This window comes from Pseudomonas parakoreensis, assembly GCF_021602155.1.
Lineage (GTDB): Bacteria > Pseudomonadota > Gammaproteobacteria > Pseudomonadales > Pseudomonadaceae > Aquipseudomonas > Aquipseudomonas parakoreensis.
In genome coordinates, this window is the sequence record NZ_BQHY01000001.1 from 1 (window position 1) to 115,343 (window position 115,343).

The 115,343-nt window shown below is 61.4% G+C and carries 90 protein-coding genes, 1 rRNA gene and 3 pseudogenes (1 of these 94 running past the window's edge); 60 read left to right on the forward strand and 34 right to left on the reverse strand.

The genetic code is table 11. The features are described 5' to 3' along the window. The 3 genes from L6D63_RS00005 to aptA all read right to left on the reverse strand — a co-directional run. Nucleotides 1-214 (reverse strand): 16S ribosomal RNA (locus L6D63_RS00005); the annotation flags it as partial. A gap of 629 nt (nt 215-843) precedes the next feature. After that, complete coding sequence (locus L6D63_RS00010; protein ID WP_041067919.1) at nt 844-2,337, reverse strand: CoA-acylating methylmalonate-semialdehyde dehydrogenase; 1,494 nt, start codon at nt 2,335-2,337, stop codon at nt 844-846. Between the two features lie 75 nt (nt 2,338-2,412). Next, a complete protein-coding gene (aptA, locus tag L6D63_RS00015) occupies nt 2,413-3,762 on the reverse strand; it encodes an omega-aminotransferase AptA (protein WP_041067922.1) in 1,350 nt (449 codons plus the stop codon). A gap of 139 nt (nt 3,763-3,901) precedes the next feature. Between aptA and L6D63_RS00020 the strand changes: the two genes are divergently transcribed. The 9 genes from L6D63_RS00020 (at nt 3,902) to L6D63_RS00060 (ending at nt 14,443) form a co-directional block, all read left to right on the forward strand. Continuing rightward, nucleotides 3,902-4,822, forward strand: a complete 921-nt coding sequence (locus L6D63_RS00020; RefSeq protein ID WP_108588956.1) for a LysR family transcriptional regulator — start codon at nt 3,902-3,904, stop codon at nt 4,820-4,822. 164 nt (nt 4,823-4,986) lie between these two features. Then, nucleotides 4,987-6,375: a uracil-xanthine permease family protein gene (locus L6D63_RS00025; protein ID WP_131671032.1), complete on the forward strand. Its 1,389-nt coding sequence runs from the start codon at nt 4,987-4,989 to the stop codon at nt 6,373-6,375. 87 nt (nt 6,376-6,462) lie between these two features. Beyond that, nucleotides 6,463-7,113: a TetR/AcrR family transcriptional regulator gene (locus L6D63_RS00030; protein ID WP_131671031.1), complete on the forward strand. Its 651-nt coding sequence runs from the start codon at nt 6,463-6,465 to the stop codon at nt 7,111-7,113. 7 nt (nt 7,114-7,120) lie between these two features. Continuing rightward, the gene (locus L6D63_RS00035; RefSeq protein ID WP_131671030.1) at nt 7,121-7,702 is read left to right on the forward strand and encodes an IMPACT family protein; all 582 of its coding nucleotides are present in this window, start codon (nt 7,121-7,123) and stop codon (nt 7,700-7,702) included. A 605-nt stretch (nt 7,703-8,307) separates the two neighbouring features. After that, a complete protein-coding gene (locus L6D63_RS00040; RefSeq protein WP_047291097.1) occupies nt 8,308-9,855 on the forward strand; it encodes an ABC transporter ATP-binding protein in 1,548 nt (515 codons plus the stop codon). Nucleotides 9,856-9,869: 14 nt separating this feature from the next. Then, the gene (locus L6D63_RS00045) at nt 9,870-10,976 is read left to right on the forward strand and encodes an ABC transporter permease (protein ID WP_121183575.1); all 1,107 of its coding nucleotides are present in this window, start codon (nt 9,870-9,872) and stop codon (nt 10,974-10,976) included. Beyond that, nucleotides 10,976-11,902 (forward strand): ABC transporter permease, encoded by a 927-nt coding sequence (locus L6D63_RS00050; protein WP_121183573.1) that lies wholly within the window; start codon nt 10,976-10,978, stop codon nt 11,900-11,902. The genes L6D63_RS00045 and L6D63_RS00050 overlap by 1 nt, the downstream gene beginning before the upstream one ends. 248 nt (nt 11,903-12,150) lie before the next feature. Continuing rightward, the gene (locus tag L6D63_RS00055; RefSeq protein ID WP_131671029.1) at nt 12,151-12,837 is read left to right on the forward strand and encodes an SDR family oxidoreductase; all 687 of its coding nucleotides are present in this window, start codon (nt 12,151-12,153) and stop codon (nt 12,835-12,837) included. Between the two features lie 247 nt (nt 12,838-13,084). Further along, the gene (locus L6D63_RS00060) at nt 13,085-14,443 is read left to right on the forward strand and encodes an 8-oxoguanine deaminase (RefSeq protein WP_131671028.1); all 1,359 of its coding nucleotides are present in this window, start codon (nt 13,085-13,087) and stop codon (nt 14,441-14,443) included. A 110-nt stretch (nt 14,444-14,553) separates the two neighbouring features. Here L6D63_RS00060 and L6D63_RS00065 read toward each other — a convergent pair whose 3' ends face one another. After that, on the reverse strand, nt 14,554-15,645 hold the full coding sequence (locus L6D63_RS00065) for a calcium:cation antiporter (RefSeq protein WP_131671027.1): 1,092 nt from the start codon (nt 15,643-15,645) through the stop codon (nt 14,554-14,556). Between the two features lie 274 nt (nt 15,646-15,919). Between L6D63_RS00065 and L6D63_RS00070 the strand changes: the two genes are divergently transcribed. From L6D63_RS00070 to L6D63_RS00080, 3 genes are all read left to right on the forward strand, one after another. Further along, nucleotides 15,920-16,993, forward strand: a complete 1,074-nt coding sequence (locus L6D63_RS00070; RefSeq protein ID WP_095667621.1) for a BMP family ABC transporter substrate-binding protein — start codon at nt 15,920-15,922, stop codon at nt 16,991-16,993. A 143-nt stretch (nt 16,994-17,136) separates the two neighbouring features. Continuing rightward, nucleotides 17,137-18,102: a 2-oxoglutarate and iron-dependent oxygenase domain-containing protein gene (locus L6D63_RS00075; RefSeq protein ID WP_131671026.1), complete on the forward strand. Its 966-nt coding sequence runs from the start codon at nt 17,137-17,139 to the stop codon at nt 18,100-18,102. Nucleotides 18,103-18,184: 82 nt separating this feature from the next. Then, nucleotides 18,185-19,138, forward strand: a complete 954-nt coding sequence (locus tag L6D63_RS00080) for an adenosine deaminase (protein WP_047291090.1) — start codon at nt 18,185-18,187, stop codon at nt 19,136-19,138. 109 nt (nt 19,139-19,247) lie between these two features. On the opposite strand, the gene L6D63_RS00085 is transcribed toward L6D63_RS00080, so the two are convergent. The 3 genes from L6D63_RS00085 to L6D63_RS00095 form a co-directional block, all read right to left on the reverse strand. Further along, nucleotides 19,248-20,627 carry an MFS transporter gene (locus L6D63_RS00085; RefSeq protein ID WP_131671025.1) on the reverse strand — a complete coding sequence of 460 codons (1,380 nt, stop codon included), beginning with the start codon at nt 20,625-20,627 and terminating at the stop codon, nt 19,248-19,250. Nucleotides 20,628-20,756: 129 nt separating this feature from the next. Then, nucleotides 20,757-21,488 carry an ArsR/SmtB family transcription factor gene (locus L6D63_RS00090; protein ID WP_041067961.1) on the reverse strand — a complete coding sequence of 244 codons (732 nt, stop codon included), beginning with the start codon at nt 21,486-21,488 and terminating at the stop codon, nt 20,757-20,759. Between the two features lie 315 nt (nt 21,489-21,803). Then, a complete protein-coding gene (locus tag L6D63_RS00095) occupies nt 21,804-22,733 on the reverse strand; it encodes a LysR family transcriptional regulator (protein WP_095667623.1) in 930 nt (309 codons plus the stop codon). A 118-nt stretch (nt 22,734-22,851) separates the two neighbouring features. On the opposite strand from L6D63_RS00095, the gene L6D63_RS00100 reads away from it, so the two are divergent. From L6D63_RS00100 to L6D63_RS00110, 3 genes are all read left to right on the forward strand, one after another. Continuing rightward, entirely contained in the window at nt 22,852-23,145 is a 294-nt protein-coding gene (locus L6D63_RS00100; protein ID WP_131671024.1) for a putative quinol monooxygenase, read from the forward strand. A 32-nt stretch (nt 23,146-23,177) separates the two neighbouring features. Beyond that, complete coding sequence (locus tag L6D63_RS00105) at nt 23,178-24,191, forward strand: zinc-binding alcohol dehydrogenase family protein (protein ID WP_047291086.1); 1,014 nt, start codon at nt 23,178-23,180, stop codon at nt 24,189-24,191. A gap of 152 nt (nt 24,192-24,343) precedes the next feature. Next, the gene (locus L6D63_RS00110) at nt 24,344-24,517 is read left to right on the forward strand and encodes a hypothetical protein (protein ID WP_169842458.1); all 174 of its coding nucleotides are present in this window, start codon (nt 24,344-24,346) and stop codon (nt 24,515-24,517) included. A gap of 3 nt (nt 24,518-24,520) precedes the next feature. On the opposite strand, the gene L6D63_RS00115 is transcribed toward L6D63_RS00110, so the two are convergent. Both L6D63_RS00115 and L6D63_RS00120 read right to left on the reverse strand, forming a co-directional pair. Continuing rightward, nucleotides 24,521-25,723, reverse strand: a complete 1,203-nt coding sequence (locus L6D63_RS00115) for a multidrug effflux MFS transporter (protein WP_131671023.1) — start codon at nt 25,721-25,723, stop codon at nt 24,521-24,523. A gap of 215 nt (nt 25,724-25,938) precedes the next feature. Continuing rightward, the gene (locus tag L6D63_RS00120) at nt 25,939-26,139 is read right to left on the reverse strand and encodes a heavy-metal-associated domain-containing protein (protein ID WP_047291084.1); all 201 of its coding nucleotides are present in this window, start codon (nt 26,137-26,139) and stop codon (nt 25,939-25,941) included. Between the two features lie 148 nt (nt 26,140-26,287). Here L6D63_RS00120 and L6D63_RS00125 point away from each other — a divergent pair, with 148 nt between their 5' ends. The 3 genes from L6D63_RS00125 to cueR all read left to right on the forward strand — a co-directional run bounded on the left by L6D63_RS00125 (nt 26,288) and on the right by cueR (nt 29,638). Further along, complete coding sequence (locus L6D63_RS00125; RefSeq protein WP_047291083.1) at nt 26,288-26,671, forward strand: hypothetical protein; 384 nt, start codon at nt 26,288-26,290, stop codon at nt 26,669-26,671. A 163-nt stretch (nt 26,672-26,834) separates the two neighbouring features. After that, nucleotides 26,835-29,228 carry a heavy metal translocating P-type ATPase gene (locus tag L6D63_RS00130; RefSeq protein ID WP_131671022.1) on the forward strand — a complete coding sequence of 798 codons (2,394 nt, stop codon included), beginning with the start codon at nt 26,835-26,837 and terminating at the stop codon, nt 29,226-29,228. Continuing rightward, entirely contained in the window at nt 29,225-29,638 is a 414-nt protein-coding gene (gene cueR, locus L6D63_RS00135) for a Cu(I)-responsive transcriptional regulator (RefSeq protein WP_131671021.1), read from the forward strand. Before L6D63_RS00130 ends, cueR begins: the two co-directional genes overlap by 4 nt. Here the strand turns inward: cueR and L6D63_RS00140 are convergent. From L6D63_RS00140 to L6D63_RS00150, 3 genes are all read right to left on the reverse strand, one after another. Continuing rightward, nucleotides 29,592-30,836, reverse strand: coding sequence for an MFS transporter (locus tag L6D63_RS00140; protein WP_131671037.1), 1,245 nt, complete (start codon nt 30,834-30,836; stop codon nt 29,592-29,594). The two genes, cueR and L6D63_RS00140, sit on opposite strands and share 47 nt — an antisense overlap. Nucleotides 30,837-31,019: 183 nt before the next feature. Next, nucleotides 31,020-31,916, reverse strand: coding sequence for a PA4780 family RIO1-like protein kinase (locus L6D63_RS00145; RefSeq protein ID WP_041067990.1), 897 nt, complete (start codon nt 31,914-31,916; stop codon nt 31,020-31,022). 238 nt (nt 31,917-32,154) lie between these two features. Further along, nucleotides 32,155-33,432: an acetyl-CoA C-acetyltransferase gene (locus tag L6D63_RS00150; RefSeq protein WP_131671020.1), complete on the reverse strand. Its 1,278-nt coding sequence runs from the start codon at nt 33,430-33,432 to the stop codon at nt 32,155-32,157. Between the two features lie 507 nt (nt 33,433-33,939). Here L6D63_RS00150 and L6D63_RS00155 point away from each other — a divergent pair. The 4 genes and pseudogenes from L6D63_RS00155 to L6D63_RS00170 form a co-directional block, all read left to right on the forward strand. Next, nucleotides 33,940-34,077 (forward strand): annotated as a pseudogene (locus L6D63_RS00155) (pilus assembly protein); the annotation flags it as partial. After that, entirely contained in the window at nt 34,074-35,342 is a 1,269-nt protein-coding gene (locus L6D63_RS00160; RefSeq protein WP_121183545.1) for a TadA family conjugal transfer-associated ATPase, read from the forward strand. The pseudogene L6D63_RS00155 and the gene L6D63_RS00160, both read left to right, overlap by 4 nt. Before the next feature lie 18 nt (nt 35,343-35,360). Continuing rightward, nucleotides 35,361-36,245: a type II secretion system F family protein gene (locus L6D63_RS00165; protein WP_131671019.1), complete on the forward strand. Its 885-nt coding sequence runs from the start codon at nt 35,361-35,363 to the stop codon at nt 36,243-36,245. A gap of 1 nt (nt 36,246) precedes the next feature. After that, nucleotides 36,247-36,456 (forward strand): hypothetical protein, encoded by a 210-nt coding sequence (locus L6D63_RS00170; protein ID WP_236170267.1) that lies wholly within the window; start codon nt 36,247-36,249, stop codon nt 36,454-36,456. On the opposite strand, the pseudogene L6D63_RS00175 reads toward L6D63_RS00170, so the two are convergent. Beyond that, nucleotides 36,416-36,664 (reverse strand): annotated as a pseudogene (locus L6D63_RS00175) (prepilin peptidase); the annotation flags it as partial. The gene L6D63_RS00170 and the pseudogene L6D63_RS00175 overlap by 41 nt on opposite strands. Before the next feature lie 76 nt (nt 36,665-36,740). Between L6D63_RS00175 and L6D63_RS00180 the strand changes: the two are divergent. Both L6D63_RS00180 and L6D63_RS00185 read left to right on the forward strand, forming a co-directional pair. Beyond that, nucleotides 36,741-37,187 (forward strand): TadE/TadG family type IV pilus assembly protein, encoded by a 447-nt coding sequence (locus L6D63_RS00180; protein WP_131671018.1) that lies wholly within the window; start codon nt 36,741-36,743, stop codon nt 37,185-37,187. Further along, nucleotides 37,184-39,931 carry a PAS domain-containing sensor histidine kinase gene (locus L6D63_RS00185; protein WP_131671017.1) on the forward strand — a complete coding sequence of 916 codons (2,748 nt, stop codon included), beginning with the start codon at nt 37,184-37,186 and terminating at the stop codon, nt 39,929-39,931. The genes L6D63_RS00180 and L6D63_RS00185 overlap by 4 nt, the downstream gene beginning before the upstream one ends. On the opposite strand, the gene L6D63_RS00190 is transcribed toward L6D63_RS00185, so the two are convergent. The 5 genes from L6D63_RS00190 to L6D63_RS00210 form a co-directional block, all read right to left on the reverse strand. Next, a complete protein-coding gene (locus L6D63_RS00190) occupies nt 39,928-41,928 on the reverse strand; it encodes a pilus assembly protein TadG-related protein (protein ID WP_131671016.1) in 2,001 nt (666 codons plus the stop codon). The two genes, L6D63_RS00185 and L6D63_RS00190, sit on opposite strands and share 4 nt — an antisense overlap. Nucleotides 41,929-42,180: 252 nt before the next feature. Next, the gene (locus L6D63_RS00195) at nt 42,181-42,738 is read right to left on the reverse strand and encodes a DUF4136 domain-containing protein (protein WP_131671015.1); all 558 of its coding nucleotides are present in this window, start codon (nt 42,736-42,738) and stop codon (nt 42,181-42,183) included. A gap of 51 nt (nt 42,739-42,789) precedes the next feature. Beyond that, nucleotides 42,790-43,401, reverse strand: a complete 612-nt coding sequence (locus L6D63_RS00200; RefSeq protein ID WP_047291062.1) for a DUF4136 domain-containing protein — start codon at nt 43,399-43,401, stop codon at nt 42,790-42,792. Nucleotides 43,402-43,413: 12 nt separating this feature from the next. After that, nucleotides 43,414-44,163: a methyltransferase gene (locus tag L6D63_RS00205; RefSeq protein ID WP_131671014.1), complete on the reverse strand. Its 750-nt coding sequence runs from the start codon at nt 44,161-44,163 to the stop codon at nt 43,414-43,416. Further along, a complete protein-coding gene (locus tag L6D63_RS00210) occupies nt 44,163-44,465 on the reverse strand; it encodes a MazG-like family protein (RefSeq protein ID WP_007951009.1) in 303 nt (100 codons plus the stop codon). Before L6D63_RS00210 ends, L6D63_RS00205 begins: the two co-directional genes overlap by 1 nt. A 239-nt stretch (nt 44,466-44,704) precedes the next feature. Here L6D63_RS00210 and L6D63_RS00215 point away from each other — a divergent pair, with 239 nt between their 5' ends. Together L6D63_RS00215 and L6D63_RS00220 are read left to right on the forward strand one after the other, a co-directional pair. Further along, the gene (locus L6D63_RS00215; protein ID WP_007963021.1) at nt 44,705-44,998 is read left to right on the forward strand and encodes a hypothetical protein; all 294 of its coding nucleotides are present in this window, start codon (nt 44,705-44,707) and stop codon (nt 44,996-44,998) included. Between the two features lie 152 nt (nt 44,999-45,150). After that, nucleotides 45,151-46,500 carry an MATE family efflux transporter gene (locus L6D63_RS00220; protein WP_131671013.1) on the forward strand — a complete coding sequence of 450 codons (1,350 nt, stop codon included), beginning with the start codon at nt 45,151-45,153 and terminating at the stop codon, nt 46,498-46,500. Here the strand turns inward: L6D63_RS00220 and L6D63_RS00225 are convergent. From L6D63_RS00225 to L6D63_RS00255, 7 genes are all read right to left on the reverse strand, one after another. Next, nucleotides 46,494-47,369: an alpha/beta hydrolase gene (locus L6D63_RS00225; RefSeq protein ID WP_131671012.1), complete on the reverse strand. Its 876-nt coding sequence runs from the start codon at nt 47,367-47,369 to the stop codon at nt 46,494-46,496. The two genes, L6D63_RS00220 and L6D63_RS00225, sit on opposite strands and share 7 nt — an antisense overlap. Before the next feature lie 12 nt (nt 47,370-47,381). Beyond that, nucleotides 47,382-48,176 (reverse strand): DUF4123 domain-containing protein, encoded by a 795-nt coding sequence (locus L6D63_RS00230; protein ID WP_131671011.1) that lies wholly within the window; start codon nt 48,174-48,176, stop codon nt 47,382-47,384. Continuing rightward, nucleotides 48,173-49,510, reverse strand: coding sequence for a type VI secretion system Vgr family protein (locus tag L6D63_RS00235; protein ID WP_131671010.1), 1,338 nt, complete (start codon nt 49,508-49,510; stop codon nt 48,173-48,175). The genes L6D63_RS00230 and L6D63_RS00235 overlap by 4 nt, the downstream gene beginning before the upstream one ends. 231 nt (nt 49,511-49,741) lie before the next feature. Then, nucleotides 49,742-51,655, reverse strand: coding sequence for an arginine decarboxylase (speA, locus tag L6D63_RS00240; RefSeq protein WP_007963030.1), 1,914 nt, complete (start codon nt 51,653-51,655; stop codon nt 49,742-49,744). Nucleotides 51,656-51,874: 219 nt separating this feature from the next. Next, nucleotides 51,875-52,246 carry a translation initiation factor Sui1 gene (locus L6D63_RS00245; protein WP_041068080.1) on the reverse strand — a complete coding sequence of 124 codons (372 nt, stop codon included), beginning with the start codon at nt 52,244-52,246 and terminating at the stop codon, nt 51,875-51,877. Nucleotides 52,247-52,562: 316 nt separating this feature from the next. After that, nucleotides 52,563-53,120, reverse strand: a complete 558-nt coding sequence (locus tag L6D63_RS00250) for an NUDIX hydrolase (protein WP_047291057.1) — start codon at nt 53,118-53,120, stop codon at nt 52,563-52,565. 3 nt (nt 53,121-53,123) lie between these two features. Continuing rightward, nucleotides 53,124-54,191: a DUF2333 family protein gene (locus L6D63_RS00255; RefSeq protein ID WP_007963034.1), complete on the reverse strand. Its 1,068-nt coding sequence runs from the start codon at nt 54,189-54,191 to the stop codon at nt 53,124-53,126. A 427-nt stretch (nt 54,192-54,618) separates the two neighbouring features. Here L6D63_RS00255 and gcbA point away from each other — a divergent pair, with 427 nt between their 5' ends. The 12 genes and pseudogenes from gcbA to L6D63_RS00315 all read left to right on the forward strand — a co-directional run bounded on the left by gcbA (nt 54,619) and on the right by L6D63_RS00315 (nt 70,874). Continuing rightward, nucleotides 54,619-56,289 (forward strand): diguanylate cyclase GcbA, encoded by a 1,671-nt coding sequence (gene gcbA / locus L6D63_RS00260; protein WP_041068095.1) that lies wholly within the window; start codon nt 54,619-54,621, stop codon nt 56,287-56,289. A gap of 1,491 nt (nt 56,290-57,780) precedes the next feature. After that, nucleotides 57,781-58,287: pseudogene (locus tag L6D63_RS28905) on the forward strand (methyl-accepting chemotaxis protein); the annotation flags it as partial. A gap of 246 nt (nt 58,288-58,533) precedes the next feature. Further along, complete coding sequence (aroQ, locus tag L6D63_RS00270) at nt 58,534-58,986, forward strand: type II 3-dehydroquinate dehydratase (RefSeq protein ID WP_007914604.1); 453 nt, start codon at nt 58,534-58,536, stop codon at nt 58,984-58,986. A 48-nt stretch (nt 58,987-59,034) separates the two neighbouring features. After that, on the forward strand, nt 59,035-59,499 hold the full coding sequence (gene accB, locus L6D63_RS00275; protein ID WP_024164417.1) for an acetyl-CoA carboxylase biotin carboxyl carrier protein: 465 nt from the start codon (nt 59,035-59,037) through the stop codon (nt 59,497-59,499). A gap of 17 nt (nt 59,500-59,516) precedes the next feature. Beyond that, nucleotides 59,517-60,875 carry an acetyl-CoA carboxylase biotin carboxylase subunit gene (accC, locus tag L6D63_RS00280; protein ID WP_041068145.1) on the forward strand — a complete coding sequence of 453 codons (1,359 nt, stop codon included), beginning with the start codon at nt 59,517-59,519 and terminating at the stop codon, nt 60,873-60,875. Between the two features lie 234 nt (nt 60,876-61,109). Continuing rightward, nucleotides 61,110-61,988 carry a 50S ribosomal protein L11 methyltransferase gene (gene prmA, locus L6D63_RS00285; protein ID WP_041068147.1) on the forward strand — a complete coding sequence of 293 codons (879 nt, stop codon included), beginning with the start codon at nt 61,110-61,112 and terminating at the stop codon, nt 61,986-61,988. A gap of 30 nt (nt 61,989-62,018) precedes the next feature. Then, on the forward strand, nt 62,019-63,311 hold the full coding sequence (locus L6D63_RS00290; protein WP_131671007.1) for a DUF3426 domain-containing protein: 1,293 nt from the start codon (nt 62,019-62,021) through the stop codon (nt 63,309-63,311). Nucleotides 63,312-63,496: 185 nt separating this feature from the next. Beyond that, the gene (dusB, locus tag L6D63_RS00295; protein WP_047291054.1) at nt 63,497-64,507 is read left to right on the forward strand and encodes a tRNA dihydrouridine synthase DusB; all 1,011 of its coding nucleotides are present in this window, start codon (nt 63,497-63,499) and stop codon (nt 64,505-64,507) included. Then, nucleotides 64,504-64,824, forward strand: coding sequence for a DNA-binding transcriptional regulator Fis (gene fis / locus L6D63_RS00300; protein ID WP_003221275.1), 321 nt, complete (start codon nt 64,504-64,506; stop codon nt 64,822-64,824). Before dusB ends, fis begins: the two co-directional genes overlap by 4 nt. 82 nt (nt 64,825-64,906) lie before the next feature. Then, complete coding sequence (gene purH, locus L6D63_RS00305; protein ID WP_131671006.1) at nt 64,907-66,514, forward strand: bifunctional phosphoribosylaminoimidazolecarboxamide formyltransferase/IMP cyclohydrolase; 1,608 nt, start codon at nt 64,907-64,909, stop codon at nt 66,512-66,514. A 190-nt stretch (nt 66,515-66,704) separates the two neighbouring features. Continuing rightward, the gene (purD, locus tag L6D63_RS00310; RefSeq protein WP_047291052.1) at nt 66,705-68,000 is read left to right on the forward strand and encodes a phosphoribosylamine--glycine ligase; all 1,296 of its coding nucleotides are present in this window, start codon (nt 66,705-66,707) and stop codon (nt 67,998-68,000) included. Nucleotides 68,001-68,099: 99 nt separating this feature from the next. Then, on the forward strand, nt 68,100-70,874 hold the full coding sequence (locus tag L6D63_RS00315) for a hybrid sensor histidine kinase/response regulator (protein ID WP_047291051.1): 2,775 nt from the start codon (nt 68,100-68,102) through the stop codon (nt 70,872-70,874). A 49-nt stretch (nt 70,875-70,923) separates the two neighbouring features. Here L6D63_RS00315 and L6D63_RS00320 read toward each other — a convergent pair whose 3' ends face one another. Together L6D63_RS00320 and L6D63_RS00325 are read right to left on the reverse strand one after the other, a co-directional pair. Beyond that, on the reverse strand, nt 70,924-71,604 hold the full coding sequence (locus tag L6D63_RS00320; protein ID WP_131671005.1) for a hypothetical protein: 681 nt from the start codon (nt 71,602-71,604) through the stop codon (nt 70,924-70,926). 69 nt (nt 71,605-71,673) lie between these two features. Next, a complete protein-coding gene (locus L6D63_RS00325) occupies nt 71,674-72,456 on the reverse strand; it encodes a hypothetical protein (RefSeq protein WP_041068162.1) in 783 nt (260 codons plus the stop codon). Between the two features lie 237 nt (nt 72,457-72,693). Here L6D63_RS00325 and L6D63_RS00330 point away from each other — a divergent pair, with 237 nt between their 5' ends. Continuing rightward, entirely contained in the window at nt 72,694-73,290 is a 597-nt protein-coding gene (locus tag L6D63_RS00330) for a MarC family protein (RefSeq protein WP_047291049.1), read from the forward strand. 63 nt (nt 73,291-73,353) lie between these two features. Here the strand turns inward: L6D63_RS00330 and L6D63_RS00335 are convergent, their stop codons facing one another. The 7 genes from L6D63_RS00335 to L6D63_RS00365 form a co-directional block, all read right to left on the reverse strand. Beyond that, entirely contained in the window at nt 73,354-80,322 is a 6,969-nt protein-coding gene (locus tag L6D63_RS00335; protein WP_236170258.1) for a TcdA/TcdB pore-forming domain-containing protein, read from the reverse strand. Nucleotides 80,323-80,421: 99 nt separating this feature from the next. Further along, nucleotides 80,422-87,489 (reverse strand): TcdA/TcdB pore-forming domain-containing protein, encoded by a 7,068-nt coding sequence (locus tag L6D63_RS00340; protein WP_131671003.1) that lies wholly within the window; start codon nt 87,487-87,489, stop codon nt 80,422-80,424. 411 nt (nt 87,490-87,900) lie between these two features. Next, nucleotides 87,901-89,601 (reverse strand): precorrin-3B C(17)-methyltransferase, encoded by a 1,701-nt coding sequence (gene cobJ, locus L6D63_RS00345; RefSeq protein WP_047291047.1) that lies wholly within the window; start codon nt 89,599-89,601, stop codon nt 87,901-87,903. Beyond that, the gene (locus L6D63_RS00350; RefSeq protein ID WP_373873743.1) at nt 89,601-90,335 is read right to left on the reverse strand and encodes a precorrin-2 C(20)-methyltransferase; all 735 of its coding nucleotides are present in this window, start codon (nt 90,333-90,335) and stop codon (nt 89,601-89,603) included. Before L6D63_RS00350 ends, cobJ begins: the two co-directional genes overlap by 1 nt. Continuing rightward, complete coding sequence (locus tag L6D63_RS00355) at nt 90,332-90,958, reverse strand: precorrin-8X methylmutase (RefSeq protein ID WP_047291046.1); 627 nt, start codon at nt 90,956-90,958, stop codon at nt 90,332-90,334. Before L6D63_RS00355 ends, L6D63_RS00350 begins: the two co-directional genes overlap by 4 nt. Beyond that, nucleotides 90,951-92,249 (reverse strand): precorrin-3B synthase, encoded by a 1,299-nt coding sequence (gene cobG / locus L6D63_RS00360; protein ID WP_302183227.1) that lies wholly within the window; start codon nt 92,247-92,249, stop codon nt 90,951-90,953. Before cobG ends, L6D63_RS00355 begins: the two co-directional genes overlap by 8 nt. A 147-nt stretch (nt 92,250-92,396) precedes the next feature. Continuing rightward, nucleotides 92,397-93,053 carry a hypothetical protein gene (locus tag L6D63_RS00365; RefSeq protein ID WP_131671002.1) on the reverse strand — a complete coding sequence of 219 codons (657 nt, stop codon included), beginning with the start codon at nt 93,051-93,053 and terminating at the stop codon, nt 92,397-92,399. Between the two features lie 229 nt (nt 93,054-93,282). On the opposite strand from L6D63_RS00365, the gene L6D63_RS00370 reads away from it, so the two are divergent. From L6D63_RS00370 to L6D63_RS00470, 21 genes are all read left to right on the forward strand, one after another. After that, nucleotides 93,283-94,494 carry a bifunctional cobalt-precorrin-7 (C(5))-methyltransferase/cobalt-precorrin-6B (C(15))-methyltransferase gene (locus L6D63_RS00370; protein ID WP_047291043.1) on the forward strand — a complete coding sequence of 404 codons (1,212 nt, stop codon included), beginning with the start codon at nt 93,283-93,285 and terminating at the stop codon, nt 94,492-94,494. After that, a complete protein-coding gene (locus L6D63_RS00375; protein ID WP_047291042.1) occupies nt 94,487-95,584 on the forward strand; it encodes a cobalt-precorrin-5B (C(1))-methyltransferase in 1,098 nt (365 codons plus the stop codon). Before L6D63_RS00370 ends, L6D63_RS00375 begins: the two co-directional genes overlap by 8 nt. After that, nucleotides 95,581-96,309, forward strand: coding sequence for a cobalt-precorrin-6A reductase (locus L6D63_RS00380; protein WP_047291041.1), 729 nt, complete (start codon nt 95,581-95,583; stop codon nt 96,307-96,309). Before L6D63_RS00375 ends, L6D63_RS00380 begins: the two co-directional genes overlap by 4 nt. A gap of 349 nt (nt 96,310-96,658) precedes the next feature. Next, the gene (locus L6D63_RS00385) at nt 96,659-97,057 is read left to right on the forward strand and encodes a DUF2946 domain-containing protein (protein ID WP_047291040.1); all 399 of its coding nucleotides are present in this window, start codon (nt 96,659-96,661) and stop codon (nt 97,055-97,057) included. 48 nt (nt 97,058-97,105) lie between these two features. Next, entirely contained in the window at nt 97,106-97,582 is a 477-nt protein-coding gene (locus L6D63_RS00390; protein WP_047291039.1) for a copper chaperone PCu(A)C, read from the forward strand. Between the two features lie 21 nt (nt 97,583-97,603). Continuing rightward, nucleotides 97,604-98,044, forward strand: a complete 441-nt coding sequence (locus tag L6D63_RS00395; protein ID WP_047291038.1) for a DUF2946 domain-containing protein — start codon at nt 97,604-97,606, stop codon at nt 98,042-98,044. Between the two features lie 85 nt (nt 98,045-98,129). Continuing rightward, entirely contained in the window at nt 98,130-100,250 is a 2,121-nt protein-coding gene (locus tag L6D63_RS00400; protein WP_047291037.1) for a TonB-dependent copper receptor, read from the forward strand. A 117-nt stretch (nt 100,251-100,367) separates the two neighbouring features. Further along, on the forward strand, nt 100,368-101,747 hold the full coding sequence (locus tag L6D63_RS00405) for a PepSY-associated TM helix domain-containing protein (protein WP_131671001.1): 1,380 nt from the start codon (nt 100,368-100,370) through the stop codon (nt 101,745-101,747). A gap of 150 nt (nt 101,748-101,897) precedes the next feature. Then, on the forward strand, nt 101,898-104,021 hold the full coding sequence (locus L6D63_RS00410; RefSeq protein WP_131671000.1) for a TonB-dependent receptor: 2,124 nt from the start codon (nt 101,898-101,900) through the stop codon (nt 104,019-104,021). A gap of 170 nt (nt 104,022-104,191) precedes the next feature. Beyond that, nucleotides 104,192-104,980, forward strand: a complete 789-nt coding sequence (locus L6D63_RS00415; protein ID WP_047291034.1) for an ABC transporter ATP-binding protein — start codon at nt 104,192-104,194, stop codon at nt 104,978-104,980. Beyond that, nucleotides 104,977-105,924: an ABC transporter substrate-binding protein gene (locus tag L6D63_RS00420; protein ID WP_047291033.1), complete on the forward strand. Its 948-nt coding sequence runs from the start codon at nt 104,977-104,979 to the stop codon at nt 105,922-105,924. The genes L6D63_RS00415 and L6D63_RS00420 overlap by 4 nt, the downstream gene beginning before the upstream one ends. Then, a complete protein-coding gene (locus L6D63_RS00425; protein ID WP_047291032.1) occupies nt 105,921-106,931 on the forward strand; it encodes a FecCD family ABC transporter permease in 1,011 nt (336 codons plus the stop codon). The genes L6D63_RS00420 and L6D63_RS00425 overlap by 4 nt, the downstream gene beginning before the upstream one ends. Before the next feature lie 315 nt (nt 106,932-107,246). Next, nucleotides 107,247-108,512, forward strand: coding sequence for an urea ABC transporter substrate-binding protein (urtA, locus tag L6D63_RS00430; protein WP_027613564.1), 1,266 nt, complete (start codon nt 107,247-107,249; stop codon nt 108,510-108,512). Nucleotides 108,513-108,748: 236 nt separating this feature from the next. Further along, on the forward strand, nt 108,749-110,251 hold the full coding sequence (urtB, locus tag L6D63_RS00435) for an urea ABC transporter permease subunit UrtB (protein WP_047291031.1): 1,503 nt from the start codon (nt 108,749-108,751) through the stop codon (nt 110,249-110,251). Next, nucleotides 110,251-111,330: an urea ABC transporter permease subunit UrtC gene (gene urtC, locus L6D63_RS00440; protein WP_047291030.1), complete on the forward strand. Its 1,080-nt coding sequence runs from the start codon at nt 110,251-110,253 to the stop codon at nt 111,328-111,330. The genes urtB and urtC overlap by 1 nt, the downstream gene beginning before the upstream one ends. Continuing rightward, nucleotides 111,327-112,196, forward strand: a complete 870-nt coding sequence (urtD, locus tag L6D63_RS00445; protein WP_047291029.1) for an urea ABC transporter ATP-binding protein UrtD — start codon at nt 111,327-111,329, stop codon at nt 112,194-112,196. The genes urtC and urtD overlap by 4 nt, the downstream gene beginning before the upstream one ends. 120 nt (nt 112,197-112,316) lie before the next feature. Next, nucleotides 112,317-113,015 (forward strand): urea ABC transporter ATP-binding subunit UrtE, encoded by a 699-nt coding sequence (urtE, locus tag L6D63_RS00450; protein WP_003221219.1) that lies wholly within the window; start codon nt 112,317-112,319, stop codon nt 113,013-113,015. Between the two features lie 30 nt (nt 113,016-113,045). Then, the gene (locus tag L6D63_RS00455) at nt 113,046-113,885 is read left to right on the forward strand and encodes an urease accessory protein UreD (protein WP_131670999.1); all 840 of its coding nucleotides are present in this window, start codon (nt 113,046-113,048) and stop codon (nt 113,883-113,885) included. A 140-nt stretch (nt 113,886-114,025) separates the two neighbouring features. Continuing rightward, complete coding sequence (gene ureA / locus L6D63_RS00460) at nt 114,026-114,328, forward strand: urease subunit gamma (RefSeq protein ID WP_003221215.1); 303 nt, start codon at nt 114,026-114,028, stop codon at nt 114,326-114,328. Nucleotides 114,329-114,337: 9 nt separating this feature from the next. After that, the gene (locus L6D63_RS00465; protein ID WP_095667667.1) at nt 114,338-114,871 is read left to right on the forward strand and encodes a GNAT family N-acetyltransferase; all 534 of its coding nucleotides are present in this window, start codon (nt 114,338-114,340) and stop codon (nt 114,869-114,871) included. Between the two features lie 6 nt (nt 114,872-114,877). Beyond that, on the forward strand, nt 114,878-115,343 hold the 5' portion of the coding sequence (locus L6D63_RS00470) for a GNAT family N-acetyltransferase (protein WP_047291019.1). 71 nt of this gene lie beyond the right edge of the window; 466 of the gene's 537 nt are visible here — the first part of the coding sequence; it begins with the start codon at nt 114,878-114,880; its stop codon lies off the right edge, out of view.

The window sequence follows — 115,343 nt, forward strand, 5'->3', positions numbered from 1 at the left end:
CGCAAGGCCCGAAGGTCCCCTGCTTTCTCCCGTAGGACGTATGCGGTATTAGCGTTCCTTTCGAAACGTTGTCCCCCACTACCAGGCAGATTCCTAGGCATTACTCACCCGTCCGCCGCTGAATCCAGGAGCAAGCTCCTCTCATCCGCTCGACTTGCATGTGTTAGGCCTGCCGCCAGCGTTCAATCTGAGCCATGATCAAACTCTTCAGTTCAAACATCTTTGGGTTTTTAAGAAACCCTAAACTTGGCTCAGCAATCGTTGGTTACATCTTTGATTTCTCGCGGAGTAACTTGTGATGCTGATAATCTTGTTGACTATCAGTCTGACTCCACAAGCACCCACACGAATTGCTTGATTCAGTTGTTAAAGAGCGGTTGGCTAAGATCTTTCGTCTCAACCGAGGCGCGCATTCTACAGCAGCCTCATTTGCTGTCAAGTGATTATTTTCAGAAGTTTTCAAAGAATTCTTCAACAACTTCAACCACTTGCGCTTCCGATCTCTCGTTAGCGGGAGGCGAATTCTACAGCGTTACACGCTGCTGTCAACACCTCTTTTTCACCGCTTTCGACCGAGAAGACCGAACCGTCAAAAGAGCCAAACATCACCGCTCCTTCAACTCCTTCCAGGCTTCGATGAACTGAAGCGATCTGCCGTCGAAAACTGCGTAACTCGTTGAATCTCAAGGAGTTTTCCGTTTCGACTGCGCCGGAAGTGGGGCGAATTATAGACCTCCAGAATCTGCCGTCAACCGCTTTTTTCATATTTCTGTCATATCGGTCAAAAACACCCGAAAACACGAAGGCCGACCTCAAGGGTCGGCCTTCGTCATTCCCTTCTACTTACAGGCTAGGGAAAGCGAATTGCGAAGCTTCATGGCTCGCACGCTGCGGCCAGCGCTGAGTGATGGCCTTGCGACGGGTATAGAAGCGCACACCGTCCGGGCCATAAGCATGAAGGTCGCCGAACAGCGAACGCTTCCAGCCACCGAAGCTGTGGTAAGCCACCGGTACCGGCAGTGGTACGTTGACGCCGACCATGCCGACTTCAATCTCGTCACAGAACAGACGCGCCGCTTCACCGTCACGGGTGAAGATGCAGGTGCCATTACCGTATTCGTGATCGTTGATCAGCTTCATCGCCTCTTCCAGGCTGTTCACGCGAACCACGCACAACACGGGTCCGAAGATCTCTTCCTTATAGATGCGCATTTCAGGGGTGACGTTGTCGAACAGGCAGCCGCCGAGGAAGAAGCCCTCTTCGTTACCTGGAATGCTCAAGCCGCGACCGTCGACCACCAGGGTCGCGCCCGCTGCCACGCCGTCATCGACATAGCCGCTGACCTTGTCCCGCGCCTGACCGGTCACCAGTGGCCCCATGTCCAGCCCACACGAAGTGCCGGCACCGATTTTCAGCGCCTTGATCTGTGGAACCAGTTTCGCCACCAGCGCATCCGCCACCTGATCGCCGACACACACCGCGACCGAAATCGCCATGCAGCGCTCACCGCACGAACCGTAAGCCGCGCCCATCAATGCGCTGACTGCGTTGTCCAGGTCCGCATCCGGCATCAACACCGCATGGTTCTTCGCCCCACCCAACGCCTGAACACGCTTGCCGCGCTTGGTACCTTCGGCGTAGATGTATTCGGCAATCGGCGTCGAGCCGACAAAGCTCAGCGCTTTGACTTCCGGTGCTTCGATCAGCGCGTCCACCGCAGTCTTGTCGCCATGCACCACACTCAGCACGCCTTTCGGCAAACCGGCTTCCAGCAGCAGTTGGGCGATCAGCAGCGTCGAGCTCGGGTCACGCTCGGACGGTTTGAGGATAAAGCAGTTGCCGCAGACGATCGCCAGCGGGTACATCCACAGCGGCACCATCGCCGGGAAGTTGAACGGCGTGATACCGGCAACCACACCCAGCGGCTGGAAGTCCGACCAGGCGTCAATGTTCGGGCCGACGTTGCGGCTGTACTCGCCCTTGAGGATTTCCGGGGCGGCGCAGGCGAACTCGACGTTCTCGATACCGCGCTTGAGTTCACCAGCAGCGTCTTCGAGGGTCTTGCCGTGTTCTTCGCTGATCAATTGCGAGATACGCGCTTCGTTCTGCTCCAGCAGTTGCTTGAAGCGGAACATCACCTGGGCACGTTTGGCCGGCGGGGTGTTGCGCCATGCCGGGAACGCAGCCTTGGCGGCGTCGATCGCGTGTTGAATGGTTTCGCGGGTGGCCAATGGCAGCTTGTGGATCGCCTGACCGGTGGATGGGTTGAACACATCAACCGCGCGACCGTTCTCGGTCACCAGTTCGCCATTGATCAAATGCGGGATAACGCTCATCGAAAACTCCTGAATTCTTGTGTACAGACGCCCGCATGGGGCGCCTGTTATTCGCAGGTATATATAGAGGGAAAATCAGTCGAGCTTGTTCAGCACTTCGCCAACCGCGTCGAACAGACGATCAAGGTCTTGCGGCTTGCTGTTGAAGGTTGGGCCGAACTGCAGGGTGTCGCCGCCGAAGCGTACGTAGAACCCGGCTTTCCACAGGGCCATACCGGCTTCGAACGGACGCACGATGGCGTCGCCGTCACGAGCCGCGATCTGGATCGCACCGGCCAGGCCGTAGTTACGGATATCGATGACGTTCTTCGAACCTTTCAGGCCGTGCAGGGCATTTTCGAAATGTGGCGCGACTTCGGCCACGCTCTGCACGAGGTTTTCCTTTTGCAGCAGGTCGAGTGCCGCCAGGCCAGCGGCGCACGCCACCGGGTGGGCCGAGTAGGTGTAGCCGTGGGGGAATTCCACCGCGTATTCCGGAGTCGGCTGATTCATGAAGGTCTGGTAGATCTCGGAGCTGGCAATCACCGCGCCCATCGGGATCGCGCCGTTGGTGACTTGCTTGGCGATACACATCAGGTCCGGGGTCACGCCAAAGCTCTCGGCACCGAACATCGAACCGGTACGGCCGAAACCGGTGATCACTTCGTCGAAGACCAGCAGGATGTTGTGCTGATCGCAGATCTCGCGCAGACGCTTCAGGTAACCCTGCGGTGGAACCAGTACGCCAGCGGAACCGGCCATTGGCTCAACGAAGACCGCCGCGATGTTCGAAGCGTCGTGCAGTTCGATCAACTTCAGCAGCTCATCGGCCAGAGCGATACCGCCCTGCTCCGGCATGCCACGGGAAAATGCGTTGCTGGCCAGCAGCGTGTGCGGCAGGTGATCGACATCCATCATCGCCTGACCGAACAGTTTGCGGTTGCCGTTGACGCCGCCGAGGCTGGTGCCGGCGATGTTCACGCCGTGATAACCGCGGGCACGGCCGATCATTTTGGTCTTGGTCGACTGACCTTTCAGACGCCAGTAGGCACGGACCATTTTCACCGCGGTGTCGGCACACTCGGAACCGGAGTCGGTGAAGAACACGTGGTTCAGGTTGCCCGGGGTCAGATCAGTGATTTTTTCCGCCAGTTGGAATGACAGCGGATGGCCGTACTGGAAGCCCGGCGAGTAATCGAGGGTGCCCAGTTGCTTGGCGACCGCTTCCTGGATTTCCTTGCGGGTATGCCCGGCGCCGCAGGTCCACAGACCGGACAGCGAATCGTAGATCTTGCGGCCCTTGTCATCGAACAGCCAGCTGCCTTCGGCACCCACGATCAGACGCGGATCGCGCTGGAAGTTGCGGTTGGCGGTGTACGGCATCCAGTGCGCGTCCAGCTTCAGTTGGCTGGCCAGTGGCGACGGCGCATTTTCAGGCATGTTCATCGGGCAAAACCTCGCAGGGCATAAGCATCAGGGAGATAAAAAAGCGTTGTTGCAGCTAAGTTGCCACGCGGATAAAGTCGGTGAAATTCAACTTTTCTAACCTTCAGTTAGAAACCTGCTAAACAATGAGAACAACAGCATGAGCAGTCGTCGCCCCGATCCGCTGGCCCAGGTCAGTGATTTTGATATTCGCCTGCTGCGGATTTTCCGCAGCGTAGTGGAGTGCGGCGGCTTCTCGGCAGCGGAAACCGTGCTCGGCATCGGGCGCTCGGCGATCAGCCAGCAAATGAGCGATCTGGAACAGCGTCTCGGCCTGCGTCTGTGCCAACGTGGCCGCGCCGGATTCTCGTTGACCGAAGAGGGCCGCGAGGTTTATCAATCGGCGCTGCAACTATTAAGTGCGCTGGAAAGTTTCCGCACCGAGGTCAATGGATTGCACCAGCACCTGCGCGGCGAACTGATCATCGGCCTGACCGACAACCTCGTCACCCTGCCCCACATGCGCATCACCCATGCCCTCGCTCAATTGAAGGAGCGCGGGCCGGACGTGCAGATCCAGATCCGCATGATCGCCCCCAACGAAGTCGAACAAGGCGTGCTCGACGGCCGCCTGCATGTCGGCGTGGTGCCGCAGGCCAGTGCGCTGTCGGGGCTGGAGTATCAACCGTTGTACAGCGAGCGCTCGCTGCTTTACTGCGCGGTGGGTCATCCGCTGTTTTATGTCGATGACAAGCAACTGGATGACGAACGCCTGAACAGTCAGGACGCGATTGCGCCAACGTTCCGTTTGCCGGCGGAGATTCAGGCGCATTACCAGGCGCTCAATTGCACCGCCAGCGCTTCCGACCGTGAGGGCATGGCGTTTCTGATTCTGACCGGGCGTTATATCGGTTATCTGCCGGATCACTACGCCAGTCTGTGGGTGCAGCAAGGGCGCTTGCGTGCGCTGAAATCGAAGACGCGTTTTTATGACTTGAGCCTCGCATCGGTCACGCGCAAGGGGCGGCGCCCTCATTTGGTGCTGGAAAGCTTTCTCGAAAGCCTGGCGGCGACGCGTTGAAAATATAAACCCAGAATCTACCGCTCCGGCCTGGAACAGCAAGATCAAAGGATCGCAGCCTTCGGCAGCTCCTACATTGGAAGGTGTACACGCAGAAAGCTGAGCAAGTGGACAGGTTTTTGCAGTGAAGGGTGAACTCGATCCCTGAACAAGAAGCCAAATCCATGCAGCCAGATACCGAATCGTCCAGCGACCTGATCTACGGCCTCGATGACCGCCCAAAACCACCGGCAGCTATCCTCGCCGCCCTGCAACACGTGCTCGCCAGTTTCGTCGGCATCATCACCCCGCCGCTGGTGATCGGCTCGGCTCTCGGGCTGACCGCGCACTTGCCGTACCTGATCAGCATGGCGCTGATGGTTTCCGGGGTCGGTACCTTTATTCAGGCGCGGCGACCGCTCGGCATCGGCGCCGGGATGATCTGTTTGCAGGGCACCAGCTTCGCCTTCCTCGGCGCAGTGCTGTCGGCCGGATTTCTGGTCAAGCAGCGCGGCGGCAGCCCGGAAGACATTCTGGCGATGATTTTCGGCGTGTGCTTTTTCGGCGCCGTGGTGCAGATCGTCCTCAGCCGTTTCATCGGTCAGTTGCGCCGGGTCGTCACGCCCCTGGTGACCGGGATCGTCATTACTCTGATCGGCATCAGCCTGATCAAGGTCGGCATCACCGATCTGGGCGGTGGTTTCAATGCACCGGACTTCGGTGCACCGGGCAATCTGGCACTGGGCGTGTTTGTGTTGCTGACGATCATTCTGCTCAACCGCTCGAACACACCGTGGGTGCGGCTGTCGGCAATCATCATCGGACTGCTGCTGGGCAGTCTGGCCGCGTGGTTCAGCGGGAAACTGGTTCCGCAGGCATTGCCTGACTTGCCGCTGGTGAGTCTTCCCGCACCGTTCAAGTTCGGATTCAGCTTCGACTGGACGGCGTTCCTGCCGGTCGCGCTGATTTATCTGATCAGCACCATCGAAACCGTCGGTGACCTCACGGCCAATTGCATGCTCGCCCGTCAGCCGATCAGCGGCCCTTCTTATATAAGCCGTTTGCGCGGCGGCGTACTCGGCGACGGCGTGAGCTGCATGATCGCCGCCACCTTCAGCGCCTTCCCCAACACCACGTTCGCGCAGAACAACGGCGTGATTCAGTTGACCGGCGTGGCCAGCCGCTATGTCGGCCTGTACATCGGCGCGATTCTGTTTTGTCTCGGCCTGTTCCCCATGATCGGCGCGGTGCTGCAGCAGATCCCGAAACCGGTGCTTGGTGGCGCCACCCTGGTGATGTTCGGCAGCGTGGCGGCGGCCGGGGTGCGGATCCTCGCGCAATCGCCGCTGGACCGCCGCAGCATGCTGATCATCGCCACCTCGCTCGGCGTCGGCCTGGGCATTGCCGCGCAACCAAACCTGCTGCACCTGTTGCCGAAACTGGTGCAGAACCTGTTCGACTCGGCAATTACCAGCGGTGGCCTGACCGCGATCATCCTCTGCCTGTTGCTGCCGGAGGCGAAAACCTCGACCGTCGAATCCGGCGCATCGTTGAACAAGATCGAACAGGCGTAACGGTTTTATTGCATCAGGACTTGTCGGATGCCTGTGGGTGCGTTATCAACGCAACTGGTTGCACCCACAGACAAACCGGAAGTGCCTATGACCTTTGAAGTCCCAGCCCATGGCGGCAAACCCGCCAGCCGCATTCGTCAGAAGAACGAAGAGACCATCCTCAAAGCCGCCGAAGACGAGTTCGCCCGTCACGGGTACAAAGGCACCAGCATGAACACCATTGCGCAGAATGCCGGGCTGCCCAAGGCAAACCTGCATTACTACTTCACCAACAAGCTTGGGTTGTACGTGGCGGTGCTGAGCAACATCATCGAACTGTGGGACAGCACCTTCAATACCCTGACCGCCGAGGACGATCCAGCCGAAGCGCTGACCCGCTACATTCGCGCCAAGATGGAATTCTCCCGCCGTCAGCCGCAGGCCTCGCGCATCTTTGCGATGGAAGTGATCAGCGGCGGCGAGTGCCTGACCGAGTATTTCAACCAGGATTACCGCGCCTGGTTTCAGGGGCGCGCGGCCGTGTTTCAAGCGTGGATCGATGCGGGCAAAATGGACCCGGTCGATCCGGTGCACCTGATTTTCCTGCTGTGGGGCAGCACCCAGCATTACGCCGACTTCGCCACGCAGATCTGTCGCGTCAGCGGTCGCAGCAAGTTGACCAAGCAGGACATGGAAGACGCCGGCAACAACCTGATCCGCATCATTCTCAAAGGCTGCGGCCTCACCCCGACTGTTTAAGACGTTTATGCCTTTCACCCTCAGCGGTTTTTGCGAGTACCGCGAAGAGATTCGCAAGAGCCGCTTCATCACCTTCGCCGCGCCGATCGCCAGCCCCGCTGACGCGCAGGCGTTCTTCGAACAACACAGCGACCTGAATGCCTCGCATAACTGCTGGGCGTGGAAACTCGGTGCGCAATACCGCAGCAACGACGATGGCGAACCCGGCGGCACTGCCGGACGGCCGATTCTGGCAGCCATTGAGGCGCAGGATTGCGATCAGGTCGCGGTGCTGGTGATCCGCTGGTATGGCGGCATTCAACTGGGCACTGGCGGTTTGGCCCGGGCCTATGGCGGCGGCGCGAACAAGTGCCTGCAAGCGGCGGCGAAAGTCGAGTTGATCAGCCGTGTGCCGCTCAGTTGTACCTGCGGCTTTGCCGAGCTGGCGCTGGTGAAGCTGCGGGTGGCGGATCTGGGTGGTTTGGTCGTGGAAGAAAACTTCACTGCCAATGGTGTTGAGTTGCAGTTGGCGGTGGGTGAGGCGCAGATCGAGTTGCTGCAAACGCAGTTGGCGGATTTGAGTCGTGGGCGGATTGTGCTGCAACGTTAGATGAGCAAAAGATCGCAGCCTTCGGCAGCTCCTACACAGGATTTAGCGCTTCCCTGTAGCAGCTGCCGAAGGCTGCGATCTTTTAGGGCAGCCCACAATCTGCTTATTCCACGGAGTTGCCCACATCCGCTGTGCACCCGACTGTGGATAACCTGAGTACATTCCGCTGTAACCCTTCTGTCACGTGGCTTTGCGCGATTTGCTCATTTTTCGTCCACTCCACCTGAAAAAAGACTAATCCCGCGTAAAAACAAATAGTTAGCGCTGTTTATCACCAATGGAAGATAGCACCGCCGCGCTTATGCCAAGGATTCCCAATTGCACACAAATACTGTGGAGCAACCTGTGGATAACCCGTTCATGGCTGGCGCAGTCGCAGGGTCTGCATAGGTCCCACGCATTTGCTCGTTTTTTGATCAGTTGCCTACGGGCAAAACTGGAGCCTGATCAACGGCTTTGCTCTCAATTGGTGCCGTACCTCCCGAACATTTGCCCTTCGACGCTCTACAGCAACCGTTGCCGTACGAGGGCCGCCAAGGTTCCTGACTCAATGGCCAGGAAATTGCTTTATCCACAGGCACAACTCCAAGCCAGTCGAGCCTGTCATGCCAAGCCCAGATTCAACGCCGCGCCTGCAACTGCGCCAGATCAGCAAACGCTACCCCGGTTGTCTGGCCAATGACGCCATCGACCTGAGCATCGCGCCCGGAGAAATCCACGCCCTGCTCGGTGAGAACGGCGCGGGCAAAAGCACGCTGATGAAGATCATCTACGGCGTGACCCAGGCCGATGCCGGCGAAATGCTCTGGCAAGGTCAGCGGGTGAATATTCGCAATCCGGCGCAGGCCCGGCAGTTGGGGATCGGCATGGTGTTCCAGCATTTCTCGCTGTTCGAAACCCTCAGCGTCGCGCAGAACATTGCCTTGGCAATGGGCGCCACGGCCGGCACGCCGAAACAACTGGAGCCGACAATTGCCGACGTATCGCGCCGCTACGGCATGGCGCTGGAGCCGGAGCGACTTGTCCACAGCCTGTCTATCGGCGAGCGGCAACGGGTGGAGATCATTCGTTGCCTGATGCAGGACATTCGCTTGCTGATTCTCGACGAGCCGACGTCGGTGCTGACACCGCAAGAGGCCGACGAATTGTTCATCACCCTGCGCCGTCTCGCCGCCGAGGGCTGCAGCATCCTGTTTATCAGTCACAAACTCGCGGAAGTGCGCGCGCTGTGTCATAGCGCCACGGTTTTGCGTGGCGGGCGGGTCGCCGGGCATTGCGTGCCGGCCGAATGCTCGGATCAGCAGTTGGCGCAGATGATGGTCGGCGAAGCGGCGGCACTGATCGGCGAATATCCGAAGGTCAGCGGTGGCGCGGCGTACTTGCAGGTCAACGGCTTGAGCTGGCACAACCCCGATCCGTTCGGCTGCTCGTTGAGCGACATCAGCCTGCAAGTACGCAGCGGCGAAATCGTCGGTATCGCCGGGGTCGCGGGCAATGGCCAGGATGAATTGCTGGCGCTGCTCAGCGGCGAGCAAACCCTGCCCCGCGACAGCGCGACATCGATTTGTTTTGCCGGGCAAGCGGTCGCCACTTTGCGCCCGGATGCGCGGCGCCAACTCGGACTGGCGTTCGTCCCGGCAGAACGCCTGGGCCATGGCGCGGTGCCGGAATTGAGCCTGGCCGACAACGCCTTGCTCACGGCTTTTCAACAAGGGCTGGTCAGCAACGGTTTGATCAAGCGCGGCAAAGTCGAAACCCTCGCCCAACAGATCATTCAGCGCTTCGGGGTGAAAACGCCCGATAGCCAGAGCGCCGCGCGCAGTCTCTCCGGCGGCAATCTGCAGAAATTCATTCTTGGCCGGGAAATCCTCCAGCAACCGAAACTGCTGATCGCCGCGCACCCGACCTGGGGCGTGGACGTGGGCGCCGCCGCGACCATTCACCGCGCGCTGATTGCCCTGCGCGATGCCGGCGCGGCGATTCTGGTGATTTCCGAAGACCTCGACGAACTGTTCCAGATCAGCGACCGCCTCGGCGCCCTGTGCGCGGGGCGTCTGTCACCGCTGCGAAACACCACCGACAGCCTGCTGAGTGACGTCGGCGGCTGGATGGCCGGGCAATTCAACGACGCGCCTTCATCGGCCACGCTTTGACGGAGTTTCCCCCTATGTTGCTTTCCCTCGAACCCCGTGGCCAGCAATCGCGCCTGATGCTGTGGTGCTCGCCGTTGCTGGCGGCGCTGCTGACATTGGGTTGCGGCTCGCTGCTGTTCATTGCCCTCGGCCATGACCCGCTGCAAACCCTGCACACGCTGTTGATCGCGCCGATCAGCGACCTGTATGGCGTCTCCGAACTGTTGGTCAAGGCGCTGCCGATCCTGCTTTGCGCACTCGGTCTGGCCGTGGCGTATCAAGCACGGATCTGGAACATCGGCGCTGAAGGTCAGTTGCTGTTCGGCGCGCTCGCCGGCAGTGCGTTGGCGGTGAACATCATCGATATGCAAAGCCATTGGGCACTGGTGCTGATCCTGCTCACCGGCACTTTCGCCGGTGCCGCCTGGGCCGGGCTGACGGCGTGGTTGCGCACGCGTTTCAACGCCAACGAAATCCTCACCAGCATCATGCTCAACTACATCGCACTGAACCTGTTGCTGTTCTGCGTGCACGGGCCGCTGAAGGATCCGGCCGGCTACAACTTTCCCGAGTCGGCGATGTTCGGCGACGCCAGTCGCCTGCCGCTTCTGATGGAGGATGGTCGGGTTCATGCCGGGGTGTATTTCGCTTTGCTTGCGCTGGTCGCGGTGTGGGTGTTGTTGCAGAAAAGCTTCGTCGGTTTTCAGATCAAAGTGCTCGGTCTGGATAAACGTGCGGCGGGGTTTGTCGGCTTTCGCGAGAAACGCCTGATCTGGCTCGCGCTGTTGATCAGCGGCGGTTTGGCCGGGCTGGCCGGGGTCTGCGAAGTGACCGGGCCGATTGGGCAATTGGTGCCGCAAGTCTCGCCGGGCTATGGCTATGCAGCAATCACCGTGGCGTTTCTCGGCCGGCTGAACCCGATCGGGATTCTGTTCTCAAGCCTGCTGATGGCGCTGCTGTACATCGGCGGCGAAAGCGCGCAAATGACCCTCAACCTGCCGCAAGCCATCACCCAATTGTTTCAGGGAATGATGCTGTTTTTCCTGCTGGCCTGCGACGTGCTGATTCTCTATCGGCCACGCCTGAAACTGCGCTGGGCACGGCGCACCTCGACCACCGCCGTAACCGCCGGAGCGCTGTGATGGATATCGATCTGCTGAGCAATATTTTCTACGCCATGGTGCGCTGCGGCACGCCACTGTTGTTGGTGGCGCTGGGTGAGCTGATCTGCGAGAAGAGCGGCGTGCTCAACCTCGGCCAGGAAGGGATGATGCTGTTTGGCGCGGTGATCGGTTTTATCGTCGCCCTCAACAGCGGCAACCTGTGGCTCGGCGTGTTGTTGGCGATGCTTGCCGGGGTGCTGCTGTCGTCGCTGTTTGCCTTGGTGGCGCTGGTGTTCAATGCCAATCAGGTGGCGACCGGGCTGGCGCTGACGATCTTCGGCGTGGGCCTGTCGACCTTCGTTGGCGCAGCATGGGTCGGCAAGCCACTGGCTGGATTCGAACCGTTGGCGATTCCGTACTTGAGTGAGATTCCGCTGATCGGCCGCATGCTGTTTGCCCAGGATCTGCTGGTGTATCTGTCGTTCGCGCTGTTTGCGCTGGTGGCGTGGGTGATCATCAAAAGCCGTGTCGGCTTGATCATTCAGGCAGTCGGCGAGAACCCGGACGCGGCCAGTGCGATGGGCCTGCCGGTACTGACCGTGCGCACGCTGGCGGTGCTGTTTGGCGGGGCGATGGCCGGTCTGGCCGGAGCCTATCTGTCCCTGGCTTATACGCCGATGTGGGCCGAGAACATGACCGCCGGACGCGGCTGGATTGCCCTGGCGCTGGTGGTGTTTGCCAGTTGGCGCGTGTGGCGGCTGTTGCTCGGGGCTTACCTGTTCGGACTCGCCAGCATCCTGCACCTGGTGGCGCAGGGCTTGGGGCTGGCGATTCCGTCGAGTCTGCTGGCGATGCTGCCGTATGTGGCGACGATTGTGGTGTTGGTGCTGCTGTCGCGGGATGCGGTGCGGACTCGGTTGTATGCGCCGGTGTCGTTGGGGCAACCGTGGCAGGCCGGGCATTAGGGTGATGATGTCACTGGCCTCATCGCTGGCAAGCCAGCTCCCACAGTGGCGGTGTTGTCTACATGATGTGCGAGCACCGCTGAGCGGCCTGCGAATTTGAGAAGCAAGCATGCTAAAGCCTGGAGTATGCTCCGGGGTCAACAGCTCTTTTGAGAGCCGGTTCGATGTGCTGCGACGAGCGTTGCAACAACGACTCGGTCAGGCGTGTCCATTGAATCCGTGAACCGTAACTTTCAAGGAATTCCGTCATGTCCCAGGCAAAACACGCACTGATCATCGGCGCCTCCCGCGGCTTGGGCCTCGGGCTGGTGAAAACCCTGCTGGCCGACGGCTGGCAAGTGACCGCCACCGTGCGCAATCCGCAAAAGGCCGAGGCGCTGCAAGCGCTGGGCAAGGTGCGGATCGAGAAACTCGACATGGACGATCAACAAGCGGTGATCGCCCTGAGCCAACAGCTCAAGGGCGAGACTTTCGACCTGCTGTTCGTCAACGCCGGGGTCAAAGGCCCGGAAGTGCAAACCCCGGGCGGCGCGACCCTGGGTGAAGTCGGCCAGTTGTTCTTCACCAACGCCGTGGCGCCGATCAACCTCGCGCAACGCTTCGTCGGGCAAATCCGCGATGGCAGCGGCGTGCTGGCGTTCATGAGTTCCGGTCTGGGCAGCGTGACCGTACCGGACGCGCCGGAGCTGGCGTTGTACAAGGCCAGCAAGGCTGCGCTGAACTCCATGACCAACAGTTTTGTCACCCAGTTGGGCGAGCAGAAACTCACCGTGCTGTCGCTGCATCCGGGCTGGGTAAAGACGGACATGGGCGGTGAAGGTGCTGACCTGGATGTCGAGACCAGCACCCGTGGGCTGATTGATCAGGTGAATGCGTATACCGGCAAGGGTGGGCATTACTTCATCAACTACAAGGGTGAAACCATTCCCTGGTAAGCACTGAAAACCACCTGTAGGAGCTGCCGCAGGCTGCGATCTTTTGATTGTAAAAAACAAGATCAAAAGATCGCAGCCTTCGGCAGCTCCTACAGAGGGTGATGTGTTGGCTTGTCGGGTTGGGCTTGCCCGCTGTCGCGATTTGTTTGAAACTGCGCAGCTCGTCCATCGCGGCGACCCTGGATCAGCAGACAGGGCAACACTGAGCTGGCAACCCTGAACCCCACTTTCAGAGGAGCCGGCCACAATGCCTGCGACCCGTACCTGGTTAAAAAATCCCCTCGCCATATTCACAGCCAACGCGCTCGATGCCCGTGGCGGTCTGGTGCTGCAAGACGGCGTGATCGTCGAAGTGCTGGCAGCCGGTCAGCAACCGTCCGCGCCGTGCACTGAAGTGTTCGATGCCCGCGAGCATGTGATCCTGCCGGGCCTGATCAACACCCATCACCACTTCTATCAAACCCTGACTCGCGCCTGGGCGCCGGTGGTCAATCAGCCATTGTTCCCGTGGTTGAAAACCCTGTATCCGGTGTGGGCGCGGCTGACCCCGGAAAAACTCGCCCTCGCGACGAAAGTGGCTTTGGCTGAATTGCTGCTGTCGGGTTGCACCACCGCCGCCGACCATCATTACCTGTTCCCGAACGGCCTGGAAAACGCCATCGACGTGCAAGTCGACACCGTGCGTGAACTGGGCATGCGCGCCATGCTCACGCGCGGTTCGATGAGCCTCGGCGAGAAGGACGGTGGCCTGCCACCGCAGCAGACCGTGCAGGAAGGTCAGGTGATTCTCGACGACAGTCAGCGCCTGATTCACGAGTACCACGAGCGCGGCGACGGTGCGCAAATCCAGATCGCTCTGGCGCCTTGCTCGCCGTTTTCGGTGACCCCGGAAATCATGTCGGCCAGCGCCGAACTGGCGGACAAACTCGATGTGCGCCTGCACACCCATCTGGCCGAAACCCTCGACGAAGAGGATTTCTGCCTGCAGCGTTTCGGCCTGCGCACCGTGGATTATCTGGACAGCGTCGGCTGGCTCGGCCCGCGCACCTGGCTGGCCCATGGCATTCACTTCAACCCGGACGAAATCGCCCGCCTCGGCCAGGCCGGCACCGGTATCTGCCATTGCCCGAGTTCGAACATGCGCCTGGCCTCCGGCATCTGCCCGAGCATCGATCTGACCGATGCCGGTGCGCTGTTCGGTCTGGGTGTGGACGGTTCAGCCTCCAACGATGCGTCGAACATGATCCTCGAAGCGCGGCAGGCGTTGTACATCCAGCGTCTGCGTTACGGCGCCGAGAAGATCACCCCGGAACGCGTGCTCGGCTGGGCAACCAAAGGCTCGGCGAGCCTGTTGGGGCGTACCGACATTGGTGAACTGGCGGTGGGCAAACAGGCGGACCTTGCGTTGTTCAAGCTCGATGAGCTGCGTTTCTCGGGGAGCCATGATCCGATTTCGGCGCTGTTGCTGTGCGGTGCCGATCGTGCCGATCGGGTGATGATTGGTGGCCAGTGGCGGGTGATTGATGGCCAGGTTGAAGGGCTGGATCTGAAAGGCCTGATCGCCGATCACAGCCAGGCGGCTCGGCAGTTGATCGCCGGTACCTGATCCAATAAAGAACCCTGTAGGAGCCGCCGCAGGCTGCGATCTTTTGATTTTGAAAACAAGTTCAAAAGATCGCAGCCTGCGGCAGCTCCTACACCGGATTTGTGGTGGGCTTAGAGACCCAACAGCGACAGCATGATAAACGTCGCAAACAGCACAAAGTGGGTCATGCCCTCGATGGCATTGGTTTCGCCGTCATTCAGGTTGATCGCACTGACGATCAGCGTGATGAAGATCATCACCGTCTGCACCGGAGTCATCGCCATTTGAAACGGCTGGCCGGTGTACAGCGCCATCGCCTCCATCACCGGCACGGTCAAAATCACCGTCGACAGTGACGCGCCCATCGCAATGTTCACCACCGACTGCATGCGATTGGCCAACGCGGCACGCAACGCCGTCAGAATCTCCGGCGCGGCGGAAATCGCCGCCACCAGAATCGCCGTGATCACCGGCGGTGCACCCGTGCCTTTCAGGCCCAGATCGAGGGTCTTGGACATCACTTCGGCCAGTGCGCCGATCACCACCACCCCCAACACCAGAATGCCGATCGACCACGCCAGGCTCAGCGGCTTCGGTTCATTTTCCACCGGCTCTTTCTTGCGGCGTTTATCCGGGTAGCTGTAGCTGAAAAAGTAACTGTGCGGGCCGACCTGCATGCGCAGGAACAACGCGTAAAGCACCACCATCGCACCGATGGTGAACGCTGAATAAACCTTCCAGTTGGCCGCCGGAATAAACTCCGGCACCACCATCGACACGCCCATGGCGGTGAGGATCATCACGCTGTAGCTGCGTGCCGAATCATCGTTGTACGACTGCTCGCCGTGCTTGAGTCCACCCATCAGCGCGGCGAGGCCAAGGATGCCGTTGATGTCGAGCATCACCGCCGAATAGATCGTGTCACGCACCAGTGTGGCAGACGCCTCGTTGCTCATCATGATCGCCAGGATCACCACCTCCACCAGCACTGCAGCGAGGGTCAGGATCATCGTGCCGTAGGGGTCGCCGACCTTTTCGGCGAGCAGTTCGGCATGATGGGCAACGCGCATCGAGGCAGCGACGATGAACGCGATCAATACCAGGCCAGAAATCAACGCGACAATCTGGCCGCTGTGCAGCATCCAGTGTTCCAGCGGATAAGCGATGCACGCGGCAATCACCGCCAGCAGCAGAAAGCTTTCTTGCTTGAAAATCGTGAGCATGGCGGGCCTTTTTGCCGAGAGGTTCGAATGAGCTACTGACTGCGGCGCGGCGCTAACGTTTCGTTACACCTTAGCGCACCAGCCGATAGCGTGAATCCGCTGACTTGCACTGCGTTGGTTCCGGCGCTGAAAAGATCGCAGCCTGCGTCAGCTCCTACAGGTTTCCCATTCCCCTGTGGGAGCTGCCGCAGGCTGCGATCTTTTGCTTTGTTGTCCTGTTGGTCAGCAATTTGCATTGCCCCTGACCACACACAACAAAATGGAGTTCGAATTCATGCAAATACGTCCGCTGCACAAACTGCTGTGCGCCGCCATCGGTCTGGGGATCAGCCTGAGCGCCAGCGCTGCCGATCCGCTGAAGGTCGGTTTCGTCTACATCGGCCCGATCGGCGACCACGGCTGGACGTATCAGCATGAACAGGGACGCAAGGCGCTAGCGGAGAAATTCGGCGCGCAGATCAGCACCAATTACGTTGAGAATGTGGCCGAGGGCGCCGACGCCGAGCGGGTGATCCGCAACATGGCCAAGGACAATTACGACCTGATCTTCACCACCTCCTTCGGCTACATGAACCCGACGTTGAAAGTCGCTAAACAGTTTCCCAAGGTGACCTTCGAACACGCCACCGGCTACAAGCAGGACAAGAACCTCGGCACCTATCTGGCGCGCACCTACGAGGGGCGTTATGTCGGCGGTTTCCTCGCGGCGAAAATGACCAAGACCAAGAAAATCGGCTACGTCGCCTCGTTCCCGATTCCGGAAGTGATCCGCGACATCAACGCGATCCAACTGGCCCTGAACAAGTACAACCCCGGCACCGAGATCAAAGTGGTGTGGGTCAACTCGTGGTTTGACCCGGGCAAGGAAGCCGATGCCGCCAACGCGCTGATCGATCAGGGCGTGGACGTGGTGTTCCAGCACACCGACAGCCCGGCGCCGATCCAGGCCGCTGAACGGCGTGGCGTGTACGCTGTGGGTTACGCCTCGGACATGGCGCACTTCGGCCCGAAAGCGGTGCTGACTTCGATCGTCAACGACTGGGCGCCGCATTACATTCAAGCGACCCAAAGTGTGATCGACCACAGCTGGAAATCCCAGGATTACTGGGGCGGGCTGAAAGAAGGCACGGTTGAACTGCCGATCAGCGAGCTGGTGCCGGCACCTGTGAAAGCCGAGGCCGAACAGATCATCGCTGACATCAAGAGCGGTGCGCTGCAACCGTTCACCGGGCCGATCAAGGATCAGGCCGGCGTGGAGAAAATCCCTGCCGGGGTGAGCGCAACCAATGCCGAACTGGCGTCGATGAACTACTACGTTGAAGGCATGAAGGCCGAGATGCCGAAGTAATCTCTTCAAACTTGCATCGTCCCCGTGGGAGCTGGCTTGCCAGCGATGGGGTCCTCACATTCAACATCATTGTTGCCTGTCAGACCGCTATCGCTGGCAAGCCAGCTCCCACATTTGATCTTCAGCGTTCTCAAGGATTGTGTATGGATCAGCTTCCGGTCATCGACATCAGCCCGCTCTATTCCACCGACCAAAACGCCTGGCCCGCCGTCGCCGCGCAGATCGACCAGGCCTGCCGCGAATGGGGCTTTTTCTACATCAAGGGCCACCCGATTTCCGCGCAGCGCATCGACTCGCTGCTCGACCACGCCCAGCGTTTTTTTGCGCAACCGGCAGAAGAAAAACTGCGGATCGACATCACCCGGACCCGCCACCATCGCGGCTACGGCGCCATCGCCACCGAACAGCTCGACCCGGACAAACCCAGCGACCTCAAGGAAACCTTCGACATGGGCCTGCACTTGCCGGCGGATCATCCCGACGTGCTCGCGGAAAAACCGCTGCGCGGGCCGAATCGCCATCCGGCGCAAGCGGGCTGGGAAGCGCTGATGGAGCAGCACTACCTCGACATGCAGGCCCTCGCGCAAACCCTGCTGCGGGCGATGACGCTTGCGCTGGGGATCGAACGCGACTTCTTCGATTCGCGCTTCGTTGAGCCGGTCAGCGTGCTGCGGATGATCCACTACCCACCACGCCACACCGCCAGCAGCGCCGAACAGCAAGGCGCCGGAGCGCACACCGATTACGGCTGCATCACCCTGCTCTACCAGGACAGCGCCGGCGGCCTGCAAGTGAAGAACATCAACGGTGAATGGATCGACGCGCCGCCCATTGACGGTACCTTCGTGGTCAACCTCGGCGACATGATGGCGCGCTGGAGCAATGACCGTTATCGCTCGACCCCGCACCGGGTGATCAGCCCGCTGGGGGTGGATCGCTATTCGATGCCGTTCTTCGCCGAGCCGCACCCGGACACCCGCATCGAATGCCTGCCCGGTTGTCAGGACGCACAGCATCCGGCGAAATATCCGACCACCACCTGTGCCGAATTCCTGCTGTCACGCTTCGCCGATACCTACGCCTATCGTCGCGAGCCGCAAGCGGTCTGATGGATCGCTTGGTCAGGTTTTGCCAATTGTTTCGGCGAGCATCTGTAGAATGGCCGCCATCTGCACCTGATGAGAAAAGCATATGTACGACTGGCTCAACGCCCTGCCCAAGGCCGAACTGCACCTGCATCTGGAAGGCTCGCTGGAGCCTGAGTTGCTGTTCGCCCTGGCCGAACGCAACAAGATCGCCCTGCCGTGGAGCGATGTCGAAACCCTGCGCAAGGCCTACGCCTTCAACAACCTGCAGGAATTCCTCGACCTGTATTACCAGGGCGCCGACGTGCTGCGCACCTCGCAGGACTTCTACGACCTGACCTGGGCCTACCTGCTGCGCTGCAAAGCGCAGAACGTGATTCACACCGAACCGTTCTTCGACCCGCAGACCCACACCGACCGCGGCATCCCGTTTGAAGTCGTGCTCAACGGCATCGCAGCGGCACTCAAGGATGGCGAGCAGCAACTGGGCATCACCAGCGGTTTGATCCTGAGCTTCCTGCGCCACCTGAGCGAAGACGAAGCACAGAAAACCCTCGATCAGGCGCTGCCGTTCCGTGATGCGTTCGTCGCCGTCGGCCTCGACAGCTCGGAGATGGGTCACCCGCCAAGCAAGTTCCAGCGTGTGTTCGACCGCGCCCGCCACGAGGGTTTCCTGACCGTCGCCCACGCCGGTGAAGAAGGCCCGCCCGAGTACATCTGGGAAGCCATCGACCTGCTGAAAATCCAGCGTATCGACCATGGCGTACGCGCCATCGAAGACGAACGCCTGATGCAGCGGATCATCGACGAGCAGATCCCGCTGACCGTGTGCCCGCTGTCGAACACCAAACTCTGCGTGTTCGATCACATGTCGAAGCACAACATCCTCGACATGCTCGAGCGTGGAGTGAAGGTCACCGTCAACTCGGATGACCCGGCGTACTTCGGCGGTTACGTCACCGAGAACTTCCACGCGCTGCACGAACACCTGGGCATGACTCAGGATCAGGCCAAGCGCCTGGCGCAGAACAGCCTGGATGCGCGCCTGGTAAAACCGTAAGCAACACCGCATAACCGATGTGGGAGCGAGCCTGCTCGCGAAGGCTTCTTGTCAGTCACAGTTTGAGTTGTCTGACACTCGGCTTTCGCGAGCAGGCTCGCTCCCACACTTACACCGGTGTCGACTCTGTAAGCTCTTCCAGCGTCTTGCCCCGCGTCTCCATCCCGAACAGCCACACCACCCCCGCCGCAATCGCAAAGCACAGCGCCCCCAGCGCAAACACCCCGCCCTGCCCGGTAATCGGGAACACCAATCCGGTCACCAGCGGCCCGAGCAGGGAACCGACACGCCCAATCGCTGAGGCAAAGCCCGAGCCCGTGGCGCGCGCCGAAGTCGGGTACAACTCCGGTGTGTAGGTGTAGAGCACCGCCCACATGCCGAACAGGAAAAACTGCATCAACAATCCGGAGCCGATCAACAGCGCGACATTGCCCCCAAACACCGCACTTTGGCCATAGATGAACGCCATCACCCCGCCGCCCAGCAGAGTGACGATGCACACCGGTTTACGCCCCCATCGCTCCACCAGCCACGCCGCCATCAGAAACCCGGGAATCCCGCCCAGTGAAATCAGCACGGTGTAATACACCGACTGGGTCACGGCGAAACCCGACTGCTGCAACAAGGCACTGAGCCACGACGTCAGTCCGTAAAAACCGAGCAAGGCGAAAAACCACAGGCTCCAGATCATCGTCGTGCGCTGGCGGTATTGCGGCGACCAGATCTGCTGCAGGGCCGAGAAGAAGTTGCCCGGGGGCGTCACTGTCCTTGGCAGGCGCACCGGCTCAGGTAATGTCGCAACGCCAAGAGACGTGCGCACCCGTGCCTCGATGGCGCCGAGGACCTTGTCCGCCGCTGCGTGACGTCCGGCCTGCTCCAGCCAGCGCGGTGATTCGGGAATGAAAAAACGGATCGCCAGCACAAACACCGCCGGTACCGCCAATACCAGGAAGATGTCGCGCCAGCCAATCAACGGCAGCAGGAAGTAAGACAGTACGCCGGCAGCGACAAAACCCAATGGCCAGAAACCGTCCATCAATGCGATGTAGCGCCCGCGCCGTTGCGCCGGGATCAGCTCCGAGAGCATCGACTGCGCAATGGGAAACTCCATGCCCATGCCGATCCCCAGCAGGATGCGGAACAGCGTCAGGCTCTCGACCGTTTGCGCGGTCGAACACAGATAACTGGCCACGCCCCACAGCACGATGCTCCACTGAAACACCGGTTTGCGCCCGAAGCGGTCGGCGAGCATGCCCGACAGCGATGCCCCCAGCACCATCCCGAAAAAACTCGAACTGGCGAGCAGGCCGGCTTGTGCACTGCTCAGGCCAAACTCGCTTTTGATCGAGCCGAGCAGGAACGTCATCATGGCCAGGTCCATGGAGTCGAAAAAGAACGCCAAGGCGATGATGATGAAAATGCCCCGGTGATAACCGCTGAGCGGCAGCCGTTCCAGGCGTTCTGCCGCGCTGAAGTTTCGCGTATCCATACCTCATCCCCCATCCACGAAGTGTGCGGACCGAGTGTGCGCGATAACGCCTCAACGCTTTTTCTGGATACGACCTGTTCGCAGTCACAGACGACGCAAGCCCCGAAGTATTGACCGGCGAATGCTCTATTACGCCAGTTCCAGCTCGACTTCCTTGGCGAAACAGTGGATTTCCCGCTGTCCGGCCGGCGTGACTTGCAATGCGCGAGAATCCTTGGGCAGCACCAGCCAGCCGGACTGCATGAACAATTGCAGCAACGCGGCGCCCAGTGAACCGCCCAGATGCGGACGGCGTTCGCTCCAGTCCGGACAGGCACACGCCACCTGGGCCTTGCGATGAGCCAGGGCCTGAATGAACACCCCGCGATTTGCCAGCTGCGTCGAGCCTTTGAGCGTCACCACGACCCGCTGCTCGATCTGTTCGATCCAACCGGCATCGAGCAAACGCTGGTACAGATCGGCGGCCAGCGTGCCGCCCAAATGATCGTCGCAAAAGCGCGCACGCAGCAGCGAGGACGGCGCGGTTCGTGGATTGTTGATCGGCGTCGAGCGTTTGAATACGTGAGGAACGTCCCGCGGCGCACTGGCGATCGTGGCACTGGCCAGAGCTTCAATGGCGGCTGCGATTTCCGGAGCCGCCAGGCGGAAGAAGCGCTTGCGTCCACGGACCTCGACTTTCAACAGGCCACCCGCGGACAAACGCCCCAGATGCGCACTGGCCGACGACGGCGACAGCCCTGCCAGCAGCGCCAGCTCCTCGGTCTGGCGGGCCGAGCCATCCATCAACGCCCACATCATCGCGCTGCGCTTGGGGTCGGCCAGCAGCGTGGCGATCTGGCTGATGCAAGGTGCATGTTCCATGTATTCACTCCCTGTTGAATCGTATCGTCTACTGCTCGAAGACATCTTGACCAGTAATGTGTCGTCGGCCAAGACGGGTAAAACGCCATGAGCCGGTGCAAGCCAGGTCAGCACTGCCACACCCGTCGATGGTGTGTTCACAGCGTTTGTATGGCGCAGGCACGGTCCTGGAAAAATCGCCTGATTCTGCCCTGGCCGGTTGTCGGTGCAGGTTTGAGGCGGTCGCTAGTATAAGCGGGATGCACGCTGCTTCCTGCGCCGTGCCTGACACGAATGGTGATAGTTCCTGAGTGAAATTTCGCTAATTGCCTGCGACTAATGATCAACTTTCGGGAAATGGGGAAATTGACTACTCAATTCGACGCATCGGCTGGCGAGCATTTCCCTTAAAAGGTTTACCGGCTTACTCAATTGCGCGCGATGGGCGCACAACAGATTCAGCGGAGCACGCTCGCAGAGAAGCTCCGGCAGCAACACTTTGAGGCGTCCGGCAAGGACATCGGTGCCGACATCGAGCCACGATTTATAGGCAATACCCGCCCCCGCCACCGCCCACAACCGTACGACGTCGGCGTCATCACTGAAGCGATCGCCACTGACCGTCAGGCCGACTTCGCGCTTGCCGTCATGAAAACTCCAATGGTCATGCACGCGGCTGCCGAGCATGTACAGCAGGCAATTGTGCTGCGCCAATTGTTCGAGCTGACGCGGCTCGCCGTGGCGCGCCAGGTAGGCCGGCGAGGCGCAGAGCACGCGGCGATTGTCCGGGGCGATGGGCAGGGCCACCAGACTCGAATCTTCCGGTTCGCCGTAGCGCAGGGCGATGTCCACTGGCTGGCGGAACAGGTCGGCGATACGGTCACCGAGCAACAGCCGCACGGTCAGCTTCGGGTGCTCGCGCTGAAACTCGTCGAGCCACGGCAACAGCAGGTTACGCCCGAAATCCGAAGGCGCCGATAACTGCAGGATGCCGCTGACCTGATCCTGAGCGCTGGAGAGAAAGCGCCGGCCCTCGTCCAGCGAACCGAGCGCGGCCCGGGCATATTCGAGAAAGCCTTCGCCCTCGGCGGTCAGGCGCAGGCTGCGGGTCGAACGCGCCAGCAAGCGCACGCCCAGTTGCTGTTCGATACGCTTGAGCGCGGCGCTGGCCACCGCGGCAGACATGTCCATCACCCGCGCGGCTGCCGACAGACTGCCCAGGTCTGCAGCGCGAACGAACAACTGTAAATCGTCGAAACGCAGCATTCTCAGCCTCGATTATCAAAATAAAATTGAAAGAGACTGCTCTTTTAGCCGGTTTTATCGCGCCGAGAAATAGCCAATGATTGGCCCAAGCCCATTTATCCCGCGACTGGAGCCAAACATGTCCCAAGCATTCACCGCCATCGCCACCCTGATCGCTAAACCCGGTCAGCAGGACACCCTCGAAAACGCTCTGTGCGCACTGGTTGCGCCGAGCCGCGCCGAGGAAGGCTGCGGCCAGTACGACCTGCACCGCGACCTCGCCGACCCGCTGACTTTCTATGTGATCGAACACTGGGCCAGCGAAGAAATCCTCCAGGCGCACAACGCCAGCGCGCACTTCCAGAATTTCCAGGCCACAGCCGGCCACTGTATCGAACACTTCCAATTGAAACGCCTGGGCAGCATCGCCTGAGCCCTTCTTCTATTACCGCTACGGAGCAAGTCATGAAAGCCATCGCCTATTACGCTTCCCTGCCGATCAGCGACGAAAAATCCCTGCAAGACATCGAACTGCCGGAGCCGGTCGCCGGCCCGCGCGACCTGTTGGTGGAAGTCAAAGCCATCTCGGTCAACCCGGTCGACACCAAGGTGCGGCAGAACGTGGCGCCGGAAAACGGCGCGGCAAAAGTGCTGGGCTGGGACGTCGCCGGCGTGGTCAAAGCCGTCGGTAGCGAAGTGACGCTGTTCAAGGCCGGTGACAAGGTGTTCTACGCCGGCTCCATCGCCCGTGCCGGTGGCAACAGCGAACTGCACGTGGTGGATGAGCGGATTGTCGGCCACATGCCCAAGTCCCTGGGTTTCGCCGAAGCCGCTGCCCTGCCGCTGACCGCGATCACCGCGTGGGAATTGCTGTTCGAACGCCTGCAGATCCGTGAGGGCAAGACCGATGAAGGTCAAAGCCTGCTGATCGTCGGCGCCGCTGGCGGCGTCGGTTCGATCCTCACCCAACTGGCCCGCCAGTTGACCGGCCTGAAGGTGATCGGCACCGCGTCCCGTGCACAGACTCGCGACTGGGTGACTGAGCTGGGCGCCGATCTGGTGATCGACCACAGCCAGCCGTTGAGCGAAGAGCTTAAGCGCGCCGGCATCGACCACGTGACCCACGTCGCCAGCCTGACCCAGACCGATCTGCACCTCGATCAACTGGTCGAGGCCTTGGCGCCGCAAGGCAAACTGGCACTGATCGACGATCCCAAGTCACTGGATGTGAGCAAGCTCAAGCGCAAGAGCCTGTCGCTGCACTGGGAATTCATGTACACCCGCTCGCTGTTCGAAACCCCGGACATGATCGAGCAGCACAAACTGCTCAACCGCGTGGCCGAGCTGATTGATGCGGGGACCTTGAAGACTACGGTGGGTGAGCATTTCGGCACGATCAATGCGGCGAACCTGCGACGCGCGCACGAGTTACTGGAAAGCGGCAAAGCCAAGGGCAAAATTGTTTTAGAAAGTTTCTGAAAACCCGAACGTCGTCATCAGCGCCAGTCCTTTAAGGGCCGGCGCTGTTTTTTGCCGTCAGTCAGATGCTTGATCGTTGTCACAAATGCGATCGTATTCAGGTCTACACTCGAACCCTCTGCGATGCATCTTTTACACAAGGGAGGTCAGCAATGAAGATCCTGATAAAAGAAGTGGCAAAGTCTCAATGGCAGGTTCGTCTGGACCAGCACGCCGTGACCTTTCGCAGTGAAGCCGAAGCCCTCGCCTTCACCCGTACCCTCGAAGCGCGCCTGCACGCGCCCCATCAGATTCCCCAGCCCGGACAACAACGCGCCGTCGGCTGACGTTCAGGCTTCGGCCTGTGCTTGCGCCAGTGTCCGGGCATTCTGCAAACGCCGGGTGTACATCGCAATGCTCACCACCAGCAGTCCGCACAGGCTGATGACCATGGCCATCGGCATGGCGCTGCCGTCGTGCAGGACCCCCACCAGCGAGGCCGCGCCGGAGGCCACGCTGAATTGCAGGCAGCCCATCAGCGCCGAGGCACTCCCGGCGCGCGCACCCTGGCCGTTCATCGCACATGCCGCAGCATTGGGCAGGATGCAGCCGAGGCTGGCAATGCACACGAACAACGGAATCAACAGCGGCCACAATGCTTCGGTGTGCATCGCGCTGACCGCGAGCAGCGAAACGCCGGCCAACAGGTATACCCACACCGCTCGCGCCAGCAGGAAGGACGGACCGCGCTTGGCCAACAGCCGCGCGTTGACCTGAGCCACCAGAATGAAACCCGCTGCATTGGTACCGAACAGCCAGCCGAAGTGCTCGGCGGGTACGCCGTACAGTTTGATGAAGACAAATGGTGAGCCGGCGATGTAGGAAAACATTCCGGCGACCGCGATACCGCCAGTCAGTGCGTGGCCGAGAAACACCCGGTCGCCGAACAACCGGCCGTATTGACGCAACGCACCGGACAGCGGCTGGCGCGGCACGGAGGCCGGCAGGCTTTCCGGCAACCCCAGCGCCACAGCGAGGCCGGCCAGTGCACTAAAGCCGGTCAGCACGAGGAAGATCGACTGCCAGCCCGTGGTGTTGACCAGCAGACCGCCGAGCAGTGGTGCAAGGATCGGCGCCAAACCCATCACCAGCATCAACTGCGAGAAGACTTTCGCCGAACCGACGGCATCGCATTTGTCGCTGACCACCGCCCGGGAAATCACCATCCCCGCGCAGCCGCCCAAGGCCTGGACGAAGCGGGCCCCGATCAGCCATTGCAGATTGGGTGCATAGGCGCAGGCCAATGAGGCCAGCGTGAACAGGCCGACACCGACCAGCAGCGGCAGGCGCCGACCAAACCGGTCGGCCACCGGGCCATACAACAACTGCCCGATCGACAGACCGGCGAAATACGCTGCCAGTGTCAGTTGGACGTGCTTTTCATCGGTGCCAAAGGCCAGTGCCATTGACGGGAACGCCGGCAGATAGAAGTCGATCGCCAGAGGACCGAAGGCGCTCAAGGCACCGAGAATCAGAATGGTACGGAAGTTCATCAGGCATCCAGGTTGGATTGGAGTCGGCAGCCCGACAGTCTAGCCGCGCAAAGACACCTTGAACATTCCGATAGCTCGCTAACTATTAAAAAGTCAGACGAACTGCACTGTGGAGTTTGCCTGCAAAGATCAAAAGATCGCAGCCTTCGGCAGCTCCTACATTGGAATGCGTTTCCTGTAGGAGCTGCCGAAGGCTGCGATCTTTTGGCTTTTGATCATCCGGCGAGTTTTACCGGGTAGCCCTCTTCGCTGATGACCTCAATCACCTGCTCGGGGCTGAGCGAACTCTCGACGCCGACTTCTTTGGCTGCCAGATCGACCCGCACGCTGGCTGCCGGATCTTTCGCCTGCACGGCGTTGGTGATGGCTTTGACACAGTGGCCGCAGGACATGCCTTGAACGCTGAACACTTGCATGGAGGGACTCCTTTGAGTGAGGTTGCCGGCAGTGTCGAGCTTGCCACCATGGCAAGGTCAAGTTCTGCGTAAAACTGCCGGGCTGGCAATCGGCGCTGCGCTCAGCCAAGCTGCGTGCATCAATGACTCAAATTCAGGAGATTCAGCCATGCGCTGGTCAGCTTTCAGCCTGTTTGGCTTGCTCAGCCTCTTTGCCGCCCTGCCTCAGGCCAATGCGACCGGTGAGGACTATGCGGTTCTGATCATCTCGCGCGAGCGCCTGGAAGTGCCGACTTCCTGTGAGATTGGCGTATATCTCAATGACGAACTGGCGGCGCGCCTGCTTCAGGAGCAGACCACTTCGTTCAATCTGCCGCACGGCACGATTTCCATTCGTCTGAAACAATTGCCTGGCCAGATGCCGGGGTGCCAGGCAGGCATGCTCGCGCCGCCCGCGCAGCAGATCTCGCTCAAGGCCGGCGATGTGCTCAAGTACCGGATCGCGGCCAACGCCAAAGGCTTGTACCTGCGACCTGCCGCCCTCGAATATTGAGTCAACGAAAAAGATCGCAGCCTTCGGCAGCTCCTGCATTGGAATGCAATCCACCTGTAGGATCTGCCGAAGGCTGCGATCTTTTGCTTTTCAGATTGGCGCTTGACCTTGCCCGCATGGCAAGGTTGATCCTTGTAGACATCTTCTACAGGGAGTAAGACCGATGTCCGATTCCATCACTTTCGATCTGCCGATTGCCGGCATGACCTGCGCCAGTTGCGCCGGGCGTGTCGAGCGGGCGTTGCGCAACGTCAGCGGCGCCAGTGGCGTCAGCGTCAATCTCGCCACCGAACAGGCCCGCGTCCAGGCACCCGGTGACAGCTTGCCGGCGTTGATGGAGGCGGTTGAACGCGCCGGTTACAGCGTCCCCCAACAAACCGTGGAGCTGAGCATCGACGGCATGACCTGCGCCTCGTGCGTCGGTCGCGTCGAGCGCGCCCTGAACAAAGTCCCCGGGGTGAGGAGCGTCAGCGTCAACCTCGCCAACGAACGCGCCCACCTCGAATTGCTCGGTCAGATCGATCCTCAATTGCTGCTCGACGCCGTGAGCAAGGCCGGTTACTCGGCCAGCGTCTGGCAAGCCGAACATCCCGCAGCGGATAACCAGCAACAGCGCCTGCAACATGAACGCTGGGCGCTGATCTGCGCCATCGCTCTGGCCTTGCCGCTGGTGCTGCCGATGCTGCTGCAACCATTCGGCATTCACTGGATGCTTCCGGCCTGGGTGCAATTTGCCCTTGCCACGCCGGTGCAATTCATTTTCGGCGCACGATTTTATGTGGCCGCGTGGAAAGCCGTGCGTGCCGGCGCCGGCAACATGGATTTGCTGGTCGCCCTCGGCACCAGCGCCGGATATGGCCTGAGCGTGTACGAATGGGCCACCGCCGCCGGGCGCATGCCGCATCTGTATTTCGAAGCGTCAGCGGTGGTGATTGCGCTGGTGCTGCTTGGCAAATATCTGGAAAGCCGCGCCAAGCGCCAGACCGCCAGCGCCATCCGCGCCCTCGAAGCCTTGCGCCCGGAACGGGCGATTCAAGTCATCGATGGTCGCGAGCAAGACGTGGCGATCAGCGCCCTGCGCCTCAACGATCTTGTTCTGGTCAAACCCGGCGAACGCTTCCCGGTGGACGGTGAAGTGCTGGAAGGCCAGAGCCACGCTGACGAAGCGCTGATCAGCGGCGAGAGCCTGCCAGTGCCAAAACAGCCGGGCGACCAGGTCACCGGCGGTGCGATCAACGGCGAAGGCCGCTTGCTGGTGCGCACCACCGCCCTCGGCGCGGAAAGCGTGCTGGCGCGGATCATTCGGCTGGTGGAAGACGCCCAGGCAGCGAAAGCGCCGATTCAGAAACTGGTGGATAAAGTCAGCCAGGTGTTCGTGCCCACTGTGTTGCTGATTGCCCTCGTCACGTTGATTGGCTGGTGGCTGTACGGCGCGCCTATGGAAACCGCGTTGATCAACGCCGTCGCCGTGCTGGTGATCGCTTGTCCGTGTGCCCTCGGCCTCGCCACGCCGACGGCGATCATGGCCGGCACTGGTGTGGCCGCGCGTCACGGCATTCTGATCAAGGACGCCGAAGCACTGGAGCGAGCCCATGAGGTCGACAACGTGGTCTTCGACAAGACCGGCACGCTGACGTCCGGTACGCCGCGCATCGCCCATTTCAGTGCGCTGGATGGCGATGAAAATACCCTGCTGACGCTGGCCGGTGCCCTGCAGCGCGGCAGCGAGCATCCACTGGCCAAAGCCGTGCTGGACGCGGCCGCCGAGCGCGGGCTGAACGTGCCCGATGTCAGCGACAGCCAGTCCCTGACCGGGCGCGGCATTGCCGGCCATCTTGACGGTCGGCGCCTGGCGCTGGGCAACCGGCGTATGCTGGAGGAAAGCGGCCTCAACGCGGGTGATCTCGCCGACGCCGCCCAGGCCTGGGAAGCGGAAGGCCGGACCCTGTCGTGGCTGATCGAGCAAAGCCCGGAACCACAAGTGCTCGGTTTGTTCGCCTTCGGCGACACGCTCAAGCCCGGCGCACTGCAAGCGGTGCAACAACTGGCCGCCCGGGGTATCCACAGCCATCTGCTGACCGGCGACAACCGCGGCAGCGCGAAAGTCGTCGCCGAGGCTTTGGGCATCGAGAACGTGCACGCCGAAGTGCTGCCCGCCGACAAAGCCGCCACCGTCGCCGAACTGAAAAAAACCGGGGTGGTGGCGATGGTCGGTGATGGCATCAACGACGCCCCGGCACTGGCCGCAGCGGACATCGGTATCGCCATGGGCGGCGGCACCGACGTGGCCATGCACGCGGCCGGCATCACCTTGATGCGCGGTGATCCACGGCTGGTGCCCGCCGCGCTGGAGATCAGCCGCAAGACCTACGCGAAGATCCGCCAGAATCTGTTCTGGGCCTTCGTTTACAACCTGATCGGCATTCCGCTGGCGGCGTTCGGTTTTCTCAACCCGGTGCTGGCCGGCGCGGCAATGGCATTGTCGAGCGTCAGCGTGGTGAGCAATGCGCTACTGTTGAAAACCTGGAAACCGAAGGATCTGGAGGAGCACCGATGAACATCGGCCAAGCGGCCCGGCACAGTGGCCTGAGCGCGAAGATGATCCGCTATTACGAGTCGATCGGCCTGCTCAAGGCCGCCCATCGTACCGACAGCGGCTACCGGGTCTACAGCGATGAAGACCTGCACACACTGGCGTTCATCAAGCGCTCGCGGGACCTGGGATTTTCTCTGGAGGAAGTCGGCAAGCTATTGACCCTGTGGCAGGATCGCCAGCGCGCCAGCGCCGATGTGAAGGCCCTGGCGCGACAGCACATCGACGAGCTGAACCAGAAGATCCGCGAACTCGGCGAGTTGCGTGACACCCTGCAGGACCTGGTCGAGCACTGTAATGGCGACCATCGCCCCGACTGCCCGATCCTCAAGGAACTGGCGTCGGGCTGCTGCGCGCTACCCGCCCGCGCCTGAGCGCCAACAGCTTAACGGTCAACAACGTACCAAGCGGGATGCCGTGGAACAGCAGCACCACGGCACCCGGCGTCCACCAGCCGTAGAACGGCGCGGCGATCAACATGCCGACACCGAACCCGGTCATTTGCAGCAAGGTCAGGAAGCTGAAGACCGGCAGGCGCAAATGCTCCGGTTCGCGTTGCAGGCGCGACATCAGGCCGACCTCGGAAATGCCGTCACCCAACCCCGCCGGCAGGGAAAACAGCAGCAGACCGAGCAGGCTGTGCTGCTGGAACATCAGGATAAAACCGCAGGACATTAACGCCACGCCGAAGAAATACCGTCGCTCCAGATCACGGTTATCAGAACCTTTGAGGCCACTGGCAATCCGCGCACCCAGCAGTTTGCCGCTGGCCCACACCGCCAGCATCAGGCCGAGCGTGGTGCTGGCCGAGTCGGGTGTCAGCAGTTTGGAGATGATCGGGAAGCCGACGTTGTGCGCGGCACTGCCCAAGGTGTCAGCCATGGTCACGGCGAGCATCGCCGCAATCACCGGAGCACTGCGCAGGCCTTGTTTCAAGGCTGACCATTCGCTGCGTTCGTTGGTCGATTGTTCGCTGACGTCTGCAGCGGCGAAGCGCAACGGCGCAATCAACAACGCCGCCAGCAAGTAGGTCAGTGCGTTGAGCGCGAATACCGTTTCAAAACCGAACGCCGCCACCAGCAAACCGGACACCAGGCTGCCACCAACCATTGCCGCCGATGAAGCCGAGGTGAGCCAGGCATTGGTTTTCAGTAGCTGCGCGGCTTCGATCAGCCTCGGCAATTGACTGTTGAGGCCGATAGCGAACATCGAGTTGCCAAAACCCAGGCCGAAAGCGATCACCGGCAACAGCAACGCCTGCTGGCTCACCGGCAGGATCAACAGCAGGCCCAGCAACACCGCGCGCAGCAGATCGAAGGCAATCAACGGCCCCCGGCCGTTCCAGCGCCGGTAAAAGCGAGTGCCAATCAGGCTGGCAAAAATCCCCCCGCCGACACGACTGGCGAGAAACACCCCGACGCTCATGGCGCTGTTGCTCAGCAGGTAAACGTACGTCGCCAGCGCGACCATGTTGAGGAAAGCGCCGAAGTCGGAGATCAGCCGGGCGCTGATGATGAGGCGGGCGTTCACATTCAATCCTTGAGTGTGCGAGGGCTGACAAGATTCCCACATAAAGTCCATAGACACCACCGGCCCCTGTGGGAGCTGGCTTGCCAGCGAAGAGGCCGGTACATCCGATAAAATTTTTCAGCTGAACCTCCACTATCGCTGGCAAGCCAGCTCCCACAGTGAGGTGTTGTGAAGGAACATGCGGGCACAAAAAACCCGGCCGAAGCCGGGTTTCTGTTCAAGCGCTTACTGCATCCACGGTGGCGGCGGTGGTTCGTCGGACTTGCCTTTGGGCGCATCGTCGGCAGCACGGATCGCCTGCTTGCGTTCTTCATCCAGACGCGCCGCTTCGATCTCGCGCAACACTCCGCCAACGTCGGCCAGGTCTTCAGGGTCGTCGAACTCGCCGGTCAGCACACTGTTCGGGTGCAAGGTGCCGGCTTCGTACAGCGCCCACATTTCTTTTGCATAACGGGTTTTCTTCAGCTCCGGGGCAAAGCGCCCGAAGTATGAAGCCATGTTGCCCACATCCCGCTCCAGCATGCTGAACGCGTGGTTGTTACCGGCGGCATCCACCGCCTGCGGCAGGTCGATGATCACAGGACCTGTCGGGGTCAGCAGCACGTTGAACTCCGAGAGGTCACCGTGCACCAGACCGGTACACAACATAAGCACGATCTGCGAGATCAGGAACGCGTGATATTCGCGGGCCTGATCCGGCTCCAGCACCACGTCGTTCAGACGCGGCGCGGCATCGCCGTATTCGTCGGCCACCAGTTCCATCAGCAGCACGCCATCGAGAAAATCATACGGCTTGGGCACTCGCACGCCGGCACCGGCCAAGCGGAACAGCGCCGCGACTTCGGCATTCTGCCAGGCGTCTTCGGTCTCCTTGCGACCGAATTTCGAACCCTTGGCCATCGCCCGCGCCTGCCGGCTGTTACGCACCTTGCGCCCTTCCTGATACTCGGCTGCCTGGCGGAAACTGCGTTTGTTCGCCTCCTTGTAGACCTTCGCGCAACGTAACTGGTTACCGCAGCGCACCACATAAACAGCTGCTTCTTTACCACTCATGAGTGGGCGCAGCACTTCGTCGACCAGACCGTCTTCGATCAGGGGTTCAATGCGTTTTGGAGTCTTCATCAGCTTTTATTGTGGGTCCTTTATTACCAAACACGCGAATGTCACTCGTTATACGGCAATCCTCGCGCTACGGGGAGGGGTTGCCGACCTGTGAACCCTGTGGATGCACACACTGTGCCGAAATAATCGACCAACCGTTGCCGATCATAGCCGAGCCCACCGGGCTTGTAGTGATCGGTCGTCAAGGGCATTTGCGACAGAATCTGACATCGCATGCATTTCCCCCGGGGAATTGCGCTCAGCGTTCGATGATTGCGGTGACACCCTGGCCGCCGGCAGCGCAAATCGAGATCAGCCCCCTGCCCTTGCCCGCCGCATCCAGCAGTTTCGCCAGATTGGCGACAATCCGCCCGCCCGTCGCGGCAAACGGATGCCCCGCCGCCAGCGAGCTGCCTTTGACATTCAAGCGGCTGCGATCGATTGAACCGAGCGGCGCATCCAGTCCAAGACGGGTCTTGCAGTATTCGGGGTCTTCCCAGGCCTTGAGCGTGCACAGCACCTGCGCGGCGAATGCTTCGTGAATCTCGTAGTAGTCGAAGTCCTGCAAGGTCAGACCATTGCGCGCCAGCAGACGCGGCACCGCATACACCGGTGCCATCAACAGCCCTTCGGCGCCGTTGACGAAATCCACAGCCGCCGCTTCGCCGTCACGCAGATAGGCAAGGATCGGCAAACCACGCTCTTTCGCCCATTCTTCACTGCCCAGCAGCACCACCGAGGCACCGTCGGTGAGCGGCGTGGAGTTGCCCGCCGTCAGCGTCCCCTTCGCGCTTTTTTCGAAGGCCGGTTTGAGCGTGGCGAGTTTTTCCAGGGTCAGGTCCGGGCGCAGGTTGTTGTCGCGGGTCAGACCGAGAAACGGCGTCATCAGGTCGTTGTGCCAGCCTTCGCTGTAGGAGGCGGCGAGTTTGTGATGGCTGTCGAGGGCCAGTTGATCCTGCTCTTCACGAGGAATGTTCCAGGTCTGCGCCATCAGTTCGCAGTGCTGGCCCATCGACAGGCCGGTGCGTGGCTCGCCATTACGCGGAAATTCCGGAATCAAGTGCCGTGGGCGCAGTTGCAGAAAGGTTTTCAGCTTGTCGCCGGTGGTCTTGGCGCGGTTGGCCTGCAGGAGGATTTTGCGCAAGCCTTCGCTGACGCTGATCGGCGCGTCCGAGGTGGTGTCGACGCCGCCAGCGATGCCGCAATCGATCTGGCCGAGGGCGATTTTGTTCGCCACCAGCAGCGCCGCCTCCAGCCCGGTGCCGCAGGCTTGCTGGATGTCATAGGCCGGGGTGGCCGGTGACAGCCGCGAGCCGAGCACACATTCGCGAGTCAGATTCATATCCCGTGACAATTTAAGCACCGCACCGGCCACCACTTCACCGATTCGCTGGCCGTGCAGGTTGTAGCGTTCGATCAGACCTTCGAGGGCGGCGGTGAGCATCACCTGATTGCTGGCGGTGGCGTACGGCCCGTTGGAGCGGGCGAAAGGAATACGGTTACCACCGATGATGGCGACGCGGCGCAGCTGACTCATGAAAAGCTCCTTGTTGATCCGAATTCAGGGAAATCCCTGTGGGAGCTGGCTTGCCAGCGATAGGGCCGGCACATCCAGCATTTCCAGTGGCTGACACTGCGCCATCGCTGGCAAGCCAGCTCCCACAGGGACGGTGGTCTACTCTGCTGTTCTAGCGTAGGCCTTATTGCGTGGATCGAACGATTGATTGCCGTTGGTAGTCCACACTTTGAACCCCAACTTTTGGAGAGCGTTCCATGTCTGACCGCTATATCGACTTCGCCAACTCATCCATCGGCCATCGTCTGGTCGGGGCGTTGGGCCTGCCGTCGCCGGTGCGGCTGGAACGCTGGCAGGCCGGGCGCCTGCGGCCGGTAGACGGTGCGCTGCTGATCGGCGGCGGGCCGCTGGCCGAGCGGGTCATTGCATTCGCCAACCGCCTGACCGATGCGATCTACAGCTACGGCACAGAACCGTCGCTGGCCACCGCGTGGATTCCCGGACACGGGCCGAAACTCAAGGCCGTGCGTCAGCCTGTTCGAACTGGCCCCGCGGGAAAAACTCACACAGAGCCTGCGCACCCTCGGCGAACGTCTGGCCAAGCGCTCCGAAGGCCTGGCCAAACCCAAGGTCACCTGGTTCGACCGCTTGCGAGGCACCTCATGAGCGCGGAAAAACTGTTCGGCGCGGTGCAGCACGGCGCGACCGGCAACACCGATCACGAAGGCCTGAAGCTGGTCCTGCATCGCTACATCATTGACGCCATCGAAGAGTCGGGGAAGAACCTGCTGGAAGGCTCGCGCCAGTTGCTGGCGCAATTTGTCACCGACAAGGTCGCCGAATACATCGCCCGTCTGCACCTGGCGATTTCCCGCTACGAGATGGAGCGCCTGGCCGAAGAAATCGTCGATGAACTCACCGGTTTCGGCCCGCTGGAAGTGCTGCTGCGCGATCCGTCGGTGACCGAGATTCTGGTCAACGGCCCGCACCGGGTGTTCATCGAGCGCGACGGTGTGCTGCATCAAAGTGACCTGCGCTTTATCGATGCGCATCACGTCGAGCGGGTCATGCAGCGGATTCTCGCGCCACTCGGGCGACGCCTCGACGAGTCTTCGCCGATGGTCGATGCCCGCCTGCCGGATGGCAGTCGGGTCAACGCGATCATCCCGCCGATCGCTCTCGATGGCCCGTGCCTGTCGATTCGCAAGTTTCGCAAGGACATGCTCAAGAGCAGTGACCTGATGGCGATGCAGACCATCGATCTGGCGATTTTCGAGTTTCTTCAAGAGGCGGTGGGCAAGCGTTGCAACGTGCTCATCAGCGGCGGTACCGGCACCGGCAAGACCACGCTGCTGAACATCCTCAGCCAATTGATCAACCCCCACGAACGTCTGGTGACCATCGAAGACGTGGCCGAATTGCAGCTTGGCCACCCGCATGTCGTGCGCCTGGAAACCCGCCCGCCAAATGCCGAGGGTCACGGTGAAGTCAAGGCCAGCGACCTGATTCGCAACGCCCTGCGCATGCGTCCCGACCGGATCATCCTCGGCGAGATTCGTGGGGTCGAAGTGGTCGATGTACTGACCGCGATGAACACCGGCCACGACGGCTCGATGAGTACCGTGCACGCCAACAATGCGCAGGATGCGCTGCTGCGCCTGGAGACGCTGGTGGGGCTGACCGGACGCTCGATCGCCGAGCGTACCCTGCGCCAGATGATCTGCGCCGCCCTCGACGTGATCATCCAGCTGACCCGCATGCCGGACGGCCGCCGTTGTGTCAGCGAGGTGGTGGAAGTGGTCGGCATCCGCGAAGACATCTATGTCACCAACACCTTGTTTCGCCTTGATCGGCGTACCGGTTTCGGCTTCCTGCGCGAAGCGGTCAATCCGGCCGGCGACAAGTTGCGCCACGAGATGAACCTGAGCTGAGAGCATGGGACGCACATCATGATCGGACCGGTCATTCTCATCCTGCTTTGTCTGATTCTGCTCGGACTGTCGATCTGGCTGTTCGTGCACGGCATCCACAAGAGCGGCAACGAACGGGTGCTCAATCGCCTCGCGGCGGGGCAGCCACAACTCGTTGCCCAGAAACCGGCGTGGGTCGGGTTCGAACGCATGTTCCTGCGTGCGGGGCTGGGCCGTCCCAACGAACGTTTCGGCCTGTGGCTGACCTTGTGGGGCGTGGCCATTGTCCTCGGGTATCTGCTGGCGAGCTGGATCGGTCTGCTGACGATGCTGTTGGCACCGCCGCTGATTCTGCGTCTGTACATGTCCTGGCGGTACCACCGACGGATCAAACGCATGATCGAGCAGTTACCGCAGTTGCTCGACTACACCGTGCGCAGTCTCAAGTCCGGCCGCACCCTGAGTGACGCGGTCATGGGCGGCATCGAGTCGAGTGACGATCCGCTGAAAGAAGCCATGGGCCGGGTGCAACGCAACGTGCAACTGGGCGTCAATCTGCCGGATGCGGTCAGTGACTTTGCCGAGCTTTATGAACAGGACGAATTGCGCATGTTCGCCCTCGGCCTGAAGGTCAATCATCGCTATGGCGGCAATGCCAGCGAGTTGCTGGAGAACCTGATCAAGCTGATCCGCGAGCGTGACCAAGGTGCCCGGCAACTGCGCGCGCTCACCGGCGAAACGCGTATGACGGCCTGGGTGCTGGGTTCGCTGCCGGTGATCCTGGTGGGCTACTTCATGCTGACCAACCCCGGCTACATGCTTGGCATGTGGCACGACGGCGGTGGGCGGACCATGTTGATCATCGCCGTGGTGTTGCAAGTGACCGGCTGCCTGGCGCTGTGGCGCATGTTGCGGAGTGTTTGACATGGTCTATCTCGCCGCTCTGATGCTGCTGCTCGGCGCACTGTTGCTGGTGGTCAATCACTTGCTGACGGAGCGGCGTCGGGTGCGCCAGGTCAACCAGCGGTTGCAGGGGCATCTGGTGCGTGAGAGCCGTTTCGGCAACTGGCTGCGAGCGCTGGGCAACAGCAAGTTGTCATTAGTTTCACATCGCCGGCCCCCATGCGCCCCATGAAGTACCCCGGCAGGGTCAACACCAGAGCGATCACGCCCGCCCACAGTCCCTGCTGCGCTTCGGCACCGAGCCAGGTCGTGCCAGTCACCAGCAGATAGATCAGCGCCAGTGCTCCCGCGCCGAATGTCAGTGCATTGGCGATACGCCGTTTTCGGGCATCCTGGACGGCGCACACGGCCAGCCAGATCAGGAGAACGAAACTCTGCATCCGGTTAAATCCCGTCCGATTTTGCTGATTGATTCTATGCTGATACTACGCAGTGAACGTCAGGGTAGACGCAGTCATGAAAACCGGCTTCGCAAAATCACAGGCAGGCGCAGTGGCGATCGAATTCGCCCTGGTATTCGTGATTTTTTTTGCCGTGTTCTACGCGCTGGTCAGTTACAGCCTGCCGTTTGTATTGATGCAGACCTTCAATGAGGCGACATCCGAAGCGGTGCGCCGCAGCGTCGCAGTCGACCCCAACACGCCCGGTTATGCCTCCGTGGTGGTGAGCACTGCCAACACCGCGTTGACCCAGCAGTTGCAGTGGGTGCCACCCGCGCTGAACCTGGTGGTCGGCGTCGACACCTCAGCGGTGTATGACGCCACTCAAGGTACGCTGACGGTCAGAGTCGATTACCCCACCAGCAAGCTCAATCAGGTCATTCCGTTTCTGGTGCTACCGAGCGTGGGTGCCGTGCCGAGCCTGCCCGCCACCCTCTCCGCCGCGTCGAGCCTGAAATTTTGACCTCCGGCGACCATCTGCTCGGACGCCTGCTCAAACGTGCGCCCGCGCCCGCCAGCGAACTGCCCGACCACCTCGGCTCACCGCCGCAGGGTTTGCACCTGCACCTGGATCACGACGGCGGCGTACTGCAGATGGCCGGGCCGTTGCGTCATCTGTTGGCGCAACAGCCGCCACACGATTCGCCGCTGCCGTTGGCGGCCTATTTACTCGCCCACAGTACGCTGGCGATCGAAGGCCGGCCGCAGGATTGGCAGGGGCAAATGCTCGACCTGGATTTCCCCGGACTCAGTGACCAGACCCTGCATTTGCGCGGCTGGGTGCAGCCTTCGGCGGCGGGCTGGGTATTGCAACTGATGGACATCGGCGACCTGCTGCTGGAGCGCCAGCAATCGCGCCACCGCGAATCCTGTCAGGCCCTTGCCGGGCAGATCAGCGACCACCTGCGCACCTGCAGCCTGATGCGCCTGCCGGTGGTACTCAGCGAGCAGTTGCAGGCCATCGCCCAGCGCTGGCGAATCCCGTGCCTGGCCATCGCCCTGCTCGACGAACAGGCACAGGGCTGGCAGATTTTTCAACACTATCGCGCCCACGATGCCCCCATGCTGTGGCAGGACGGCCAGCGTCTGGGCACGCCGCTCGACAGCCTCAACGGCAGCGCACCGCAGCGTCTCGGCGCGCATCACGGTTTGTTCGAACACTCGCGCGTTGCAGCGATCTTCGGCAACGCCGATGGTTTCGCCGTGCCCTACAGCGATGATCGCGGGGTGGCGGCATGGCTGCTCTGTGGTTTCTACACCGTGGACGTTGTCGCGCCACACCTGAGCGACCGCGACTGGATGTCACTGACCGGCGCGCTCGCCGGCCCGCTGCTCAGCCGTCTGCGGGATCAGCAACATCATCACTACACCGAGCGCCTCGAGTCGCTGCAAACCCTGCTGGGTACCGGCTGGTGGGAAATGCTCGGGGACGACGTGTTGCTGGCGCCGTCGCTGCTCGCTGCGCTGCCGGCGGACAGCGCGCGAATCTCGCTGCAAGCCTGGCTGGCGCTGATTCATCCGGCCGACCGCGAAGAACTGCGCAGCCGTGTGCACGCCCTGCAACTGCACGGCGAGGCCCTGAGCCTGAGCGTTCGTCTGCACCGCAGCGAACCAGGACAACCACCGCTGTGGTATCGCGTGCAAGGTCAGGTCGCCGGCAGCGGTGAACAGCGGCGCCTGGTGGGGTTCATGCTCGACATCAGCGACATCCGGAACCAGCAGCAGCGAGCCGAAGCTGCGCACGCGCGACTGGACAACCTGATCGCCAGTTCGCCAGCAGTGATTTATGTGCAGCGTTACGTCGAGGGCGCGCTACGTCCCGATTTCTTCAGCGCCAGTTTGCAGCCGCTGCTGGGCTGGACGCCGGACGAGGGCATTGGCACTGACTGGGTGCAATTGATTCATCCTGAAGACCGCGATCTGTATTTCGCCCGCACCCGCCAACTGCTGCGTGAAGGCTCGGTGCGCGCGCGCTTTCGTTTACGCGACGCGCGCGGCGAATACCACTGGCTACTCGATGAAGCCAAGCTGCTGCGCAATGACCTGGGCCTGCCAGTCGAAGCCGTCGGCCTGTGGCTGGACGTCACCGAAGCGACACTCGCCGCCGAACAGGTCAAACAGAGCGAAGAGCGCTACCGGATTCTGGTGGAAGACTCGCCGGCGATGATTTGCCGTTATCGTCCGGACCTGACCCTGACCTTCGGCAACCGGCCACTGGCGACTTATCTGGAATGCTCGCCGGAGCAATTGCCGGGGGTCGATCTGGGCAGCTGGATGTCCGACGAACAACGCGCCGCCTTCGTGCAACGCCTGGCGCTGCTGACTCCAGAGCTGCCGGTGAGCACCGCCGAAATCAGCCTGCAATTACCTGGGCGCGAACATGCCTGGTGGGTATGGTCCGATCGCGGGGTGTTCGATGAACACGGGCGCCTGCTCGAAGTGCAGGCCGTGGGCCGCGACAACACCGAGGTACGCCGCTCGCAACAGCAACTCACACAAAGCGCGAAAATGGCCACCCTCGGCGAAATGGCCACCGGCCTGGCCCACGAAATCAACCAGCCGCTGAACGTGATGCGCATGGCCATCGTCAACGTGCTCAAGCGTCTGGGCAATGGTGATGTGCAGATCGACTACCTGACCGACAAACTCAATCGCATCGACGCCCAGGTGCAGCGCGCGGCGAAAGTGGTCGATCACATGCGCGTGTTCGGTCGCCGCTCGGAGGTCGAGCAGCAACTGTTCAATCCGGCTTCGGCCATCGAAGGGACGCTGTCGTTGCTCGCCGAAGGCATGCGCGGCAAAGGTGTCGACCTGCGGATCAGCGAAACCGGTTTTAGCGTGCAGGTGCGCGGCTATGTCGATCAACTGGAACAGGTGCTGATCAACCTGATGGTCAATGCCCGCGATGCGCTGCTCGGCAAACGCGAGAAGGACGCGTCATTCAAACCCTGGATTTCGATTTACGCCGAGCGCGATGAAAGCAAGGTGCGGCTGTGGGTTGAGGACAACGGTGGCGGCATCGACCCACGTTTGCTGGAGCGGATTTTCGAACCGTTCTTCACCACCAAACCGGTGGGCGTCGGCACCGGTCTGGGGCTGTCGGTGAGCTACGGCATCATTGAAAACATGGGCGGCCATTTGAGCGTGCGCAACTCGCTGGAGGGCGCACGTTTCTGCATCGAGTTGCCGATAGCGCCGGACGTTTAGATCACCAGATAAGCCTTGCCGGTCTGACCGCAGGTCATGTTGGCGCCGACGTCGACGTCCATCAGGTTGATGCCCAGGCTTTTCAGCAGGTTGTTGAGCAAGGGGTCGAGCAAAGGTGCCAGCAAGTTAGTGACCACCGGCAGTAATTTGTTGGTGACATCGCTGATCAAAGAAGCGACCCCGGTGACGATAGAGCCCAAAGGATTACTGCCCTGTGGTTTGTAGACAGTCAAGTTGATGCCGGCCAGAGTCCCGGCGAGGCTGCCAACGATGTCAGTGGTTGGGGCTGCTGACTGCACACTAGGTGGGAGTTTGAGGTTGGCCGGTGTATTGAACGGTGGAACGCTGGCGTTCACGCTCGAAAACAGCAGGTCTTGAGTGTTTTTCGCGACGCTGGTGTCTAGCATGATGCCGATACCTCCGGCCCCGAACTGAATGTGGCTGCTCGCGTCGCAGCCGAATAGCCCGTAGCAAGTCTCGATGCCCAGATCAATCAGCGGCAACGGTGTGACCGTCGGTTCGGCGGACGAGGAAAAGGCGTTGGTCGGATCGATCTTGCCGAGTTTGAGATCAGCAATGGAAGTGACGGTATGGGCAGTCAGGCTCTTTACTCCAGTCGTACCTGTCGGACAACTGTAATCTGTGACATAGCTCTGAGCACCGCCCGCATCCAGACTGATATCGATTTCTGGAGAGGGTAGAAGTCTCGGGGCCAGTTGCTCGCAACCGGTTCCAAGCAGGCAGAGAACCGAATTCAATGTGGCCGCCAGATCCAGGTGCAGCAGCGCATTCAAAGTCGGGGTCAAGGCACCCACTAATCCGAGCACGGCATTGGTCAACCCAGCCACCCCACTCAATACCGGCAGATTCACCGAGATGAAGGTACGAATCTGCGCCGTGCGCACATAAATCCGGTCCGGCCCCAACGGATTGGCCTTGGCCCGCGCCGGATCGCCAATGGCCGAGAACTGCGGCGGCTCGATCACCTTGACCCGCACCGTGACATTCGCCAGCCCCAGCACGCTGATCGGCAAGGTCGCAGCCACCGCGCTCTTGCTGTTGGCCAGTTGCACCACGCCCTGAATCAATTGCAGCAGTTGCAGGTTGGCATCCAGCCCGGCCGCTGTCGTGCCGGTTTGCAACTGCAGGATGTCGCCGAGCTTGACCGGCGCCGCATTGATCGCCGCCACCTGCAATTGCCCCAGCGCAGTGATCACCGTGGCGGTCGCGCCGTTGAGCTGCACCACCGTCGCGGCCGCCTGAATCAGTTGGGTGACCGTGGCCTGGGTGTTGAGCAGTTGCGTGTAGTTACCGGCAGCGACGTTGAGGTTGATTGCCAGTTGGTTGAGGTAGCTGAGCAGGTTGATGTCGGTATTGAGCAGGCCATCCCAGCCCAGTGCCGTGAGGTTGACGTTGCCGCCGAGCAGCCCGGAGAACAGCGGATTGAGGATGTTCGATTGTGCGGTGTTGATGCTCGCAAGGTTGCTGCGAATGTTCAGTTGCGCGACCGTCGGCGTCGGCTGGGCGGCGACAGCCGAAGCATTCAGCGTGGTGTTCAGACTGACCGCCGAGCCCGTGAACAGCGCTTGTACCCCACCGGCAAAACTGGTGGTCACTGTGCGGCTGGCAGCGACTTTCACCGCCGTCGACTGCGTCGCATCGGCAGTGAACGCGCGCAGTCCGGTAGCGGCGGTCTGCACGCTGCCGCAAGTGGTCACCAGCGTGTTGTTGCCATCGACGGTGTAGCCATTGCGCACGGCGCTTTGCCCGGCGTAAGTCGCGGCGCTGAGGCCTGACTGGCAGTTGCCGCCGCGACTGACCGCCTCCAGCGCCGCACTGTCGACCACCCGCTGCAACTTGCGCTGCTCCATGTACAGCCGACCGGTGTCGACCACCAACAGCATCAACACCAGCGCCAGACTGAGGGTCGCAGCCGCCATCAAGCCGATCGCCCCGCGTTGCCGGGCCGGGCCGTTGAACTGCGTACGAGGCGACATGGCGCACTCCTTTGCCGGCGCGTTGCCGAGCGCTACCTCCGATGGTGGATTTGAGTGTAGACGGCGCTAGTGGCAACGCGCCATTTGGTGCTGCACAAAACCCTGCAGACCTCGCCTGCTCGCGAATGCGCTGTGTCATTCAACATGGAGGTGGCTGACACGCCGTCTTCGCGAGCAAGCTCGCTCCCACAGGGGATTTGTGACGGGGCAAAAAAACGGGAGCCTCTTGGGCTCCCGTTTTTTTACGGCGCACTAGTGCGGTGGATAGTTGGCCAATATCCGGCTGACGGTTTCGCGCACCGCGTTGCTGCGATCCTGCGGATTGGGCGTGCTGCTGAGCATTTGCTCGTCGCTGCCGCGCCACACCAGTTTGCCGTCCTTGCCGTCGAGCAGGTCGATCTGGATCGTTGCCACCTTGTATATGATGTTGCGGGTTTCGTTGTACATCGGCGCGCCCCAGTAACCGTTCCACGGGCCGCCCCAACCGCCGCCGTAGTTGGTGGTCACTTGCTGCTGGCGATCTTCGACGATCAGGTAGGTCTGCACACTCAGGTCACCCTTGGCCCCCGCTGCGGCGGGACGCAAACCGCGCTGGTCGAGCTGATCACTGACGGCCTGGCGGATGCGTTGCTCGGTCAGGTCGCTCTTGATCCGTGGATCATCCGGGCGATATTGCAGCGCGGGTTCTTTCCAGCTCCAGCTGCGATAGGCGGCGAAATCGCGGCTGGCGTCAAAGTCGTGATTGACCTGGTTGGCAGCGCAGGCACTGAGCAGCGCGGCCATGGCCAGTAAAGCGAGACGACGGAACATGGTTGTTCTCCGGTTGAAGGCCTGAACCTGCGAAGCGTTCTCACCTGAAGTCTAGCTCGGCGGATAGGCCGACAGGGCTTTTTCCAGAGCCTCGCGAATGGCATCGGTGCGCACCAGTTGGCTGCCCTGGTTGGCGGTTTCGGCGCTGGCGCTCCACACCGGTTGCCCGGTGCCGGCGTCGAACAGATTGACCTGCACCACCACGACCTGCTCCTGATAGGTGCGAACAATCGGCACAGTGTTATACATGCCGTAACCGTGTCCGTAGCGATCATAGCCACCGTATCCGCCGTAGTAGCCGTAGTCGTCCTGCACCTGACGCAAGCGGGTTTCCAGACGCAGGTTGGCGCTGACCAACAGGTCGGCCGGTCGGTTGTCGTGCAACGGCCGCAATCCGCGCTGATCCAGCGCATTGCTCACCGCTTCGGCCACTTGCGCCGAGTCGGCCCACGCCGTGCCCGGCGGCAACTGGCCGTTGAGCCAGGCCCAACTGCGATAGCGCCCGTAATCGCGTGGCGGTGCCGGATAAGCACTGCGATCAAAGGTGTTGGCCGCTTGCGGCGGTGCCGGCGGCAACGGCCGTGACTGCGCGACGTACGGGTTGCTGCCCTGGCAGGCGGCCAGCCCCAGGCAGATCAGCAATAAACCGGATTGAGCTTTCATGCGATGCTCCGATCAGATCGGCCGGCAGATCCAGTGCAAGTAACGCCCAAGCCCGGCGAAGCTTGGGTGGCGACGGTGAGCGAGCTCCATCTCCAGCAAATCCACGAGTTCGGCGCGAGCCTGGAATTCCACGGGCATGTAGTCGTGAAAAACCCGGATCCCGCTCTGGGTTTCGACCTGCCACAACCCTTCGATTTGCGTTGCCAGCTCCCGCGGATCAAGCGGCTGCTGCGGGGTCAGGCTTTGCTTTTCACCGGCCATGGTGTTTTTGCGCATTTTCTTGAAATGGCCTTTGAGCAGGTTGCGATAAATCAGCGCATCCCGGTTGTAGAACGCCAGCGACAGCCAGCCGCCGGGGCTGGTCAGCTGATGCAGCACTGGCAGGATCGCATGGGGTTCGGCCAGCCATTCGAGTACGGCGTGGCAGATCACCAGATCGTAGGGTTCGGTGAGCTGACCGAGCAGCTCCTGCCACGGCGCCTGGATGAACGTCGCGCTCTGCCCGGCTTCGGCGAAGCGTTGACGAGCCCCTTCGAGCATCGGTTCGGCCGGTTCGGTGAAGGTCACTTGATGGCCACGCTCGGCCAGCCACAGCGACATGTGGCCCAGGCCGCCACCGATGTCCAGCACGCGCAATGGCCGGTCCGGCAACGCTTCGGCCAGGTCGGCCTGCAACACCGCCAGGCGAATCGCGCCTTTGGCACCACCGTAGATTTTTTCGGCGAAACGGGTCGCCAACTGATCGAAATGCCGGTCGCTCATCAGCTGAACCGCCGTTCGCTGTCGGCGAGTTTGCTGCGCACCACTTCATTCATGTCCAGCCCCAACTCGCTGCACAGCAGCAACAGATACAGGACGATGTCACCGACTTCCTGCCCGGCATGCGCCAGTTTGTCCGCCGGCAACTGGCGCGACTGGTCTTCGGTCAGCCACTGGAAAATCTCCACCAGCTCGGACATTTCCACGCTGGCGGCCATGGCGAGGTTTTTCGGGCTGTGAAATTGTCGCCAGTCATTACGGTCGCGGATGGCGTGCAGGCGTTCGGTCAGTTCAACAAGGTTCATCGGGCTCTCCTGAAGGCGTATAGCTTCGGGGGGATACGCGTTGAAGGCAAGGCCCACGTAGGAGCTGCCGCAGGCTGCGATCTTTTGATCTTGCCCCTGAAAATCAACAGCCAAAGATCGCAGCCTGCGGCAGCTCCTACAGATTTTCCGTTCGGCGCAGCATTGGGCCATACTCCTGTCAGGGAACTCGGCCACCCGCGTTGTGGCCCAAGGCTCAGCTCTTTCATCAGGATGCACACATGCAGGTAGAAAGCTTTTTCGAATGGCTCGGCCAGGCACTCGGTTCGATCATCCGCTTCATCGTCGATGGCCTCAGCGGCCTGTTCAACATACTGAGCAACGCTGGCGGCAATTTTGTCGATGGCCTGGCGAAGACGCTGGGCATGGACACCTCGATCATCAGCATCCTCGCGCTGATTGTCGGCCTGATGCTGCTGTGGTCGGCGATTCGCGCGTTCATGAATGCGTCGATCATTGCCGGGATCATCTGGCTGCTGTTGGGGTTGTGGTTGTTGAGCTGGATCATCCATTAGCCCTTGTGGGAGCGAGCCTGCTCGCGAAGGCGTCAGATCAGCCAAAACGGCTCTGGATGACACACCGCTTTCGCAAGCAGGCTCGCTCCCACATTGGTTTGTATCGCAGGCCGCATGAATCGCTACAATCCCCGCTCCCCCAAGGAGCCCGCATGTCCAACCTGATTGCCGACTGGCGCGACCGTCCGACTCACCGCAAGGTCTGGGCGCTCGCCGCGCCGATGATTCTTTCGAATATTTCCGTACCGCTGGTGGCGCTGGTCGACAGCACCGTCATCGGCCACCTGCCCCACGCCCATCAATTGGGCGCAGTGGCGGTCGGCGCCAGCCTCTACACCTTTCTCGCCTGGGCCATGGGCTTTCTGCGCATGGGCACCACCGGGTTTGCCGCCCAGGCCGCCGGGCGCAGCGATGGCGCGGCGTTGCGGCAGATTCTGTTGCAGGGTTTGCTGCTGGCGCTGGGACTGGCAATCGTGCTCGGCACGCTCGGCGTGCCGTTGAGCGGCGTGGCCCTGCACGTCATGCAGCCGTCGGCGGAACTTGATCAACTGACCCGCGAATTCTTCCACACCCGGTTATTCGGGCTGCCGGCAGCGCTGGCCAGTTACGCCCTGGTCGGCTGGTTCCTCGGCACTCAGAACGCCCGGGCGCCGCTGGCGATTCTGCTGAGCACCAACCTGATCAACATCGCTTTGAACCTGTGGTTCGTGATTGGCCTGGAATGGGGCGTGGTCGGCTCGGCCCGGGCCTCGGTGATCGCCGAGTGGAGCGGTGCCCTGCTTGGCCTGTGGCTGACCCGTGGCGCCTTGCGCGCCTATCCCGGGCACATCGCCTGGGCGGCCTTGAAGTTGTGGCAGAACTGGCGCCCGTTGCTGGCGGTCAACCGCGACATTTTCATCCGCAGCCTGGCGCTGCAATCGGTGTTCTTCCTGATCACCGTGCAAGGCGCGCGTTTGGGCGATGCCACGGTGGCGGCCAATGCCCTGCTGCTCAACGGCCTGCTGCTGACCGCCCATGCGCTGGACGGTCTGGCGCATGCGGTCGAAGCGTTGTGCGGACACGCGATCGGCGCCCGCGATCGCCTCGCCCTGCGCCGCTCATTGGTGGTGGCCGGCGGCTGGTCGTTGCTGGCAAGCCTCGGATTTGCCGCGTTGTTTCTGCTGGCCGGGCATTTGTTCATCGAAATGCAGACCGACATCCAGAGCGTGCGCGACACCGCGTTCATCTACCTGCCGTATCTGGCGGTGTTGCCGCTGATTGCGGTCTGGAGTTATTTGCTCGACGGCCTGTTCATCGGCGCCACCCGCGCCCGGGAGATGCGCAATGGCATGCTGCTGACCGTCGCTCTGCTGCTGCCGTTTGCCTGGGCGCTGCAAGGGTTGGGCAATCACGGGCTGTGGATAACGTTCCTGCTGTTCATGATCTTGCGCAGCCTGACGCTCGGCGTATTGGCCCTGTGGCTGCGCCGCGACGACGGCTGGTTCAGCGGCGCCGCTCACTGAGCCGGCGTGTGTTTGACGAACGCGACGACCTGCTCAAGCACCGGCGCCAGGTGCCGAAGCGGCCGCGACAGGCTCGCCACCAGCGTCACATGACTGGGGCGCGAGTAGTACAGATCCTGCACCGGCACACCGGCCTCGCGCAGTTTGCGCGCGAGGCCGGCGGTGTTGCGCGTCGGGTTGACCAGATTATCTTTGGTCGCAGCGATCAGCAGCGCCGGAGGCTCGCCCTGCCGGACATGGTTGATCGGCTGCGATTGCGGCGGTGAGTCAGGCCAGAAGAATACCGGGCGCACATCGGCATTCTTGATCGGCAGAAAATCGTACGGCCCGGCCAGGCCGATCCAGCCGCTGAGGTCTTTCGACGACATGCCCACCGCACCGAGCAGCGCAGGGTCGAGCGCCAGCATCGCCGCATTGTAGGCCCCGGAACTGTGGCCCATCAGGAACAGGCGTTGCGGGTTGCCGGAGAACCCGCGGATATGCGCCCGGGTCCAGGCCACCGCCCGCGCCGAGTCTTCAAGAAACAACGGATAGCGCACTTGCGGGTACAGCCGATAATCCGCCAGCACCGCGACGATCCCCCGCGACGCCAGCGCCTCGCCGACAAAGGCGTAATCGCCACGATCACCGCTGTTCCAGCTGCCACCGTAGAAAAACACCACCACCGGCGCGCCCTCCAGTGGCCGGCGTGGCACGTAGACGTCGAGCTTCTGCCGTGGATCGTCGCCATAGGCAATGCCCGCCGTTCGCTGGAACGTGTCATCGGGTGTCAGCGCATTGAGCACCTTGACCGGCGAACACCCCGACAGCACCAGCAGCAGGCACCCGCCGAGGATTGAACCAAACCGTTGCCACAGCGGGTTTGTCATGGGTGCCACACCTCAAGATTGATCGTTCTGCCAGTGCCGCCGCACATGGTCGAGCCGTGCCTGCTGGCTCAGCCCGCCCGGCACGTCCGGCAGTTGCGTCCGGGGATGCTGCAAGCGTAGCCATAACCAGCCATCCAGCACCGCGCGGTCGCTGAAACCCAGGCTCAGGCCCTCCTGCACATGGGAGGCCATCCGCGCATAGTCGGTTCCCATGGATTGGCACCAGCGCCAGATGTGTTGTTCCAGCAGACAGTTTTGCAAGCGTTCGCGCTGGCGCCGGGTCAGGCTTTCGTCGACGCTCAGCGGCTCGACCGCCCATTGCGGATTGCGCAGTTGCTGCCAGCCTTCACTGCCAATGGCGAGGTCAGCCCAGGTACCACCGAACCAGCGCAGCAGTTGGATCGGCCCGAGCCAGCGGCTCAGGTCGGCGGCATCACAGGCATCGAAGAAGTAACTGGCTGTCTGCCGGTTGTAGTAACCGAGCAAGGCGCGATGATTGAGCCCGAACGAGACGGTCAGCATCCGTCGCAAATGACTCAGAAGAATCTGCCACGAGGCATCGCTCGCGATCAGCAGACCACGCCAGGTCTGCGGATCACGGTGACACAGCGCCGCCAGTGCCGGGCACTCGTGCAGGTCGACCAGCAGCGGCCCGAGTTCGCTTACCGCCTGAAATTCGGTGCCCTCGAACAGCCGCGTGCAATGGACGGCGGCGAACCCCTGACGCAACGTCGTCAGCGCCTGCTGCGCATCGGCGCCATCGAGCAGCAGCCACTGTGTCTGCGGGGTGAATGGCGCGCCGCTCAAGTGGCGCCGCCCTGTCCCAGCGACGCGACCAGCCGGCAACTGCAGATTGCCGCCGTGCAGTGGTTATAACTGCCACCGCCGGGCACCAGACACAACAGCAACAGCGGTTCGGCGGACATCAACCACCGCGCCAGACCTGCGCTCGGCAGAACGTCCGGCAGCACCGGAGGCTCCTGATAGTCTTCGATCAGAGCCGGTTCCTGCAACACACCACTGATCACCGGCTGGTCCGGATCGCCCTCAAGAAAACTCACCACCACCTCGACGCCCTCGTCCAACGCTGCCGGCGACGTCTCGCTCAACGCCGCAGAAAGGGGCAGCCAGCAGTGGCTGGCAGCAGCGCCTTCCCCCTGATAGAGCCAGTCAAACTGCACCGCTACCGACCGCCATTCGTCAGGTTGGGGCTCTGCGACGCTCACCACCCAGGCCCGTTGCAGACTGTGCATGCGCGGTGGTGTGGCAGGGCTCGTCGGCGGGGCAAGAGGCGCCTGGGCCGAGGCAAGAATCCGGTTGCTGTACGGCGGTTCGCTGGCCGGATCAGCACGATGCTCGATCCGGTTCAGCAGCCAGCGGCGGTTGCACTCGGCAAACGGATGTTCGCTCAGTGCCAGCCACCGCGCACTGCGCAAGGTTGGCAGATCGCTGTGGCCGTGGGCTTTGCCGGGCCGAACCAAACGCTCCTGCACATCGCTGGCATCCACTTGCATCTGCCAGCGCCGGACGCTCGGCGAGTTCGCGTCATCATCCACAGATGCCCCGCCAGCCAGCGGAAACCTTGCGGGATCATCAACGAAGACCAGGCAGTGCCCGTCAGGCCGATGCTCGAAGTAGTAGTCAATTCGCGCCTGCGCGCACAGCCGCTGCACGAACTGCAGGTCCGACTCGCGGTATTGGGTGCAAAACGTGCGTACCGGGTATTCGCCGTGCAAATCAAAACGCCGTTGCGCGCCAGCGATACCGTGCTCCTTGAGGACCTGTGCGAGGATCTGCGGCACACACTGGCTGCTGAAAATGCGCTGACTGAAACGCAGCGCCAGACAACTCAACTTCGGTCCCAGCGTCACTCGGCACAACCGCACCCCCGCCTCGTGCTCATGCTGCACGACGCTCTGCAATTGCCCGCTCAGGCCATTGTGCCTGGGGCCGAAATGCAGGAATGCCGAGCGGTACAGCAGACCGGCCAGGTCCAGTTGCGGGTCATCGATCAACAGGTCGATGTCAAACGCAAAAGGTTCGCTGATGCCCTCACTGCCGGTAAAGGCCAGCACCTCGAAGGGGTCGGGCAGCCCCGTTACATCGAGACGAAACGACGGCTCGTTGACTGATTCGAACATGGGCGGATCTCTACAGGAGGGGCGGCCGGGGATTCTCGCCGAGAGACATGGCCGAGTAGAGAGCTGAAGTACAACTTAGGAAATGACCTACGCGAAAAGCAGACGGGATCACTTCACCGGCTGTGGCAGGCAGTTATTTCGCGGGAAATTTGGGAGATGTCCCACCGGGTCATGTGAATTTTCCACCGCTTTCGCGGAAATTTCAGACAACCCGGTGCAACAGCATCTGTCTCAGGAAGACAGGTAGGAGGAGCGGGTCAGCCCCAGACGCAAGGCATCGAGGAACTGCGTGCGTTCGCTGGCACTGATGCGGGCACTGGCGCACTTGTCACGGTAGTGGGTCATCAGTTCTTCCGGCGACAAGTGCACGTAGCGCAGCATGTCTTCGATGGTGTCGTGGGTCTCGATACCGGCGTGGTAAACGCTGCCATCGGCGTTCTGATAGATGTTCACCGAGTCGGTGTCACCGAACAGGTTGTGCATGTCGCCGAGAATTTCCTGATAGGCGCCGACCAGGAACACCCCCAGCAGATAGTCTTCACCTTCGTTCAGACCGTGCACGGGCAGGCTGGTCTCGATGCTCTGCTCGTCGACGTACTGGTTGATCTTGCCGTCGGAGTCGCACGTCAGGTCTTGCAGCACGGCACGACGCAGCGGCTCTTCGTCCAGACGATGCAGCGGAATGATCGGCAGCACCTGATCAATCGCCCAGGTGTCCGGCAGGCTCTGGAACACCGAGAAGTTGCAGATGTACTTGTCGGCCAGCTTGTCGTTGAGTTCGTCGAGCACCTGACGGTGCGAACGCTGACGGGCTTTCAACGAGTTATGCAGGCGACGGCACACCGCGAAGTAGCACTGCTCGGCCAGGGCTTTTTCAGCCAGGGTCAGTTTGCCGTCGGCGTACTGCGAAGCCACGTCGCTCATGTAGTGCGTAGCGCGCCAGTAGGTCTCGGTGACCATTTCGATGTCGGTCGGGCCGAGCAGGTCAACCAGCCACTGCACGGTTTCCGGCAGTGCTTCCTTGTTTTCGATCTGGGGCACGTCGTCGTTGTGCTTCTCGACGTCAGTCACTTGCACCACCAGCATCGCGTGGTGTGCGGTCAGCGAACGGCCGCTTTCGGAGAAGATGTGCGGATGCGGCAGGCTCTGCGCGTCGCAGAACTCCTTGAGCATACCGACCACGACACCGGCGTAATCGTCCATGTCGTAGTTGATCGAACTGGCATTGCGCGAGTGGGTACCGTCATAGTCGACACCCAGACCGCCGCCGACGTCGATGTGATCGACCGGCAGGCCAAGGTTGCGCAGCTCGCCGTAGTAACGGATCGCTTCCTTGAAACCGTGCTGGTAGTCAGCCAGGTTGGCAATCTGCGAACCCATGTGGAAGTGCAGCAGGCGAATGCCCTGATCCAGGCCCGCGGCGCGGAAACGCTCGACCACCGACAGCAGTTGCGCCGCCGACAGACCGAACTTGGATTTCTCGCCACCGGTGTCCGCCCACTTCGACGACGCCAGCGACGACAGGCGCACGCGCAGGCCGACCTGTGGCTTGACCTTGAGCGAGGCCGCTTCTTCGATCACCAGGCCGACTTCGGATTCTTTCTCGATGACGATGAACACGTTGTGGCCGAGCTTCTGGCCCATCAGCGCCAGACGGATGAACTCGCGGTCCTTGTAACCGTTGCAGACGATGGTGCCGCCCTTCGGCGCCAGCGCCAGCACCGCCAGCAGCTCAGGCTTGGAGCCGGCTTCCAGACCGATGGAAACGTTCTGGGTGGCGATGATGTTCTCGATCACCGCTTCCTGCTGGTTGACCTTGATCGGGTACAGCGCGGTGTACTTGCTCTGGTATTCCAGGCGCTCGATGTTCGAGTCGAAAGCACCGGTCAGCTGACGGACGCGGTCTTGCAGGATGTCGGGGAAACGTACCAGCAACGGCAGGGACAAGCCGCTCTTGCGCAGTTGGTCGACTTGTTCGAACAGGTCGATAGGCGAACTGCTCGGGCCGTTCGGACGAACTTCGACGCGACCGGCGTCATTGATCGCGAAATACCCGGCCCCCCAATGGCGAATCCCGTAAACACTGCGGCTGTCCGCAACTGTCCATTGGCTGCCATCGTCTTTGCGTGTGCGTCGTACGGACATCGAAGTCCCCTATAAAGAAGTCATAGTGCGTCGCCTGATCGCAGGCCGGCGCAGTCTAAAGAATGAAAATGACGGTTCGTCAGCGCGGCGGTAGACCGCGCTGACCGCGTGTAGTTTAGAAACCGGTCATGAACAGGCTCTGTGAAAACCATGGAGACGACGCCGGATCTGAACTGCTTCAGTGCCGGATCAAGCCGCAGATGGATTTCACAGAGGCTGCTAGCCGCCGGACTTCTTCGCTTTGAAACCGTGTTTGATCAGCTCTGCCAAGAGTAGCTCGACATGATCGCCCTGGATTTCGATGACCCCGTCCTTCAACGCCCCACCGGTGCCGCAACGTTTCTTCAACGTTGTCGCCAGTTCCTTCAGGGCGTCTTCGGCCAGCGGCACGCCGGTGATGGTGGTCACCGTTTTGCCGCCACGGCCCTTGCTCTCGCGACGCACGCGGGCAATGCCGTCCCCGGCCGGGATCACGGTTTGTTTGCAGATACAGGCGTCCACCGGTTTGCTGCATTCCGGGCAATGACGACCTGCGTCGGTGGAAAATACCAGGCCGCCCAGGGCGGCGAAGGATGCGGCTTTTTTGGCCACCGGCAATCCTCTTGGGAGGACAAAGACTGATCGCGACCTTGGGCAAGGTCATCGACCGCGAAGCCCCACTCAGGCAGGGGCAGCGCTACTGCACCGAAACAATTGAACCGCTCGACTTCGACCTGCAGGAGCTGTCGAGTGCAACGAGGCTGCGATCTTTTGATCCTGGTCTTCAAAAATCAAAAGATCGCAGCCTTCGGCAGCTCCTACAGGCCTGTCATCGTTCAGGCCCACATCAAACCATTCGGTGCAGCTTGAAAAGGTCGCGCAGTGTAACGGCAAAAAGCGCAATTGCTAAGAGCCAATCGGCGCCAATTTATGTGTTCTTTGCGACGTCGCTTTGCTGCGCCTTCAGATAGCGCTTCAACGCGGCCAGAGAGTCCGGGCAGTAAGGCTTTTGCTCGATTTCCAGCAGCACCTGTTCGACCGGAATGAAGCGTGCTTCCAGCACTTCTTCCGGCTGCAGTTTCAGCGGGCCGTCCCACACCGCGGAAAACGCCGAGCACCACAGGCGATTGCCGGTGTCCTCGAAGAAGAAATGATCGTGGGCAGTCAGTTCCACCCCACTCACCCCCAACTCCTCTTCCAGCTCGCGGGCCGCCGATTCGGCGTAGGTCTCATCGGCCTGGACCATGCCGCCGGCCGCCACGTCCCAGTAACCGGGATAGATCGCCTTGCTCAAGGTGCGCCGATGCACGCAGAGCTCACCGGCACTGTTGAACAGCATGATGTAAGTGCCGCGACCGATCAGCCCACGCTCACGCAGATCGGCCCGCACCAGGGCGCCGAGCAGGTTGTCCTGCTCGTCGACCCAGGCGATCTGTTCAGCATCGGAGGCGGCGCGATGGGCCGCCTCTTTGGCGCTCTCGTCCATGACTCAGCCCTGATTGAGCAGTTGACGCAGATCGATCACGGCGGCGTTGGCCCGGGAGATGTAGTTGGCCATGACCAGCGAGTGGTTGGCCAACACGCCGAAGCCGCTGCCGTTGAGAATCATCGGGCTCCAGACCGGCTCCTGCGAGGCTTCCAGCTCACGAATGATCTGGCGCACGCTGACCGTGGCGTTCTTCTTCGCCAGCACATCGGCGAAATCGACTTCGATGGCGCGCAGCAGGTGCGACAGCGCCCAGGCCTGACCGCGTGCTTCATAGAACACGTTGTCGATCTGCATCCACGGAGTCTCGACCACTTCTTCGTCAACCTGCGGCACTTCGCCCACCGCCGGCACTTCGGTTTTCAGTGCGGTGTTGAGCTTGACCCGGCCAACACTGGCGGACAGACGTTGCGACAGCGAACCCAGGCGAGTGCCGACATCGCCCAGCCAGTTGTTCAGGTTGTCGGCGCGGGCGTAGAACAAGGCGTTTTTCTGCGTTGGATCAGACAGACGCGCCTGATAACGGCTCAGGGAGTTGATGCCTTCCTGATACTCCGATTCGCTCGACGGCAGGATCCAGCTCTTGTTGTCGAAGTTGAAACGCGGTTCGGCCTTGGCCAGATCGGCGTCTTCAGCCGACTGCGACTGCGAACGGGCGAAGTCTTTGCGCAGCGCCCGGGTCAGGTCACGCACTTGCACCAGCACGCCGTATTCCCAGCTCGGCGTGTTGTCCATCCACAGGCCTGGCGGGAAGCGGTCGTTGGAAATGTAGCCACCCGGCTTGTTCAGCAGCGTGCCGGCAACAGTCTTGAGGGTTTCGACCGTGGTGTAGCCGACCACCATTTGCTTGCCTTCTTTCTCGGCAGCCGCCTGGGCATTTTGTGCCACCGGGAACAGCGCGGGCTCCTGGCTCCAGTACCAGCCCAGGCCAATGGTCACCAGCAGATAAATGCCGATCAGCGTGGCCAGCGCGCGGCTGAACAGCAGCCCGCCCACGTAGCTGCGGGTGGCCGACTTCGGTTCAGCGGCACGTTCAGGCGCGCTGCCCGCGCGGTTCTTCCAGTCCAGCATGGCGATATCCTTTCAATCACTTGGGTTCAACGGTTCGACCACAACCATACAACAACGTGCCAAGGCCGGGCACCCGCCATCGAAGAGAAGCAGAAAATCCACGGAGAGCGCGACTTCAAGCTGCGAACTTTCTAAGGGTTTCCCTGATGCATCGTCCACGCTAAAAGTCGGCACGCCGTCGTCAAGGATCAATCCAAACCTGCACCATAGCGGTGTTGCCAAAGTTTTTTTCGCTGACCAAGCCGCCCGACGCGCCCGGTTTCAGGGGACTTCATCGACGAACGGGTCGAATCCAGCACCAACTGGTCAGAAACTGAATTGTGCAGCACCGCAGATTATTGACGCACGACACTCATATAAGGGAAAAGAGGTGCTAGCATAGAGCCACCAGTCGATCTCAGCATGCGCCCTAACTAGTAGTCAGGATATGACCGAGCCAGAAGACCCCAGCCGTGAGCGCCTCAAGCACCACTTTGCCCAGCGGGTAATTCATCAGGCACGTCAGATTCTTGAGATATGGCAGCGCCTGCAACGCAGTGAGTGGTCCACTGCCGACCTCGCCGAACTGAGCGAAGCGAACTTGCGCCTGCTGCGTTTTGCCGAGCGCTTCGAGCAGCCCGAGCACACGCAACTGGCTCATCACATCAGCCAGTCGCTGGAAGCGGTGGACGCCAATCGCGGGCGTCTGAGCAGCGGCCTGATCACCGACCTCAATCGCTTGATGCAGCGCCTGTCCCGCACCGGTCTGCGCCATGGCGATCAACTCGACCAGACCTTCCTGCCGCCGCTGCGCAAACCAATCTACGTGATGCTGCAGGATCACGACCGCGCCGAACGCCTGGCCAAGCAGCTGGAATTCTTCGGGCTGACCGCACAGGCGCTGGACAGCGTCGCCGCATTTCGCTCCTCGATGGTCGAGCGCTTGCCGGCCGCAATCGTCATGGACGTGGACTTCAGCGGCGCCGGTGTCGGCCTGCAACTGGCCGCCGAAGCCCAGGTCGGTCTGGAAGAACCGCTGCCGCTGCTGTTCTTCAGCCTGCACGAAACCGACACCCCGACCCGCCTCGCCGCCGTGCGCGCTGGCGGCCAGGAATTCCTCACCGGCACCCTTGAAGCGTCGAGCCTGCTGGAGAAGATCGAAGTCCTGACCTGCGTCGCCCAGTACGAACCTTATAAAGTGCTGATCATCGACGACTCCCGCGCCCAGGCCCTGCACACCGAACGCCTGCTCAACAGCGCCGGAATCGTCACGCGTACCCTGATCGAACCGATCCAGGCGATGGCCGAACTGGCGGACTTCCAGCCGGACCTGATCATCCTCGACATGTACATGCCGGCCTGCACCGGCACCGAACTGGCCAAGGTCATTCGCCATAACGACCGTTACGTCAGCGTGCCGATCATCTACTTGTCCGCCGAGGACGATCTGGACAAGCAGCTCGACGCGATGAGCGAGGGCGGCGACGACTTCCTGACCAAGCCGATCAAGCCGCGACATCTGATCACCACCGTGCGCAACCGCGCCGCCCGTGCGCGCAACCTCAAGGCGCGGATGGTCCGCGACAGCCTCACCGGCCTGTACAATCACACGCACATCCTGCAATTGCTCGAAGACTGCTCGTTCCGCGCCCGGCGCGAGAACAAACCGCTGAGCTTTGCCATGCTCGACATCGACCACTTCAAACGGGTCAACGACAGCCACGGCCACCCGATGGGCGACCGAGTGATCAAGAGCCTGGCGCTGTTCCTCAAGCAACGCTTGCGCAAGACCGACTTCATCGGTCGTTACGGCGGCGAAGAGTTCGCCATTGTCATGCCCGACACTGATATAGAAGCCGCGCACAAAGTGCTCGACGAGATCCGCCAGCGCTTTGCCGAAATCCACTATCCGGCGCAGCCGCAGGATTTGTGGTGCACCTTCAGCGCCGGCGTGGTGGAAATGCACGAAGACTCCGACAGCCTGATGATGGCCAGCCAGGCTGACGAAGCGCTGTACCGCGCCAAGGGTGCCGGACGCAATCGGGTGCAGACCGCGCGCGACTCAAAGCAAAGTGCCACCTTTTCATCGGAATCCACTGATTCGGTCATAACCCTGTAACAGAACCGCAATAAATTCAGGCGCTTACCATTTCTGCCGTTGGTAGCCATCATGCGCCTGAAGTTGCTCACCAATCTCAACACCCTGCTGCTGGTCGCCGTCTGCGTGGCCCTCGGCGCGACGCTGTGGTGGTCGCAAAAAGCCCTGGAGCGTCCGTATCTGTTGATGGAGCGCTACCTGGGCCTGTCGCAGCAATTTCAGAATGACGTGGCGCGCAATGTCGAGGACTACCTCGCCAGCGGCGATGCCCTGCGCCTGAGCAGTGCCAGCCAGGCCATCGACGGCTTGCAGAGGGAACTCGGTGAACTGCCACCGGCGCTGGCCGAGACCCTGCGCCCGAGCCTGTCGAGCCTGGAAGCATTCAGCAAAACCGACCTGCTCGCCGCCGGCAAACTGGCCGGTGATCCGCAGGCACTGCTGCTGCAAGCCGAACGCGAACTGAGCGCCAGCCTCGATCAACTCAGTACCTACGCCAATGGCAACGCGACGTACCTGACGCCGCTGCTCGTCGCTTCGCAGCACTTGGGCAAATTGTCGCTGGCCCGCGACAAACTGGTCAGCAGCGGCCGCAGTGAACTGGCGGCAGATGTCGAGCGTGAAGTCGACAATATCCGCACCCAGGCTCAGGCCATCGATGCCCTGCCCCTGCTCGGCGTGGTCGCCAAGAATGAATCCGGCAGCGATGATTTCGCCGCGATGATGGGCATCGAAAGCACCGAAAAAGCCGCTGCCGAAGACGCCGGCATCGGCCTCAAGCGTGAACTTAACAGCCTGCTCGGCCGCTACCCGGCGGAGCTGGCACGCACCCGCGAGCAGATCCAGAAACGCACCGAACTGAGCACCGCGACCCACCTGAAAATCGCCGCCGTGCAACAGGCGATCGCTGGACTCGAACCGGTGGTGCGCGCCCAGCACGGACAGATTCAGGGCGAAGTACGCCTGATGCAGGGCGTGATGATCGGCCTGATTCTGCTGATCGCGCTGCTGATCGACACCTTGCAGCGGCGCCTGGCGCGCACCCTGACCAACCTTGCTCCGGCGCTGTCGACCTGGGCCGAAGGCGATTTCAGTCGCGACATTCATTTGGGCAAAACCAACCGCGAACTGCATGACATTGAGGCTTCGCTCAACCGCTTGCGCGCGTATCTGGTAGATCTGGTCGGGACGATTCGCGGTAACGCCGAACAGGTCGCCGACAGCAGCCGTACCCTGGCCGAACTGAGCAACAACCTGCACTCCGGTGCCGAGCATCAGGCCGGCGACACTGCGCTGATCCGCGATTCACTGGGTGAGCTGGAAGCGACGATTCAGCAGGTCGCCGGCGATGCACGGCAGGCTGCCGATGCCAGCCGCCATGCCGGGCTGGCCGTGGAGCACGGGCAAACCGTGATCGGCCAAAGCCTCACAGGCCTGCACGCGCTGGTCGGCGAGGTGCAGGGCAATGCACAGATGATCGAGCACCTGGCCGAAGAGTCGGCGACCATTGGTGGCGTGCTGACGGTGATCCGTTCGATCGCCGACCAGACCAACCTGCTGGCCCTGAACGCGGCAATCGAAGCGGCGCGGGCCGGGGAAATGGGCCGTGGCTTTGCAGTGGTGGCCGAGGAAGTGCGCTCACTGGCACAACGCACGGCCGGCGCGACAGCGGAAATCCAGACGCTGATCGCCGGCCTGCAAGCCGCCGCCCGACAATCGGTCGAAGGCATGCGCGCGCAGGTCGAACACGCCGAAGCCACAGCCAATCAGGCACAAGCGGCGGACGGCGCGCTGGATAAAATCGTCGGCGCGATCCAGACCATTTCCGACACAGCGATCCGCATCGCCGAGATCACCGCGCAGCAGAGCGGCGCGGTCAGCGAAATCCGTGATCACAGCGAGCGGATCCATCAATTGGGCGGCGATAACCTGCTGCGCATCGGCGAGGGTCGCGAACAGGGGGAGAACTTGCTGGTACTGGGTGGGCAACTACATACCGCCGTGCAGGCCTTCCGCGTCTGACACCAACCTCTGTAGGAGCTGCCGAAGGCTGCGATCGTTTGACCTTGCTTCTAAAAATAAAAAGATCGCAGCCTTCGACAGCGCCTACAGGACGAGAGGAATGACCAGATCAAATCACTCAGTCACAAATTTCGCGCAAACATCGGTCATCGTGCTGGCTATTGCAGAGAACTGGACAGTCACAAAGCCTTTGCGGCATAGTCGCCGGGTTCTGACGACTGCTCATTCATAACAAGGAACATGCAGATGGCAACGCTACTGGTGCTGCACGGCCCCAACCTGAACCTGCTCGGCACCCGCGAACCCGGCACTTACGGTTCAACGACCCTGGCGCAGATCAATCAGGATCTGGAGCGCCGCGCCCGTGAAGCCGGCCATCATCTGCTGTATCTGCAAAGCAACGCCGAGTACGAATTGATCGATCGCATCCACGCCGCTCGCGGTGAAGGTGTGGATTTCATTCTGATCAATCCAGCAGCTTTTACGCACACAAGTGTCGCATTACGTGACGCGCTGCTGGGAGTGAGCATCCCATTCATCGAAGTGCATTTGTCCAACGTGCACAAGCGCGAACCTTTCCGCCATCACTCTTACTTCTCCGATGTAGCGGTGGGAGTGATCTGCGGCCTTGGCGCCAGCGGTTACCGACTGGCCCTGGAGGCCGCACTAGAGCAGCTTGAAACACAGGCAACGACTTGAACCACAAGCGTTAAACGCCCCTGACCGACCCTTGGGAGTTGATGATTCATGGATATCCGTAAAGTTAAGAAACTGATCGAATTGCTGGAAGAGTCCGGCATCGACGAGCTCGAGATCAAGGAAGGCGAAGAGTCCGTACGCATCAGCCGTCACAGCAAGACCCCGGCTCAGCAATACTACGCTCCGGCGCCGATGCAGGCTCCGGCCGCTGCACCTGCCGCCGCTGCTGCTCCAGTGGCTGCTGCCGCTCCGGCTGCCGCTGCTGCTCCTGCACTGAACGGCACCGTGGCCCGCTCGCCAATGGTAGGCACCTTCTACCGCAAATCTTCGCCAACCTCGCCAGCCTTCGTTGAAGTCGGCCAGACCGTGAAGAAAGGCGACACCCTGTGCATCGTCGAAGCCATGAAGATGATGAACCACATCGAAGCTGAAACCAGCGGTGTGATCGAATCCATCCTCGTCGAAGACGGCCAGCCGGTTGAGTACGACCAACCGCTGTTCACCATCGTTTGAACTGCGGAGAGCCTTTGATGACTGCGAAGTTGGAAAAAGTTCTGATCGCTAACCGCGGTGAGATCGCCCTGCGGATTCTGCGTGCCTGCAAAGAGATGGGCATCAAGACCGTCGCCGTTTACTCCAAGGCCGACAAAGAGCTGATGCACCTGGGTCTGGCAGACGAATCCGTCTGCATCGGCCCGGCTTCTGCCGCTCAGTCCTACCTGCACATCCCGGCCATCATCGCTGCCGCTGAAGTGACTGGCGCCACCGCCATTCACCCAGGCTACGGTTTCCTCGCGGAAAACGCCGATTTCGCCGAACAGGTCGAGAACTCCGGCTTCGCCTTCATCGGCCCGAAAGCCGAAACCATTCGTCTGATGGGCGACAAGGTGTCGGCCAAGCACGCGATGATCGAAGCTGGCGTGCCGACCGTTCCAGGTTCCGACGGCCCGCTGCCGGAAGACGAAGAAACGGCGCTGCGCATCGGTCGTGAAGTCGGCTACCCGGTGATCATCAAGGCCGCTGGCGGTGGTGGTGGTCGCGGCATGCGTGTGGTGCACAAGGAAGAAGACCTGATCGCCTCGGCCAAGCTGACCCGCTCCGAAGCTGGCGCGGCGTTCGGCAACCCGATGGTCTATCTGGAAAAATTCCTGACCAACCCGCGTCACGTCGAAGTTCAGGTACTGTCCGACGGCCAGGGTCACGCCATCCATCTGGGCGATCGCGATTGCTCGCTGCAACGTCGTCACCAGAAAGTTCTCGAAGAAGCGCCGGCACCGGGCATCGACGAGCAGGCGCGTCAGGAAGTGCTGGCACGCTGCGTCAAGGCGTGCATCGACATCGGCTACCGTGGCGCCGGCACGTTCGAGTTCCTGTACGAGAACGGTCGTTTCTACTTCATCGAAATGAACACCCGCGTTCAGGTGGAGCACCCGGTTTCGGAAATGGTCACCGGTATCGACATCGTCAAGGAGATGCTCAGCATCGCCGCTGGCAACAAGCTGTCGTTCACCCAGGATGACGTGGTGATCCGCGGTCACTCGCTGGAGTGCCGGATCAACGCTGAAGACCCGAAAACCTTCATGCCGAGCCCGGGCACGGTCAAGCATTTCCACGCTCCAGGCGGCAACGGCGTGCGCGTCGATTCGCACCTGTACAGCGGTTATGCGGTTCCACCGAACTACGACTCGCTGATCGGCAAGCTGATCACTTACGGCGCGACCCGCGACGAAGCCATGGCGCGCATGCGCAATGCCCTGGACGAAATCGTGGTGGACGGGATCAAGACCAACATCCCGCTGCACCGTGATCTGACCCGCGACGAAGGCTTCTGCAAAGGGGGCGTGAACATTCACTACCTCGAGCACAAGCTGGCTGGCGACAAGCACTAAGCTTCAGCCCGCACCAGACAAGGCCGCCTTCGGGCGGCTTTGTTGTTTCTGAGATTGCAAAAAACCTGTGGGAGCGAGCTTGCTCGCGAAGGCGGCACATCAGTCAGCATCAAAGTGACTGGCAATCCGCTTTCGCGAGCAAGCTCGCTCCCACAAAAGCTTTGCGCTCGCGTAAACTTGCGCGCTTCTCGCTGGCCGCTAGGCTGCAATCATATTTTTTCAAAGGTGCCCGCCATGCCTTGGCTGCAAGTACGTCTCGCCATCAGCCCGGAACAAGCCGAAACCTACGAAGACGCTTTCCTTGAAGTCGGCGCCGTTTCGGTGACCTTCATGGACGCCGAAGATCAGCCGATCTTCGAGCCGGAACTCAACACCACCCCGCTGTGGGCGCACACGCACCTGCTGGCCCTGTTCGAGGGCGGCACCGAGCCTGCGCCGGTGCTGGCGCATCTGGAACTGCTGACCGGCAGCCCGCTGCCCGAGCATCACAGCGAAGTCATCGAAGACCAGGATTGGGAACGTAGCTGGATGGACGGTTTCCAGCCAATGCGTTTCGGTCAGCGCCTGTGGATCGTGCCGAGCTGGCATGCCGCGCCCGAGCCTGATGCGGTCAACCTGCTGCTGGACCCGGGCCTGGCATTCGGCACCGGCACTCACCCGACTACCGCCCTGTGCCTGGAATGGCTCGACGGTCAGGACCTGAAAGACTGCAACGTGCTGGACTTCGGCTGCGGCTCGGGGATTCTGGCGATCGCCGCCCTGCTGCTCGGCGCCAAAGAAGCGGTCGGCACCGACATCGACGTGCAGGCGCTGGAAGCCTCGCGCGATAACGCCGGGCGCAACAATATTGCCGACGAGCTGTTCCCGCTGTACCTACCGGAAGATCTGCCGCAGGTCAAAGCCGACGTGCTGGTGGCCAACATTCTGGCCGGCCCGCTGGTTTCCCTGGCGCCGCAGCTGTCCGGCCTGGTCAAGTCCGGCGGGCGTCTGGCGTTGTCCGGGATCCTCGCCGAACAAGGCGAAGAGGTCGCTGCAGCCTATGCGCAGGACTTCGATCTGGACCCGATCGCCAATCGTGATGGCTGGGTGCGCATCACCGGCCGTCGGCGCTAGAATGGCCGCCTGCATAAACCGGATCGCCGCATGACCGACAGCTTCGTCACCCAGTGCCCGCATTGCCAAACCAGCTTCCGCGTCAGCCATGCTCAGTTGAGCGTGGCCCGCGGGGTGGTTCGCTGTGGCTCCTGCCTGCAAGTGTTCAATGCCGCCAAACAGCTGCTGGAACAACACGCCGGCAAGGAAGCGGTTACGCCGGTGGCGCCGGCCATTGTCCAGCCAGCACCGCCTCAACCTGTGGTCAGCGAACCGCCGCCAGTGGTCGAAGCGCCTGTCGATGACGAACCGCCCGCGCCGCGCGCCATCAGCCAAAAGCAATGGAGCGCCAGCGAGCTGGACCTGGACAGCCTCGATCTGGACGAAGAACTGGCCCGCCTCGAACAACGGGAAATCCAGCCGACCACCGAATTCGGTCGCCAGCGCGAAGAGTCCCTGAGCGCCCGCCGCGACAGCCCTGAAGCCGATGAAACGGTGTGGCGCGACAGCCTGTTCAGCGCACGCGACGATGAACGCCTGCCCGAGCCCGAAGATGAAATCGAGCCCGAGATCGTCGAAGCCGAACCGCTGAAAACCGCGCGCACCGAGCCTTCGTTGTCGCTGGAGCCGGTGGATCTGGACGACGAGCCGCCGATCCCGCAACTGCGCCTGCATGACCCGATCGATCCGAATGCCCGCCGCGAACGCCTGTCGGCCAGCGTCGAACCGGACGATGACGAGTTGCCATCGGTCGAACCGCTGCGTAAAAAACGTGAACGTGCCGAACCCGGCGTACGCGCCGAAGTGCTGCAGGATCTGACTGACGATCCACTGCAACTGGACTGGCAGAAGCGCCGTTCGCCCTGGGGCCGGCGCCTGCTCTGGAGTTTGCTGGTTCTATTGGCTGCCGCTGGTCTGGCCGGTCAGTACATCGCCTATCATTTCGACGAACTGGCGCGCCAGGATCAGTACCGCCCGTGGTTCCAGCAGTTCTGCCCGCAGATTGGCTGCACGGTGCCGTCCAAGGTCGACATCGGCAAAATCAAAAGCAGCAACCTGGTGGTGCGCAGCCATCCGGAATTCAGTGGAGCGCTGGTGGTCGACGCGATCATTTATAACCGCGCAACATTCTCCCAGCCGTTCCCGCTGCTGGAGTTGCGCTTCGCCGATCTCAACGGTCACCTGATTGCCAGTCGTCGCTTCAAACCCGGCGAATACCTCAACGGCGACCTTGAGGGCATGGCGGAAATGCCGCCACAGACGCCGATCCACATCGCACTGGACATCCTCGATCCAGGCCCCAAAGCGGTGAATTACAGCCTGAGTTTCCACTCCCCCGAGTGAATCGCTTCATCGCTTCAGGTTTGACGGCAGTTTTCTGACTTCGCCCACGGCAACCAAACCGCTGGCAATAACAGAATAACTGTTCAGATTTTGTTCAATTCAGCCTTTATCCAGTCATCGAGAGCGGGTATCATGCCAACCCTTTTTCGAACTCTCATGATCCGGCCCCACTTCAGGGAAGTCCTATGTCGGCGGTACGCATCGGCCCATATACATTGCAGAACGGTTTGATTCTCGCCCCGATGGCGGGCGTCACCGACCAGCCCTTTCGTCAGCTGTGCAAGCGTTTGGGCGCAGGGCTTGTAGTCTCGGAAATGGTCACCAGTGACATGAGCCTGTGGAACACCCGCAAGTCGCGCATGCGCATGATCCACGAAGGCGATCCCGAGCCACGCTCGGTACAGATTGCCGGTGGCGACGCGCAGATGCTCGCGGATGCGGCCAGGGCCAACGTCGAGCTGGGCGCACAGATTATTGATATCAACATGGGTTGCCCGGCAAAGAAGGTCTGCAACAAGGCCGCCGGCTCCGCGTTATTGAAGGACGAAGCACTGGTCACCGAGATCCTGCAGGCCGTCGTCGCTGCAGTGGATGTGCCGGTGACCCTGAAGATCCGCACCGGATGGGATCGCGACAACAAGAACGGCCTGACCGTGGCGAAGATCGCCGAGCAGGCCGGGATCACCGCGCTGGCCGTGCATGGCCGCACGCGCGCCGATCTGTACACCGGCGAAGCCGAGTACGACACGATTGCCGCGATCAAGCAGGCGGTGTCGATCCCGGTGTTTGCCAATGGCGATATCGATTCGCCGGAAAAGGCCCGCTACGTGCTTGACGCGACCGGTGCCGATGGCCTGCTGATAGGCCGGGCTGCCCAGGGGCGGCCATGGATTTTTCGCGAGATCGAACACTTCCTGCGTACCGGCGAGAAATTGCCGGCGCCGGAGCTGAACGAAGTGGAACGCATCCTGCTGGAGCATCTGGCCGCCCTTCACGCCTTCTATGGGGATGTGATGGGCGTGCGCATTGCCCGCAAGCATGTGGGCTGGTATCTCGCAACCTTGCCGGGCGCCAGGGAGTTTCGCGCCCACTTCAATCGTTTGGATGGTACGGAAACACAATGCGCCAACGTTCGGGAGTTCTTCGCCGAGCGTTACAAGAGCCTGACAGGGGACGAAGAAGGGGTGGCCGCATGACGATGATGACCGAGACTTTAGTGAGTGGAACAGCACCCGTGAGCGACAACGTGAATTTGAAACAGCACCTCAATACCCCAAGCGAAGAAGGTCAGACCCTTCGCGGGAGTGTCGAGAAGGCGCTGCACAATTATTTCGCCCACCTTGAGGGCGCGTCCGTCACGGATGTGTACAACCTGGTGCTCTCCGAAGTCGAGGCTCCCCTGCTCGAAAGCGTGATGAACTACGTCAAGGGCAACCAGACCAAGGCCAGTGAGCTGCTGGGACTCAACCGCGGCACACTGCGCAAGAAACTCAAGCAGTACGATCTGCTGTAAGCATTCAATCAAACCAGAAAGGCGCCCGCGTAAAACCGGTCGCCTTTTTTGCTGACTTCCTTTGCTTTTGATGGAAATTGAGATGACCGACCAGACTACCCGCCTGCCGATCCGCCGCGCCTTGATCAGCGTTTCCGACAAGACCGGGATCCTCGAATTCGCCAAAGAGCTTGAAGCCCTCGGCGTCGAGATCCTCTCCACCGGCGGGACGTTCAAGCTGCTGCGCGACAACGGTGTTGCTGCAGTGGAAGTCGCGGATTACACCGGTTTCGCGGAAATGATGGACGGTCGGGTGAAAACCCTGCACCCGAAAATCCACGGCGGGATCCTCGGTCGTCGCGGTATCGACGACGCGATCATGAGTGAGCACGGCATCAAGCCGATCGATCTGGTTGCGGTCAACCTGTACCCGTTCGAAGCCACCATCAACGAGCCAGGCTGCGACCTGCCGACCGCCATCGAGAACATCGACATCGGCGGCCCGACCATGGTCCGTTCGGCGGCGAAAAACCATAAGGACGTGGCGATCGTGGTGAATGCCAGCGATTACGCCAACGTTCTGCAAAACCTCAAGGCCGGCGGCCTGACCTACGCTCAGCGTTTCGACCTGATGCTCAAGGCCTTTGAACACACCGCCGCCTACGACGGCATGATCGCCAACTACATGGGCACCGTGAATCAGGCTGCCGAAACCCTGAGCACCGAAGGCCGCAGCGAGTTTCCGCGCACCTTCAACAGCCAGTTCATCAAGGCTCAGGAAATGCGCTACGGCGAGAACCCGCACCAGAGCGCGGCGTTCTACGTGGAAGCCAAGCCTGCCGAAGTCGGTATCGCCACCGCGACTCAACTGCAAGGCAAAGAGCTGTCGTACAACAACGTGGCTGACACCGACGCCGCGCTGGAATGCGTGAAGAGCTTCGTCAAGCCGGCCTGCGTGATCGTCAAGCACGCCAACCCGTGCGGCGTAGCCGTGAGCCCGGACGCCGAGGGCGGTATCCGTCAGGCCTACGAACTGGCCTACGCCACCGACACCGAGTCGGCCTTCGGCGGCATCATCGCCTTCAACCGTGAGCTGGATGCCGAGACCGCCAAGGCGATCGTCGAGCGTCAGTTCGTGGAAGTGATCATTGCCCCAAGCGTCAGCGAAGAGGCTCGCGCCATCGTCGCCGCCAAAGCCAACGTGCGCCTGCTGGCCTGTGGCGAGTGGTCGGCGGACCGCGTTCCGGCCTGGGACTACAAGCGCGTCAACGGTGGCCTGCTGGTGCAGAGCCGCGACATCGGCATGATCGGCGCCGACGACCTGAAAGTGGTGACCAAGCGTGCACCGACCGAACAGGAAATCCACGACCTGATCTTCGCCTGGAAAGTCGCCAAGTACGTCAAGTCCAACGCCATCGTCTACGCCAAGAACCGTCAGACCATCGGTGTCGGCGCTGGCCAGATGAGCCGCGTAAACTCCGCGCGTATTGCTGCGATCAAGGCTGAGCATGCCGGTCTGCAAGTGGCCGGTTCGGTGATGGCATCGGACGCGTTCTTCCCGTTCCGCGACGGCCTGGACAATGCGGCCAAGGTGGGCATCACGGCAGTGATCCAGCCGGGCGGCTCGATGCGTGATGCTGAAGTGATTGCTGCTGCTGACGAAGCAGGCATCGCGATGGTGTTCACCGGCATGCGCCACTTCCGTCACTAACCAGTCGACGGCCGCACTGAAGCCGGCATCTGCTGCGTTGGAGCCGACCTCGATGATGCTCATTGCCAAAAGGCAACTCCGCTCATCGAGGTCAACTCCGCCTTGCATCTACCGACTTCATTGCGACCTCCTACAGCGTGAAGCGCTTTAGGCTCTAAAAACAGAATTAGCGTCATCCGAGGTTTTTGAAATGAATGTTTTGATCATTGGCAGCGGTGGCCGTGAACACGCCCTGGCCTGGAAAGTGGCTCAGGATCCGCGTGTGCAGAAGGTTTTCGTCGCGCCGGGCAATGCCGGTACCGCAATTGAAGCCAAGTGCGAGAACGTCGCCATCGACGTGCTGGCCCTTGAGCAACTGGCCGACTTCGCCGAGAAAAACGTTTCCCTGACCATCGTCGGCCCGGAAGTGCCGCTGGTGGCAGGCGTGGTCGATCTGTTCCGCTCCCGTGGCCTGGACTGCTTCGGTCCGACCGCCGGCGCTGCGCAGCTGGAAGGCTCGAAAGCCTTCACCAAGGATTTCCTGGCCCGCCACAAGATCCCGACCGCCGACTACCAGAATTTCACCGAGATCGAGCCGGCTCTGGCTTATCTGCGGGAAAAAGGCGCACCGATCGTGATCAAGGCCGATGGCCTGGCCGCCGGTAAAGGCGTGATCGTGGCCATGACCCTGGCCGAAGCCGAAGACGCCGTGCGCGACATGCTCGCCGGCAATGCGTTCGGCGACGCCGGTTCGCGCGTGGTGATCGAAGAGTTCCTCGACGGCGAAGAAGCCTCGTTCATCGTCATGGTCGACGGCAAGAATGTCCTGCCGATGGCCACCAGCCAGGATCACAAACGTGTTGGCGACGGCGACAGCGGCCCGAATACTGGCGGCATGGGTGCCTATTCCCCTGCCCCGGTGGTCACCGCCGATGTGCACCAGCGCGTGATGGACCAGGTGATCTGGCCGACCGTGCGCGGCATGGCCGAAGAAGGCAACGTCTACACTGGTTTCCTGTACGCCGGTCTGATGATCGACAAGGCCGGCAACCCGAAAGTCATCGAGTTCAACTGCCGCTTCGGCGACCCGGAGACCCAACCGGTGATGCTGCGTCTGCAGTCGAGCCTGGTGTTGCTGGTCGAAGCCGCTCTGGCGCAAGCGCTGGACAAGGTTGAAGCCCAGTGGGATCCACGTCCGAGCGTCGGCATCGTATTGGCCGCCGGTGGCTACCCGGGCGACTACGCCAAGGGTGCAGCGATCAACGGTCTGGACGCAGCCGCAAGCCTGGAAGGCAAAGTCTTCCACGCTGGTACGGCGCTCAAGGATGGCAACGTGGTGACGGCCGGTGGTCGCGTACTCTGCGCCACTGCCATGGGCGCCAGCGTCAGCGAAGCCCAGCAGCAAGCCTACAAGCTGGCCGCCGCTATCGACTGGGAAGGTTGCTTCTACCGCAAGGACATTGGCTACCGCGCCATTGCCCGTGAACGTGGCGAAACCCAGGAATAAGTTGTCCTTCAGGTCCGGCGCGGGATGCAGTCCCTCGCCGGGCTGTTCCGCCGCTGCGCATCGTTATATTCTGGCATCAACCTACGAAGGGATTTCGCCGTGCGCTGGCTCAGGATTGCCATAAGCTTCACCGTCACGCTGCTGACCTTGCTCTGCATGCTTCCGGCGCTGGCCGCGCAAGGCAGTGGCTGGTCGGTATTGCTTGACGATCAGGGCAATCTGCAACTGAGCGACATCCGCTCGACTCGCTACACCAATCAATTCAGCCCTATCGAACTGGATCGCCTCACGGCGGCCGAGCCCGATGGCGCACTCTGGCTGCGTTTCAAACTGGCGCCGGGCAAGCACGAGCAAGTGCTGCGTATCTTTGCGCCCGACCTGTCCAGCCTCAGCCTGTACGTGCTGGACGGCGACAAGCTGATCGAGCAACGCCTCTCCGGCACCCACCAGCCGCAGGCAGAGCGACCACTGCCCAGCAGCGATTTCCTGCTACCGCTGCCGCAAAGCGACAAGCCACTCGACATCTATCTGCGCATGGTCTCCGACCATCAGCTGCGCCCGCACATCACCCTGCAATCGGCGGTGATGAGTGCCGCCAATCAGAACCAGACGCTGATTTTCGGCCTGCTGTTCGGTTGCCTCGGCATGTTGCTGCTGCACAACCTTGTGCGCTATGCCTACTCGCGCTCGCGCAGCAGCCTGTGGCTGGCGGTCTGCGAAGGCCTGCTGGGCCTGAGTCTGTTGCTGCTGCTCAACCTCGCCGGCCCGTGGCTGCCGAACTGGCACGCGATCCAGACGCCGGGTGCTTATCTGGCGCTGCTGCTGACCGCCCCCGCCGGGTTGATGTTCGCCCTGCGCTTCTTCGCCCCGCTGGGCCCGCACCCGCTGAACAAACTGTTGCTGGGCGACATTCTGTTCATCGTGATCTGCAGCCTGCTGCTGTTGTTCGTCAACACCCTGCCGCTGAACATCATCACCTACGCGCTGGTGGCGCTGGCCGGCCTGAGCATGTTGCTGGTCGGCTTCTATCACTGGCAGAAGGGTTACCGTCCGGCGCGGCTGTTCGTGGCCGGGATGGTGGTGTTCAACATCGGCACGCTGATTATTTTGCCGGCCCTGCTGGGGCTGACCCTGGTGGCGCCGCAAGGCCTGATCATGACCCTGATGGGCTTCATCTGCATCAGTGGCCTGCTGATGAGCATCGCCTTGGGTGAACGCCAGCGCAGCATCACCGAAAGCCGTTTCAGCATCAGCCGCGACCTCGCCGCCAGCAACGCCGAGATCAACGCCAAGGCCGAATTTCTCGCCAAGATCAGCCACGAAATCCGCACCCCGATGAACGGCGTGCTGGGCATGACCGAGCTGCTGCTGGGCACACCGCTGTCGGTCAAGCAACGTGATTACGTGCAAACCATCCACAGTGCCGGCAACGAACTGCTGACGTTGATCAACGAGATCCTCGACATCTCCAAGCTCGAATCCGGGCAGATCGAACTGGATGATGTGCAGTTCGACCTCAATGCATTGATCGACGACTGTTTGAGCATCTACCGGGCCAAGGCCGAACAGCAGAACGTCGAGCTGATCAGTTTCATCCAGCCACAGGTGCCGCGCGTGATCAGCGGCGACCCGACCCGCTTGCGCCAGACCCTGCTGAGCCTGCTGGAAAACGCCCTGAAAAAAACCGACGAAGGCGAAGTGCTGATCGTCGTCGCCCTCGACGAGCGCAGCGTCAAGCCGCGCCTGCGCATCGCCGTGCAGGACAGTGGCCAGCCGATGGAGGCAGATGAGCGTGAGGCGCTGCTGCACGCCGAGCTGCACAGCAAGCACTTCCTCTCGGCCAACCGTTTGGGTGGCAACCTTGGGCTGGTGATCGCCCGGCAACTGATCCGCCTGATGCACGGTGAGTTCGGGATCAAGAGCGGCGCCAATCAGGGCAGCACCTTGTGGCTGACCCTGCCACTGGACCCTGACCGTCTCGAACACCCGACCTCCGACCTCGACGGCCCGCTGCAAGGTGCGCGCGTGCTGGTGGTGGACGACAACGACACGTGCCGCAAGGTGCTGGTGCAGCAATGCAGCGCCTGGGGCTTGAACGTCAGCGCGGTGCCCTCGGGCAAGGAAGCGTTGGCGCTGCTGCGCACCAAGGCGCATCTGCGTGACTACTTTGATGTGGTGCTGCTGGACCAGAACATGCCCGGCATGACCGGCATGCAACTGGCGGCCAAGATCAAGGAAGACCCCAGCCTGAACCACGATATCCTGCTGATCATGCTCACCGGTATCAGCAACGCGCCGAGCAAGATCATCGCGCGCAACTCCGGGATCAAACGCATCCTCGCCAAACCGGTGGCCGGCTACACGCTCAAGACCACGCTGGCCGACGAGTTGAACCAGCGCAACAAGGGCCAGGTGGTGTTCCAGCCGCAAGTGGTCACGCCCGCCACCGCCGCCAAGGTGCCGAGCGATTTCCGCATTCTCGTCGCCGAAGACAACACGATTTCGACCAAAGTGATTCGCGGCATGCTCGGCAAACTCAACCTGCAACCGGACACCGCCAGCAATGGCGAAGAAGCCCTGCAGGCGATGAAGGCTCAGCGTTACGACCTGGTGCTGATGGACTGCGAAATGCCGATCCTCGACGGTTTCTCGGCGACCCAGCAATTGCGCGCATGGGAAGTCAGCAATCAGCGCACCCGCACACCGATCGTCGCGCTGACCGCGCACATCCTCGCCGAGCACAAGGAACGCGCGCGCCAGGCCGGGATGGACGGGCACATGGCCAAACCGGTGGAGTTGTCGCAACTGCGTGAGCTGATCGAGCACTGGGTGGCCCAGCGTGATCAGCAGAACCGCACGGCCTCGACATTCTGACGATTCCGTTCATCGCCCGAAAGCGCTTGCAGCACCCAGGCAATCCGCCTCAGACACCGAGCTCGATCGCCTCAGCCAATGGCGCCACGTTCTGCGCCAGTCGATCTCCAAGCTTTCGCGCCACGGCCTGACGCGATAGTGCGTAGAGCGTTTGCGACAGCGTCGCTCGCGCATAACGCACGCACACCGGACCTTCGACTTCAGCGCTCGCGAAACGCTGCGACCACGGATTGGCAGCCAGCGTCTGTCGCGTCTTGAACTCAAGATAAAGGCTGCTGATCGATGTCGGACTTTGCGCTGCAACGGCCAGCAGGCGCACCACCTGAAGCGCAGGCCTCGGCGTTTGCATGAGCGCTTCGCCAGGCGGCTCGGGCAACGTCTGCACCGCCGAAACACCGTCAGTGATTCGCGCCGCATATGCCATCAGCCCGCCAAGTGCCGGATCGTTGCCAGCGTTATTGGCCAACACTGTCGAGGCCCACTCCAGCGCCGACCCTGTTCCTGCCTGAGCGACAGAAAAATCCTCGCGCGACTTCAGGCTTCGCACCCAGAAGTCATCCAGCACGGCGATGTAAGCGTCGTACCAACTTTCAACTTTCGCGTCTTCTATTTTTTTATTGGCGACCAGTTGCGCCAACAGACTTGATTGGACGAGATCATCATAATCCGAGCTGTGCCCGGATTCCGGCAACGCCAAAACAGCATGCCCCACTGCCAACAACTTATACAACCGAGTCATTATCAACCCTCAATGAAAAAAGGGCGGACCGATAACGGCCGCCCTATCAATAACACTCAATCAGATCTCGTAATCCTCGATCTTGGTTTTTGCGTTCAAACCCAGTTTGACGCGGATGGTATCGCGGGTTTGCTCGACGATCGAAGGCACTTTGCGGAATACCGAATCACCCCGATAGAGTTTCACTTCGCGCGAATCCCAATCCATGAACAACACTTGTTTGGCCGTGTTTTTGCGGATGAATCGAACAGTCCCCAGGGCCATGGTGACTTCGCCATTGATTTCGGTACAGGTGCCTGCCGCCATACCGCCGACACCATGTTCAAGCATGTTGCGCTCGTACAGCGTCAGCGCGGTTTCACGCTTTTTCAGGGCAGTGATCGCGTCACCTGCGACTTTCAGCATCAACACCGAAGCCGAGCCCGGCACAGCAAGCCCGGCCACGACGCTGCCGAGGATCTCCAGCACCAGTTGATCCATCCGGACGGTGTTACCGCCGATGTTCATGTCGTTGTAATACTTGCTCGTTGGCAGCCAGCCGGCATCGGTCATCACTTGCAGAAACAGGTAGTACCATTCCTTGCCCTGATATTCGTACGGATATTTCTTGTTGGCGACCAGCGTGGCGAACAGGAACGCGTGTTGCACATCTTCGCGATTCTGTTCACTCAAGTTTCCGGTAAAGGACAGAATGCCTTCACCGACGATGGAACCCTTGCCCGGCTCTTCGATTGCCGGCAGCGAAAGACCACGAGGACGAATAGCCGCGCCGTCCAGTTCATAACTCTGCAAGCGGTGGACACACTCAGCAACGGCGCAATCTTCAACATCATGAATATTCATTATCAAATCCTTATTAATTAAAAACGAGCTCCTCTTGAACCCGCGAAAGAACAATAAACAGAACAATAAAAAACCACAAACCAGAACATGTAACTTGCTAATAACAAGAACCGAAAACACCCACTTCAAACTACAACTTGTTCAGTTACTCCGAGGATATTTGTTTTCGCCATCCCCCCAAAAATTAAACCGGCTGATAGACTCCGCCCTGTCCATCTGCCGCCGCGAGCCAACACCATGCTCCACGTGTTATTCAGCGTTTACCTGAAGATGCTGGTGCTCTACAGCCCCTTCTTCGTGTTGTCCTGCTTCATCAGCCTGACCCGTGGCTACTCGCGCAAGGAGCAGCGGCGCCTGGCCTGGAAAGTGGCGATTGCCACGCTGGTGTCCAGCGTTTTGCTGTACCTGTTCGGGCGGGTGATTTTCGATGTGTTCGGGATCACGGCGGACGCATTCCGCATCGGTGCCGGCAGCGTGTTGTTCATCTCGGCGCTGGGCATGGCCCAGGGCAAGCCGGTGGTGCAGAGTGACAACGTGCAGCAGGACGTGACGATCGTTCCGCTGACCATCCCGCTGACCGTCGGCCCGGGCACCATCGGCGCCCTGCTGGTGATGGGCGTCAGCCAGCCGCACTGGGACGATAAACTGACCGCGATCATGAGTATCACGCTGGCCAGTTTCACCGTCGGCGTGGTGCTGTACCTGTCCAATCACATTGAACGGGTTCTCGGTGATCAGGGCCTGCAGATCGTCAGTCGGCTGATGGGCCTTTTCGTCTGTGCCTTGGCGGCGCAAATCATCTTTACCGGGATCAAGGGCTACCTGGGATCCTGAACGAAAACGGGCTGCGGAAGAAGAATACCCGCAGCCCGATCTGATCAGTCCATGCAGAATGACTTATTGATCGCTGGACAGGCCGAGCAGCGCACCAAGCTCCAGCAAGGTTTCGGTGGACATCGCACTCATCAGCTCCTCCAGGCTGACGGTCACCGAGAGCGCGTCAGGTAAAGGAATATCGAATATCACCTGCTGTTGCCGTGCCGCATCAGCGCTCGAGGCGTCACGCAAAACAATACTGCTCCCCGAGTCGGGATCCGTCAGCAGCAAGTGACCGCCGGAGGCCGAGACCAGCCACCGATGCATCGGCTCCAGCCTCAGCAGCAGATGAATGCCTGCTTCTGCGGAGTCGACGATCAGGCAATCAAGCCGATCCCACGTCTGTCGGTCCAGCGAAATGTAACCGGCGGATTGTGCGAACTTGAGTAGCAGCGTATCGACGCCATCCGGAATCGGCGCCATCCTGCCCGATGAGCCAATACCATCAATGACCAGCGTACTGGCCACTCGACTGACCTCTTGCACGGTCATCCCGTCATCCATGCGAGTGTCGTCGTTTCTGGTGTTGCTGAACAACCGGCCCGTCACCGGGTCATGCAACACCGGAATCTGACCGTTCTCCAGGCCCAGATAGTGCGGCCATTCCTGGCCTGATGCCGTGGCGCTGAGCAGGCGACCGGCAGGGACGTCATACCAGCTGCACAGATCACCACGCCTGCCCGCCGTCAGGTAAGAAGCGCTGTGCTGACCTGCGAGCAATCGTGCCAGCTTTTCTTCCCGTGCCTGAAGTGAATCGGCGCCGTTGAAGAATTCGACCTCCACGCCGACGATACGCGGCGGCTCTCCGTCGATCAGATCGACCAGTACATGGTCATGCCGGCGGGCGCGCAGACCTGATCCATGCGGCACGGCCCAGGCAACCGTGTGCCGCGGCATGACGCGCTGCATCGGTGGCAGCAAGTCCGCCTGCAGCAGACGTGTCCCCGAACCGAATGCCGCCGCCAGGTTCTCCGGTTCCATGACCGGCTGACGATAGATTCGCCCGGTTGCCCGGTCCATCATCCACGCCGCTTTTTTGTCAGGCGTCAGCCTTAACACGCGCAGGGCCTTGCCCGCTGTGTCGGCAATCAGGAACTGCTGATCCAGATACACGACATACAGCGGTGTCTTGCCCGTTGCGTCACTGATGCCTCCGACCTCCACACCCTCGGCTGACCATTTCTGAATGCCGGTCGCGACCGTGTACCACCACCTGAATCCGCCGACACTACGCAGCTGCTCCGCCGACAGCCATGCCTGATTGAGGCCCACCAGACGCGTTTTGCCGTCGTTGCTCATCTGGAACAACATGCCGTCATCTGTGAGCAAGAGGTATTGCCCATGCTGGCGGTGCACCCGCTGCACCTTGAGCGGCAAGACACTTTGCGCAAACGTCTCGGGTGCCTGATCCGCCGTGGCGATGCGCTGGCGATAAACCAGACGATCACCCAGATGATGAAACAACACGGTATCGCCATCGCCAGCCACTTGAAGCGGATCAAGCAGCTCCCAATCATGAAAATCCGCTGAGCCTTCAACGTTACGCAACAGGGGTCGAATCAAGCGCTCATCGTCGCTGCGCACCCACGTTCGGGTGGCCTTGCGCAAGTTCTCGTCCAAGGCGTGGATCTTAATCATTGCGCCCAGCGTGAACTCCACCCGCTGCTCATCCAGCGCTTCATGGAACAGGTAGCTGTGCCGTTGGAGAAACTCCGCCACATTGCTGCGCCCATCGAGAATCAGCGACGGGTGGCCTGGATTCATATCGGAAATAGCAATGAGGGACAGGACATTTTCACCGAGCAGGTAAGTCATCTTGTAGACATTTTTAATCGCGTCTTCAAAACGCTGGACCACCTGCAGCAGCCCCTCTGGCGTAGGCTGAATGGAAACAATGCAGGGGTTGTTTTTCGAATCGATATTCATCAACCGGTAAATGCGCCTGATCTGCCCGGTCACCAGATCCGTGCGCCAGATAAATCCCTGCACCGGGCAGTAGTAAAACATCTCCTCGCCGACCTTCGGTCCCATGCAGATATCCGCCGCGTACTTCAGATCCAGCCCCCGCACCAGGTGCAAGGCATCTTCGGTGTGGTCGTACCAGGCAGTGGTACGAACGCCAGTCAGGGCATCGTGGTAATTGCGGATGACCGTCGGGCTGTCGGCCAGACGCTGGTTGCGCGCGAGTTCGCGCAGGTGCTCGCGTGTGGCCTGAGCGTCGGCGTCGTTGACCGCGTCGAGTTCAGTGAAGAGCAAGGTTCCCGTCGCCCAGCCAATCTGATAGATACCGTCCTTGAGTTGCAGATACACAACATGCCTGGCAGGCACCTGCACCCGTATCGAGCCCAGGTGAAACGTGTCCTGCTCCAGTTTCACCGCCGCCGCACTCACCCACGGGGCACGCAGCGACCATGTCATCGCATGGTCGGATGCAACCTGCAGGCGCAATGACTTGACGCCCTCGGCCAGGGTGATCGAGCAGTGTCCGCCGGAGGCATCGATGTCATAGCTAAGGTAACCGTGCACCTCCTGCGGCAATGGGGGGATGTGCAGAAAACGCTGATCGGGGCCAATCGCCACGCTGACATTGGTTTCCACGTAGTTGGGCACCATTTTTTCCATGATGTATTCGGTCGGTGCCTGGTAAAAGCTGAACCAGAATTGCTGCTTGCCTGCCCGCTTGTATTTTTCCAGAGCCAACGCCGTTTCCATGTCTTCTCTGAGCGTTGTCGCAAAAGGCAGACCTTCATGGACGAAGCCCAGGAAGCACTCCGGCACACTCGGCAGCACGACGCTTTCAATACCCGGCGCCGTATCGAAGGAAATCGAGTCGCGAAGGTCGAGAGCCTCTCGAATGCTGAAGGCCTTGCTGCGATCCCCGATGATCCTGGGCTTTTGCAGAGCGTGGTAGTCTTCCGCGGCGAAAATTTTGTGGCCGCCGAAGGTAATGAGTCCGTTGCGCAAATCAAGGCCGGTGTAGACCGCACACGGATTGGCAATGTAGCTATCGCCCTGTACCGAATGGCTTTCCGGTCGATAGGCCGCATGCACATCATTGAGATACCGGCCGATCCGCTTCCCACGTTCGGTCCTGGCACTGAAGCCCTCGACCAGCGCGCCGATGCCCACCACCAGCCCCCCCAGAATCACCCCGGCGCCGCCGAGAAAGGCCGCCGCCGTCCCCGCGCCCACGATACCCGCGCCCAAAGCGCCGACACCCAGCGCCAGCCCGCCGGCATCGAATGCCAACTGAGTGGCATAGACCGCGCGCTGGATATCGTCCTGTGCATTGACCAACAGATAAATGTCGAAGCCGATGCTGGCCAGTTGCAAGACGCTTCCGACGCCGTCGTTCAATACGTTACCCAGTGCATTACTGACGATCGACGAGGTGGTTTTGGCTACCCGCAGACCATCGCTAAAAGCATGCCGCACCAGATTCAGCAGTTGTGCGGCGTCAACCACAAGCCCATGTGCCATCTGCGCGTAGGCGAGATAACCGTGGATACGCACTGCCGATGTCAGCGCCGTCGCCCCCATCCCGGACTCGGCACTTTGCAACCCGAGCAGCAAGGCTTGAATGGCAAATCCGGCATTGAGCGTGTGTACCGCACCGGCGTCCGTCGGATCGATCACGGCTGACCCGGCGCGTCTGCCGGACAACGCTTCAAATGTATCGCTGAGGTAAGACTTGATTCCGGACAGGCGCGGGTCATCGGTCTGCACCGTGCGTGTGCGCTGTGGATCACTGGCACTGACCAAGGTGATTTCGCTGCGCCCTTGTGCAGCGCTCTTCAGGGACTCGAACACCGGCACGAAGTCACGGGACAGCTGATGCTGGTCCTGCAACCGCAGGGTCGCGCTTTCGATTGTCCGTACCCACTTGTGGCTGTCCACACTGCTCAACGCCTGCCCCAGACGCGCGTTCTCTGACAGGGAACGCGCACGCAACGCGGCATGCTGACTCCACGGCTCGACGGCACGCCCACCGCCCAGCGGGTCACCACTGAGCAAATGTTCAACGCGGATATCCGAAGGCAACGAATGACCGGCAATATTTGCGCCGTCGAGCTCGATGACCTCGAAAATGCTCGCAGCCGCCTGTTCCAGACCATAAAGCCTGGCAATCGACTCCTCCTGCACGAAGCGCTGAACCCCTTGCTGCAGCGCCTCGATCCGGGCGAACGCATACAGCCCGAAGTTCGGATCGTAGAAGCGATAGGATGTCTCGCCCTGCGTCACGACCTTGCTCACCAGCATCGAGTGATTGTCGGTGTTGAGCAACAGGCTGCCGGCCGTGCTTTTCGCTTCCAGCGCCTGCATCACAGCGGCCAGGTTCGCCGCCGGTCTTTTTTCGCCGAACCGCGCCATGGGTACGCCACGCAACTCGTCCAGCACCTTGAGCAGTGCATGGACTTGTGGCGCGTCGGGTGTGAGATTGGCCAGCGCCAGTTTACCGATCAGCGCACGCTCCGCCGAAGCGCCCTTTTCCAGCGCGGCGGCCATGATCAGCGCCAGCGGATAGCAGCGTCGACCCGGATCGCCCGCACCGCGCACCAACAAGTCTTGTGGCAACTGTCTGGCCGTGTGCGCACCCGCTTGAAAAAACGCCTCACGCACTGCCGCCCCCCGCGACAGGATCAAAGCCCGGCGCTCCTGCATGGCAGCGACTTCGATCCGACTCACGTACTCACGCCATTGCCGTACGCTGATCGGCTCGGCAAATGCCTGGGCCTTCAGCGCTCTGGAGTTCTGGCCGAGCAATTCGCGCTCCGATGCATTGACTCGCGTCTGGACCGCTGCAGGATCGCGACTGAGCAGGGTCTGCTCGATCACTTCATAGCGCGCGACCAAGCCGCGGTCCCGCGTATCTTCGGCAAAGGCGACCGTGGTTGCCCATGCCTCAGCGAACCCGGTCTGGTCCAGCGTCGCGGCGCCGAACAGGCCCCCGAACATCACCCGGTGCAACGGACTCAACTGTTCCAGTGGCAACTTGCCCGCAGCGATGCGCGCCAAGGCCTCATTGAGGTTGCCCAGGGACTCCGCCCCGATGGACGTCGGAACAGCGTCGGTCGACTGGTTCAGCACCTGCTGTCGGGCATCAAAACCAAGGCGGATGGGGGCGTTGAACGTAACATCACCGGTCAATCGGTCATTCATCGCCCGCACAAACGGCTCACCCAGATCATCCAGCAGTTGCTGCAGGACCGACGTCAGCAACACCGGTTTGCCTTCGATGACCGGCCAGCCAAGTTTGAACGTAAGCGTCCGCTCTTTCAGCAAATCGGACAGATTGCCGGCGTAGCGCGACTTGAGCTTGCCCGAGCTCCACTTCTCATGTTCTTTTGCCAGCCAGTCTTCGGGGGTACCTTTTACTGCCCAACCGGAGATCATTTCCTCTTCGGTGAAGACGTTGAAGCCCTCGACCTGCTTCAGATATTTACGAATCGCCGGCAGGTGTTCACGTTGCAGGTCTCTTTCGAAATAGCCGATTACGCCACCTTGAAGCGCGCCGGGTCCGGTCATGTCGATGGTGCCCAAGGCGTCGAGACGAATCCCGTCCTGGTAATAACCGAGGATGGCAGCGGTGAGTTTGTAGGGTAAGTTGGCGGTCGACGGCAAGCGCCCGTCAGCCTGGGCTTCAAGTACAACCTCGGACGTTATATTCCGGACCGAGGACTCATCTGATCGTGTCACGCCCGCAAGGCTCATGCGGCGCTCAACCTCATACAGGCAGTCATAATTTGCCCGGATCAATTGCATGCTCGCATTGACCATGCCGCTGCCAGAGTGAGCCAGAATATAGGCATTCATTTCATTGGCCGTCGGACTGCCAAAGGCGGTGCCGCGCCGCATGGCATCCTTGGGCAAAGACACCGGCAATGGCGAAGCGAAGATCTTCTCCACACCCGGTTTGCTTCGGGCGAAGGCGCTCAGTGCCTCAAGATGTTCGGCGGGAATATGTCCGGTTCTGTCGGCATAGCGCTGCCGGTCGCGCCCCGGCATCAAAGCTTCATCATGGTTGAGGAGCAGCTGCAGGACACCGATCCTGGCGCGGTCACTGAAGCCACTGATGTCCACGCCGCCCGGCCTTTCGATCAGGGGTGGCAAATAATCCATATCGCTGTACCGCCCACCTTCGAAAAACTCGGCCTGCAGCCGCACCACATCACTGGCTGCTGCAAAATTGCCGCGCATGGCGACTTCGCGCTGGTAGACGTCTGCCAGAAAGTGACTGGCAAACTCCTGCCGAACATCGCGCAGGCGCAGATCCTCACCGACCATGGCCTGATGCGAGTCCAGACATTTCTGGCGGAAGGCTTCGAGCGTCACACGGTCCTTGCCATAACCGCGCACCATCAGATCGATCCGCGCCTCGTCCGCACGCCCGGCCCAGCGCGGCTGATTCAGGTAATCGAACATCTGCTGCTTGAGCACTCTGGCGCGGTCTTCGATCATGCTCGACAACTTGCTCGGAGATGCCGTTGCAGCCTCTGGCGACTCCATCGTGTGCACACGAGCGCTGTCGAGAATCACCCGGTTCATTTCAAAGGCCAGCAGTGCATCACTGTCATACCAGAGATTGAATGCATAGCCCTGCGCCGCCAGCACTTTGCGCCAGATGTTCATGTAGTCACGCTGGTTCGGTCCGACCTCACTGCCACCGACCCAGACAAAATGCATGATGCGCGGTATCGGTTTGCCAGCGGACAGCATTTCCAAGGTGGCGGTCAGACGGCGATGGTAGTCGCTCAGTTTCAGGCGCAGCGTCTTGACCTGGGCATCCGAAGAATCCAGCTGTGTTGATTCCATCGCGCCCTTGAGCAACCTGACCGCTATCAGTTGCTCTGAAAGACTGGGAGCCGCCGCAGCGGCGTCGTAGTAGCGCAAGGGAGCCTCGCCAAGGCTGCCACTCACCGACTCAAGTTCAGCGCGCGCGACATGATCGGCGAACACCGTGCCCATATAGATTTCATCCGTAGTATTCAATGCAATTTCCTTTTTTCAGCCAAGCGAACGCATCACGACGACATCAGCCGTCGCGACACAGAGAGAAAACAAACTTGAAAAACCAACCAGGACTTTGCGTCAGGCCGGCACGGCTCCCAGCAACTGCGCAAGCGTTGCACTGCCGTCGGCATCTTCGACCTCGACGACTTCACGCAGCCTTTGCACCAGACTCGATACCGCATGGGAGCGCTTGCCCTCGAAGCCGAGGAAGACGTCGCCGCGCATCGCCGGATCCGTCGAGCACACATCCCTCAGGATGAGGCTGTGCTGGCGATCCGGGTCGACGATCAGCAAGTGCTCGTCGACAAACGACAGTTGCAGTTTTTGCGGAGCGTCCAGCGCCCAGACCAGCTTGCCGGGAATCATCGGCACCTCGCCCAGTGGCGGACGACAATCGACGATGACCGATTCCAGCCGCAACCAACAGGCCTTGGACAGGTGATACGTCACACCGCCCTGCCCCACGCGCAACACCAGACAACTCACGTCATCAGCGATCAGTGGCAAGAGGTCTTCGACTTTTTTCTGACCCTCGACCACCAAGACCTGGGCGTCGCGCCGCATATATTCGAAAGGGCCAATGCTCTCGTGACCGGGGTAGACGAAGACGCGGTGTGCAGGGCGCTCGTGCAACAGCACATGCTGATGGCGCGTACCAAGCAATTCGCAATCGTGCGGCAGGTCCTGGCCCGCGATCCGGATCAGTTGTGCATTCGCCGCGTCGAACCACTGCAGTTTGCCCGCGCCGGACTCCACGGCGATGTAGGGAGCATGCTCGGCAGTCTCCAGCAATGCCTGCAGAGAATCTGCCAAATGCTGCGCGTGTTCGCTTGCCCAGCGCTGATTGACGCCCATGATTCGTTCAGCTTCCTGATAAGGCAGCTTGAGTGACACGCCGTTGACGGACGTCCCGCGCAGACCGGAACCGTCACTGCTCACGGTGTTGAACCGCCAGTTGTCCCACTCGGGTTGCGGTACGGGCAGCAGCGCGCTCGCCAGTAGCTGTGCGCCATCGCCGAATGCTGCTGCGAGTTGCCGGCTGTCGAAGAACAGCTGACGCCAGACCTGACCGCTGCCGACGTCGAACAGCCAGACCGCCTGATTGTCCGGGGTCACGCCGAGCAGGCGCATTTCCCGGTCGTGCCCCGGGTCGCACAACAGCACGCGGTTATCCACGTACCAGGCACACAGGTTGCGATCACCGCTGGCGTTGCGCAGCCCCAGAATGGCGAAACTGTCGACCGGGTATTTCGCCGCCAGCGCTTCCAATGCTTGCCACCACTGGGCCCGCCCCTTGAGCCAGCGCTCACTCAAGCCACCCAGCTGCACTTCACCCTCGGCGGTCAGATTGAAGAACAAGCCGTCATCGGTCAGGGCCAGATACCCGTCCTGTACCGGCACCACGTCATTCAGTCCATCAGGCTGAAGCCATTGATGCGTCCATTGCGCCGGCCAGCGCTCGCTGCCTGCGGATACACGGCGTTGCACCCTGCACAGTTTTTGCGCCAGCCGGTCGTAGATGAAAAACAGCGTGTGCTCATCGTTGACCGGCAGCAGCAACAGCTCATCAAGATGCTTGATCGAATCGGCCCAGCCGCGGTGACGCCCAGAGGCAAACGGATGAATGCACAACAGGTCACGGCTGCGAATCCAGACCAGATCGCGCTTGTCCGGATTGAACTTCCAGCACACCGACACGTAAGCGGCCGGTTGCCAGTCGACGGTGGTGACGCCTGCGCGTTCGGGCACCGGCGATAACGGGAAATAGTGACCCAACACCACCGACCAATGTGTCAGGGTCGGATTGGCGAACACTCGCTGGCCCAAGTCTCGGTCCATCTCTCGGGTCACCGCAACCAGCTGCAGCTGGCCCTCACGGATCAGGTAATTGAACTGCGTGACTTGCTGATCGGCGCCCAGACATTGTTGCTCGATGTGAATCACCCCTTGGGCATCGACATCGATACGCCGCACGCTGCACTGCCCCTTCATCACCAGCAGTCGGTAGCGGCATTCGAGTAAACCGCTGACGGCATCGACCTGCCAGATATCGTAGTTGTGCGTCTCGTAGAAAAACGCAGAATCGTCGACCACGGCGCCCAGCAGCATTTCATCGGCCGCGAGTACCTCTTCATTGCGAATGTACAGAAAGCGATCCCTGGCAGCGTCGTACCAGGCCGTGGTGTAGCGCGGTCGCTCCTCGGGCTCGAAAGGAATCGGAAAGTGATGAACCGGCGTGTAAGGCATCACCAGCCGATGCTCCCGGGCCAGCGTCTGGTAGTGCGTGAGCAGCGATTGCTCATGCTCCCCGGCGGGCGCGTCCTGCTCGAGAACGTCGAGTCGTCCGTCACCGCGGTTGACCTTGAACGTTTGTCGCCCGGTCAGTTGCAACGTGACGTCATGCCGTCCTCTGCCGGTGAAGGTCACCTTCACGCCCCCCACCGAAAGCACCCCGCCGGCTTCGATATGCACATCGCTCTCGGTGGCCCAGGCGGCGGACAACTTCCAGTGACACAGCTGCAGGCTGGGAGACTGCAACTGGAGATTGGCCCCACGATTGAGAATCAGCGAACAGACACCACCCGCTCCTTCGATGCGGTATGACAATTTGTCTTGCCAGACCGGCGGCGTCATGGGTACTGCCAGCGCACGCTCACGGGCATCCAGCCGCACCTCGATCACGGTTGAGCGATACGACGGTATCAGACGGTTGATGATGTAGTGCGCGGGAAAAGAGTAGAACGAAAACAGGAACTGCCACTGGCCTGCCGCATCCTTTTTCTCCAGCTTGCGGGCCGTATCGAAACCGGTGTCGTGACGCAACGTCGAGAACGGCAGCGCCTTGTATTCGTACCCGTAGTAGGTGGTCGGCGTGCAGGGCAGGACAACCAATTGCGTGCTCGGCGGATCGAAGCGGATGTAACCTGGTAGCCCCAGTTCACGCCGCAGATCGAGCGCTTGTTGATCATCCGGATTGATACCCGGCACCCCGAAATGGTCGCGCAGCCGATACACCTTCGGACTGTCAAGGACCAACATCGCGCGATTGAAGTCCAGGCTCCGAACGACCAGCGAAGGATGAGCGACCCACGCCCCAAGCCCGTCGTCATAACGATAACCGACACCGCGACAGGCCCGCTCCAGAGCGTCGAAAAACAACCCGACCTCCTGCGCCTGCCCGGCGATCCTGGCGAACCCCTGAGCCAGTGCCGCCACACCCACAGCCAATCCGCCCAGAACCACCCCGGCGCCGCCGAGCACGGCTGCCGCAGTCGCCGCGCCCGCCGTGGCGGCTCCCAGACCACCGGCAGTCAACGCCAGACTGGTGGCATCGAAGGCCAACTGAGTGCCGAACTGCGCGCGCTCGATCTCGTTGTCTGCCGTCGCCAATTGATAGATGTCGAAACCGACATTGGCCAGCCCCAGCACCGCGCCGACGCCTTCGTTGGCGACATGTCCCAGCGCCTCGCCCACCACTGGCGCACAGGTACGGGCAATGACTTTCTCTTCATTGAGTGCGGTCTTGATCAGACTGAGCAGACCGGCGACGTCGGTGACATTGCCGTGCAGCAATTGCGCGTAATTGACGTAGGCATGCAACCTGACGGCGGTGGTCAAGGTGCGGTCATCGCCCTCTCGTCCACGCAAGACATTCATCAGCGCCTGGATCGTGAAGCCGGTATTGAGGGTGTGAACGGCACCAGCCTCAACCATCTGCGGCGTGGCTCGGGTGCCCAGTACCGAAAACTGCTCGGACAGATAATTTCTGATGCGCAGCAGGCGATGATCGCTGCTGACCACCTGCACCACATGCTCGGATTGCGCGGGATCGATCAGGTTGATCCGGTACTCGCCGGCGGGCGTTATCTCCAGGGTTTCGAACAACGGCACCAACGGCTTTGCTGAAGCATGCAAGTCCTGTAAAGCGTCGGTCGCCTGGGCAATCTGCTGTCCCCACCAGTGACTGTCCAGATCGCGCAGGCTGCGCCCCAGGTGCGGATTGCTCACCAGCGAATGGCCGCGGGCACTGTTCAGGCGCCGACGGATGGGCCGCTGTGCCTGCTCCGGCAGCACATTGTCGGACTCCAGCAATTGTCCGACGCTAAATCCGCCGGACAGATTCAAGGCCGATATCTTTTGCCCCTGCAGCTCGATCAGATCAAACGTCGGACGCGCGTCGTCGCCATAGGCCGCATAGTATTTCGCCATGCCCTGCTTGTGAAAAAGGTCAGTCAGTGCCAGTTGCAACTGATCCGGCTGACTGAACTCGAACACGCCGAAATTGGGATCATAAAAGTGATAGGTGGCGTGCCCACCCTTGAAGGTTTTCGCCACCAGCATGGCGTGATTGTCCGAGTTGAGCATCAGCGTGCGCGTGCTGGCGAACGCCTCCAGCGTGGTGCCGAGGCGTTGCAGATCGACTCGCCCCAACGGCTTGCCGATGTCGTGCAATTGCACGTCGTGCAACTCTTCGAGCGCCTCCAGAAACACCATTGAATCGTGCTGCTGCGGCTCGGCAGAGGCCAGGAAGAACCGTTCGCGCAATCGTCGCGACGCCGCCACGCCCTGCTCCAGAGCAGCACTCATGATCAGCGCCAGCGGGTAACAGCGGCCACCGGGATCGCCCGGCCCTTCGAGCAACAGATCCTGCGGCACCAGTTTGACGTCACTGGCTTCGATTTGTCCCAGCACCTGACCCAGCCGCAGGATCACCTGCTCGCGATGCTCGCGGGTGGCAACGGTCTGAATATGGGCAACATGACGCCCCCATTGAAACAGCGTGTACGCCTGCGACAGCGCGGCCCGCTTCAGCGTCAACGCGCTGTCCGACGCCACCATCGGCTGATCGACATGACTGGCAAGACCGGCCATGAACTGCGGGGCCCGCTGCTGATACAGATGGCGTTCAATGGCCGCATAACGTACCGACGCCCCTACCTCGGCAACGCTGTTGGCCAGATTGTCGAGCTCGGTGGCAAGTTGACTGAGACTTGAGTTATCCAGTGAGTGTGCACCGAGCATCTGTCCCAACACCACCCGTTGCAACGGACTGATCTGGAAGAACGACAGCGAACCCTCGGCAATGCCGCTTAGCAACTCATCCAGCGCCAGCCCCTGAATCCGCGCATCGCTGAGCGACGCCGGAGCCTGCAAAGTGACGGGCTGGGCCTTGATGGCCTGGCGATCATCGAAGCCGAGCCCCGCCCCGTCGGGAAACCATAATGAGCCGTTATGTCCGTCACGCATCGCGGCCACGAACGGTTCACCGAGTCTGTCGATCATCCGTTGCAGCACATCCGTCAACAGCACTGGCCGGCCCTCGATAACCGGCCAGCCCTCCTCGAACGCTATGCTCTGCTGGATCAGCAATGCCTTTACATCACCGCTGTAGCGCGCGCTGTAATGTCCTTCCTGCCAGCGCCGCTGCTCGTCGAGCACCCACCGCTCGACATCAACGGCGTTGTTTTTCCAAGAGTGGTCCAGCTCTTCCTCGGTCTTGTCGTTGACCATCCACAGCGGCTCGATCGCCGCCTCCACACGCAAGGTTTCCACCTCGCGCGGAACGAAGTTGCGCCGTTCGTAGTCGGCCATGCCATCGCGCATCGCCCCAGGTCCGGTCAGATAAATCGTCCCCTCGCTCTGCGGGCGAATGCCGTCACTGAAGTAGCCCGCGATGGCCAACATCAAAAAGCTGGCCGCCATGTCCTCGGTCATCGACAGCTCGGCCAGAGGGCCAAATGCCTGTTCGAGAACTTCTCGCGCCAGCTCTGTCATGCCCTCGAAATCGGTCAATGCGACGCCTCGTTCGGCGGCGAGGCGGTTTGTCTGGTCGATGGCCTCATAGTTGAACCGGAACCGCTCGATCACGCTGTTAAGCATTGGCGATTGCGCATGAGCCATCAGGAACGAGTTGCTCAACGTTTCCTGCACGGCAACCGCGCGCAAGTCCTGCGGGCGCACCAGCAGTTCGGCCGGCGCCTGGAACACCTCGTGCAGTGCCGGTTGCTGCCGGGCGAAAGCCTCCAGCGCGGCGCGGTGTTCGTCGGGAATCCGGCCCCGATAATCGGTGTATCGGTCGCGCAATGCCTGGCGTCCCGGCATCCAGTGCGGATTGTGATCAAGCAGCAGTTGCAGAACGCCAAGGCGCGCGTCGCCGCCGAACGCACTGATGTCGACCCCGCCCAGGGTTTTGACCAGAGGCGGCAAGTTATCGACATCCACGTAGCGGCCAGCCTCCTCGTACAAGACCTCGGCCCGCACCACGTCAGAGGCGGCGGCCAGATTTCCGCGCAAGCGGGTCTCGCGATCGTAGATGGCTTGCAGTCGCAGCGGTGCGTCGAGGTCACGCAAGTCACGCAACTGCAAATCATCGCCTGCCAGATCGAGCAGACTGCGCCGGTTCTGCTCGATCAAGGCTTCCAGTTGCTCCGCGTCCTGGCCGTAGGCGCGGGACAACAAGTCGATCCGCGCTTCATCCGCCGATTGCCCTCGTTCCAGCGCCTCATTGATGTGCATGAACATCTGCTGCTTGAGAACGATGACCCGCTCTTCGTACAACGTCCCAAGCCTGGTGTCGGTAATACGCTCGCTACCGCCATGTTGCATGGCGTCAGCCTTGGCGGCCTCGACGATCAACTTATTGGTTTGCCAGGCCAGTAGCGCGTCATTGTCATACCAGAGATTGAGGCTGTACCCCTGCCCGCTCAATACCTGCTTCCAGAGGTTGAGATAGTCACGCTGAATCTCGCCAAGGCCACCGCCCAGCCAGACGAAATGCAGATTTTTTACAACCGGAGTGGCGGCAGTGTTCGCGTAAATCTCGCTGTTTCGCAGACGGGTCTCGAACGCCTGAATAGCGTTGTAAATGCCCGATAAAGCGCTTTTCGGCGGTTCAGACTGGCCCGGCGTGTCACGGCGCACACGCGGCACGCCGATCAACTGTTCCAGGGAATGCTTGAGTAATGTCAGGGGTTCAATTATTCGCGGGGAATTGAGCAAACCGATACATGCAAAGTAATAGCGCCACACTGACGGATAAACGTCACTGTCCCGGTGTACCAACAGGGCTTGTTCGAGATCAGCCTGTTTGAACAGATTGATAAAACTGACATAACCACTGGCATCTTTAAATCTTTGATCGTGCATGAAAGTTCCTCCGTTATTCTGACCGACATCATGAGCGCACACAGGCACTTGAATGGCAGCAAAGTTAACGAATGGGGACTTCGCACTCAAACTTCAGAACTTTCAATACATGTCAAAACAGACAATTAAAAAACAACTGATAACGCATGTAACCGCAACAAGTTATTGCGACAACCCTGATCAAAAAATCAATATAACTGCGAAAGTCGGCGGCACAACTGCGCATCGACTTTTTACTGCGGCCAATCAAGATTCAGGATAAGTCCGACAAAATGTAAGTCATAAGAAAGATCCCACGCGGTAGTGGAGCAAATCTCACACGCACCGCTGAAAGATATGACATCGGCAAATCCGGAAACAATCTCCCCGTCCTGGCCGGCATGGCGAGGGAGCAAGCCCCCTCGCCTGCGCTCATGCCTGCGGCTTTTCGCCGTACCAGCGCGGTGTGTAGACCCACACGCCACCTTCGGCCTTGGGGAAGGTGCACGTGGTCGAAGAACCAATCAGCACCATCGTGCGCATGTCCACCTGATCCGGAGTCAGTTGCCCCAGTGTGGTGACCCGCAGGGACTGCCCCGGCCGACCGATGTCGCGCCCCAAGACCACTGGCGTCGCCTCCGTGCGATGCTGCGCGACGATTTCCAGCGCACGGCCCAGTTGCCACGGACGCGCCCGGGAGATCGGGTTGTAGAAGGCCAGGGCCAGGTCGGCGGCGGCCGCCAGATCCAGACGCTTCTCGATGATCGACCACGGCTTGAGGTTGTCCGACAGCGACATCACGCAGAAATCATGACCCAGCGGCGCACCCGCTTGCGCAGCCGTGGCGAGCGAAGCGGACACTCCCGGCAGGATTTCCAGCTCGACGCTGTGCCAGGCCGGATCGGTCGACTCGTGCAATGCTTCGAGCACCGCTGCGGCCATGGCGAACACGCCGGGGTCGCCGGACGAAACGACGATCACCGAACGGCCCTCGGCCGCCAGCCGGAAGGCGTGGCGGGCGCGCTGCATTTCTTCGCGATTGTCGGTGCAGTGCTGCACCTGATCAGCGCGAAACGGGCCGGCCATGCGCACATAGGTTTCATAACCGAGCACATCGGTGGCCCGCGCCAATTCCGCCTTGACCGCTGGCACCATCAGTTCGGCAGCGCCGGGGCCGAGGCCGATCACCGCCAGGCGTCCACGCTGACGACCGATCTGCGCGACGTCCAGCGGCTGTTCGGCGCGCGCAATCGCCAAGCCGTTGGCACGGCTGATCGTGGCCTGCGGCAGTGCGTGACGCGCCAACGCGTCGAGGTCGTTGTGCGCCGCGACAAAGCGCAGCGGCACACCCAACTCGATGGCGGCTTCACGCAGTTTGGCCGCCGCCATTTCCGTGTCAGCCGCCAGCAGACAAGCCAGCGCCTGCTGCGCAACCCCGGCCTGCTGCAACGCGGCGCGGACAGCGTTCGGCAGATCGTCCAGCTGCGCACTCACCGCCACCGCGACGCTGCGCGGATAAATCAGTAGCTCGTAGGCGCTCGCGATACGTTCGGCACTGCCGACATGAATCGAGCGCTGCGCCTGCGGGTCTTGCGGCAACTGCGCCTGATCCAGCCACGGCGCCGCACCTTCGATGCGCACGCTGTGCCCGGCCAGCAGGTCGGAAACGAAACGCTTGCCCAGTTCCAGATCCGCCAGCGCATAGCCGCTGGGTGGGTTGAGCAGGCAAGTGCCAAAGCGCAATTCGCCACTGGTGGTGATCGCCGCTGCGACCTGCAATGCGCCAGCGATTTCCCGGGCCATGACATTCACCCCGCCGAGGCCACCGAGCAGCGGCACCACGGCGCTGCCGTCTTCGGCAACGGCGAGTACCGCCGGTTCCGCGCCCTTCTCGATCAGTAACGGTGCCAGGGTGCGAATGACAATACCGGCCGCGCACAGGGCAATGATCGGCGTGTCTTGCTGGTACAACTCACGCAGGGTCGCGCCAAATTCCTGATAGCTGCGGTCGGCGCCTTCGACGCGTCCGGCGAGGCCGTGGATCTGCGCCGTCGGATACACCTGCTGGATACGTCGCGCGGTGGCCAGCGCGCTCTGTCCGAGGATGACAATGGCCGGTGTGGATGGCGTCATCAACCTTGCCACCGTTCGCCCGGGACGATGATCAGCGAGAAGTACGGCGAGGACATCGGCTCGACCTGATCCAGCGGCACGATCTTCTGATTGGCCATGGTCGCGCGTTCGACGTACAGCGCCCGCTCGGCCAGCCCGAGCTCTTCGAGTACCGCACGGACTTTGGGAAAGTTGCGCCCCAGTTTCATGATCACCGCCGCATCGGCGTCGGCCAGACGCCGCTTCAGATCCTCGTGCGGCAATACGCCGGAGAGCACCGACAGGCTCTGGTTGCGATACACCAGCGGCGCGCCGAGCACCGAGGCGCCGCCAAGCATTGAGCACACGCCCGGCACCACTTCGGCTTCATAGCGGGTGGACAACCGGTCATGCAGATACATGTAGGAACCGTAGAAGAACGGATCGCCTTCGCAGATCACTGCAACGTCGCGGCCGGCGTCCAGATGCGCCGCGACCTCTTCGGCGGCAGCGTCGTAGAAATCACTGATCACCTGCTCGTAGGACAGCGGCGCCGGCAGCACTTCGGTGGTCACCGGGTACACCAGCGGCAGCAGGTTCTGCGCGTCCTGCAGGTGCGCTTCGATGATGCCGAACGCATTGCCTTTTTTACCTTTGGCAACGAAGTACGCCACCACCGGCGATTCGCGCAGCAGACGCAGGGCTTTGACGGTAATCAGCTCCGGATCACCGGGGCCCACGCCGAGGCCGATCAGTCGTCCTTTTACTTGCATCATTCGATCTCCGTGGCGAGGGCGTTCACGGCGGCGGCGGCCATGGCGCTACCGCCGAGCCGGCCTTGCATGATCACGAACGGTACGCCGCGACTGTCAGCCGCCAACGCCGCTTTCGATTCGGCGGCGCCGACGAAGCCCACCGGGAAGCCAAGAATCAGCGCCGGTTTCGGTGCGCCGGCATCCAGCATTTCCAGCAGATAGAACAGTGCGGTCGGCGCGTTGCCGATCACCACCACGCTGCCCTCCAGGTGCGGACGCCACAGCTCCAGCGCCGCCGCCGAGCGGGTGTTGCCCAGCTCACGGGCCAGGTCGGGCACGCTGTCGTCGCGCAGGGTGCAGATCACCTGGTTGTTCGCCGGCAAACGCGCACGGGTCACGCCTTCGGAAACCATCCGCGCATCGCACAGGATCGGCGCACCGGCCGCCAGCGCATCGCGCCCGGCCTTGCCGGCACCTTCGGAGAATTGCAGACCGTCGACTGCCTCGACCATGCCGCAGGCGTGGATCACCCGCACCGCGAGTTTTTCCAGATCGGCCGGGATGCGTGCCAGATTGGCCTCGCTGCGAATGATCGCGAAGGAGTTGCGATAGATCTCCTGACCGTCGCGGATGTAATCAAGCATCAAGGGGGCTCCGTGAGCGGGCGTCGAGCAGGATCGCGGCCGCTTCAATAGTAAGGTTGCGTGCGTGCAGCGTGCCGAAACCCGGCAGCGCTGCATCGCGAAAATAGAGGTCGTAATGACCGGGGCTGATCGCCAGCAAGGTGGCGGGTGCGCAATGGGCCGCCGCGCAAGAGCGCGGGCAGCCGGACAGGTGCACGTTCTGCGCCTGTGGCAACAGCGTCGCCAGCCATCGGGCGTCGTGTTTGGTATCGGCCAGGCCTTTGCCGCATCCGCTGGAGCCGGTGCAGGCAATCAGCCTGGACAGCGGCTCACGGGCATCGGTCAGCCAGTGCAATTGCGTCAGTGTTTGCAAGACGTGCGCCGCGTCGGAGGGCTTCACGTTCGGCAGCAACAGACTTTGCCACGGGGTGAAACGCAGGCTGCCATCACCGTACTCGCGGGCCAGCCGGGCGGCGCCACGCAGCATGACCGGGTCGAGACGGCCGAGCGCCGGCACCGCGCCGACATACACCCGGTCGGCAGCGTTTTGCGGGTGAACACCGATGTGCAGAGCCTCCGCCAGCGGCGTGCGCTGTCGGGCAACGACGGCTTTGATCGCCACGCGCTCGCGCAACTGTTCGAGGAAGGCCGGCATCGGCCATTCATCAAGCAAATGGCGCATGCGCGTCTGCTCTGGCCGAGCCCGCTCGAGGAACAACTCCAGCACTGCGACCACCAGCGCATGGCCATTTTCCAGGGTCACGGCACCGGCCGCCCGATCGGTCGGGCAGCCAGCCAGACCGAACGCCAACATGACCTCACCGTCACGCTCAAACGCCGACAACCACAGATCATGCGGATGTGCGAGCATCGCCAACGCCTCACCGCCGTCCAGTTGCACGGCAAACTTGGCGCTCAACTCGGGAAAGCGCGGATGCGTCTGCAATGTCAGCAGAATCTGTTCGGCCAGAGGCCGGGTATCGAATAGCAATCGCCGATCGATACCGGCACTCGGGCTGAGCATCAGGTTACGTACATCGTCACCCGCTGCGGTTTGCGGCCCCAGGCCGGCGGCCAGCAAACGGTCGATCAATACCGCTGACTGCTCACCGATGCCGCGAATCTGCAGGTTGGCGCGGTTGGTCGCCTCGATTTCCCCACGGGCGAAACCCTCGGCGGCATTGGCCACCGCGTCGGCCTGATCGGCAGTGATCGAGCCGCCATTGAGCTTGATCCGGCAGATGCCGCCGTCCAGCGCCTGGACGATACGCAGCAACCCCGGACAAGCCGAGGGGCGCAGAGCGGTGGACAGAGGGCGTTCGTTCAAGGGATGACCGGCTGGCTGGCAGCGCTGTAGTGGGCGAAAGGTCGCCATTATGCCTGCTTTGCCCGAGCGCATGAAAATGCCTGCCGGTCGGAAACTGCACCCAGGCAACAATTCCCGCCGCCTGGCGTTGCTTCAGAGTTGGTATTCCTCAAACCTGGACGCATGCGCGCCAATGGCTTGCTCCACGCTTGCCCGGTTGGCATCCATGGCCCGGCGCTTGATCAGCAGCTTTCTGGCGCGAATGTCCAGTTGTGACATCGGTTGATGAACCTGCCAGAACAGATAGTTGGTATTGAGTACCAACTTGATAAAGCGGATATGGCTGAGTACCACCACCAGCTCGTCACGGGTGTTCTGACTGACCGGCAAAATATGCGAGTTGAAGGTTTTGCCACTCAGCGCGGAAAACTGCTTCAACAATGCGGCATCTTTTTCCAGCGCTGCAAGTCCCGCTTCAACCTGGGTCAGTTGAGAACGCGCGAGCAACGGCGCGGTCAATCGCCGCCATGCCTCCTGCACACTCCCGGAAAACGCCGTCTGCACAAGCACCACTGGCTGTTCCTCAAGACTCCAGCCAAACGACCAGAGGATGCCGGCAAAATGATCGAACCACTGCGCAGGCTGAGTACTGCTGTTATAAACGCCGTCCGCCTTGATCTGCGCGAGATAAATGCAGTGCTTCACAAAGTTGTTATCGGCCTCGGCCCGACCTTCCAGGCCGGTGAATAACATATTGTTAACGGCCACTGCGTTATTCTGACTTAAACGTGTATTGGAACTGATATCCATATCATCTCCTGCCAACTTGGCATTGGTTATTTATCGTTCTATTGCGCCAGACTTATTAAATAACTGACCTGAAGCAAACTAACAAAAACAGCAGTTGAAAAAACCAATATTGCTCAACAACACATTTCCGGTCGGCTCTCGCCCCCCTGCGACGACAGACCCGCGTCAGATGCCGGCCGCCGCGTTATCATGCCGCCCTTGAAGATCTACCCTGGATTTAAGGAACGGCATGACACCCTGGCTGACGGTTGTGGGAATCGGTGAAGACGGCTTCAAGGGCCTGGGCAAAAATGCGCGGCGCGCCCTGATGGGCGCCTCGCGGATCATCGGCGGCCAGCGGCAACTGGACTTGCTGCCGGTATGCATACGCGGTGAACGCGCGTTGTGGCCAAGCCCGTTTTCCCTCGCGCCGGTGCTGGAGCAGCGCGGCGAAGCGGTGTGTGTGTTGGCCAGTGGTGATCCGATGTTCTACGGCGTCGGCGCCAGCCTCGCGCGGCACGTGCCGAGTGCCGAGATGCTGATCCTGCCGGCGCCATCCTCCTGTTCGCTGGCCGCCGCCCGACTCGGCTGGCCGTTGCAGGATGTAGTGACACTGTCGCTGGTCGCGCGACCTTTGGCGGCACTCAATGCGCAACTGTTCAGCGGCGTACGCCTGTTGCTGCTGAGCAATGACCGGCAAAGTCCGGCGGCGGTCGCGGCGTTGCTGCGTGAGCGCGGATTTGGCGGCAGTCGCCTGAGTGTTCTGGAACACCTGGGCGGCGACGCCGAGCGGCGTATCGACGGCACTGCCGATGACTGGAACGACCCGGCGATTGCCGATCTGAATGTGATCGCCATCGAATGCCTGGCCGATGCGCACGCACCGCGCCTGTCGCGTCTGGCCGGACTGCCCGACTCGGCATTCCAGCACGACGGGCAACTGACCAAACGCGATGTCCGCGCCATCACCCTCGCCCGCCTTGCGCCGATCCCCGGCGAACTGCTGTGGGATGTCGGCGGCGGTTGCGGCTCGATCGGCATCGAATGGATGCGCGCGCACCCCAGCTGCCGTGCCATTGCCATCGAGGCGGACGAAGGCCGACAGGCCTTGATCGAACACAACCGCGACGCGTTGGGCGTACCCGGTCTGCAATTGGTGCGGGGCCGCGCACCGCAGGCGCTCGCCGGGCTGGAGCGCCCCGACGCGATCTTCATCGGCGGCGGCGTGACCCGTGAGGGCGTGTTTGCAACCTGCTGGGATCAACTCAAACCCGGTGGTCGACTGGTGGCCAACGCCGTGACCCTGCAAAGCGAAGTCACCCTGATGAACTGGCGCGAACGCCATGGCGGCGAACTGACCCGAATCCACGTTGCCCAGGCGCAGCCACTGGGTGAGTTCGACACGTGGCGGCAGGCGCTGCCGATCACCTTGCTCGATCTGGTCAAACCCCTCGATGCGTGACGAAACCGCCGAACAACCCGCGCCGCTGCGTAGCGGCCTGACCACCGGCAGCTGCGCCACCGCCACCAGCCTTGCCGCCGCGCGCCTGCTGCTCGGCGGCACCTCGGCGGATGCAGTGCAGATCGTCCTGCCCAAGGGCAAGCAGGTGCAGATGCGTCTGGAGTTTTGCCGCTTGACCGCCGACGGCGCCGAGGCCGGAACGATCAAGGACGCCGGCGACGACCCCGACGTGACCCACGGTGCGCTGCTCTATTCGCACGTGCGGCTGCTGGCCGCGCCGGGGATTCGCTTCGTCGCGGGCACAGGTGTCGGCACCGTGACCCGGCCGGGGCTGGTACTCGGCGTCGGTGAGCCGGCAATCAACCCGGTGCCGCGCAAGATGATCAGCGATCACTTGAGCCTGCTCGCCGCCGAACGCGGTTATGCCGGCGGCTTTGAGGTCACCGTCAATGTCGAGGGCGGCGAAGCGCTGGCGCTGAAAACCATGAATCCACGGCTGGGCATTCTCGGCGGGCTGTCGATTCTCGGCACCAGCGGTATAGTCCGGCCGTTTTCCTGCGCGGCGTACATCGCCTCGATCCATCAGGGCATCGATGTGGCGAAAACCAATGGTTACCTGCACATCGCCGCGTGCACCGGCAACGCCAGCGAAGACACCATGCGCCGGGTCTACAACCTGCCGGAAATCGCCTTGATCGAAATGGGTGACTTTGTCGGCGCGGTGCTCAAGCATCTGCGCAAAGTGCCTGTGGATAAACTCAGCCTGTGCGGCGGCTTCGGCAAGATCAGCAAACTGGCAGCCGGGCACATGGATCTGCACTCGCGCCATTCCAGCATCGACCTGCCGCAACTGGCCGAATGGGCGGCGGCGATTGGCGCCGACCAGGCGTTGCAACAGAGTATTCGTGAAGCGAACACCAGTCAGCAGGCCTTGGCGATGGCCAGTGCGGCAGGCGTGGCCCTTGGCGATGAAGTCTGTCGCCACGCGCTGACTTTCGCCCGCAGCGTGGTGCCGGCGCAGGTTCAGGTCGAAGTGTTTGCGATTGATCGCCAGGGCGGCATTGTCGGCCACGCCGGAGGTTTTGCATGAAGCGCATTCTGTTGCTGGGCGGCGTCACCGAAGCCCTGGCCATCGCCCGTACGTTGGGGCCAGAACACATCTACAGCCTGGCCGGCGTGGGCCGGGTGCCGACCGACCTGACCTGCCAGGTACGCGTCGGCGGCTACGGCGGGGCCGAAGGTCTGACTCAGTTCATGCGCGACGAAGGCATCGACCTGCTGCTCGACGCGACCCACCCCTACGCCGCGCAAATCAGCCACAACGCCGCCCGCGCCGCGCAACTGAGCGGCATCCCTTGCTGGGCCTTGCGCCGCCCCGCATGGCAGCCGCAACCGGGCGATGACTGGCGCGAAGTCAGCGACTGGGCCGAACTGACCGCAGCCCTCAAACCGTTCCGCCGCCCGCTGTTCACCCTCGGCCGCGAACCGCTGCAACACCTCGATGAAATCCCTGCCAGCCAGTTCTGGACCCTGCGCGCCCTCGACGTCTACCCCGGCAACGAACGCTGCGAAGTGATCGGCGCCCGTGGGCCATTTCTGCTTGAGGACGAACGCGCACTGTTCGAGCGCCGGCAGATCGATGTCCTGATCAGCAAGAACAGCGGCAGCACTGCGACCGAACCCAAGCTGGAAGTGGCGCGGGAGTTGGGGGTGCCGGTGATTGTGTTGAAGCGGCCGGTGTTGCTGGGGGTTGATCGGGAGTTTCTGACGACGTCTGAAGTCTTCGCTGCCCTTGCCGCCTTCACCCGGTTTTAACCAAGTGCAGACCTCGAGTACGCCTTCGCGGGCAAGCCCGCTCCCACAGTGGTCGGCGCCGACTGCATAGTTTGTGTATGACACGGATCCTGTGGGAGCGGGCTTGCCCGCGAAGGCGTGCGACCTGACAGCTCGTATCTTGAACGTTAAAAAGCAGATCAAAAGATCGCAGCCTCGTTCCACTCGTCAGCTCCTACAGGATCGGTGGATGAGTCTGGCGTTGCACATTTCCACCGCTACACTCATTTCCATTGATCTGCGACACCAAACCGCACGACGCCTTTTTACTTATCGGCCCTGATCAGGCTAAATAGCCCGCGTCTGATCGCCCACCCAACGGATCTGTCCCATGAACCGACACCGGCTCGCATTTGCCTGGATCGCCTGCTTTGCAGTGCTGTTCAACATGCTCGCCATGCCGATGACCGGGGCGCTGGCGCAGGCGGCCAATTCACCGGCCGAACAGGTGCTGTGGAGCAGTTTCTGCACCGGCAGCGGGACGAAAATGGTGGCGATCAACATCGGCACCCCGGAGCAGAAAGCCCCGTCCAACGACAGCCATTCCAACATGCAGCATTGCTGGTGCTGCTCGGGTTCAGCGCCGCTGGTGGCGTTGCCGGGGCATGCGCCGCAGCTGTATTTTGCCCGTTACGAAAGCAATCGCAGCGTGGCCCCGCCCTCGTTGCAAACACCGACACCGCGCCAGCAATGGCCGAGCCTTAATCCGCGCGCCTCGCCTCTGGTTTGATTTGTTCTCGCAATTGACCTGCGTATCAAATCGTTCTGGAGAACTGCCATGTTGAACAAACTCTTCGTCATCGCTGCGCTGTTGCTGCCGGCGTGCTTCGCCCATGCCCACGAATACAAGGCCGGCGAGCTGGAAATCGCGCACCCGTGGTCGCAGGAGCTGCCGCCCAACGCGCCGACGGTTGCCGCTTACTTTGTGATCAGCAATCCCGGCAAGGCCGACGATCGCCTGCTCAGCGTCGACTCGCCGATCACTGACAAGGCTCAGTTGCACGAGCATGTGATGCAGGGCGATCTGATGAAAATGCAGCAAGTGCCCAACGTGGTGATTCCGGCCGGCGGCAAAGTGACGTTCGCGCCGATGGCCTATCACGTGATGCTGCTCAATCCGAAAGACCGCAGCCTGCTCAGCGACGGCAAACGCTTCCCGCTGACCCTGCATTTCGAGAAGGCCGGCAACGTTACCGTCGAAGTCGCGGTGCAGAAGAAACCGCCGGAAACCAAGGCACACGATCACGCCCAGTAACCGATCCGGCTGACCACGCCCGTGCGCCCGCAACGCGCCGGGGCGTCCAGCAAGCATCGCCAGAGACAGGCTCTGACCTGCGGTAGCTGGATCGCCCTGTTCGCCATGTTGATGATCTTCATCGGCCCGCTGATTTCTCAGTCGATGCCGATGGATCAGCACGCCTCGAGTTCCATGCCGATGAGCATGGACATGGCCATGCCGGGTATGGATCACGCCGCGCACGGCGCACAACCGGCTGCCGAACACTGTCCGCCGCAATCCCCGCACCACGCCCTGTGGGAAAAGTGTGGTTATTGCAGCCTGCTGTTCAACTGCCCGGCGCTGACCGGTGGCGGCACGTTCGCCACATTCAGCATCGCCCACGTCAACACCTTCGTCCCATCCTCCCCGCGTCTGGGGCATGCCCGGCGGACTTTCTTCCCCGGCGCCCGCACCCGCGCCCCGCCCGTCGCCGCGTAAACACCGCACCTTTGATTGCACACGGTCGAGAAGACAGCTTCAGGCTGCCGGCCGTGTCGTTTACGACTGTTTGATGGAAATTGTCATGTCCAGGTTTTCTGCTGTTCCACGCCCGGGTTCTGCCCAGGCGTCCTTCGCGCTGAACGCATCACGCATTCGTTTCTTGCACGCCACCGCCGCCCTTTGCGGCGTCCTGCTGTCCCCGCTGGTGCTGGCCGATGACCACGCCGGTCACGTTGATGAACTGAGTCCGACGGTGATCACCGCCATCGCCCCGAGTTCACCGCTGACCATCGTCACCAACCCCAAGGACCCGCGCCAACCGGTGCCGGCCAGCGATGGCGGCGATTACCTGAAGACCATTCCCGGCTTCGCCCTGGTGCGCAATGGCGGCACCAATGGCGACCCGGTGCTGCGCGGCATGTTCGGTTCGCGGCTCAACATTCTCACCAACGGCAGCATGCTGCTCGGCGCCTGCCCGGGGCGGATGGACGCACCGACCTCGTACATCTCGCCGGAAACCTACGACAAGCTCACGGTGATCAAAGGCCCGCAAACCGTACTTTGGGGCCCGGGCGCATCGGCGGGCACGATCCTCTTCGACCGTGAGCCGGAAAGCTTCGGCGAACTCGGCACACGGGTGAATGCAAGCGTGCTGGCCGGCTCCAACGGGCGCTTCGACAAGGTCGTCGACGCCGCTGCCGGCGGGCCATTGGGCTACGTGCGGGTGATCGGTAACACCGCGCACTCCGACGACTACCGCGACGGCAACAACGACATCGTTGCCTCGCGCTACGACAAGTGGAACGGTGATATCGCGCTCGGCTGGACCCCGGACGCCGACACCCTGATCGAACTCACCGCCGGCAAGGGCGACGGCGAAGCACGTTACGCCGGACGCGGCATGGACGGTTCGCAGTTCCTGCGCGAAAGCCTCGGCCTGCGCTTCGAAAAATCCAACATCACTGACGTACTGGAGAAACTCGAAGCCCAGGTCTACTACAACTACGCCGACCACGTGATGGACAACTACACCCTGCGCACACCGTCCGGCACCGGGATGATGGCCGGGCCCATGGCCTCCAACGTCGACCGCCGGACCCTCGGCGCGCGGATCAAGGCGACCTGGCGCTGGGCCGACATCCAGCTGATCACCGGCCTCGATGCGCAGACCAACGAACACCGCCAGCGCAGCGGCATGGGCATCGACACCTACAAGGATCAGCCCTACACCAAGGACGCCGATTTCCATAACTACGGCGTGTTCAGCGAAATGACCTGGTACGCCGCCGACCGCGATCGGCTGATTACCGGCGCCCGGGTCGACCGTGCTTCGGCCAAGGATTACCGGCAGCGCATTGGTTCGGGAATGATGAGCCGGCCAAATCCGACCGCCGACGAGACCCGCGCCGACACCTTGCCCAGCGGCTTCGTGCGCTACGAGCATGACCTGGCCGACACACCGGCCACGCTGTACGCCGGCCTCGGTCACGCGCAGCGCTTTCCGGATTACTGGGAGCTGTTTTCACCGAAGTCCGGCCCGGCCGGTTCACTGAATGCGTTCGACTCGATCAAACCGGAAAAGACCACCCAGTTCGACTTCGGCGTGAACTACAAGACCGCCGAACTCGAAGCCTGGGCCTCGGGCTACGTCGGTGTGGTGCGCGACTACATCCTGTTCGACTACACGCCAACGATGATGGGCATGAGCACTTCGCGCGCGGAAAACATCGACGCACGGATCATGGGTGGCGAACTCGGCGCCGCCTACAAACTCACCGATAACTGGAAAGCCGACGCGACCCTGGCTTACGCCTGGGGCAAGAACAGCAGCGATGGCAAGGCCCTGCCGCAAATGCCGCCACTGGATGCCCGCTTCGGCCTGACCTACAGCGAAGACCACTGGAGCGCCGGGGCGCTGTGGCGCGTGGTCGCGGCGCAAAACCGCATCGACCAGAACAAAGGCAACGTGGTCGGCAAGGACTACGACAAGAGCGGCGGCTTTGGCGTGTTCTCGCTCAACGGCGCCTACCGGATCAACAAGAACTGGAAGGTCAGCACCGGCGTCGACAACCTGTTCGGCAAGGCTTACGCCGAGCACCTGAACCTGGCCGGTAACGCCGGTTTCGGCTACCCGGCCAACGACCCGCAAGCGATCAACGAGCCGGGGCGCACGCTCTGGACCAAGGTCGACATGAGTTTCTGACAAGAAAAAATCAAAAGATCGCAGGCTCCTGCAGGGGAGCGCGTAGATCCTGTAGGAGCTGCCGAAGGCTGCGATCTTTTGATCTAAAAAAATGATTCGCCAAGCGGAGCAAACGTGATGCAAAAGCCCAAACCGAATTTCTACAACCTGGCCTGGCGCTGGCATTTCTATGCCGGATTATTCGTCGCGCCGTTCATGGTGATGCTGGCCCTGACCGGCATCGTCTACCTGTTCAAACCGCAACTCGACTCACTGATGTACAGCAGCCTGCTCAAGGTTCCGGCCGGGCATCACACGGTGCCGGCCGATGATCTGCTGCAACGGGTCAAGAGCGCTTATCCACAAGGTCAGATCACCCAATACCTGCCACCGGCTAACGCCGAACGCAGCGCTCAGTTTGTCGTCAAGAATGAGGGTCATGAACTCAACGTGTTCATCGATCCGTACCACGGCGACATCCTCGGCGAACAGGATGCGAAGAAAAATCTGCAAGCCATCGCCCGCGCCATTCACGGCGAGTTGATGATCGGCACCGTGGGTGACCGCTTGATCGAACTCGCCGCCGGTTGGGGTGTGGTGTTGGTGGTGTCCGGAGTGTTCCTGTGGTGGCCGCGCGGGCAGGCCGCCGGGATTCTGTGGCCACGTCTGAGCAGTCGCGGGCGCGTGTTGTGGCGTGACCTGCACGCGGTCACCGGATTCTGGGGCGCCGCACTGTTGCTGGTGATGCTGCTCAGCGGCATGACCTGGACCGGCTTCTGGGGCAAGCAATATGCCCAGGTCTGGAACGTGTTCCCGGCCGCGATGTGGAACAACGTGCCGACCTCCGACGTCGAGGCCGGCAGCCTCAACAACGCCGCGCGCCAGACCGTGCCATGGGCGATGGAAAACACGCCGATGCCGATGTCCGGTGACCACGCCGAGCACATGGCCCACGGCGGCATGCAACACGGTCCCGCAGCGCCCGCGATCAGCCTGCAAGACGTGCAGAACATCGCCATTGAGCGCAAGGTCGAACCCGGCTACAGCATCACTCTGCCGACCACCGCGACCGGGGTATTCACCATTGCCGTGTTCGCCGACGACCCGCGTAACGATGCGACCCTGCATGTCGATCAGTACACCGGCAAGGTCCTCGCCGATGTGCGTTTCGAGCAGTACGGCGCGGTGGCACGGGCCACGGAAATCGGTGTGATGCTGCATGAGGGCAAGATGTTCGGCACTTTCAACCAGATCGTCGTGCTGCTGATCTGCCTGATGATTCTGCTCAGCGCCGTCAGCGGTGTGGTGATCTGGTGGAAGCGCCGTCCGCAGGGCAAGTTCGGCGTGCCGCCGCTGCGCCATGACCTGCCGAAATGGAAAACCGGCGTGGCGATCATGCTCGCTCTGGCCGTGACCTTTCCGCTGGTGGGCGCTTCGCTGGTGCTGGTCTGGCTGCTGGATCGCCTGCTGTTGTCGCGTCTGGGGCGCCAAGCTGAATCTGCCTCAACTTCAACGTGAAGCAGGCGAGATGCGCGTTTCAGACAGATCTTTAAACTGCCGGGGTTTAAACTCCGGCAGATTTTAGTGTTACTGTATAACGCAAATGTGCCGCTCTGCCCGCGATCAAAAGTTGCGGGCTTTCTTTTGAAGAAGTGATTCACCGCCCCGATGAACAAGTACCTCTTGTCCAGCCTCTGCCTGTTCGCCCTGAACAACGCCAACGCCGACAGCCAGCCGCTGACGCTGCCCACCGGCACCATCAGCGCTCCGGCCATGGATGACGAAAACGTCAGCCTGACCACGCCGACCACCGCCGGTTCGCGCCTGAACCTGACGGCCATGGAGACCCCGGCCAGCGTCGAAAGCCTCAGCGGCGAGCAGGTGCGCGCCCGTGGCGATCGCAGCGTGCAGGACGCCGTGTCGCGCAGCACCGGCATCAGCCGCACCGGCACTCCGGGCGATGGCGGCACCTCGCTGCAGGCACGCGGCTTTACCGGGCAGAGTTCGGTGATGCAGCTGTATGACGGCAACCGCATGTACACCGGCATGGGCACCGTGACCTTTCCGGTCGACACCTGGTCGGTGCAGCGCGTCGACGTGCTGCGCGGCCCGGCCTCGGTGCTGTACGGCGAAGGCGCGACCGGCGCGGTGGTCAACGTGATCCCGAAGAAACCGTTCGAGGGCGACATCGAAAACCACTTGCGCCTCGGCTACGGCTCCTACGACCGTCAGCAGCAGGCGTTCGACAGCGGCGGCTCGCTGAGCGACACCCTGAGCTATCGGCTCAATCTCAATCGTCTGCGCAGCAACGGCTGGGTCGATCGCGGTGATTCCTCCGGCGACTTCATCAGTGCCGCGCTGCGCTGGCAGGCCACCGACGACCTGGCCTTCACCCTCGCCCACGATTACGGCGATCAGCGCCCGCAGAACGACTTCGGCACGCCGTTGATCAACGGCCAATTGAAAGACAGCCTGCGCTACAAGAACTACAACGTGCGCGACGACCAGCAGCACTACAACGATCAGTGGACGCGCCTGACCACCGATTGGCAGATCAACAACGCCGTCAGTGCCAGCAACGAGCTGTACTACCTCAAGGCCCGGCGCCGCTGGCAGAACGCCGAGAACTACAACTTCGACACCGCCACGCAACAGCTCAGCCGCAGCGGCTACTTCGGCATCGGCCACCAGCAGGAACAGGTCGGCGACCGCCAGACCTTCACCTTCAAGCACTCGCTGTTTGGCCTCGACAGCCAGACCGTGACTGGCGTCGATTACAACCGCATCCGCTTCCAGCTCAACAGCAACTCGCCGTTCAACGACGTGTTGCCCAACGGTCAGGCTTTGGATCTGTATCACCCGCAGCCGGGCTATTTCGAAAGCGCCAATCCGTACCGCGACCAGTTCGACAGCACCACCAAACAGATGTCAGTGTTCGGCGAAAACCGCACGCAACTGAGCGAGCGCTGGTCGCTGGTGACCGGCGTGCGCCGTGACTATGTGCAGGTGGATCGCAACAACCTGGTCGACGACAGCCAGAGCGACAAGACCCTGACCGGCAATAACTGGAAGGCTGGACTGGTGTTTGCCCTGACGCCCGAGACTTCGTTTTACGCTCAGGTCGCGACCAGCACCGACGGCATTGGCGGCCTGATATCCCTGAGCCCGAGTCAGCAGCAATACGACCTGTCGACTGCACGCCAGACCGAGGTCGGCCTGAAGCAGTTGTTCTGGGATCAACGCGGCGAGTTCACCCTGGCGGCCTATCGCATCGTCAAGAAGAAGCTGCTGACCGACGATCCGGGCAACCCGACGCTCAAGCAGCAGGTCGGTCAGCAATCGTCCAACGGTTTTGAAGCCAGCCTCGACCTGCAACTGCCGCACGCCTGGCAACTGCAGGCCAACGCCGCCATCGTCAAAGCCAAGTACGATGACTTCTCCGAAGTGGTCAACGGACAGACGCTGTCGTACAACGGCAATCGCCCGGTGGATGTACCGCGTCGAACCGCCAATCTGTGGCTGAATAAAAACCTCAGCGATGATCTGAAGGCTGGCGCCGGCGTGCGTTATGTCGACGCGCGCTACGCCGACATGGCCAACCGCAACGAGCTGCCGAGTTACACCGTGGTCGATGCGACGCTGTCGTGGCAAGCCTTGCGCAACACCACGCTGGGCCTGCAGCTGAACAATCTGTTTGACCGCCGGTACGCACAAAGCCAATACAATGACGGCCAGCAATGGATTCTCGGCGAACCGAGATCGTTCTTCGTCACGGCGGATTACACCTTCTAAAAGCTCAAACATTCCTGTGGTGAGGGGATTTATCCCCGATCGGCGGCAGCCGTCGCAATCCGATGAATACAGTCTTCTGACAAATCGTGATTACAGGTTTTGGGACCGCTGCGCGGTCCATCGGGGATAAATCCCCTCACCACAAATGATCTAACGAATTCAGGAATTTGATGACCTCGCTAAATCTCGCCAACCTCGCCTGGACACCTCTGGGCCACGGCCACTGCCATCACCAGTTCCAGCTGCGTGATGCCTCGTTGCAGGTGGCCGCCGGTGAGTTTGTCGGGCTGATCGGCCCCAACGGCAGCGGCAAGACCAGCCTGCTGCGCTGCGCCTATCGCTTCAGTCAGCCGGAAAGCGGCGAGGTCAGACTCGATCACCACAACGTGTGGAAGCAATCCTCGCGCTGGTGCGCGAAACGCATCGCCGTGGTTCTGCAGGAATTCCCCGATGCCTTTGGCCTGACCGTCGAAGAAGTGGTCGCCATGGGCCGCACGCCGCACAAAGGCCTGTTCGATGGCGACACACTGGAAGATCGCAATCTGGCGACGCAAGCGCTCAAATCCGTCGGCCTCGACGGCTTCGAAGACCATGCGTTCGCCACGCTGTCCGGCGGTGAGAAGCAGCGGGTGATCCTTGCCCGCGCCCTGACCCAGCAACCGCAACTGTTGATCCTCGACGAACCGACCAACCACCTCGACCCGCGTTATCAGTTGGAACTGCTGCAACTGGTCAAGCGTTTGCAGATCGGCACGTTGGCGAGCATCCACGACCTGAACCTGGCCGCCGCGTTCTGCGACCGTTTGTATTTGATCAACCACGGTCGCATCGTCGCCAGCGGCACCCCGCAAGAAGTCCTGACCGTCGAACTGCTGCGTGACGTGTTCGGCGTCGAAGCATTGATTGATCCACACCCCCTCCACGGCTACCCGCGAATCACCTGGATAACCCGACCATGACTTTGCGCTCCCTGCTTTGCCTCGCTCTGCTGCTGGGCACCACCCACGCCTTCGCCGAGGCCACGAAGTACCCGCTGACGATCCAGAGCTGCAACCGCGAGGTGACCTTCAATGAAGCGCCGCAGCACGCGGTCAGCCACGACATCAACATGACCCAGATGATGCTCGCCCTCGGCCTCAAATCGCGCATGGCCGGTTACAGCGGCGTCAGCGGCTGGAAGTCGGTGACGCCCGAGATGCAGTCGTTGCTCGACGGTTTGCCGGAGCTGGCTGCGAAATATCCATCGGTGGAAACCCTGCTCAACGCCAACGTCGATTTTTTCTTCGCCGGCTGGGATTACGGCATGCGCGTCGGTGGCGACCTGACGCCGCAGACCCTGCAACCACTGGGCATCAACGTGTATGAGCTGACCGAATCCTGCGCCTTCGTGATGAAGCGCCCGGCGGCGACGCTGGATGACACCTACAACGACCTGCGCAATCTCGGAAAGATTTTCGACGTACAGGATCGCGCCAACGCACTGATCGCCGACATGCAGAATCAAGTCGCCGAGATCCGCAAAGACCTGCCCGCCGACAAGCCGCGCGTGTTCCTCTACGACAGCGGCGAGGACCGCGCCATGACTTCCGGACGTCTCGGCATGCCGCAGGCGCTGATCGACGCGGCGGGTGGGCGCAACATTCTCGATGACGTCGAAGCGAGCTGGACCCGGGTCAACTGGGAGACCGTGGTCGAGCGCAATCCGCAGGTGATCGTGATCGTCGACTACAGCGAAATCACTGCCGAGCAGAAGATCGAATTTCTGCTGAACAACCCGGCGCTGCAATCGGTGGACGCGATCAAGAACCAGCGCTTCATCGTCATCCCTTACGTGCAGGCCACGCCGGGGATCGATAACGTGCTGGCGGTGGAAACCCTGGCCAAAGGATTCCACGGCGAATGATCGACCGGCGCTACGCCCTGTTGCTCACCGCCCTCGGTGCCCTGTTGCTGGTGTCGTGCGTGGTCTCGCTCGGTTTTGGTCCGGCGCGGGTGCCGGTGGACGTGGTGTGGCGGATTCTGCTGCACAAGGCCTTCGGTTTCGGCGAGGTGAGCTGGAGCGCCGGGCAGGAACACATTGTCTGGCTGATCCGCGTGCCGCGCATGTTGCTCGGGGCGTTGGTCGGTGCCGGGCTGGCGTTGATCGGCGCGGTGTTGCAAGCGGTGACGCGCAATCCTCTGGCCGATCCGCACCTGCTCGGCGTCACCTCCGGCGCAACCCTCGGCGCAGTGATCGTGGTGCTGCATATCGGTGAAATCGTCGGACTGCTGACCTTGCCGATTGCCGCGTTCATCGGTGCATTGCTGAGCATGTTTCTGGTACTGGGCATCGCCAACCGGCAGGGTCGACTCGACAGCGACCGCTTGCTGCTGTGCGGCGTGGCGGTGTCGTTCGTGATGATGGCGATCGCCAACCTGCTGTTGTTCATGGGCGACCATCGCGCCAGTTCGGCGGTGATGTTCTGGATGCTCGGCGGCCTCGGCCTGGCGCGCTGGGAGCTGCTGACGATACCCGCGCTGAGCGTGCTGCTTGGCCTGGTTTTGCTGTTGGGCATGGCCCGCCCGTTGAATGCACTGATGGCTGGCGAGCAGACCGCCGTGACCCTCGGTCTGAACGCTCGGGCGGTGCGTTTGCGGGTGTTTGTGATCGCCTCGTTGATGACCGGGGTGCTGGTGTCGATCAGTGGTTCGATCGGCTTTGTCGGACTGATGGTGCCGCACATTGCCCGCCGTCTGGTGGGTGCCGAACATCGCCGTCTGCTGCCGGCCTGTGTGCTGCTCGGCAGCCTGTTTCTGGTGTGGGTCGATGTGGCCGCACGAACCCTGATCGCGCCGGAAGACCTGCCCATCGGCGTTGCCACCGCGGCCATCGGCGGCCTGTTCTTCATCGGCCTGATGCGCCGCCGCTGATCCAACATCGATCAAAAACTGTAGGAGCTGCCGCAGGCTGCGATCTCTTGATCTTGCTTTTGATCATTGAAAATCAAAGTCAAAAGATCGCAGCCTTCGGCAGCTCCTACAGGATCAGAGCGCGCCCTAATCTGGCGCACACGAGTGCACCGTGACACGTGACTCGTCCCTTCATGGTGCGCACTGCCCACGCGCGACCGCTCTAAACCGACATTTTCCTGTCCGATCCCGACCGGGCACAGCCCTTGCAAAACACCCTTCAGTCGTCCGCATCTGCCAACCATAAAAAACTTTAACGTTCATGGAGATCGCACAATGAAGCGTCGCAGTTTGATCAAGGCTTTCACACTCACGGCATCCATTGCCGCGATGGGCATGACCTGGACTGTCCAGGCCGCCGAGACCATCAAGGTGGGGATTCTGCATTCGTTGTCCGGGACCATGGCGATTTCCGAAACGTCGCTCAAGGACATGGCGCTGATGACCATCGACGAGATCAACGCCAAGGGCGGGGTGAACGGCAAGATGCTCGAACCGGTGGTGGTCGACCCGGCATCGAACTGGCCGCTGTTCGCCGAGAAAGGCCGACAGTTGCTGACCCAGGACAAGGTCGCGGTAGTGTTCGGCTGCTGGACCTCGGTGTCGCGCAAATCGGTGCTGCCGGTGTTCGAAGAACTCAACGGCCTGCTGTTCTACCCGGTGCAATACGAAGGCGAAGAGATGTCGCCGAACGTGTTTTACACCGGCGCTGCGCCGAACCAGCAAGCGATCCCGGCCGTTGAATACCTGATGAGCGAAGAAGGTGGCAGCGCCAAGCGTTTCTTCCTGCTCGGCACCGACTACGTCTACCCGCGCACCACCAACAAGATCCTGCGCTCGTTCCTGCACTCCAAAGGCGTGGCCGACAAGGACATCGAAGAGGTCTACACCCCGTTCGGTCACAGCGACTATCAAACCATCGTCGCCAACATCAAGAAGTTCTCCGCCGGCGGCAAGACCGCTGTGATTTCCACAGTCAACGGCGACTCCAACGTGCCGTTCTACAAAGAGCTGGCCAACCAGGGGCTGAAGGCGACCGACGTACCGGTGGTGGCGTTCTCGGTGGGTGAAGAAGAACTGCGCGGCATCGACACCAAACCGCTGGTGGGCAACCTCGCGGCGTGGAACTACTTCGAGTCCGTGGAGAACCCGGTGAACAAGAAGTTCGTCGCTGACTGGAAGGCTTACGCGAAGAAACACAACCTGCCGGGCGCGGACAAAGCGGTGACCAACGACCCGATGGAAGCCACCTACGTCGGCATCCACATGTGGGCGCAAGCGGCGGAGAAAGCCAAGTCCACCGACGTCGACAAAGTCCGCGAAGCACTCGCCGGCCAGACCTTCGCCGCGCCGTCCGGTTACACCCTGACCATGGACAAGACCAATCACCACCTGCACAAACCAGTGATGATCGGCGAGATCCAGAACGATGGTCAGTTCAACGTCGTGTGGCAGACCGAAGGCCCGATCCGCGCTCAGCCATGGAGTCCGTTTATCGATGGCAACGACAAGAAACCGGATTATGCGGTGAAGAGCAACTGAGCCATTGGGTGTCGGCCTCGCGCCTGGCGTGAGGCCGACTCGATTCCCCTGTGGGAACAATATTTCGTGGTGAGGGGATTCATCCCCGATGGGTCGCGAAGCGACCCCAAATGCTACAGGCGCGATGTACCGGTGAATCGCGGCGACTGTTTTTGCGACTGCTTCGCAGCCGATCGGGGATGAATCCCCTCGCCACAAAGCCAGCTCCCACAATGTCCGTGTCAAGGCGACTTACCATGCCCACCGCCCTTTACCGCCTCATCCTCGCCATCGCACTGCTGTTGCCGATGACGGCCTTTGCCGGCGACGCCGAAGACTTCGTCGCCGCCAACCCGGTGCAACAGGCCAAACTGCTGGAAGCCTGGGCTGCGCAGCCCGAGCCGGCGCGCATCGAACTGATCAACGCCCTGCAGCAAGGCGAATTGACCCTCGACGGCCAAACCAAAACCCTGCGCCTGAACAACCGCCTGCGGGGTCTGATCGACACCGCTCTGGCCAGCCACCAATTGCTCGCCGCCGACGCCAAAACCCGTCTGACCGCCGCGCAGCAATTGCAGAAAAGCGCGAAACCCGCGCAGCTGAAATTCCTCGACCAGCAACTGGCTGGCGAAAAAGACGAGAATGTCCACGCCGCCCTGAGCCTGGCCCTGGCCAACCTGCAACTGGTGGACAGTGACCCGGCGGTGCGTCTGGCCGCCGTACGCCTGCTCGGCGAAACCGGCGATCCGCTGGCCCGCACCCGCTTGGAAGGACTGCTCGAACCCGGCGTCGAAAGCGATGCCGGTGTACGTACCGCCGCCGAAACCAGCCTCGCGCAGGTCAAGCGCAAACTGCTGATCGGTGAAGTGTTGGGTCAAGCGTTCAGCGGCATGTCGCTCGGCTCGATTCTGCTGCTCGCGGCTCTCGGTCTGGCGATCACCTTCGGCCTGCTCGGGGTGATCAACATGGCCCACGGCGAGATGCTGATGCTCGGCGCCTACTCGACCTACGTGGTGCAGTTGCTGTTCCAGCGCTACGCGCCGCAGGCGATCGAGTTCTATCCGCTGATCGCGTTGCCGGTGGCGTTCTTCGTCACCGCAGCAATCGGCATGGCGCTGGAGCGCACAGTGATTCGTCACCTCTACGGCCGGCCACTGGAAACCCTGCTCGCCACCTGGGGCATCAGCCTGATGCTGATTCAACTGGTGCGCCTGCTGTTCGGTGCGCAGAACGTTGAAGTGGCGAATCCGGCGTGGCTGTCCGGCGGCATTCAGGTGCTGCCGAATCTGGTGCTGCCGTACAACCGCATCGTGATCATCGCCTTCGCCTTGTTCGTGGTGGTGCTGACCTGGCTGCTGCTGAACAAGACCCGCCTCGGCCTCAATGTCCGCGCGGTCACGCAGAACCGCAACATGGCCGCCTGCTGCGGCGTGCCCACCGGGCGCGTCGACATGCTCGCCTTCGGCCTCGGTTCGGGCATCGCCGGCCTCGGTGGCGTGGCGCTGAGCCAGATCGGCAACGTCGGCCCGGACCTGGGCCAGAGCTACATCATCGACTCGTTCCTGGTGGTGGTGCTGGGCGGTGTCGGCCAACTCGCCGGCAGCGTACTGGCGGCGTTCGGCCTGGGCATCGCCAACAAGATTCTCGAACCGCAGATCGGTGCGGTGCTCGGCAAAATCCTGATCCTCGCGCTGATCATTCTGTTCATCCAGAAACGTCCGCAAGGCCTCTTCGCACTGAAAGGACGGGTGATCGACTGATGAACCAGCCTCTACTTGTCACGGCCACGCAAAAGGCCGGCCCGAAACTCACCCTCGCCATCGGCGCGGTGATCCTCGCGCTGTTGATCGCCCTGCCGTTGCTCTCGCTGTTGCCGGCGGACAGCGCGCTGCATGTCTCGGCCTACACCCTGACGCTGGTCGGCAAAATCCTCTGCTACGCCATCGTTGCTCTGGCGCTGGATCTGGTCTGGGGTTACGCCGGGCTGCTGTCGCTGGGCCACGGGCTGTTCTTCGCCCTCGGCGGTTATGCGATGGGCATGTACCTGATGCGCCAGGCCGCCGGTGACGGCTTGCCGGCGTTCATGACCTTTCTGTCATGGACCGAACTGCCGTGGTACTGGAGCGGCACCAGCAGTTTTATCTGGTCGATGTGTCTGGTGGTGCTGGCGCCGGGTCTGCTGGCGCTGGTGTTCGGTTTCTTTGCCTTCCGCTCGCGGATCAAGGGCGTGTATTTCTCGATCATGACCCAGGCCCTGACCTTCGCCGGCATGCTCCTGTTTTTCCGCAACGAGACCGGCTTCGGCGGTAACAACGGCTTCACCAATTTCCGCACGATTCTCGGCTTCGGCATCACTGAACCGGGTACCCGCGCGGTGCTGTTTCTGACCACCGTGCTGTTGCTGGTGGCAAGTCTGTTCATCGGCTGGCGTCTGGCGCAGAGCAAGTTCGGCCGGGTGCTGACCGCACTGCGCGATGCGGAAAACCGCCTGATGTTCTGCGGCTACGACCCGCGCGGTTTCAAGCTGTTCGTCTGGGTCTTGAGCGCGGTGCTGTGCGGTCTGGCCGGGGCGTTGTACGTACCGCAAGTAGGGATCATCAACCCCAGCGAAATGTCGCCGACCAATTCGATCGAAGCGGCGGTGTGGGTCGCCCTCGGCGGTCGCGGCACGCTGATCGGGCCGCTGCTCGGCGCCGGTGTGGTCAACGGCATGAAGAGCTGGTTCACCGTGGCGTTCCCCGAATACTGGCTGTTCTTCCTCGGCGCGCTGTTCATCGTCGTGACGTTGTATTTGCCCAAAGGTGTGATCGGCCTGCTGAAGAAACGAGGTGAACAATGAGAGTCACAGCGAGTGCTGAATTCATGCTCGAACCGGCGTTTTTCCCCGTAGAACCGAACAAGGACGAAGGCACCAGCCGTGACTCGATCGGCCTCGGCCAACGCGTCGGCCCGGGCCTCGACACCCGTCACGGCACGATCCTGACCCTGGAAGACATCAGCGTCAGCTTCGACGGTTTTCGCGCCCTGAACAATCTGAACCTGTACATCGGCGTCGGCGAGTTGCGCTGCATCATCGGCCCCAACGGCGCGGGCAAGACCACGCTGATGGACGTGATCACCGGCAAGACCCGCCCCAGTCACGGCAAGGCCTGGTTCGGCGAAACCCTGGATCTGACGCAAATGAGCGAAGTGCAGATCGCCCAGGCCGGGATTGGCCGCAAGTTCCAGAAGCCGACGGTGTTCGAAGCGCTGAGCGTGTTCGAGAACCTGGAATTGGCGCAGAAAACCGACAAGTCGGTGTGGGCCAGCTTGCGCGCACGCCTGAGCGGCGAGCAGCGCGAGCGCATCAGCGAAGTGCTGGAAACCATTCGCCTGACCACCTCGATCAATCGCCCGGCGGGCCTGCTGTCACACGGCCAGAAGCAGTTTCTGGAGATCGGCATGCTGCTGATGCAAGACCCGCAACTGCTGCTGCTCGACGAACCGGTGGCGGGCATGACCGATGCCGAAACCGAATTCACCGCCGAGCTGTTCAAGTCGCTGGCCGGCAAGCATTCGCTGATGGTGGTGGAGCATGACATGGGCTTCGTCGGCTCGATTGCCGACCACGTCACGGTGCTGCATCAGGGCAGCGTGCTGGCGGAAGGGTCGCTGGAGCAGGTGCAGGAAAACGAGCGGGTGATCGAGGTCTACCTCGGCCGCTGATGATCCATCCCCTGTAGGAGCTGCCGAAGGCTGCGATCTTTTGATCTTGATCTTAAAAACAAGATCAAAAGATCGCAGCCTTCGGCAGCTCCTACACAGGGATTTGAGGAGATTTTGAGAATGCTGCAAGTCGACAAACTGCACCAATACTACGGCGGTAGCCACATCCTCCGTGGCCTCTCATTCGACGTGAACGTCGGCGAAGTCACCTGCCTGCTCGGGCGCAACGGCGTGGGCAAGACCACCCTGCTCAAATGCCTGATGGGCCTGTTGCCGGCCAAGGAAGGCGTGGTGAACTGGGAGGGCAAGGCAATCACCACACTCAAGCCGCACCAGCGCGTGCACGCCGGGATCGCCTATGTGCCACAGGGCCGGGAAATCTTCGGCCGGCTCACGGTGGAAGAGAATCTGCTGATGGGTTTGTCGCGGTTTCCCGGCAGTGAAGCGAAGGAAGTCCCAAGTTTCATCTACGAATTGTTCCCGGTGCTGCTACAAATGAAGCAGCGCCGAGGCGGCGACCTGTCCGGCGGCCAGCAACAGCAGCTCGCTATCGGTCGCGCGCTGGCCAGTCGTCCGCGTTTGCTGATCCTCGACGAACCCACCGAAGGCATCCAGCCCTCGGTGATCAAGGAGATCGGCGCCGTGATCAAGAAGCTCGCGGCGCGGGGCGACATGGCCATTTTGCTGGTGGAGCAGTTCTACGATTTCGCTGCGGAGCTGGCCGATCAATACCTGGTGATGTCCCGGGGCGAGATCGTGCAACAGGGTCGCGGCGAAAATATGGAGGCCGAGGGTGTACGAGGTCTGGTAACAATTTAATCTGTAGCTTCCTAACGATAATCACAAACCATGAACTTACCGCTTTCCACTGCCCTGTTTACCCCGAGCTGGCACGCCGAGCTGGAACTGGCCTACGCCCGCTTCGGTGACTGCACGCGCCCGGTCAAGCGCCGGCATCTGGGGCCGCTGCGGGTGCAGAAGCACCTGTACGCCGAAGGCCCCGAGGTCTGCCAACACATCATCGTCCATCCGCCGGGCGGGATCGCCGGCGGTGACCGGCTGAACATCAGCGCCCGCGTCGAACAGGACGCCTGGGCGCAGATCACCAGCCCCGGCGCCGCCAAGTGGTATCGCGCGGCGGGGCCGGCGTATCAACAGCTCGAGCTGCAAGTCGCGGCCGGCGCGACGCTGGAGTGGCTGCCGCAGGAAACCATCGTCTACAGCGCCGCTCAGGCTGAACTCACCACCTCGATCGAGCTTGAAGGCGATGCGCGGCTGTTCTACTGGGACGTGGTGGCACTGGGCCGACCGGCCAGTGGCGAGCGCTTCGACCTCGGACACTTTCAGGCGCATCTGGATATCCGCCGCGACGGGCGATTGCTCTGGCACGAGCGTCAGAGGATTACTGGCGGTGACGGTTTGCTGGATTCGCCCATCGGCCTGGATGGCCGTCCGGTGTTCGCCACATTGTTGGTCACTGGTGAGATTGATGCCGAGCTGCTGGAGCGCTGTCGTTCGCTGGGGCATGCCGTGCGCGGGGATTTGACCCAGTTGCCCGGCCTGTTGGTGGCTCGGTGTCTGGCGTCAGAAGCACTGCTCGCCAGTGCCTGGCTCATCGATTTATGGCGCTTGTTACGCCCGGCTCTGCTAGGCCGCGAGGCCCAGCCACCCAGAATCTGGAACACCTGAAATGCATTCCCCTGTAGGAGCTGCCGCAGGCTGCAATCTTTTGATCTTGCTGTAAAAAATCAACGTCAAAAGATCGCAGCCTTCGGCAGCTCCTACAGGGTGTACGACTTAACTTTCTTCTGCCGAGATTTGAAAAACAAATGGACCTGACCCCACGCGAAAAAGACAAGTTGCTGATCTTCACCGCCGGCCTCGTCGCCGAGCGCCGACTGGCCCGTGGTGTGAAGCTCAACTACCCGGAAGCGATGGCCTACATCTCCGCCGCGCTGCTCGAAGGCGCCCGTGACGGCCAGACCGTCGCCGAGCTGATGCACTACGGCACCACCCTGTTGAGCCGCGAGCAAGTGATGGAAGGCATTCCGGAAATGATCCCGGAGATCCAGGTCGAAGCGACGTTTCCCGACGGCACCAAACTGGTCACCGTCCACCAACCGATCGTTTGAGGACTCGCCATGACCTACACCATTCGCGATGCCCTGCACGCCGACCTGCCGGCGATCCGTGACATCTACAACGACGCGGTGCTCAACACCACGGCGATATGGAACGAGTCGGCGGTCGACCTCGGCAACCGCCAGGCGTGGTTCAGCGCCCGCCAGGCCCAGGCCTACCCGATTCTGGTGATCGTCGACGCCGACAACGTGGTGCTCGGCTACGCTTCCTTTGGCGACTGGCGGCCGTTCGACGGTTTCCGTCACACCGTCGAGCACTCGGTCTACGTCCGTAGCGACCAGCGCGGCAATGGCCTTGGCCCGCAATTGATGAGCGTGCTGATCGAGCGGGCCAAAGCCTGCGACAAGCATGTGATGGTCGCCGCCATCGAAAGTGGCAATGCCGCTTCCATTCGTCTGCATGAACGCGCCGGTTTCAGCATCACCGGACAGATGCCGCAAGTCGGCACCAAGTTCGGCCGCTGGCTCGACCTGACCTTCATGCAACTGATCCTCAACCCTGGCGCGCAGCCGCCGGTCGCCAACAAGGAGTGACACGCGATGAACCCCGCCCAACTGCGACGCGTCAATGCGGAAAGTTTTGCGCACTATCGTCAGGGCCTGATTGATCTGCTGCTCGACGCCGTGGGTTATGGCGCCAGCGTCGGTTTCATGGCCGACCTCGATGCCGCGCAGGCCCGCGCCTATTTCGATGAAGTGCAGCAACAGGTGAACAAGGGCAGCGTGTTGCTCTGGGTGGTGGTCAAGGATGAAGAGGTGCAGGCCAGCGTGCAGTTGGGTCTGTGCCAGAAAGCCAACGGCCTCAATCGCGCCGAAGTGCAAAAACTGCTGGTGCGCGAACAGGCCCGGCGCCGTGGGCTCGGCCAGCAGTTGATGAATGCGCTGGAGCTCGAAGCGGCCAAACACAAGCGCGGCATGCTCTACCTCGACACCGAGGCCGGCTCGCCCGCCGAAGAGTTCTACAAGGCGCTAGGTTACACCCGTGCCGGTGAAATTCCCGATTACG

Excerpts from the sequence above, each read along its gene's own strand:
- L6D63_RS00120 (WP_047291084.1), bottom strand. The coding sequence starts at position 26,139 with ATGCAAGTGTTCAGCGTTCAAGGCATGTCCTGCGGCCACTGTGTCAAA.
- L6D63_RS00125 (WP_047291083.1), top strand. The coding sequence starts at position 26,288 with ATGCGCTGGTCAGCTTTCAGCCTGTTTGGCTTGCTCAGCCTCTTTGCC.
- purH (WP_131671006.1), top strand. The coding sequence starts at position 64,907 with ATGACCGACCAGACTACCCGCCTGCCGATCCGCCGCGCCTTGATCAGC.
- L6D63_RS00045 (WP_121183575.1), top strand. The coding sequence starts at position 9,870 with ATGTTGCTTTCCCTCGAACCCCGTGGCCAGCAATCGCGCCTGATGCTG.
- L6D63_RS00425 (WP_047291032.1), top strand. The coding sequence starts at position 105,921 with ATGATCGACCGGCGCTACGCCCTGTTGCTCACCGCCCTCGGTGCCCTG.
- L6D63_RS00210 (WP_007951009.1), bottom strand. The coding sequence starts at position 44,465 with ATGAACCTTGTTGAACTGACCGAACGCCTGCACGCCATCCGCGACCGT.
- L6D63_RS00220 (WP_131671013.1), top strand. The coding sequence starts at position 45,151 with ATGTCCAACCTGATTGCCGACTGGCGCGACCGTCCGACTCACCGCAAG.
- aptA (WP_041067922.1), bottom strand. The coding sequence starts at position 3,762 with ATGAACATGCCTGAAAATGCGCCGTCGCCACTGGCCAGCCAACTGAAG.
- urtD (WP_047291029.1), top strand. The coding sequence starts at position 111,327 with ATGAGAGTCACAGCGAGTGCTGAATTCATGCTCGAACCGGCGTTTTTC.
- L6D63_RS00400 (WP_047291037.1), top strand. The coding sequence starts at position 98,130 with ATGTCCAGGTTTTCTGCTGTTCCACGCCCGGGTTCTGCCCAGGCGTCC.
- L6D63_RS00115 (WP_131671023.1), bottom strand. The coding sequence starts at position 25,723 with ATGAACTTCCGTACCATTCTGATTCTCGGTGCCTTGAGCGCCTTCGGT.
- L6D63_RS00130 (WP_131671022.1), top strand. The coding sequence starts at position 26,835 with ATGTCCGATTCCATCACTTTCGATCTGCCGATTGCCGGCATGACCTGC.
- L6D63_RS00060 (WP_131671028.1), top strand. The coding sequence starts at position 13,085 with ATGCCTGCGACCCGTACCTGGTTAAAAAATCCCCTCGCCATATTCACA.
- L6D63_RS00405 (WP_131671001.1), top strand. The coding sequence starts at position 100,368 with ATGCAAAAGCCCAAACCGAATTTCTACAACCTGGCCTGGCGCTGGCAT.
- L6D63_RS00180 (WP_131671018.1), top strand. The coding sequence starts at position 36,741 with ATGAAAACCGGCTTCGCAAAATCACAGGCAGGCGCAGTGGCGATCGAA.
- cobJ (WP_047291047.1), bottom strand. The coding sequence starts at position 89,601 with ATGACGCCATCCACACCGGCCATTGTCATCCTCGGACAGAGCGCGCTG.
- L6D63_RS00140 (WP_131671037.1), bottom strand. The coding sequence starts at position 30,836 with ATGTGGGAATCTTGTCAGCCCTCGCACACTCAAGGATTGAATGTGAAC.
- L6D63_RS00145 (WP_041067990.1), bottom strand. The coding sequence starts at position 31,916 with ATGAAGACTCCAAAACGCATTGAACCCCTGATCGAAGACGGTCTGGTC.
- L6D63_RS00075 (WP_131671026.1), top strand. The coding sequence starts at position 17,137 with ATGGATCAGCTTCCGGTCATCGACATCAGCCCGCTCTATTCCACCGAC.
- L6D63_RS00150 (WP_131671020.1), bottom strand. The coding sequence starts at position 33,432 with ATGAGTCAGCTGCGCCGCGTCGCCATCATCGGTGGTAACCGTATTCCT.
- L6D63_RS00455 (WP_131670999.1), top strand. The coding sequence starts at position 113,046 with ATGAACTTACCGCTTTCCACTGCCCTGTTTACCCCGAGCTGGCACGCC.
- aroQ (WP_007914604.1), top strand. The coding sequence starts at position 58,534 with ATGGCAACGCTACTGGTGCTGCACGGCCCCAACCTGAACCTGCTCGGC.
- L6D63_RS00215 (WP_007963021.1), top strand. The coding sequence starts at position 44,705 with ATGCAGGTAGAAAGCTTTTTCGAATGGCTCGGCCAGGCACTCGGTTCG.
- L6D63_RS00065 (WP_131671027.1), bottom strand. The coding sequence starts at position 15,645 with ATGCTCACGATTTTCAAGCAAGAAAGCTTTCTGCTGCTGGCGGTGATT.
- L6D63_RS00050 (WP_121183573.1), top strand. The coding sequence starts at position 10,976 with ATGGATATCGATCTGCTGAGCAATATTTTCTACGCCATGGTGCGCTGC.
- L6D63_RS00415 (WP_047291034.1), top strand. The coding sequence starts at position 104,192 with ATGACCTCGCTAAATCTCGCCAACCTCGCCTGGACACCTCTGGGCCAC.
- L6D63_RS00040 (WP_047291097.1), top strand. The coding sequence starts at position 8,308 with ATGCCAAGCCCAGATTCAACGCCGCGCCTGCAACTGCGCCAGATCAGC.
- L6D63_RS00340 (WP_131671003.1), bottom strand. The coding sequence starts at position 87,489 with ATGCACGATCAAAGATTTAAAGATGCCAGTGGTTATGTCAGTTTTATC.
- prmA (WP_041068147.1), top strand. The coding sequence starts at position 61,110 with ATGCCTTGGCTGCAAGTACGTCTCGCCATCAGCCCGGAACAAGCCGAA.
- L6D63_RS00365 (WP_131671002.1), bottom strand. The coding sequence starts at position 93,053 with ATGGATATCAGTTCCAATACACGTTTAAGTCAGAATAACGCAGTGGCC.
- L6D63_RS00250 (WP_047291057.1), bottom strand. The coding sequence starts at position 53,120 with ATGGACGAGAGCGCCAAAGAGGCGGCCCATCGCGCCGCCTCCGATGCT.
- L6D63_RS00195 (WP_131671015.1), bottom strand. The coding sequence starts at position 42,738 with ATGTTCCGTCGTCTCGCTTTACTGGCCATGGCCGCGCTGCTCAGTGCC.
- urtB (WP_047291031.1), top strand. The coding sequence starts at position 108,749 with ATGCCCACCGCCCTTTACCGCCTCATCCTCGCCATCGCACTGCTGTTG.
- dusB (WP_047291054.1), top strand. The coding sequence starts at position 63,497 with ATGTCGGCGGTACGCATCGGCCCATATACATTGCAGAACGGTTTGATT.
- L6D63_RS00350 (WP_373873743.1), bottom strand. The coding sequence starts at position 90,335 with ATGATGCAAGTAAAAGGACGACTGATCGGCCTCGGCGTGGGCCCCGGT.
- L6D63_RS00160 (WP_121183545.1), top strand. The coding sequence starts at position 34,074 with ATGAGCGCGGAAAAACTGTTCGGCGCGGTGCAGCACGGCGCGACCGGC.
- L6D63_RS00330 (WP_047291049.1), top strand. The coding sequence starts at position 72,694 with ATGCTCCACGTGTTATTCAGCGTTTACCTGAAGATGCTGGTGCTCTAC.
- L6D63_RS00255 (WP_007963034.1), bottom strand. The coding sequence starts at position 54,191 with ATGCTGGACTGGAAGAACCGCGCGGGCAGCGCGCCTGAACGTGCCGCT.
- L6D63_RS00020 (WP_108588956.1), top strand. The coding sequence starts at position 3,902 with ATGAGCAGTCGTCGCCCCGATCCGCTGGCCCAGGTCAGTGATTTTGAT.
- L6D63_RS00090 (WP_041067961.1), bottom strand. The coding sequence starts at position 21,488 with ATGGAACATGCACCTTGCATCAGCCAGATCGCCACGCTGCTGGCCGAC.
- L6D63_RS00095 (WP_095667623.1), bottom strand. The coding sequence starts at position 22,733 with ATGCTGCGTTTCGACGATTTACAGTTGTTCGTTCGCGCTGCAGACCTG.
- L6D63_RS00235 (WP_131671010.1), bottom strand. The coding sequence starts at position 49,510 with ATGTTCGAATCAGTCAACGAGCCGTCGTTTCGTCTCGATGTAACGGGG.
- L6D63_RS00375 (WP_047291042.1), top strand. The coding sequence starts at position 94,487 with ATGCGTGACGAAACCGCCGAACAACCCGCGCCGCTGCGTAGCGGCCTG.
- L6D63_RS00035 (WP_131671030.1), top strand. The coding sequence starts at position 7,121 with ATGCCTTTCACCCTCAGCGGTTTTTGCGAGTACCGCGAAGAGATTCGC.
- L6D63_RS00200 (WP_047291062.1), bottom strand. The coding sequence starts at position 43,401 with ATGAAAGCTCAATCCGGTTTATTGCTGATCTGCCTGGGGCTGGCCGCC.
- L6D63_RS00055 (WP_131671029.1), top strand. The coding sequence starts at position 12,151 with ATGTCCCAGGCAAAACACGCACTGATCATCGGCGCCTCCCGCGGCTTG.
- accC (WP_041068145.1), top strand. The coding sequence starts at position 59,517 with ATGACTGCGAAGTTGGAAAAAGTTCTGATCGCTAACCGCGGTGAGATC.
- L6D63_RS00165 (WP_131671019.1), top strand. The coding sequence starts at position 35,361 with ATGATCGGACCGGTCATTCTCATCCTGCTTTGTCTGATTCTGCTCGGA.
- gcbA (WP_041068095.1), top strand. The coding sequence starts at position 54,619 with ATGACCGAGCCAGAAGACCCCAGCCGTGAGCGCCTCAAGCACCACTTT.
- L6D63_RS00080 (WP_047291090.1), top strand. The coding sequence starts at position 18,185 with ATGTACGACTGGCTCAACGCCCTGCCCAAGGCCGAACTGCACCTGCAT.
- cueR (WP_131671021.1), top strand. The coding sequence starts at position 29,225 with ATGAACATCGGCCAAGCGGCCCGGCACAGTGGCCTGAGCGCGAAGATG.
- L6D63_RS00465 (WP_095667667.1), top strand. The coding sequence starts at position 114,338 with ATGACCTACACCATTCGCGATGCCCTGCACGCCGACCTGCCGGCGATC.
- L6D63_RS00225 (WP_131671012.1), bottom strand. The coding sequence starts at position 47,369 with ATGACAAACCCGCTGTGGCAACGGTTTGGTTCAATCCTCGGCGGGTGC.
- L6D63_RS00390 (WP_047291039.1), top strand. The coding sequence starts at position 97,106 with ATGTTGAACAAACTCTTCGTCATCGCTGCGCTGTTGCTGCCGGCGTGC.
- L6D63_RS00385 (WP_047291040.1), top strand. The coding sequence starts at position 96,659 with ATGAACCGACACCGGCTCGCATTTGCCTGGATCGCCTGCTTTGCAGTG.
- L6D63_RS00380 (WP_047291041.1), top strand. The coding sequence starts at position 95,581 with ATGAAGCGCATTCTGTTGCTGGGCGGCGTCACCGAAGCCCTGGCCATC.
- L6D63_RS00025 (WP_131671032.1), top strand. The coding sequence starts at position 4,987 with ATGCAGCCAGATACCGAATCGTCCAGCGACCTGATCTACGGCCTCGAT.
- L6D63_RS00325 (WP_041068162.1), bottom strand. The coding sequence starts at position 72,456 with ATGAATATTCATGATGTTGAAGATTGCGCCGTTGCTGAGTGTGTCCAC.
- purD (WP_047291052.1), top strand. The coding sequence starts at position 66,705 with ATGAATGTTTTGATCATTGGCAGCGGTGGCCGTGAACACGCCCTGGCC.
- ureA (WP_003221215.1), top strand. The coding sequence starts at position 114,026 with ATGGACCTGACCCCACGCGAAAAAGACAAGTTGCTGATCTTCACCGCC.
- L6D63_RS00100 (WP_131671024.1), top strand. The coding sequence starts at position 22,852 with ATGTCCCAAGCATTCACCGCCATCGCCACCCTGATCGCTAAACCCGGT.
- L6D63_RS00110 (WP_169842458.1), top strand. The coding sequence starts at position 24,344 with ATGAAGATCCTGATAAAAGAAGTGGCAAAGTCTCAATGGCAGGTTCGT.
- urtE (WP_003221219.1), top strand. The coding sequence starts at position 112,317 with ATGCTGCAAGTCGACAAACTGCACCAATACTACGGCGGTAGCCACATC.
- L6D63_RS00370 (WP_047291043.1), top strand. The coding sequence starts at position 93,283 with ATGACACCCTGGCTGACGGTTGTGGGAATCGGTGAAGACGGCTTCAAG.
- L6D63_RS00105 (WP_047291086.1), top strand. The coding sequence starts at position 23,178 with ATGAAAGCCATCGCCTATTACGCTTCCCTGCCGATCAGCGACGAAAAA.
- L6D63_RS00420 (WP_047291033.1), top strand. The coding sequence starts at position 104,977 with ATGACTTTGCGCTCCCTGCTTTGCCTCGCTCTGCTGCTGGGCACCACC.
- urtA (WP_027613564.1), top strand. The coding sequence starts at position 107,247 with ATGAAGCGTCGCAGTTTGATCAAGGCTTTCACACTCACGGCATCCATT.
- L6D63_RS00190 (WP_131671016.1), bottom strand. The coding sequence starts at position 41,928 with ATGTCGCCTCGTACGCAGTTCAACGGCCCGGCCCGGCAACGCGGGGCG.
- speA (WP_007963030.1), bottom strand. The coding sequence starts at position 51,655 with ATGTCCGTACGACGCACACGCAAAGACGATGGCAGCCAATGGACAGTT.
- L6D63_RS00290 (WP_131671007.1), top strand. The coding sequence starts at position 62,019 with ATGACCGACAGCTTCGTCACCCAGTGCCCGCATTGCCAAACCAGCTTC.
- L6D63_RS00170 (WP_236170267.1), top strand. The coding sequence starts at position 36,247 with ATGGTCTATCTCGCCGCTCTGATGCTGCTGCTCGGCGCACTGTTGCTG.
- fis (WP_003221275.1), top strand. The coding sequence starts at position 64,504 with ATGACGATGATGACCGAGACTTTAGTGAGTGGAACAGCACCCGTGAGC.
- urtC (WP_047291030.1), top strand. The coding sequence starts at position 110,251 with ATGAACCAGCCTCTACTTGTCACGGCCACGCAAAAGGCCGGCCCGAAA.
- L6D63_RS00355 (WP_047291046.1), bottom strand. The coding sequence starts at position 90,958 with ATGCTTGATTACATCCGCGACGGTCAGGAGATCTATCGCAACTCCTTC.
- L6D63_RS00010 (WP_041067919.1), bottom strand. The coding sequence starts at position 2,337 with ATGAGCGTTATCCCGCATTTGATCAATGGCGAACTGGTGACCGAGAAC.
- L6D63_RS00410 (WP_131671000.1), top strand. The coding sequence starts at position 101,898 with ATGAACAAGTACCTCTTGTCCAGCCTCTGCCTGTTCGCCCTGAACAAC.
- L6D63_RS00070 (WP_095667621.1), top strand. The coding sequence starts at position 15,920 with ATGCAAATACGTCCGCTGCACAAACTGCTGTGCGCCGCCATCGGTCTG.
- accB (WP_024164417.1), top strand. The coding sequence starts at position 59,035 with ATGGATATCCGTAAAGTTAAGAAACTGATCGAATTGCTGGAAGAGTCC.
- L6D63_RS00030 (WP_131671031.1), top strand. The coding sequence starts at position 6,463 with ATGACCTTTGAAGTCCCAGCCCATGGCGGCAAACCCGCCAGCCGCATT.
- L6D63_RS00085 (WP_131671025.1), bottom strand. The coding sequence starts at position 20,627 with ATGGATACGCGAAACTTCAGCGCGGCAGAACGCCTGGAACGGCTGCCG.
- L6D63_RS00205 (WP_131671014.1), bottom strand. The coding sequence starts at position 44,163 with ATGAGCGACCGGCATTTCGATCAGTTGGCGACCCGTTTCGCCGAAAAA.